This is a genomic window from Candidatus Poriferisodalis sp. (genome assembly GCF_965208485.1).
Taxonomy (GTDB): domain Bacteria; phylum Actinomycetota; class Acidimicrobiia; order Acidimicrobiales; family Poriferisodalaceae; genus Poriferisodalis.
In genome coordinates this window covers 3,213,356-3,325,936 of record NZ_OZ242344.1, presented here as the reverse complement: position 1 = coordinate 3,325,936, position 112,581 = coordinate 3,213,356, and the positions used below count along the sequence as shown (strand labels likewise).

The window sequence follows — 112,581 nt, the reverse complement described above, 5'->3', positions numbered from 1 at the left end:
TGCGGTGACTGCAAGCGCCGCCGCACCGAGTCGATGAGCCTCCTTCGATGAACCCATCCGACGAAGCGAAACAGCCCCGTGGCACCGCACGGTCGGCGGGCGACACGCCGGCGCACACTCCCGCCGATGGCGGTCTCGAGCGCTGGTCAGACGTGCTGGACCCATCGACACGAGCCTGCTGGCCAATCGTTGCTGCGGCCTCGCCGCCGGCGGGCGTGCTCATGGGCGGCACTGCGCTGGCGATCCATCTGCGACATCGCCGCAGCCGAGATCTCGACATCTTCGTGCACGAACCCTTCGATGCAGACGAGCTCCTGTCCGAGATGCAGGCCGCCGCCGAGGTGGTGCTGGTGGGGCTCGATGAAGGCACGCTCAATTGCCTGGCCAACGGCGTGAAGGTGCAGTTCTTGGAAGCGAGAGGACAGCGCAGCATCGAACCCCCGATGCGGCTTGCCGGTCTGGCAGTCGGATCGGTGCGCGACATTGCTGCAACCAAATACAAGGTGATCGGTGACCGCGGCGAGCTCCGCGACTACTTCGACCTCATGAGGCTCGCCGATGCAGGCATCGATCCGAAGATGGGCATACGTCTGTATTGCAAGCGGTACGGGGTGGGCCTGGAGCACCCGAGCGTCGCACACATCGTGCGCGCGCTCGGTTCCTTCCATGACATCGCAGACGACCCGTGGCTCGCCGAGGCGGCACCCGACGCCAGCATCGCAGCCATCTCTGACTACTGGAAGCAACGGCAGCCCGAACTGGCAGCTTGGCTGGCGTTCACGCTGCAGTGACCTGAGAGCAGGTCGGCCGAGCGGGCATGATGCCCTCAGGCAGCCGCAAGCGGTGCGGTGCCGCATGTCCGGCGTCGAGTAGTCCCGGCGACGGATGCCCGAGGAGAGCGATGAGCTACAACGGCATGAGCGACCCCGAAGCCAAGGCGATCCTTGCCGAGGAGGCCCATCGCGTCGGCACGGTGTGGCGAGCCTTGGACCTCAACGGCGACGGCATCATCTCTGCTGAAGAGATCGACGCCGCGCCGCAGTCGCTAGCAGCGCTGGATGCGAATGGCGACGGGATGCTCACCGCCGATGAGCTGGGCGGCCCCTTTCGCTACCCGGGCGGGCAGCGCTCAAGCGCCATCGTCCGCATCCTGGACCTCGACGGCGACGGCATCATCACCGCCGACGACATCGCCGACGCACCGGCGAGACTGCGCCGGCTGGACCGGCTCGGCAGGGGCCACTTGCTGCCGGCGGACGACCGGCCGCCGCCGAACCCGACCGTCAGCCAATCGCTCGGAGGCCCCGCACACGTCGTCGCCCAGTTCGACATCCTGCGGAGCTACGTCGACGAGCCGAGCGGCCCCGTGCTGCCGGGCACCGATCCGCGCCAGAGCGACGGCTACTTCCTGATCTACGAGCACGGCAACGCCGGCGATGTACAGATCGCCCGCGACCTGTTCCTCATCGATCGCGACGGCAACCGCGTCCACGAATGGCCGCACTACCTGCACCCGGCCGAGGCCGTCTGCCCGCACCTGCGAGACGACGGACTGCTGATCCGCACAGGGTGTCCCGGCAACTGGCTCGACGCCATGAGCTTCCCCGTCGGGGCGCACGGCGTGATCAGCATCGTCGAGCTCGACGGCGCGGTGGTCTGGGAGTTCCGCCTCTTCGAGCCCGGCCGGCGGGTGCTGCACCACGACTTCGAGCCGATGCCCAACTGCAACATCCTGGTGCTGGTGTATGAGGGCAGGACCTTCGAGGAGGCCGCAGCGATCGGCTGGCAGGAACAGGGCCGCGAGCCCCTGATGCGCCCGCCCGACCTGCAGCGCTGGTGGACCGAGACGATCCTGGAATTGGAACCTGACCTGGACACCGGCGAGACGCGAATCGTGTGGGAATGGCACTCCAGCGACCATCTCGTCCAAGACATCGATCCGGGCAAGTCCAACTTCGGGCAGATCGGCCCCGGCTGCCGCAAGATCGACATCAACCACACGCAGTACCCCAAGTACCGCTTCAACATGGGTCAGGTCATGCACGCGAACGCCGTCAGCTACGACGCCCAGCGCGACCAGATCCTGCTGAGCTCAGCCATGCACGGTGAGATGTGGGTGATCGACCATGGGACGACCACCACACAGGCTCGGGGAGAGCGGGGCGACCTGCTGTATCGCTGGGGCAACCCGTCGTCACATCAGGCCGGTCCCGAGTCGCAGAAGATCCTCGACTGGCAGCACGACATCGGTTGGATTCCGGACGGCGTGCCGCACGAGGGGCACGTGCTGATCTTCAACAACGGCGCCCGGGCCGGGCGACGATCTGCCGAACCCGCACCCGAATCGCCTGTCGTTCACTCATGGCGGCTATTCGGAGCTGCTGGAGGTGAAGCTTCCCGTCGATGCCGAGGGTCGGTGGACGTGGGATACCGCCGATCCGCTCAACGGCGCAGAGATCGTGTGGGCCTACAACGACGATGCCGCCAAGGACTGGTTCTCGCCGTTCATGTCGGGCGCCCGCCGGCTGCCCAATGGCAACACGGTCTCGGCGCTCGGATACAACAAACGCATTCGAGAGATCACGCCAGAAGGCGAGACGGTGCTGGACTTCCTGCCGGGAGGCCCTGGGCGGACCTTCCGGGTGGTGCCCATCGCCGCCGATGACGCTGGGCTGGCACGGCTCGGCCTGAGGTGACGGACGGCGTAACACGCCTGCCACATCCTTGAGCACCTTCAGCCTCAGGCGGCGTCTCGGATGGTGGAACGCACCCAGACGCCGTTCGGATGACGTGCGGCGAGTTGCGTCAGGCGCATTCATTGCATAGTATTCTGCTAATGGCATATAGCGGCGCTAACGTCTCGACGGTATGGCCCCGACAGCCCTCGAAACGCCGCTTGCATGAGCGAGGAGCTGCCCGCCGGGCGGGCGTGCCGAGTGTCGGCAGACGCATTGGCAGCTGTGTCAGACGATCTCGCCAGCAGAACACGCCGCTCCTATGTGGCGCAGCTGCGGGCCGTCGAAGCCAAGCTGAACGGCGAGCCGCTGACCGATCAGTCGCTCAGCGCGATGCTCGCCGAGATGGCAGCCGCAGAGCGGTCGCCGTCGACACTTGCGCTGACGGTCTCGGCGGTGCGGTTCGCGGCGCGGCGTTTCGACGAACCCGACCCGGTCGGCCCACGCTGCGACATGGTGCTGCGGACGCATCGCCGGACGTCCAGCCCGCCACGCCAAGTCGCCGCGGTCGATTGGACTGCCGCAGACGCAGCCTCACATGCCGCCGCCCAACGCGGGGACATGATCGGGCTGCGCGGCGCTGCGATCATCGCCGTCATGAGCGACGCCCTGCTGCGCGTGAGCGAGGCTGCGGCGCTTGACTGCCAAGACATAGACCGCGCCGTCGACGGCTCCGGCTGCGTCACAGTCCGACATTCCAAGACTGATCAGCAAGGTGCAGGAGCAGCGCTGTTCCTTCGCCGTGCCACCATCACCCGCGTCGACAGATGGCTCGAAGCAGCGGCAATCGGCGACGGAGCGCTCTTTCGGCGTATCCGTAAAGGCGGCCAGGTGACCGGCGACCGGCTGAGCAGCCGCAGCATCCGATCGATTGTCGCCGCGAATGCAGCGACCATCGGCATCGACGGCGCCTCCGGCCACTCGCTGCGCATCGGCGCCGCCCAGTCGCTCGTCCGCTCCGGGGCACAGCTGCCCGAAGCGATGCTCGCCGGCCGGTGGGCCACCCCGACAATGCTCAGCCGCTACGCCAGCGCCGAGCTCGCAGCACAAGGCGCCGTCTCACGGCTGCGGCCCGACACGCTCGAGCAGTGACGAGCAGTCAATAGCCTCAGTCGACCGAGGGGGCGACATGGCGACGTCACGCGATTACGACGACATCCCGGGGACGTACGTCTTCGACGGCCGGCGATCACAGCAGGGCTACCACCTGAACAAGTTCTGCATGAGCCTCAACGACGAGTCCAACCGGGAACGCTTCCGGGCAGACGAGGCGGCCTACCTCGACGGCTTCACGCTCTCGCCGTCCCAGCGCCGCGCAGTCTTGGAGCGCGATTGGCTCGGCCTGCTGCAGCTCGGCGGGAACATCTACTACACGTTCAAGCTGGCGATCTTCGACGGTCTGTCGATGCAGGAGGTGGGCGGTGCCATGTCGGGCGTCAGCGGCCAGGAGTTCTCACAGATGATGATCGACGGGGGGCGCCCGGTCGAGGGAAACCGGCGCATCGGCGAGTCAGCAGACTCCCCCGCAGAGACCGCCGGTGCGAGAGGGCAGACGTCATGACCACCATTGTCGGCGGCATCGGCACCTCGCACGTCCCCGCAGTGGGGGCGGCCATCGACCACGGCAAGCAGGACGAGCCGTACTGGCGCCCGTACTTCGACAAGATCGAGCCCGCGCGGGAGTGGATGGCCGACCAGCGGCCCGATGTCTGCATCGTCGTGTACAACGATCACGCCTCGGCCTTCTCGCTGCAGCTCATCCCGACCTTCGCCTTGGGCGTCGCGGCCGAGTTCCAGCCCGCCGACGAGGGTTACGGTCCCCGGCAGGTCCCCCCGGTGCAAGGACATCCCGAACTGGCGTGGCACCTTGCGGAGTCGCTCATCGGCGATGAGTTCGACATCACCATCGCCAACGAGATGGACGTCGACCATGGCCTCACGGTGCCGCTGTCGGTCATGTTCGGCGAGCCCGATGCCTGGCCGTGCCGGGTCATCCCGATCTGCGTCAACGTCATCCAGTACCCGCCGCCGTCAGGCAAGCGATGCCTCAGCCTCGGGCGGGCCATCCGGCGTGCGCTCGACAGCTACGAGGGTTCTGATGCCGAGTCGCTGAAGGTCGCCGTGTTCGGCACCGGCGGCATGTCGCACCAGCTCCAGGGCGAGCGGGCCGGGCTGGTCAACGCAGAGTTCGATCTGGCATTCATGGACGAGCTGATCGCCGAGCCAGACACCGGCTGCCTGCGCCCCCACACCACCTACATCCGCGAGGCCGGCTCAGAGGGCATCGAGCTGGTGATGTGGTTCGTGATGCGAGGCGTGCTTGACGATCATGTCGACGAGGTGTTCCGCATGCATCATGTGCCCACGTCCAACACCAGCAACGGCCTGCTGATCCTGCAGAACGCCAACAGCTGAGCGCCCGCTGGGCCGCTATTCCTCCAGCGGCAGGCCCACGTACTGCTCGGCGAAGGCGATCTGGGCCGGCTGCGACGTGGACAGGTGATACAGCTCCTGCTCCTGCGCCCGCTGGTCGAAGTCGCTCATGTCGGGAAAGCGATGCAGCAGCATCGTGAGCGACCACGAGAACCGCATAGCGCCCCACACCCGGCGCAACGCCGTCTCTGAGTAGCTGTCGAGATAGCCGTCATCACCGCGGTGGTAGTGGTCGACGAAGGCCCGCGCCAGGTAGTGCACGTCGGAGATGGCCAGGTTCAGGCCCTTGGCGCCGGTCGGCGGCACGATGTGCGCTGCATCTCCTGCCAAGAAGAGATTGCCGTAGCGCATCGGTTCGGAGGCGAAGCTGCGCAAGGGCGCGATCGATTTCTCGATCGACGGCCCCGTTTGGATCCGCGCTGCCTTGTCGGCTGGGATGCGCGCGAGCAGCTCGGTCCAGAAGCGGTCGTCGGGCCAGTCGTCGACGGTGTCGGTCAGCGGGCACTGCACGTAGTACCGGCTGAGCATCGGGTTGCGCATGCTGCACAGCGCGAAGCCCCGCTCGTGGTTGGCGTACATCAGGTGCGGCAGCGGCGGCGTCTCCGACAGGATGCCGAGCCAGCCGAAGGGATAGATCTTCTCGAACTCGGTGCGTACCGAGGCCGGGATGGCCGTGCGGCTGACGCCGTGGAAGCCGTCGCAGCCGGCCACGAAGTCGCAGTCGATGCGTTCGCTCACGCCGTTGGCGCTGAAGGTCACATACGGCCGACCCGCCGCGTCGCCGATGGCCACATCCTGTGCCTCGAAGATGATCGTGTTGCCCGCCGCGTCCGCGGCCTCGTAGAGGTCTTCTTGGATGTTGGTCTGGCCGTAGGCCATCATCCGGCGCCCGAGCAGCTCATTGGAGTCGATCGACAGCATCTCCGAACCACGCCACGCGATGTTGATGGTGTCGTGGACCTGGCCCTCGCGATCCATGCGCTCAGCCAGCCCGGCTTCCCGCAGGATCTCCACCGAGCCCCATTCCAGGACGCCGGCGCGGATGCGTGCCAACACATAGGCGCGTGACTGCTGCTCCAGCACGGCATGTTCAACGCCTGCGCGCCCGAGCAGGTGCGACAGCAGCGTCCCTGCCGGACCGGCACCCACAATGACAACCTGCGTCTTCATCGCTGTGCCCGCTTTGCCGGATCCATCGCCGCATCCCCCACTGGCTGCTGCCAAGGAGGACGCTCAGCCTCGCATCGCCGCGAGCCGCTGCTGGATCCCGGCGATGAAGCCGTCGTAGTCCTGCGCCTTCATCTGGAACATGTCCAGCGGCTGGGGGGAAGGCAGGATCAGGAACCGCTCGTCCGCCAGACCGTCGACCACCGAATCGACCACCTCGTCGACGGTCAGCGGCTCCACCATGCCCGCGCCGAAGTGGTCGATCATCGGCGTGTCAACAATCGTCGGGCACAGGCAGCTGACCTTGATCTGCGGGCCGTGGTTGATGGCGAGCCACTCCGCCACGCCGATCGCAGCGTGCTTGGACACTGCGTAGTTGAACGTCACCGGTCCGGTGATGAGCCCGGCTGCCGAGCCGGTGATCATCAGCGAACCGCCGCCTCGCTGGGTCATGTGCGGAATGACCGCGCGCGCGGCGTGCACGGGGCCCATGACGTTCACCGCCAGGCTGAGATCCCAGTGCTCGAGCGAGGCGTCGAGTCCTCCGCCCACGCCGACGCCGGCGTTGGCGCAGAACAGGTCGATATGACCCATCGCCGAGATGGCCGACTCGACCAGCGCAGTGACCGATTCCTGATCGGCAACGTCGCAGGTCGCGGCTGTGCCGCCGATGGCTTCGGCGACCGTCTGCGCCCCGTCGCCGTCCAGATCCGACACCACGACGTTGGCGCCGATCTCAGCGAACCGCTCGCACATTCCCTTGCCGATGCCCGATGCTCCGCCGGTGACGACGATGCTGCTGCCCTCGATCTGCATGAGCCGTCCTTGCCTTGCACTGTCCGCGGGAGGCTAGTCCCGCACCCGTTTTAGCCGGTGACGGACAGCTCGCCGGCATCGAAGCCGGTGATGCGGTTGCCGCCCGAGTACAGGGTTCGCAGACCGGTGAGCCCTGCCAAGGGCGTGATGTCGGCGATCCGGTTGCCGGCGATGTTGAGCAGCCCAAGACGTGTGAGCCCTGCCAAGGGCGTGATGTCGGCGATCCGGTTGGCGATCAGCCCCAGCCGCTCCAAACCCGTGAACCCCGCCAGCGGCGAGATATCCGTCACGCGATTGTTGCGCAGCCGCAGCTCCTCCAGCGCCGCAGCGTGCTCGAGGCCGCTCAGGTCCTCGACGCGGCCCGCCGTGTCGCTGCCCACATGAGCCAGCCGAGCCAGACCGCCCAGCTCGGACTCGGTCACGGTCTGAGCGGCGGTGTGACCCAGCGCGGCGCGCACGACACCGGCGAGCACGCCGTCCGCGAACTCGACTACGCCGTCCTGCTGGGGACGCGCATGCACCGTGGCACGCAGCACCCCGTCCGCGACGGCCACAGCCTGGTCCGGCGGGATCGGTGCGCCCGCGCACACCACGGCGCCAGAAGAAGCGCCGACTGCGCCCCGCGACAACCGGCTGCTCGCACGCACCGACGCGGTCGCGCCCTCCGATGCGCCGCTCGCGCCGCCGGAGTCCTTTCCCGCCAGAACGCCGCAGCCCGCTGCCGACGCGCAGCCCGCCGAATCGTCACGGCGCTTCGCCTGCGCGCCTGCGCCCGATCCGCTGACCGCACGACCCATCGACACCGCGGCTCTCCCGAAGACCGGCCGAGACCGCAGCACCCGCACCGTGTACAGCGTCGGCACCACGTCGGGCGAGCGCCCAGCGACACTCAGCGTCACCACCACAGACGCGGCAGGCTCCAGTTCGGCGAACCGCTCGCCCCAGCACACCAACTCGCCGCCCTCACGCACCCCGCAGGTGCGCAGCTCCGAAGCAGCGATATCGACGAACACACCCTCAGGCGGACTCGCGCGGCCCGCACCCACGACAAGCTCACGCTCGTAGTGCCCGTCCCACTCCTGCGTCGCCGCACGATCCCCACCACCGGTACACGCCACCGCCGCAAGACCCAGCAACAGCAATGCCCACCCTTGGCGCCGATGGACGCCGAGTCCCACCCCTTCTGGCGCACCAGCCCGGTCAAAAGACCGCCCTCGCCGGTCAGCTCCACGCCCTCAGCGCGTGCCTGAGCAACCAGCCGCTCAGCCCATTCGGTCATCGCCGCCTCATCGGCAGCGTCGCTCGCCGGCGCAGCCGGCATGTCAAGATCAGTCACAGACATGATCCTCCCCGGCCCCCAGCACCCAGCCAGGGACCCTCAGACCACAGCCGGATACACAAACTTTCCGAGTGTCACTGTTGGGTTTGCCGGGGCTCTCTGCCAGGGGGTTACGGTCCGGTCCTGCGCTCGGCGATGACTCCACAAAATTTTGGCTTCGTGCCTGTTGTCCGACGTGTCGCGTCGAGTGTGGGGCCGGCAGGAGCGCTCCTGTCTTGAAGGGAGCCTGATCGTCTCGACTCGGATGTGACGAAGCGCCCCTGCCGTTCCCGGACCCACCGGAGCATTACTTCCAGCAGGAGCACAGCATGACATCGCCAGTCGGGGGAATCGACCCCCACCAGGACACCTTCACCGTGGGGGTCGTCGACCGCCACGGCGTGGAGATCACCCACGAGGCGTTCGCGAACACCGCCGCCGGCTACGGCGAAGCGATCGACCTGCTCGACGCGCACGGCGTCGAACGCGTCGGCGTGGAGGGCTCGGCGAAGTGGGGCGCGCATGTCGCGATCGCGCTCGCAGCAGCCGGGTTCGACGCCCGAGAGGTGCCCGCTTCGCGGTCGGCGGCGCAGCGCCGTTCGCGGCGGCTGGACAAGACCGACGCCGTCGACGCGGTCTCGTCCGCTCGGGCGCTGTTGGCCGAGCCGACGCTGGGCCCCGTTCAGGCCCTGGAGGCCTACGACCCGCTCGTCGCGAAGATCGAGGCAGTGCTCGAGCATCGCAGAACCCTTGTGGCTGCTCGCACTTTGATGCTGCACCACGTCGCGGACCAGATCGCCAAGCTCCCCGCAGAGATCCGTGACCAGCTCACCGCCGACGGCAAGATCGAGGGCCGGCTGCGCCGCCTCGAGCACATCGACCCCGACATCGACACCACCCCCGCCGGCGCGTACCGGCTCGGCTGGCTCCAAGCATTCATCGACCACGACCGCGCCGCGCGGCGCGAAGTCCGACGCCTCGAACGCCTCATCGACGAGCTGCTCGACCAGCACGGCACCACCCTGCGAGACGAACCGGGCGTCGGCCCGATCGCCGCAGCCACCCTGGTGTGCGAGGTCGGCGACCCGGCCCGGTTCGACCGCGAATCGAAGTTCGCCCGCTGGTGCGGCACCGGCGCCGTCGCCCTCTCATCAGGCGAAGGCAACAAAGACCCCGTCAAGCACCGGCTCGACTTCAGAGGCAACCGGCGCATCAACTCAGTGCTCCACATCGCGTCAGTCACCCAACAGCGCACCCAGCCCGACGCCGCCGCCTACCTCGCCCGCAAGACCGCCGAGGGCAAGACCCGACGCGAAGCCCGCCGAGCCCACAAACGACAACTCGCCAACCGAGTCATCCGCCGCATGTGGCGCGACGAAAAACACCGCCAACAACACCCCCCGCTCGCCGCCTGACAACAACACTTGACAAGGGAGCGTCTGACAGGCCCCCCGAGAGCGGCGGATATGTGACATGTTGGGTTTGGTACGCTTGGATCATGCGGTTTGGGCGTGGGTGGGTGTCGGTGGTCGCGGCGGCGGTGTTGGCGGTGGGTGCGGTGCCGTCGGTGGGTGCGCAGTCGGCGGCTGGCGGGAGTTCTGGTGGTGTGGTGCTGGTGGTGGTGAATGGCTCGTCGCCGGCTGATGTGGGCGTGGCGGCCGGGCTGGTGGCTGGTGGTGTGGGTGATGTGGTGGTGGCGGCGGAGTCTGCTGGGGGTTTGGGCGAGGCGGCTGCGGGTGTGGTGTCGGCTGCGGGTGCGGTGTCGGGTGTGGTGCTGGTGGGCGGCGCTGCGGTGCTGGGCGATGCTGTGGCTGCGGAGCTGGGTTTGTTGGCACCTGGTGTGGCGGCCGAGCATGTGAGCGGCCCCGATCGTGTGGCGACGGCGGCTGCGGCGGCGCGCCGGGTGCTGGCTGACCGTTCTGACGCGGCTGTGGGTGTGGTGTTGGCGGATGGGTGGTCGTTGGCTGATGTGGGCGTGGCGGCCGCGGTGGTGGCCGCGGCCGGCGAGGACGTGGTGCTGTACTCGGGCGCGGGTTCGTTGCCGGATCAGACGCAGCAGGTGCTGGCCGACGCGCAGGTCCGCGAGATCGTGGTGGTGGGCGGCACAGCGGCGGTGCCCGATGAGGTTGTCGATGCTGCGGCCGCGGCAGCCGACGGCGCTTGGACCGAGCGCGTGGGCGGCAAGGATCGAATCGCGACAGCGGCACGGGCAGCCCGCCGGTACACGCCCGACTGCGCGGGGGCCGCGGTGGTCGCGAACGGCTGGTCACACGCCGATGTCGGCACTGCTGCTGCGTTGGCGGCGGCGCTGGGCGACAGCGTGGTGCTCTATGGGGCGGACACGGACGGACTGGGCGGCGACACGCGTTCGGCGCTGGGGCGCATCCGCCCGCAGCTCGCGATCGTGGTGGGCGACACCGAAACGCTCAGCGACGACATCCCCAGCGAGCTCGCCGAACTCGGCTACCCCACCACACGCGTCACTGACTCCGCAGCCGCCGCCCGCTACGCACTCGGCAACGAACTCCGCAACTGCCGAGCAGCAACCGCCAGCACCAGCGGATCAGGACAAGGCGGCAGCAGCACCAGCGGATCAGGACAAGGCGGCAGCAGCACCAGCGGATCAGGACAAGGCGGCAGCACTACGCCGGACAACGACGAATCAGACGACAGCAGCAGCGACGACGGATCAGACAGCAGCACCAGCAGCGACGACGGATCAGGCGACAGCACCAGCAGCAGCAGCGACGAATCAAACAGCAGCGGATCAGGACAAGGCGACAGCACTACGCCGGACAACGACGACACCGACGACGAGGTCGAAGTGAGGCTGGAGAGAGCACGCCCGTACGCGTATGAGGGCGGCGACGCCGTGCAGATCCGTGTCCGCCTCGACAGCCCGCCCGACGAGCCCGTCACGATTCCGCTGACAGCGGCGCTGCGGGGCGGCGCTTCCCCTGAGGACGTCAGCTACTCAGTGGAGGACCTCAGCTTCGATTTCGGTGTGGGCGAGACCGTCAAGACCTTCACGGTGACCGCCGCAGACGACCTCGAGCACGACGACGGCGAGCACCTGGTCTTCTCCCCAGACGGCCTGCCCCCCGGCTTCGTCCGAGGGTCCTCGGTCACGATCCACCTCATCGACGACGACGGACCGTTCTCGCGCCGGCCCGGCAAGGACTTGAAGTCGCTGATTGCCGGGAAGCGCCCGGACGATCTGTGGTCCGACGGGACCACTTTGTGGGTGCTGGGAACCGATCACGGCATCTACGCGCTTGACATGGACACCCTGACGAGGCGGCAAGACGACGACATCACCACGCTCAAGCATCATCTGCCCCTAGGGGTCGCCATCAGCGGGCTGTGGTCTGACGGTGACACCATGTGGTCGGCGGCCGACAGCAGCCCCCACTACAACGTCGTCGCTGTCGACGTCGATACCGGCAACAGGCTGCCCGAGAGGGACTTCGCCCTCGCCCGGACTGTGGAGGACTGGCCGCCCGATCCCGAATCGGTGTGGTCTGACGGCGCCCTCATGTGGGTGCTCGACCAAGTTGCCCACATCGTGCACGCCTACGACTTCGACAGCGGCGACCATGTGAGCTCCCGCAGCATCAATCTCTACCCGCAATTCCGGCACGTCCTCGACGCCAAGGGCATCTGGTCCGACGGCGTCACCATGTGGGTATCGAACCGCGACCAAAAGAGGCTCTACGCGTACGACCTCGCGAACGGCGTCCGCCGCGGCCATCTGGACTTCGTCAATCTCGAGCGAACGGGCAACGCCTGGCCGTCGGGCATCTGGTCCGACGGGCGCACCATGTGGGTAGCCGACACCGTCTCCGACAGGTTCTACGCCTACAACATGCCGACCTCGGCGACGTTGAGATCGCTGTCGGTGTCGGGTGCGGACCTCGGGGTGTTCCAGACCGGCGTCTTCTCCTATGAGGGCACCGCAGCCGCGGGCACGACCTCGGCAACGGTGACCGCGACAGCGGCATTCGCGGACGACGCGACGGTGACGATCGCGTGGGAGGCAGCTGACGGCACGACCGGCACGGGGGCTTCGGCGACGCTGTCGGAAGGCGACAACACCATCACGGTCACCTCGTCCTATGACGCCGACGGCGACGCGGACACCGACAACGCCGACGTCCGCACCTACACCGTCACCGTCACCGTGCCCCCAGCAGCCGACGACAACAGCTGACCCGCAGCGCCGCCGAGGCGCTGCGTTGGGGCGCGCTCGCCGGCGTCGGTTGTCGATCAGCCGATGGACACGCGAGGACGAGCTGTACCGGCTCATCAAGCGGCTGTTCCCGGCACACACGATCCGCCGAGAAGCCTCACTGCCATGGCTCGGCCGCCAGCGTCTCGACGTCTGCCTGCCCGAACTCAACTTGGCCACCGAGCACCTAGCAGGATGCTAAAAAGTCGATTTTCAGGCCTAGCAGGATGCTGAAAAGTCGATTTTCAGGCGGTGTCCAGTTGCAAACCTGCAGGTCAGGGGCTTGCGCTTCCGGCCAGACCTGCACGTTTCAGTAGCCTGCTAGAGCGAGGTTCGCATCAGGTCGGCGCGGTGTCGGTCGCCACTGCGCCGTCGGCGGTCTTGTGCATCTGTCACAGGGCATGCCTGTCACAGCGGCTGCCTACGGTGGCCGTATGGGCGAATCCCTTATCGACATGCCGACGGATGGCGGTGCTTCGATCAGTGTCGAGTTGCCAGCATGTAGTTTGGGCGGCGTGAAGGAGTGCGGGCGCCGAGTGTCGCAGGCCTGTTCGCAGGCATTGAGCTTGACATGCATGAGGGCTGCGACAACGGCTGCGTCATCGACGAGGCCGAGGTCATCTACTGGGGCCATTGCCCTGCATGTCAAGCGTCACCACCAGTCCAACAGACCGCTCAGATCTGAGTGAAGGAGCAGAAATGACTGACACCAGCGCAAGCGAAGCGGCTCCGGTGGCAGGCGGATGCCCGGTGCTGCATGATCCCGCGTACATGGGTTCGTTGGCGAACCAGCAGTGGTGGCCTGAGCAGTTGAACCTGCGGCCGCTCAGCAAGAACTCGCCGAAGATCGACCCGACCGGTGAGGGTTATGACTACGCCGCCGAGTTCGAGACGCTTGATCTCGCTGCGGTGAAGGCGGATCTTGCCGGGGTGATGACTGATTCGCAGGACTGGTGGCCGGCCGATTTCGGTCACTATGGGCCGTTGATGATCCGGATGGCTTGGCACAGCGCCGGCACGTACCGGGTTTATGACGGGCGGGGGGGCGGCGGCTCGGGCACGCATCGGTTCGCGCCGCTGAACAGTTGGCCGGACAACGCCAACTTGGACAAGGCGCGGCGCCTGTTGTGGCCGGTCAAGCAGAGGTACGGCGCCAAGATCTCCTGGGCCGACTTGATGGTCCTGGCGGGCAATGTGGCGCTGGAGACCATGGGGTTCGAGACGTTCGGTTTCGGCGGCGGCCGTCCCGACGTGTGGGAGCCTGAGGAGGACATCTACTGGGGTCCTGAGACCGTCTGGCTGGACGACGGGCGTTACAGCGGCGACCGCGACCTCGCCAATCCGCTGGGTGCGGTGCAGATGGGGCTCATCTATGTGAATCCCGAGGGGCCCAACGGCACGCCCGATCCGCTTGCGGCTGCGCGGGACATCCGTGAGACGTTCGCCCGCATGGCGATGGACGACGAGGAGACGGTGGCGCTGATCGCGGGCGGTCACACCTTCGGCAAGACTCATGGCGCCGCTGACGGCGATGCCCATGTCGGTCCTGAGCCTGAAGGCGCGAGCCTCCAATCCCAGGGCTTGGGCTGGACGAGCACGTTCGGCAGCGGCAAGGCGGGCGACTCGATCACCAGCGGGCTGGAGGGCATCTGGACGCCCACGCCGGTGACGTGGGACAACACGTTCTTCGAGGTGCTGTTCGGTTACGAGTGGGTGCTGTCCCAGAGTCCCGCAGGCGCCTTCCAGTGGGTGCCGACCGATCCGGCTGCGTCCGGCACGGTGCCCGATCCTCATGACCCGTCGAAGCGGCATGCGCCGGTGATGCTCACCACCGACCTGTCGCTGCGGATGGATCCCATCTACGAGCCGATCTCGCGGCGCTTTCTCGAACACCCCGACGAGTTCGCCGACGCGTTCGCTCGGGCTTGGTACAAGCTCACCCACCGCGACATGGGCCCCGTCTCGCGTTATCTCGGGCCCGAAGTGCCCGACGAGGTGCTGATCTGGCAGGACCCGGTGCCTGCTGTGGATCACGACGTGATCGACGACGCTGACGTCGCAGCGCTCAAGACGGCGATTCTGGAATCGGGCCTGTCGGTCTCGGAGCTGGTGAAGGCGGCGTGGGCGTCGGCGTCCACGTTCCGCGACAGCGACCTGCGGGGCGGCGCGAACGGCGCCCGCGTCCGGCTCGCTCCGCAGCGCGGCTGGGAAGCCAACGACCCGGCCGAGCTGGCGGCCGTGCTCACTGCGCTCGAAGGCGTCCAGGCAGCGTTCAACAGCGCGCAGAACGGATCGAAGCGTGTGTCGCTCGCGGACCTGATCGTCCTGGGCGGATGCGTCGGCGTCGAGCAGGCAGCCCGCGCGGGCGGACACGATGTCGTCGTTCCGTTCTCGCCGGGCCGTGCTGATGCTCTGGCCGAACAGACCGACGTCGAGTCGTTCGCCGTGCTCGAGCCGACCGCGGACGGGTTCCGCAACTACTGGCGTGCCGACGACAAGCGCCGCCCCGAGGTGATGCTCGTGGACCGGGCGAGCCTGCTGTCGCTGACAGCGCCGGAGATGACAGCGCTGGTCGGCGGCCTGCGAGTGCTCGGCGCCAACACCGGCGGCTCGTCGCTTGGCGTGCTCACCGACCGATCCGGAGCGCTGACCAACGACTACTTCGTGAACCTGCTCGACATGGGCACCGAGTGGCAGGTGTCCGACACCGAGCACGTCTACGAAGGCCGTGACCGCGTCACCGGCGATCTCAAGTGGACCGCCGGCGCAGTCGACCTCGTCTTCGGCTCCAACTCCCAGTTGCGTGCCATCGCGGAGGTGTACGGCGCGGACGACGCCGGGGCCAAGTTCGTCGCCGACTTCGTGGCGGCGTGGCACAAGGTGATGGACCTCGACCGCTACGACCTCGCCTGAGACCGCTGCGCTCAGCAGCACCCGGCCGGCCCTCGACGAGTCCTGACCGGCCAGAGCTCAGATTCGGACGGCGACCTCGTCGAGCGCCTGCCAGTCGAGCGCGTGGCGCCCGTGGCGGTTCAGCATCAGCATGAACAGCGCATCACCCCGCTCGGTTCGATCGGCCAGCGTCGTGGCAGCTATCGCAGACATGCGTGCGGAGAACATGAAGTCGCACGCCACGCCGCTCTCGTTGTCGTCGAGGATCACGCGAGCCTGCCGCAACGGCTCGACAATCTCCAAGCGAAACGGCCCGACGCTCAGCTCGATGCGCTCAGCCGGGGCACGGCGCGAAGCGCAGAAGCAGTGCAGCAGCCCGCCGGCCCAAGTGACGCTGAAGTGGCAGTCGAGAATCCCCCGATGAGGGCAGACCGCCATGCCCAGCCCGAAGTACTGGCCGGCATCGTCAGCGTACCCGTTGAACCACATGCGGTCGTAGAAGCACGGCGGGCCGCCCTGCCACCGGTAGAACCACGACTCGGACAGCCCCAGCGCCCGGCAAGCGACCGCGTGGGGGATCCGGTGCTCGGTCCTCTGGGAGGCCACAAAGCGCGCCACGCTCACTTTGTCGCCTCGTTCACCCACAGGACCACGGATCGTTTGAGCACATCGCGCTCCATCTCCAGCTCAGCGCAGCGGCACCGCAGCCGCACCAGCTCGGCACGCTCGTCAGCGTCGAGCGCCCCCTCGCCGGCCGCTCGGCGCTCCGCTTTGACCCAGTTGCCCAAAGTCCCCGCATGAAACCCCAGATCCCGGGCCACATGCGCGATCGGCTTGCCGGTCTCGATCACGATCCTCACCGCGCCAGCGCGGAACTCCGGATCGAACCTTCTTCTTGTCTCAGGCATCGCTCCCCTACTCCTCTGAGAACATGCCTCCTAGATTCCGGGGGAAGCCCAACCCCGCGGGTCATCAAACGCAAAATGCCCAAACGGCACGCCAAACGCGCCCGACACCACCACAGGCCCCAACCCACCGGATCACCCCTCGCCGCAACACAGCCTGGTTCGCCCTGGGTTTCCAGTGTTCGCTGCCTGGCGATGCCCCGGGGCAGAAAATCCCGACCAGTGGTTTCGGATGCCGTCGCTACGGTGAGTTGCCGTGAGCGTCAAGGAGATCCTGATTGTCGCCGGACCCAACGGCGCCGGCAAGACGACGTTCGCGCGCGACCACCTCGACCTCGAGGCCCGAGGGCTGACCTACCTGAATGCCGACGTCATTGCTGAGCGGCTCTCCCCCGGCGAACCCGAGCTCGCCGACCTGCCGGCCGGCCGGTTGCTGCTGACCGAGATGGACCATCTCACCGGCGACGGCCGCGACTTCGCGTTCGAGACCACCCTGTCGGGACGTGGCTACCTGCGGCGGATCCGACGCTGGCGCGCCGACGGCTACCATGTGGCGCTGACGTTCCTGTTCCTGCCGTCGGCGGATCGCGCGATTGCTCGCGTACGCCACAGGGTCTCTCTCGGTGGACACCATGTGCCAGATGATGTGGTGCGTAGGCGCTACCATGCGGGCTTGGAGCACTTCTGGCACCTGTACAGGCATACGGTCGACGTGTGGGAGTTGTGGGACAGCCGAGGGGAGAAACCACAGATGATTGAACGGAGCGGTGGCCTTGCCTGAACGCATCGAAACGGCTGATGTCTGTGATCAACAGAATGGCGCGAGCGCCAACGGCCGTCTGCGATTCTCGGGTCCTGAATTCACAGCGAGCGTAGAGCGCTCCCTGATTCGAGCGGCGAAGCAAGCGCATCTCGAGTCCTACCTCGCCGGCGTAGGTGTCGCGTACGACCGCGACGGCGTGTTCGGCATCTACAAGCCCGACCCAGCCCTGTACGAAGATCTGCTCCCACCCGACTTTGACAGAAGCCAGATCCCGCCCCAGTTCGAGGACGAGGAAACGTTCCCCGACCTGCCGTCGTCGCTCCCCCAAGACTTCCTGGACGGGCTGAGGGCGTTGGCCAAGTCCTCCTGACGATCCCGAGAATCCGGGCCGCCGCAATCGCTCGGCCTAGGAGGATGGTCGGAAATGGGATCTTGCCGACACAGCAAGTCCCTGACCTGCGGGTCTGCATCTGACAAACGCCGAAACAGCGGCTTTCCGACCACCCTCCTAGGAGACCAGCCAGAGCTGCAGGCTCGTCAGCACCTCGTTGCCGGTCTCGGTGATCAGCACCTGCTCTTCCAGCTTCACGCCCTCGCCGCCGGATCTCGGCCCGATGAACGCCTCCACGCACATCACCATTCCGGGCTCCAGAACCCCGTCGTAACCCCCTGCGTCCCACTTGTGCCGGTGGTAGACGGCCGGGTATTCGTCGCACAGCCCCACGCCGTGGGAGATGACCGTGTAGCCACGGTAGTGCTCGGGGTCGGGGTACCACGCCTTGTCGGTGATCTCCCGCAGTGTCGCCCCGGGGCGGTGCAACTCGGTGTTGCGCTGGATCTGTTCGAGTGCGAGCGACCACGCGTCGTGCTGGGCACCACTGGGTCTGCCGCCGCCGCAGAGCCATGTCCGTGACAGGTCCACGCACATGCCGTACGCGCCGATCAGGTCCGTGTCGAAACCCATCAGTTCGCCTGCCTGCACCCGGCGGCTGCTGGCCTCGTGGTACCACGGGTTCGTCCGCGGTCCCGACGACAGCAGCCTGGTCTCGATCCACTCGCCGTAGCGCCGCAGGCTCCCGGCCCACAGCTCGGCCCACAGATCCAGCTCGCTCACACCGGGCTCGAAGACGGCGGCCATGTCGCCGACGGCCGCCTCGCAGGCATGCACGGCGCACCGCATCGCCCGGATGTCGTCGGGACCCTTGATCGCGCGGGCCTGCTCCATCATCTCGCCGGCACTGACCAGCTCGATGCCGCGGCGCTCCAAAGCCCGGACCCCGCGCAGTTCGAGCTGATCGACTGCGAGGCGTCGCCCTCCCCCGCTGTGCTCGTCCACCAGCGCCGCAATCTCGGTCGCCCAGCGGTCGGCGATCTCTCCCGAGCGCGGCCCGGCCTTGAAGTAGATGTACGACAGTCCCGGGCGGATCTCGTCCACCGTCTCGGAGTGGGCATCGAGGAACTCCCCGTCGGAGAACTCGAACACCACAACAGGCCCCTCGGCGGCCACGAACGCATAGCGGACAGCGTTGTGCATGGTCCACAGCGACATGTTCGTGGTGTCGGTGACATACCGGACATTGAGCGGGTCATACAGCAGTGCCGCGTCGCAGCCTGCGTCCCGCAACTGCTCGCGCACGCGCTCCAGCCGGAATCTGCGCATGGCGGAGCGGTTGGGCAGTTCAAGTCCCGCCGCCACCCACATGGCCTCCAGGTCGGGGCCGGGTCCGAGCGCGTGCATGTTGAGATCGGTGTGATCGAGGAGCCACTGGGGCGGTTCGGCTCTTTCCGCGCCGATCTTGGGACGGTGGCGAGCTTCGAATCCCTGACGTGACATGCCTGCTGGCCCCTCCCCACGTCAGCCAAGCCGCCGCGGCTCCAAGACAGCGGTGCGCGGCGAGCCTAGGGTCTGACCATGACCACGGAGAGCCACGACGGCGGATCGCTCACCGGTATCGCCATCCATCCCATCAAGGGCTGCCGCCGCGTCGAGCTCGACTCGGTCGTGGTGTCAGCAACCGGGCTCGAGGGTGACCGTGCCTGGCAGGTAGTCACGGATCCCCAGGAAGACAGCGCACTCGGCGAGGCGGTCACTCAGCGTCGAAATGCCGCCCTCGCCACGGTCGCGCCGGAGCCGATCAACGGCGGCCTGACCGTCAGCGCACCCGAAGTCGGCACGATCGACGTGAAGCGTCCCGACACGAACGACATCACGGTGCATGGACTCATCGGCGATGAAGTCGCGTGTGCAGATGCCGGCGACGAGGCCGCCGAGTTCTTCAGCGAGGTGCTCGGCTTCCCGGCGAGGCTCGCGGCGTTGACCCCGGAGTCCTCCCGGCCGATGCGACTGTTTCGGGGACGTCTCGCCGGCTTTGCCGACGCCGCGCCCGTGCTGGTCGTCAACACCGCCTCCCTCGACGATCTCGTCGCACGGGCGACGGAACCCTTCGGCATCGAGCGCTTCCGTGCGAACCTGATCGTCACCAATGACCAGCCGTGGTCCGAGGACACCTGGGCGGAGTTCTCGATCGGCCCAGCCCAGCTGGCCGCCCGGGTGGCGTGGCCCCGCTGCGCCGTCCCCCAGATCGACCAGGACACGGGCGAACGCCACCGTGAGCCCGCCTTGGTGTTGCGCGAGCACCGCTGGTGCTACAGCGCCGAAGGATTCTCGCCGGGCATGCGAGGGATGCTGGAGGGCAACGCCATGTTCGGCATCGCGTGCACCATCGATCCCGAAGGCACCGTGCTCTCAGTGGGCGACCCCGTCTCGGTCACCGCTGCCGGCCCGCCGCTGCTCGACCCGCCCGCCTGAGGGCGCCGAATCAGCCGCTGGCCCAACTCGCCGAGGACTTCGTCGGTGTGCTCGCCCAGCATCGGCGCGCGATCCCAGGCCCACCAGTCGCCGTCGGTGTTGAACGGGGAACCGGGCACGGTGTAGCTGCCCAGTTCGGGGTGTTCCTCGGTCCGCCACCATCCGACCGCCTCCAGATGAGGGTCAGTGCGCAGGTCGCCGACCGTGTTCACCGGGGTGATCGGGATCCGCCGACGCTGGCCTTCGACGAACAATTCCTGCTTGGTGAACTGGGTCGTCAGCTCCTCGATCCAGGCGTCGACCGCTTCGAGCGCCTCGCGCCGCACCACGATGTCGACGAAGATCTCGTCGAGAATGCCCTCATTGCCGGTGAACTCGTGCACCCACTGGGCAACGGCGTTCCAGTGGGTGGGCTGGATGGCGATCATCGCCACGTAGCCGTCGGACGCCGGGTACATGCCCATGGGGCTGGTGATCGGCCGCCGGTTGCCGGCCCGAGGCCTCGGCACCTGATCGTCCAAGTACAGCGGCACGCCAGTCTCGGGAGACAGCCAGAGCCCGAAGTCCTGCAGCGACAGATCGACCGTCTGTCCGAGCGCCCGCCCGCCATTCGCCGAGGCCTGATCGCGGGCTCGCAGCGCGAGCATCGATCCGATCACGCCGTACAGCGACGCCCCGTGCATCAGCACGCCGATCTCGCCACCTGGCGTCAATGGCGGGCCGTGGGGGAAACCGACCGTGGACGCCAGCCCGCACGAGGCCCAGCCGACCAGGTTCGAAGATTGCCAGGCACGCCGCGGGCCGGTCATGCCGAACGGCGTGATCGACGTCCAGATCAAGTGGGGGAATCGCTCGACGATTCCAGCCACTCCGAGGCTGCCTTCGTCGCTGTCTGCCAGCCACGGGTAGGTCTCCTGGATGGCCGGAGGTGCGTCGTCGAGCACGACATCTGCGGAATCGATGAGCTTCATGAGCGCGGCGACATCGTCAGCGTCGGCGAGATCCAGCACCACGCTGCGTTTGGAAGCTGCGTAGTACGCCCACCACAGGCTGGCTTCGGAGCCGCTGTGCCCGGGGGCCAGCGGGGGCATCGTCCGCACAGGGTTGCCCTGGGGTGGCTCCACGCAGATGACATCGGCACCGAGCGCTGCCCACACCCGCGTGCCGTAGGCGCCCGACAGGCCCGTCAGGTCGAGAACCCGGGTGCCCGTCCAGGGGCCCCGCCGTTGTCCGGCGGCTTGTTCGGCGCTCATTGCCCACCGCCCGTGACGTTGCCCTCGGCGTCGTAGAACTCGGCGATGCCCACCGACTCGTACCAGCGGTCGAATGGCCGCTCCAGCACGAGCTCAGGCCGCGAATCAGTGAACACGTCGCCCGCTTCGATCATCTGGGACACCTCGTCATCGGCATAGCCCAGCTCGGCCATGACCTCCGTAGTGTCGCCGCCCATGTTCGGACCCGCTCGTGTCACGAACGGCGGCGTCTCGCTCATCCGCAGCGGGTCTCGCACGAACAGGTCCCTGCCGAGGCGGGGGCACGGGACGATCGAGTACGGCCGGCGGTCATGCACCTGCGGATCGACGAGAACCCCGGTGTGATCCAGCACCTCGTAGGCCGCGATGCCCAGTGCCTGCAACTCGGCAGCCGCCTGCTGCGGGCTGCGACGCGCCGTCCATGCCGACAGCTCCGCATCGATGGCGTCGTGGTTGGCGATGCGATCAGCCAGCGTCTCGTGCGGATAGGTCGACAACGCAGCCATATGGCTGGCGCCGTGCGCCCCGATGCTCCGCCATTCGGGCAGCGCTGCGAGCGACTGCCACTCCTCGTCGCTCTGCACCTCCACGGCCACCCACCGGTCGCCGCCTGCGCAGGGATAGATGCCTGCGGGCGCCGACCACGGCACACGGTTGCCGTTGCGGAACGGCTCTGGCACGCCCAAGTCTTGACCCACCAAGTACGGGCCGAGGAATGACACCGTCGTCTCGAGCTGGCTGATGTCGATGAAGCGTCCCTCGCCGGTCTGCTCACGCTCGTGCAGTGCGCTGAGAATCGCCATCGTGGCATGGAGGCCGCCCATGTAGTCGGGCGGAGCGATGGAGGGAATGCCCGCAGGCTCTTCGTGCGGGAACCCGGTGAGGGCGTCCCAGCCCACCAGCGGCGCCTGGTTGGGTCCGAAAGCCCGGAAGGGGTAGTACGGCTTGTCGGGATCGACGCCGAAGCCCGTCATGCCGGCATAGATGATGTCGGGCCGGAGCTCGGCGACAGACTCGTAGTCGAGACCCAGTTCGGCGATGCCCGGCGCAGCGAAATTGGTGAGGAACACGTCGCAGGTCGCCAGCAAGCGCTTGGCGGCCTCCAGCCCGCCGGGCTGCTTCAGCTCGAAGCCCACCGATCGCTTGCCGCAGGACATCTCGGGCACATACGGGCTCGTGTCACAGAACACATCGGCCAGCTCGGGATCTCGCGCCCATGCAGAGCCGAAGGCCCGAGCCACGTCGGGATAGCTGCGGGCCTCCACCTTGGACACCTCGGCACCATGGTGGGCCAGGATCTTGCCGCAGCACGGCGCCGCTACCGCGATGCTGATCTCGAAGACTCGGACGCCGTCCAGCGGCCTGCGGTCAGCGCTGTCCGTCATGGTCGACACCTCGTCTGCTGCGGTCCCATAGCCCGCTGACCTTACTCCCCTCACTCTCAGCCGCTCCCGCCGCTAGCGCCGTCGCTTCGCCTGCGAACAGGCCCTCCAGCGATCCCCGCCACAGCGAAGGTTGCTTGACACGGCACTAGTGGTGTGTCGCGGTTTTCTTGCGGGCAGGTCGCGGCCCGCTGACCTGCGGAAACAGGCTTCGGCAGGCCCTGTGCAAATTGCCGACACACCACTAGGAGCACTTCCCCAGCACTCTCACCGGCTTGGGAACGTCGGAGGCATCGGTCGCAAGCGCAAACGGATGCCAGCAGCGGCGAAGCAGATCACCCGCCGGCGCTCCGCGTTCGACCTCGATGAGGTCCGGCGCCGAGAGGAGTTCGGGCAACTCGTACCCAGTGCCGACATCGATGTTCACCGGCCGTTCGCTGAGTTGGCCCATCGGTAACCTCGCCCCGTTTGTACCATCCGTGCGCCTGCTGACATGTGAGCACGCTGCCGGCTGAGGGGACGGGTCCGAGATGAGCGAGAGCGAGAACGCTGCGGGGCCGCTGGCCGGGGTGCGCGTTGTCGACCTGTCGTCGGTGCTCATGGGCCCAGCTGCAACACGGACCCTCGGCGACCTCGGCGCTGATGTCATCCTCGTCGAATCGGCAACAGGCGACCGCAACCGCAGCATGGGCGCCGGCCCGACGCCGGAGTTCTCCGGTGTCGCACTCAACCTGCTGCGCAACAAGCGCAGCATTGCGATGGATCTCAAACATCCGCATGGCCGGCAGGCGTTTATGGACATCGCCGCAACCTGCGACGTGATGATCACCAACCTGCGTCCCGGACCGCTGGGAAGGCTCGGCCTGAACTACGAGGCGGTGCGGGAGGTTCGCGACGACATCGTGTTCTGCCGGGCCCATGGCTACCCGTCCTCGAGCGACCAGGCCGACGCACCGGCGTACGACGACATCATCCAGTCCGCCAGCGGCATCGGCGACCTCTTCCGCCGCATGGGCGCCGAGCCGATGCTGCTGCCCAGCCTCGTCGCCGACAAGTTCTGCGGACTGACGATTGCCAACTCGGTGACCGCTGCGCTGTACCACCGGGCTCTGACCGGCCAGGGGCAGTGCATCGAGATCCCGATGATCGATGTGATGCGCGCCTTTGTGCTCGCCGAGCACGGTGCGGGCGCCATCTCCGAGCCCCCAGTGGCGAGCGCTGGATACGCCCGCATCCTCACGCCCGAGCGCAAGCCCCAGCAGACCGCCGACGGCTGGATCAACATCCTTCCCTACGACCACGAGCACTACGTCGCACTGTTCGAAGCCGGAGGACGGCACGATCTCGCCGCCGACGAGCGTTTCGCCACGCCCATCGAGCGCGTTATACACAGCGACAGCCTGTATCGCGACGTCGCGTCGGTGCTGGACCAGCGCACGACTGCGGAATGGCTCGAGCTGTGTTCCGAACACGGCATTCCCGCCACCGAGGCAGCGACGCTCGATGAGCTCGTATCCCAGCTACCGGTCGACGAGCATCCGGTCGCGGGCCCGTACCGGTCCATCCCGCCACCCGAGCAATTCTCCGAGACGCCGCCGAGCGTCCGGCGTCCGGCGCCGAGGATCGGCGAGCACGGCCGGGAGATCCTCGCTGAGGTCGGCTACGACGTCGAGACGATCGACGGCCTCATCGACACGGGCATCCTCAGCGAGTCCTGACATATATCGAAATTCAGGCCGGCCCAAGGCAGGCAATCACTACGGTCGCGAGAGGGCCAGCCCCCGGTTGCTACCCAAGTGGGTTGCTCTGCCAACTCCGGGGCGGCTGGCCTCTGCGATACAGCGTAACAGGCGGATGATGACGCCTGGCCTACGATCCGCTCACCACAGAACGGAGCAACGATGAGAGAGGCGGGTTTCCTCACCGGCGTCTGCCTCGATGTCGGCGGGGGCCGCAGCATCAGCTAGCAGCGCCAGCGAGCACCGGGTCGCCCATGTCGGCGGCAGCACCCGGAGGAGCCGCGTGAGCAGGTGAGCCCTTTCGCTGCGGCACCTGTTGCTGCCCGCTCTGGTTCGCTGCGCTCACGGACCGCTCGGGCCACGGCTTCGCCTACCGGCTCAGCCTCTTGGATAGGGTCCCGACGGTGAAGTTTGCTGCATTTCTGGCACCGCACCATCTGCCGGGCGAGAGTCCTGCGCTGCAGCTCCAGCGCGACTTGGACTTGGTCACGTACCTCGACCGCCTCGGGTACGACGAGTTCTGGTGCGGCGAGCATCACTCGACCGGCTGGGAGACCATCGGCTCGCCCGAGATGTTCCTGGCCGCCGCAGCGGTGCGCACCGGCCGCATCAAGCTCGGCACCGGCGTCACCTCCATCCCCTATCACCACCCCTTCAACGTCGCCCAGCGCATCACCCAACTCGACCAGATGAGCATGGGACGGGCGATGCTGGGAACCGGCCCGGGCGCCCTGCCCTCGGATGCCCACACGCTGGGCATCGATCCGATGCTGCTGCGTGACCGCCAGGACGAGGCCATCCCGGTCATCCAGCGGCTGCTGGCCGGCGGCGAGCGGTTCACCTATGAGTGCGACTGGTTCTCGCTGTACGACGCCAAGCTGCAGATCCTGCCGTACCAGCACAAGGTCCCGATGGTGACGGCGTCGATGATCAGCCCGTCCGGCATGACGCTCGCCGGCAAGCACGGCATCGGTGTGCTGTCGATCGGCTCGATGTCCACCGAAGGACTGGCCTCGCTGCCGCTGCAGTGGAGCTTCGCGGAGGAATCCGCCGCCAAGCATGTCCAGGTCGTGAGCCGGGACGACTGGCGGGTGATGTTCAACTTCCACGTGGCGCTCACCCGCGACCAGGCCCGGCGAGATGTCTCCCACGGCCTGCTGCGCTGGCACAACGAGTACAACGTCGACACCCTGCAGCGGCCCGGCCTCGAACGCCTCGCCTCGACAGCCGACGCGATCGACTTCTACGCAAACCCCGACTCGGCCGCCGGGGTCATCGGCACCCCTGACGACCTCATCGAGAACATCCTGCGGATGCAGGAGATCACCGGCGGGTTCGGCGTGATGATGGGCTTCGTCAACGACTGGGCCGAGCCGGAGGCCATGTTCCGCAGCTGGGACCTAGTGGCGCGCCACGTCATCCCCGCCGTCAACGGCCAGCTTGCCTCCATGGCTGAATCGAACGAGTTCGTGATCCGCAACCGGGAGTACTTCGACCGGGCAGGCAAGGCAATCCTGGCAAAGATCTTCGAGAACGAGCGTGCCGTTGCTGCACTCAAGGGCGGCGGCACCGGCAAGACCGGCTTCACGCCCCGCGTCGGCGAAACTGCCGAAGCGGACTAGGTCCTTGCCGGCTGACACAGTTGGTGCCAGATTCTCCTTGGCTTTGACACGCCAGAGACGCCTCAGACCGGAGCACATCATCCTCGTTGAGCGAGCCTCAGTACCCTGACAAACATGGCCGCGACGCTGGAGCAAATCAGCCTTCTGGCGTTCAACAGGCTGCTGAAAAAGCCCGTTCTAGGCGGACCTGTAGCTCTCTGACCTGTGGGTTTGTCTCGACGATTCTGCGATTCGGCCCCTTTTTCAACACCCTGTTAAGCGTCTCGAGGCTGCATCGGCCTCGGGGGCGAAGACTCTGGCAACCACGCACAGTCCCGCGATCCTCGATGCCTTGGGCGGCCACGATCACGAGGGTGTGCTCGTTTGCCATCGAGACGAAGACGGATGGAGCACCGTCACCAAGCTGACGGACTTTCCCGACTATCTAGAAGTGGTAGGAGGCAGTTCGCTGGGCGCCTCTGCTGTCCGAGACCGCCTTCGGCCCCAAAGCCAAGCCGCTGCGGAACAGCCTTCGCTGGTCGACGTGCTTGGGCTCTGATACGTGGCGATCTCCCGACAGGTGCTCTTCGTCGACACGTCAGTGCTGCTGCGCCTGATCGGTACAGACGGTGATGACGCGGCGCGGGAGATCGCGAGCGAGTTCGAACAGCGGAGTGAACGCGGTCAGCAGTTCGTGATTCCGGTTACTGCCGTTATTGAGGCCGGCAATCGCATCGCTCAACGCGCGTCAGATCGACGGCGACTCGCCGAGCGTCTGGCAAGGGTGCTCAAGGCAGCGAGTTCGGCACAACCGCCTTGGGTCGTGCGGGCCACGACATGGAATCGCCAGTTCGTCGACGAACTGCTCGATGGCAACTCCACCGGCACCGATCTGATCACACTCGTCGGCGATGGTCGACTTGGCAGCGGAGACGTCGCGATTCTCGTTGAACGAGACCAGTTCCAGCGCAGCACGGCGCATGTCGACGTGCGCATCTGGAGTCTCGACGACACACTCGCGGCCTATGGCTGACAAACGCCGAACCAGTCTGACGCCAGGCGATCCCGAGCGGCTCGGATCCGTCCTCGGCATCGACGCGCCGATCCTGCAGTCGGGCATGGGCGGTGTGGCCGGACCTGAACTCGTAGCGGCGGTGTGCAATGCCGGCGGCCTGGGGATCCTGGCAGCACTGAACCTCCGGCCCGACGCCGTCCGCTGCCGGATTCGATCTGCTCACCGATCTGCCGAACGCAGGCGATGTGGTGGCCCGAGTGATGACCGAGGCCCGAGAGCTGCTGGACAGGACCTGACGGCTCCTAGGTCTGCAGTGCTCGCCAGACCTTCTCGGGCGTCAACGGAAGATCGAGGTGCTCGACACCGAAGGGCGCCAGGGCATCCAGCACCGCGCCGTGGATCGCAGGGGTTGCCACCACCGTTCCGGACTCTCCGATGCCCTTCACGCCCAGCGGATTGAGCGGCGACGGCGTCTCGGTCTCGTGGGACTCGAAGAAGGGCATCTCTGCGGCCGAGGGCAGCAGATAGTCCGCCAGCCCGACGGTCATCGGAATGGCGTCTGAGTCGTATTGCATCTCCTCGTACAGCGCTGCGCCGACAGCCAGCGCCAAGCCGCCGTGGACCTGGCCATGCGCCAGCACCGGCTGCAGGATGACGCCGGCATCGTCGACGCTGACCAGTCGACGCAATTGGATCTCCCCTGTTGCCGTGTCCACCTCCACGGCCGCGACACACGCGCCGAACGAGAAGGCTCCGGCACCGCCTTCGGGCCTGAAGTGATGGTGGGCGCTGAGCTCCCCCAGGTCGCCCCACCCGAGAGAGCGGGCCGGTGTTCCGACCACGTGGAACGTCCCCCGGTCGGTGTCGAGCGTCACGTCGTCAGGATCGGCTTCCAGCAGCTCAGCGGCGCGCTCACGTGCCGCCGCCGCGAGGTCGACGGCCGCGCCGTAGGCCGCAGCGCTGCCGAGCTGTGCCGAACGCGACCCAATGGTTCCGCCGCCGATCGGCGAACGGTCCGTGTCGTCGTGCGAGATGGTGACCCGATCGACATCGAGGCCGAGCTGGGAGGCCACGACCGGTGCGAACGTCGTCTCGTGGCCCTGACCGTGCGGTGATGTCCCGACCACGACATCGACCGTGCCGTCTTCTGCGAGGAAGGCCGTCGCCCGCTCGCCTTCGCCGCCGCCGGTGATCTCGGTGGTGCAGCTCACCCCGATGCCGAGAAGCACGTCGCTGTCACCGCTCGCCCGCCGCGCTGCCTGCTCTGCTCGCAGTCCCTCGTAGTCGGCTGACTCTGCTGCCAGCCGCAGTGCTTGGGGGTAGCTGCCGCTGTCGTAGGTGGATCCGACCGCCGTCCGGTACGGGAACCGGTCTGGCGGCACCAGGTTGGCGAAGCGAGTCTCCAGCGGATCGCGGCCGATCGCTTGTGCGAATCGGTCGACTGCCCGCTCGATCGAGCAGGCTGCCTCGGGCCGGCCGGCTCCACGGAACGCCACAGTCGGCGTGGTGTTGGTCACCACCGAGGTGCCCCGCAGCGTGGCGTGCGCAATGTCGTAGACACCGGTGCCGCTGTTGCGCAGGTTGCCGGTGACGTTGGTGCCCATGGCCGGGTAGGCGCCGCTGTCCTGCAGCGCGTCCACCGAGTAGGCGACGATCGTGCCGTCACCCATGCCGCCGATGCGGACCCGGTGGCGCGAAGCTCGCCCGTGCCCCATGGCCAGAGAGGCCTCTGAGCGGGTCTGCGCCCAGCGGATCGGCCGATCGAGTTCGCGCGCCGCCCAGGCCACGACCACGTCTTCGGGATAGCAGCCCCAACCGCCCTTGGAACCGAAGCCGCCGCCGACATCGGGCGAGATCGCCCGCACGGTTCCCGGCTCGAGACCCAGCAGCGTCTCGATGACGTGCTTCGCGCCAGCCGGACGCTGCGAGCACACCCACGCCGTGCAGCGCCCGTCGGGACCCCAGCTCGATGCGCCCGCAAGCGGTTCGATCGGATGCGGCCCCAGCCGCGGATGGCGTATGTCGAACGCCACGGTGACATCGCAGCCGTCCCACACATCATCGGGGACGGCATCCAGCTCCCAGGCCAGCGCCACGTTCGTCCCGGCGTGGGTGTGGAGCAGCGTTTCGCCGTTGAGGCTGGCATCGAGGTCAACCACCGGGGACAGCGGCTCGTAGTCGACGATCACGAGCTCAGCGGCGTCAACTGCCGCGGCGCGGGTCTCGGCGATCACCAAGGCGATGGGCTCACCGACGAAGCGGACCGTGTCGTAGGCCATGAGCGGTCGCCACAGGTCGCGGTTCATCGACGGCAGCCGAGGCGGGAACGGCCAGCCGTCCACCTCGGGACCGAGGTACACGGCGATCACGCCGTCGGCCTGACGGGCCTCGGTCACGTCGACGCCGGCGAGCCGGGCATGAGCTTCCGCGGAGCGGACGAACACGGCTTGTGCCGCGCCGGCCAGCTCGGGAATGTCGAGCCCGTCGATGTAGGTGCTCTCGCCTCGCAACAGCGGCTCGTCTTCGCGCCGCCCACGGAATTCTTCGCTCACCACGGCAGCAACGTAGCCCTCAACGTGCGACATTTGTGCAGAAGCGCTCGGCGTGCAGAGACGGCGACGAGCCTCCAGGGAGGATCCCGATGCCTGATGAGAATCCGTTCAGCCGGGGCTGCGCTTGGGTTGACGGCGAGTACGTGCCCATCCGTGACGCCAAGATCTCGCTGCTCGATGTCGGTTTCAGCCGCTCGGACGTGACCTACGACGTCGTCGCTGTGTGGAACGGCAAGTTCTTCCGGCTCGACGCCCACCTGGACCGGTTCGAGCGCAGCATGAAGAGCCTCCAGATGAGCCTGGAGCTCGACCGTGAGCAGATTGCCGAGATCCTTACCGAGTGCGTACGCAAGTCAGGGCTGCGCGAGTCCTATGTCGACATGATCACGACACGGGGTCGTCCGAGCCGCGGCAGCCGCAGCCCGTGGTCATTCCAGAACCGGTTCTATGCCTATGCGATCCCGTACATCTGGATCGTCGAACCGGACAAGCAGGAGGAGGGCTCGCACCTGATCATCGCTCAGGACACCGTGCGCATCCCGACGGCATCGGTGGACCCGACGGTCAAGAACTTCCACTGGGGCGACCTGACTCGCGGCGCCTTCGAGGCCCACGAGCGTGGCGGCAGCGTGGTCGTGCTGCCCGACCTCGACGGCAACCTCACCGAAGGACCCGGGTTCAACGTTTTCCTCGTCGCCGATGGCGGGCTCTACACGCCCGATGCCGGGGTGCTGGAGGGCATCACCCGCCAGACCGTCCTCGACTTGGCCGCCGAACAGGGTCTGACCACCCATGTGGCCCCCATCCCGGTCGCCGAAGCCGGCCGGGCCGACGAAGCGTTCATGACCAGTACGGCCGGCGGCGTCATGCCAGTCACCATGATCGACGGCCGGCTGCTCGGTGATGGCACGCCCGGTCCGATCACGATGCAGCTCCGTCAGGCCTACTGGGACGCCCACGACGACCCTCGCTGGACGATCCCGATCGACTACTGATGCGCTTGAGTCGAACGTGTTCGGACGGATGGACTGCCTCAAGACGAAGATGGACGGCGTTGAGTCGAAGATCGACGGGATCATCGCTGAGATGCACGACTGGCTCGCTGACGTACGCGATCAGATCGCTCGGCTCTCTGACTGAGCGCCTTAGCCACGTCAGCGGGTCGAGTCCACCCTGTCTGTACGGGGCGGGGCAGCTACCCACCAGTGAGGATGAGAGTCGGATTCACGCACGTCTTCCACGATCCGCTGTCGCTCCAAGTGGAACAGCAACTGCTCGGCGAGATGATGGTGCCAGTCGGCGCTGTGCGGTACTCCGACCACAGCGCCGGCAGCAGCGGCATCAGCTCGCCATCGCGCAGCGCACGAGCCGACGGCGGGCGGCGCTTGGCCGACCAATACGTCGACGGGGCCGCCCCCAGCATCCGCACAGCGTGCTGTGTCTGCTCAGCCGAATACCGCCTCGAAGTCGGCGCCGGCCGAAGTTCTGCATCCACCGATCCCGTGCTTGCTCCAATCCTCGGAGCCTGCGCAAAACCCAGGACGAATCAAACCAGCAACAGCGCCGTGATGAAGAGGCCCAATGCGCTCATACCATGTAAGCATGGCCGAAGCAAGGACCGAAGCAAGGACCGAAGGGGGCGAGGCAATGTCTGAACCACCTGAGTCGCAAGCGCGATCAAACTACGAGGCGTACATGGCTCGTCACCGAGAAGAACTTGAACGTGAACATTCCGGACGGGTAGCTCTGATGCACAACGGCGAAGTGGAAGCGATCTACAACGACGAGCAGGACGCCTACCAGATCGGAGTCGAGAAGCACGGTCTCGGCAACTTCTCCCTGCAAGTCATCGGTGAGGAACCGGTATCGCTCGGGTTCATCGGTGCCTTGCTCTGATGCCTTCGTTCGATGGGAAAGTTCGCAGCAACCGAATCCTGTTGATCGTCCGTGTCGCACTGCCAGACTCATCTGATCCGATTCACGCCTGCCACGCACTGGTAGACACTGGGGCCTCATCAACGGTGATCTCCCCGGCCGTGACCACCGCCCTCAACGCTGTCAGCATCGGGGTAAGAACAGTCGGCACAGCCAGTCAGCCGAGCGTGGCCGCAGATCAGTACGTGCTCGACATCCATATTCCCGTCGAGACCAGTCACTCCGGACCGGACGGGGAACCTGTCAAGGGCAGCTATGTCCACAAGCAACGGGTGACAGCGGTGCAGTTACCCATCGGTGACGGCACCTACGATGTGCTGCTCGGCATGGACGTATTCTCTCAGCACCACATTTCCATGCACAGCGGTCAGTTTCACATGAGTGTGTAGCTTGTACGTATGACTAACCGCAGAGCGGAGCAACCCCGATATGAGCAGCTGTCCATATCGCAGGCTGCCTACGCGCAGCTTGCTAAGGATCGCCTTGAACAGCCGCAGCCAGAGTCGAAGCCTCAGCCGGATACGAGTGACAAGCGGCAGTGAGCCGCACTGCTGGCTTGCGTCCCCGAGGCACTAGGAGACTGCTGATTTGTTGGCGGTGATTTCCGCGTGGGGGGTGGGTGGCGCGTGGGACACTGGTGGGGTGCAGGGGTCAGCGGGTCGGGATCGGGTGTTGTTGGACGCGGCGGTGGTGTGCGGGCATCTGTTGGCGCGGGGGTCGGTGTGTGCGTTGTTGGCGGAGCATCGTTGTCGGTTGTTTGCTGACGGGTTGTTCGAGGATCTGTTCGCGAGTGGGCGTGGTCGCCCGTCGGCGCCCGGGGGAGGTGGTGGCCGCGGTGATGGTGCTGCAGGCGTTGGAGGGCCTGTCGGATCGGGCGGCGTGCGCGCGGTTGCAGACTGATGTGGGGTGGAAGGCTGCGGCGGGGCTGGCGCTCACTGATGAGGCGTTCCATCACACGGTGCTGACGTTGTGGCGGAACAGGCTGCGGGCCGGCGGGCGTCCGGATCGGATCTTCGAGGCGGTGCGGGGGCTGATCGCAGCGTCGGGCGCGGTCGCGGGGCGTGAGCGGCGTGTGCTGGATTCCACGGTGCTCGACGACGCGGTCGCCCGTCAGGGCACCGTCACGATGCTGGCGGTCCAGATTCGGCGGGTGCGGCGGCTGGTGGGCGAGTTGGGCGAGGTTCCGGTGCGCGAACGCAATCTGGACCCGGCGGGGCCGGTGGTGGACTGGGCGGACCCTGCGGACATCGAGCGGCTGGTCAGCGAGCTGACAGATGACGCGTTGGATCTGATCGGCGCAGCGGGGGGCCTCGAATTGGACGATGCCCAGGCGGACGCGGTGGGGCTGTTGGGGCTGGTCGCGGGCCAGGACACCGAGCCCGTCGACGGGGAGCCGGGGCGGTGGCGGATCGCCCGGCGGACCGCGAAGGGGCGGGTGATCAGCGTGGTCGATCCCGAGTCGCGGCACACCCACAAGACCGCTCACAGCTACCGGGACGGCTTCAAGGCCCACATCGCAGCCGAGCCCGACACGGGCCTGATCACCGCCGCCGATCTCACTGCCGGCGATGTGGGCGACGCTGATGCGGCGATGGGACTGCTCGACGGCGAGCCGGCGGGCACCGTGGTGCTCGCCGACAGCGCCTATGGCACCGGGGCTCTGCGAGCCGACCTCGCCGGACGCCAGATGGAAGCGGTGATCAAGCCCCCGCCGCTGCGGGTCGCCGTCGAAGGCGGCTACAGCATCGACGACTTCGACATCGACTACGACTGCGACCCCGACAGCGGGCAGTTCTCCGGCACCGTCACCTGCCCCGAGGGCATCACCGTCACGATCAGCGCCGCCGGCACAGCAACCTTCGGGCGGCACTGCCGCCGATGCCCGCAGCGGACGCGCTGCACCACCGCCAACAGCGGACGCCGCGTCAGCATCAACCCCCACCACGGGCTGCTCGCCGCCGCACGGGCACAAGCCCGCACCCCCCAGTTCGAACGCGACTACCGCACCCACCGTCCCATGGCCGAGCGCAGCATCGCCTGGCTCACCCGCCGAGCCCGAAGATGCCCCTACATCGGCGCCGCCAAGAACCGGCACTGGCTGCAGCTGCGCGCAGCAGCAGCGAACCTCCAACGCCTCGCCAGCCTCGGACTCCACCACAACAGCACCCACTGGGCCACCACCAGACCCGCCACCAGACCCGAACCCCGCCCACCACACCACCGAACCCGCCCGGGATCACTCCTCCGACAACTCAGCCGCCCCGACAAGCCGATTGCTCAGCGGACTCCTAGGCGATTCTTCGGCTCGCACCGTCACAGCCGGTGCCGACGGCACCGAGTGCATCGCCGCTTTCAGATCAACAGAGCGGCGACAGCATCCGGTTGCGGCTGAGATGTCAGCTGGCGGCGAGCACGATGACTTCGAACAGAGATTCGTAGCCCGCCAATCCGGGCGGATCGGTGCGCTGGGCAACCCGGAACAGGATGATCTCCGAGGTCAGGCCGCTGTAGTCGGCGATGCGGTCGGCGCACTGAGTCGGCGTTCCCGTGATGGTCATGGTGTCGACCACCTCGTCGGGTACCAAGCCGATCGCCTCGCGAATCTGACCCTCTGGCATGAGCCTCGCAGCAGCATCGGCGAAGTCGGCGAAGCCGAGCTGGCGCAGCTGCGAGTCGTAGTACGGGTGCGGTACAGGGTGGAATAGCCCGCAGATGGTGGTCTTGGTGGCATTGCGCGCCAACTCCTCGTCGTTGTTGACGCTGAGGAAGGAACCCATCAGGAAGCCCACGCTGTCGGAGTCGCGGCCGGCCTCGGTCGCCGCCGTCTGTGCTGCTGGCCGGACGATGTCGCGCATGAATTCGGCCGACGACATCACGCCAACGCCGACACCGTCGGCCACCTCGCCTGCCAGGCGGACCATCTTGGGCCCCGAGGCGGACAGGTAGACGGGGATCGACGGACGGGTCGGCTCCCACGTCGCCCGCCAGCGGATGCGGTGGTGATCGCCTTCGCAGCGCACCGGCTCCCCCGCCCGGCCGGCCACGGCGCTGCGCACGATCTCGATGTAGTCGCGCAGCTTGCCGAGCGGCCGGAAATCGTCGACACCCATGTACCACTCGTTGAAGTGGCGGTTGCCCGTGCCGAGGCCGAGCGTGAACCGGCCGCCGCTCAGCTCGTCGAGATCCCGGGCAGCGATCGCCGTCAGCCACGGCTCCCGGGCATACGCATTGGCGATGTAGGTGCCGACGGTGACCCGCTCGGTAGCAGCTATGACGGCTGCCGCGGAGACGAAGGCGCTGCGTCCGGCCTCCACGGTGTACATCGACTCCATCCCAGCGCCTTCGCCCTCACGGGCCAGCTCCACGAAATCCGCCATCGTGTCCTCGAAGCCCAGCAGCAGGCCCAACCCAGGTCTCGACATTTCCGATTCCTCTCGCAGCGACGTTCAGAAGGTCTTGCCGACGAGGTCGGCGTCGCGGACTGCGCCCATGAGATCGCTCCAGCCGTCGTTGACGCGATGCAGCGCGATCTTGGACTGAAAGCCCGCGAGGCTGAAATACGGCTCCAAGTCATCGGAATGCCACGCATCAGGATCATTGACGATGGCGCTCAGCTCACGCCTGATCGTCTGGGAGGTCAGAGTCTGTATGCCGCTGGAGCGCGCTGCAAGACGATGCTCGGCGCCGACTGGGCAGAACTGGACAGCCCCGGCGCAGTCCAAGCCGATCGCTGTCGAGAGCAACCCGAAGGGTGTGCGCTGCTGTACGTCCTCCCGGTCGTACCAGCGGCTGAGAACGCTGGGGTTGTCAGGCAGAAGCGATTGTGTCCATCGCTGGACTGCCCGGTGTCCGTGAGGCCGCTCCGTGAACGGCATCGCCAGCGACAGCGGGATGGCATCGGGCGCATCCATGTAGGTGCTGTCGTACCTGAGAACCAGATGTCCCCGGGAGTCGCTGCTCAGGTGCGCCGCCACGCTGCCGTTCATGAGGACCGTGAGGTCCGGCAGGTGATTCATGGTGCCGGAGACTCCGCGAACCTCAGAGAGAGTCCCAGCGCCCTGGCAAGGCGCATGATGTTGGCGAGCTCGGCACCGGTGTGCCCGCGCTCGAGCCGTCCGAGCCAACGTCGCGATACGCCGGCCTGTGCGGCCAGTGCGGCTTGGGTCAACTCTGCTGCCTCGCGCAGCCGACGGACTTCGATACCGAACTGGCCGACTGTCTGGATGTTCCTGAACGATCGCGACGACATGGCGAGATCATAACGGATGGAACAGAAATGTTCCATCCGTTGTTAGGCACTGTTCTGTGCTATCAATGTCATGAGACCGTGCTGTCTCAACCGACAATGCTGCCACGAGGGCAGCCGTTCATCAGGCGATGTGGTCCACCCCGAACAGAGCGTCGCCCTGCAATGGCCACCGGGCCCGCGCCATCCCGGCATCCAAGGTAACCAGCGTTGCACCGAGCACGGCGGCCAGCGCAACGAAGGCGGCATCGTACGCAGTGAGGTTGTGGCGCAGCCGCCAGATCAGCGGCAGCAGCATCTCGTGGCTGTAGCGGACGGCGTCTAGATCGGCGAGTGCTTCGAGAGCCTCCGTGCCCCGGCGATCGGAGATCTCGCCCTCTGCGGCATATCGGCGCACGACATGGGCGACCTCGACGTCAACAAGTGCGGGAGCGTGAATGGACTCGGCCTGCGACAGTCGCTGCGCGACGGCATCGGCGAGCGGCAGGCCCAAGAGCCACTCGACTGCTGCCGACGAGTCGAGGACAATCACCTGCTGTCGCGCTCGGCTCGAACCGCTTCCCAAGCAGGCATCGACACATCCGAGCGTTCCAAGCGCGCCACCCGCTCGATGAGTTCGCGACGGGTGGGGCGCTCGGCTGCGCGGCGCAACTCCTCCAGTGCGTACTCCGACAGCGACTGGCCTTCGAGGGCCGCTCGCGCCTTGAGCCGCCGGTGCAGTTGATCGGGCACATTGCGTATCTGCAACGAAGTCATGCAAAGAGCATAGATACATGCAATATGGGTGTATGACAACCCGACATCAACAACCTCGGTCGCAACGCTGCCCGGCGGCTGCGCCGCCCAACGTTGCGCTTCGTCGAGGCGAAGATCTGATCGAGCATCTAGCTGCCCGCGGTGAGGCTGTCCCCTCATCAATCTTCTCATCGACCGCCCAGAATCGCCTCGAGATCCTGGGCATAGGCGAGGAGGCGGACTACGTCGACGTGATCGCGGCGCTCGAAGTAGAACCAGCCGCACGGATACCCTGCCAGCCGACGGGATCGCAGGCCATCGACACCGCACAACTCGCCGATTCGCAACGAGCCGGCGCCTGGCATGCGCTCGATCTCTCCCAAAGTTGCGATCGATGTATCGAAGAAGCGTCGGCCGAGATCGTCGCCGCCCTCAGATCGGTAGTACTCGCTGCGTTCGACCAAGTCGACCTCAGCGAGCGGGCGTAGCCGTACCTCGCTCACACCGTTCGTTCGAACGCGCTTGCGCGGAGTTCATCGACTACTTCCGAGGTCAGCACCCGACCCTCACCCGACTCGATCCCCTCTGCGATCAGCTGGCGGAACCGGCGCGCTGCCTCAGCTTGCTGATCGCGCCGGATGAGATCGCGCAGGTACTCGCTGGTGTTGCCGTACTCGCCGCCTCGGACCCGCTCGTCGATGTAGCTCCGCATCGAGGGGGGAAGAGCAAAGCTCATGGTGTTGCGGCTCACATCACCAGTCTGCATAGGTTGACAACGGTTGTCAACCTGCGCTCGCCACTGCTGGGCGGTGCGCCGTGTGCCACTGGGTGGTCTCCCGCGCGAGCGGGGTCAGCTTCGCCGTAACGCCGCGGGATTGGCGGGAAGATCGTCAAAGGCGCCGGCGGGGCGTGTGCGGCGGTACTCCTCGCCGATGGGACGCAAGTCGGCAGGGCTGGCCCCGTGCAGGATGACGCCGTCGCACCCCAGAACGAAGGATGCCGTGCTCAACCGCTTCGACGACTACCCGATCCACCAGACGCCTCAGCCCATCGACGTGGAGTACTGCCTGTTCCGCGGTCTTGACCTCAGATGCGAGGAATGGTGAGGTCAGCAACTTCGACTGCATGACCCGCGAAGGGGAGATCTCCCGATTCCCGGTGCCGCAGTCCTACAGCGACGAGCGGGACACCGCCGAAGGGTTTGCCTGCCTGGACGGAGAAGCCATGCGGCCATACGAAGTCGCGTTGCTGCCGACAGTGAGCGGCGTGAGAGATCCCGCGTTCGATGTCGAACCTTGATGTCTTTGTGCACGGCCGCTTCGCCGGTTCGATCGCCGGAGGGTCAGGGCGGCAAGCGACATTCGAGTACGACGATGCCTACCTTCGTGGGCTCAGGACACCGCTGTCGCTGAGCATCCCCCCGTTGCGTCGCCCCCATGAGGTGGGCATGTGGGTCGACGGGCTGCTGCCCGACAACGCCCAGGTTCGAGATGTCTGGGCAACTAGGAACCATGCCTCGAGCACGAGACCGATTGACTTGCTGGCGACCGACATCGGCGCTGACTGCGCCGGCGCTGTTCAATTCTTCCCAGCTGGCGCAGGAACCCCTCAGCGCAGCAGCGGAGTCCAGGCGCTGACAGACCGAGACATCGCTGACTGGATTCGCCGAGCCCGGCGAGACTGGTCGACATGGGGTGGCGAAGGGAACCTCGGTCAGTTCAGCTTGGGCGGCGCGCAGGCCAAGTGCGCACTGCACTTCGACGGGCGCCAATGGGGGCTTCCCTGCGGTGACACCCCGACGACGCACATCCTCAAGCCTGGGCTGGACGACTACGAGGATGCCGAGATCGTCGAGCACATCTGCATGGCCGCGGCCCGACATCTCGGCCTCGCAGCAGCCGAGAAGGACTACACACTGCGCAAGTCAAGCCGGCCCTCCGCGTGGGAGCGAACAGCGCGATCACTGGGAATCGACCCTGACGAGACTGCCGACCGAGCCATGAGCCTGCTCCAGAGCACCCCCGCAGCGATCAGCGACATGATCGACGCGCTTGACCCGAGGGACCGCACATCCTCGGTGCTGCCGCAACTTCATCGTCAATCGCAGATTCGGTCTGCGGATGTGCGTCGAGAATTCCAACTCAACCGGAAGCCCGCCACCAAGTCACAGCAGGCCACGGCGGCCCAGGCCACTGTCCGAGTCGTGTTATGCGGCGCTTCAACAGCCACAGGCAGCTGCCAAAGACGACTCGTTCACCAGCCCTGCCCGCTGCATTCTGGAAGCCCCGGAAGCAGGGCGATCCTCGAACGCCAGCCACCAAGTGCCGCCCGAGAAGCGTGGCGCGAGGCAGCGAGCCAAGAGCAGGACCGCTGAGCGCCACACATAGTCCTCACGCACGGGGAGCACGTCTCGTCGCGGAGGTCGCGTGAGGACTCGTCGAGCGCTTCGAGCGCGAGTTCGCGGTCGCCGACGCGGCAGATGCCGCGCAGGGTCTCCTTGGCGTGCCATGCGTCGCGGACCTCGCCTCGTGGGTCGCCGGCGGCGAGCAGGCCGCGCGGTTTCGCCGTGCCGCGCTCGGTGATGCGCTCGGCGGCTTTGACCAGCAGCCGCCGCATCCGATACAGCGGGTCGTGGGTGGTGCCTCGCCCGACGTAGGCGCTCGCATTAGGCAGCAGGCGATAGCGTCGGCGGCTTATGGCATCAGCACCCCCTATGAACATCAACACCGATGCGATCTGGCGTGTCACGCTCGATACGTCCAAGGGCCGCATCGTCATGGACCTCGATCCGGGACTCGCCCCGGTGACGGTGAACAACTTCGTGAACCTGGCCCAGGACGGCTACTACACGGGACTCACCTTCCATCGGGTAGTGCCCGGTTTCGTCATCCAGGGAGGCTGCCCGGAAGGCTCGGGGCGCGGGGGACCGGGGTACCGCTTTGCTGACGAGCCGGTGAAGGGGGAGTACACGCTGGGGGCGGTCGCGATGGCCAATGCCGGATCGGACACCAACGGCAGCCAGTTCTTCATCTGCATCGACGACTGCCGCCAGAAGCTGCAGCCCGCCTACAACCTGTTCGGTTACGTGATCGAGGGGATGGATGTGGCGCTCGCCATCTCGGTCGGCGACACAATGGACACAGTGACCGTCGAAGAGGTTCCTCAGAACTAGCGCGAGTACTGTGGCGAATCGGAATGAACGAATCGGAATGAACGAGGAGGAACCGGATGAATGACGCCGAATCAGATGCGACGGTGCTGTACGAGGCTGACGACGGTGTAGCGGTCATCACGCTGAACCGTCCTGAGCGCCTGAACGCTTGGACTGGCGAACTGGGAACCGGCTATTTCGACGCCTTGGATCGAGCTGCTGCCGATCCTGACGTCCGCGCCATTGTGGTGACCGGAGCGGGCCGCGGATTCTGCGCCGGCGCCGACATGGACAGACTGCAGGGGATCAGCAGCGGGCAGGGCGAAGGCGCCGACAGCGTTCCGCCCCGGCTGCGCAACGAGCGCCATGACTACGCCCTGTCCATTCCCAAGCCGGTCGTGGCTGCGATCAACGGGGCATGCGCGGGGCTGGGTTTCGTGCACGCCATGATGTGCGATGTCCGGTTCGCCGCTCAGGGCGCCAAATTCACGAGTGCATTCGTGCGTCGGGGCCTCATCGCAGAGCATGGCGTCTCGTGGATGCTGCCCCGTGTCGTCGGACCGTCGAATGCCCTTGACATCCTCATGTCAGGCCGTGTCTTCCTGGCCGAAGAGGCCAAGGAGATGGGCGTGGTCAGCAAGGTCTTCCCGCTTGATGAGTTGGTCGACGAGGCGATCAGCTATGCACGCGACCTTGGGCGCTTCAGTGCTCCGTGGTCTATGGCTCAGATCAAGAGTCAAGTGTGGAGCCAACTGGACATGGAGCGCACCGATGCCTTGGAGGAGTCCAACGCGCTCATGCGGGAGTCGCTGCGGCGGCCTGACTTCAAGGAAGGCGTCCAGAGCTTCGTGGAGCAGCGCGATCCCAATTTCGAGTCCGTCTCGACTGGGTCTGATTCGACCGGCTCTGACTGAACTGGGGGCTGACCGACGCCCTGACTCAAGAGTTCTGGCGTCGGCCGGGGCGGTGAGACGGAAGTGAACGACACACTCGTCGCGTTCGCCGTGCTGGCATGGCTGGCGTACTTGGCCAGTCGCCTGCTGGCACGACATCACCTGCCTGAACTGGTCGCCTTCCTCATCGTCGGCGCGCTGCTGGGGCCCTCGGGGCCGCCGTTCATGCAGCTCATTGACGAGCCGTCGCTCATAGCGCTGCGACCTGTCACCGAGGTCGCGCTGGCCGTGCTCATGTTCGTCATCGGCGAACGGGTGTCGGTGCGCGCGCTGAGGGCTGCGCGGTGGACGCTGACGACCGGGATTGCCCAGTACGTGCTGAGCGCGGTCGCGGTGTTCTGGGTCACCAGCAGGCTCGGGGCAGACCGCCCGGTGGCGCTGGTCCTCGGCGCGCTCGCGGGAGCAGGCGCCCCGATGACGATCGCTCACATCGTCACGTCGGTGCGTGCCCGCGGCAGCTATCCCACGGGCATCGTTGGCACGCATGCAGTGTCGGACGCGCTCGCGACCACAACGTTCGCGGCGGTGCTCCCGATCGCGCTGCTGCTCTCCGACGAAGCCGCCGATATCGGCGGGGCGCTGGTGAACTTCGTCCAACTCGGCATCGGCGGCACCGTACTGGGGCTGATGCTCGGCTGGTTCGTCTCGCGGCTGGGGTTCCAGATAGAGACTTCAGGCGAACTCCTGCTGTTCGTGCTCGTGCACATCGTCATCGCTTGGACTATTGCCGGATTCGTCGAGATCTCGCTGCCGCTGGCGGCCTTGGTCGCGGGCGCCACGGCAGCGACCGTGTCGCCACAGTCGTTCTCGGTGCGTTTGTTCCGTACGATCAAGACAATCGAGCAGCCGCTCTACCTGCTGTTCTTCGCGTTGGCGGGCGCCTCCATCCACCTCTCCGATGTGCCCAAGGTCGGACTGGTCGGCGTCGCTTACATCGTCGTACGAGTGGCAGCAAAGATCATGGGTGGCCTCGCCGGAGGTCTCACCGGAGGACTCGGCTGGCGGCGGTCGTTCTGGCTGGGCGTCAACCTGACCCCGCAGGCGGGCGTGGCCGTCGGCCTCGCCGTGCTCGCATCGGAGCGTCTCAGTGACGTAGGTTCCGACGCCGGCGTCGAGGCGGCCACTGTGGTGCTCGGCGCCGTGGTGCTCTTCGAGCTCATCGGTCCGCTCCTTGTGGCTCGGGACTTGCGCAGTTGGTCCTCAGAAGAGGGTTCCGACGCCGCAGCGCATGAGGAGTTCGAGCTTCCGGCTCGGGTGCTGGTCGCTGCCCCGGTCCCTGTGGACCTGCCCGAGTGGCTGATCGACCAGACCGCTCGCTGGCGCTCGTCGTTGGTCGTGCTGATGCCGGGAGAGCGAGACGAACCCCATGCCGCCAAGATCGGTGAGCGTTGCGGCAGCCGCGATGTGGACTTCGAGTTTCGGTCGCTGCGCAGCGAGAGCTTCACCGCTGCGGTGGTGCGTTCGCGCGGCCAGCACCAAGCGGACCTGGTCGTGCTGTTCGCGCCGCGCCCGCCCGGCGGCGCCTCCCGGCTGGTGCTCCTGCCGTCGGAACGGATCGCGCGCCAGCTCCCAGTCCCGGTGCTCACCTTCCCGCTGAGTCCGACAGAGTCCGACCAGCTGCCACGGCCTCGCCGGTTGCCGTGGCAGAGCCCAGGCCGAGGCGAGTGAGCCAGCGAGCCGATATCCCGGCGGGTGCAGATGCCCCCGACGCCGGCGAATCGCTGGTCGCCGCAGCACGAGAGATAGCTACCGATGCCGGAGCGCTCACGCTGCGCTGGTTCGGCCGACGGGATCTGGGAGTCACTTGGAAGCGGGACGGGACGGAGGTCACCGAGGCGGACCGGGCGGCTGAACGGCTCGCCCGTGAGCGCATAGCCAAGGAGTTTCCCGGAGATGCAGTCTTCGGCGAGGAAGAAGGCGGCGCCATCCGCCCCGGCGGTCGCACGTGGATCGTCGACCCGATCGACGGGACTCGCGGTTTCGTCCGGGGCGTGCCGCTCTTCGCAACGCTGGTTGCGTTGGTCGACGCTCACGGACCGCTGGTCGGCGTGATCGACCTGCCCGTGCTCGGGCTGACGCTCGCCGCCGGGCGGGGTACCGGTTGCTGGCTCGGAGAGCATCGCTGCTCGGTCAGCGACCATCCCGAGCTCAACGGCGCGCTGATCAACACCTCCAGTTACGAGACGTTTGCGCCCGATCAATTCGCAGGGCTTCGGGCTGAGGGCGCGATGATGCGCACATGGGGAGATGCGTACGGGTATTTCCTGGTCGCCACCGGTCAGGCTGAGGCCATGATCGACCCGGTTTGCGAGACGTGGGATCTGGCGCCGATGCCGGTGATCATGTCGGAAGCCGGCGGAGTCTTCACCGATTTTGCCGGTCGGCTCGACTACCGCAGCCGCAACGGGATTGCCTCCAATGGAGTCATCCATGACGCAGTCGCCGAGGTGATGGGCGCCGGCCCGAGGATCCGCGGTGACGGGTGAGGCCCGCCGTCGGGCTGAGTTCGAGTTGCCTGAACGCGACCGGATGCCGCGTTGGGTGCCACGAGCGATTGGGCTGGCCTTGCTCGGCGTCGTGGGGCTGGTCACGGCGGCGTGGCTGCTCGACCGGCTGCGCAGTCTCCTTGTGGTGCTGCTGGTGTCCCTGTTCTTGTCGTTCGCGATGGAACCAGCCGTCAACTGGCTGGCACGCCGAGGCTGGAAGCGCGGTCTTGGCACGGCAGCCGTCTTCTGTGCTTTCGGAGCAGTGGCTGTGGGATTTGCGGCTGCCATGGCATCCGTCTTGGCAGACCAGATCTCCAAGCTGATCGACGCTGCGCCCGGCTATCTGGCCGACATCGAGCAGTGGGCAGACGAGCAGTTCGGCATCCAGATCAGCACTGATGACCTGAGAGCCCAATTCACCGAAGGCGGCAGAGCGGCGTCACTGCTCGGCGATGTAGCCGGCAACCTGGTGTCTGTCGGCTCGACGGTGGTGAGTGTGGCCATTCAGATGCTTACCGCCGCGTTGTTCACGTTCTACTTGGTGGCCGATGGCCCACGCCTGAGGCGCTTGCTGTGCTCGGCGTTGGCGCCGGCCCGCCAAGCTGCGGTCCTTCGGGGCTGGGAGTTGGCCATCGACAAGACCGGCGGCTACATCTATTCGCGCGCTCTGCTCGCGATCGCGGCGTTCCTGGTTCATTGGGCTGCGTTTGCGATCATCGGTATGCCGTTCCCGTTGCCGCTCGCCATGTGGGTCGGCGTGCTCTCGCAGTTCGTGCCGGTTGTCGGTACCTACTTGGCGGGCTTGCTGCCTCTGCTCATTGCATTGCTCGACGAGCCGATCAGCGCCCTGTGGGTTGCTGTCGTTGTGCTCGCATACCAGCAGGTCGAGAACTACCTGCTCGCTCCCCGGGTCACCGCCCACACGATGAACATCCATCCCGCCGTCGCCTTCGGCTCGGTCCTCGTGGGCGCTGCCCTGCTGGGCTCGGCTGGCGCATTGCTGGCTGTGCCGGCGACCGCGACTATCCAAGCTTTTGTGTCTACTTACATCAAGCGCCACGAACTCATCGAATCAGAGATGTTCGAGACTCACAGGGACGAGCCGGACGGCGTCGATGGAAGCGATGGGGCGACGACAGTTGAAGCAGGCGAGTCTGCAGGCGCAGAAGCGGACCCGGCCGCAGGTCTCGGGTCGTCGTCTGTCGAGTGATGACGATCCTCGTCGATGACGCTCGATGGCCGTGGCGAGAACGACGCTGGGCGCACCTCGTCTCCGACGAGAGCTATGAGGAGCTGCACCGGTTCGCTGCGTCGATCGGCAAGCGACGGACGGCATTCCAAGGCGACCACTACGACGTCGACGAAGCCGAACGGGAGCTCGCTCTCGCAGCAGGCGCCGTCGCAGTCGACAGCCGCGAGCTTGTGGCCCGTCTGCGCGCAGCCGGCTTGCGCCAGCAGAGCGCCCGACAGGCAGATGATCGTTTGTCTGATGCCGGGACCTGATGGGGTTCAGAACACCTCGAGGTGTTCCATCACAGCGTCGATGAAGCCGAAGTTCTTCGGCGTCGCGAAGTGATCGCAGCCACGCAGTTCGGTGTAGGCGCCCTCGGCCAGTGCGTCGAGCAGCGGGTCGGCCGGGCCGGCGAAGTCCTCGGTTCCGAGCACCACCCGCACGGGGTGGGTGATGCGTGCGAACTGGGCAGATCCCAGCGGCGCGTGCTCGCGCCGCATGAACGCGGCCAGCGCGAGTCCGTCTTGGTCGGGCTCGGCTGCGTAGCGGGCGAAGGTCTGCGCGTGGACGTCATCGTCAGGGGCCTCGCCTGACACTCCCCGGGCTATGCGCTCTGCCTGGGAGTCATCGCGCTCGAACAGGTTGCGGCCGACGCCCGAGACCACCAGACGGCCGAATCGTTCCGGCGCCATCGACGCCATGACCAGCAGCGTGCGAGACCCCATCGAGAAGCCCACGCCGTCGACGGTCTGATCACCCACCTCCGAGACCAGCCGCTCGACCAGCTTTGCCTCCATGCCCGCGTAGTCGTCTGGGTCGTGAGACTTGGGTGCGGAGCCGTGGCCCGGCAAATCCCAGGCGATGACCTCGCGCCCGCCATCTGCCAGCAGATCCATGATGCCGGTGGGCTGCCAGGTGCTCGCCACCGAGCCGGTGAAGCCGTGAAGCAGAAGCACAGGGTTTGCCATGGCGCGAAGTCTGCCAGAACTGGGAATGACTGATAGGGGTACTGTTTCGGCGCTCGGGCGCTGTGCCGACGGAATGTCCCAGCGGCGAGTACGAGCGCCCCCAATGCACGGGACCACAGACGTGAGACGCGAGCCATGAACACGACGACTGCACCCCCCATACGCATCGCCAACTGCAGCGGTTTCTTCGGGGATCGGCTCTCTGCCGCCCGCGAGATGGTCACCGGCGGTCCGATCGATGCCCTCACGGGCGACTGGCTCGCCGAGCTGACGATGCTGATCCTGTCGCGCATCGCAGCGAAGCGGCCCGGCGCCGGTTACGCCCGCACGTTCGTCGCGCAGATGGAAGAGGTGATGGGCACCTGCTTGGACCGAGGCATCAAAGTCGTCTCCAATGCCGGGGGTCTCCACCCGGAGGGCTGCGCCGATGCCGTGTCCGATGTCGCGGATCGGCTGGGCCTGAGTCCGTCGATCGCGTATGTGGACGGCGACGATCTGACCGACCGGCTGGCCGAGTTGATCGAATCGGGCAACGACTTCGAGCATCTCGACACCGGTGAGCCCCTCGGGGAGCTGGCCGACCGCATCGTGACGGCGAACGCGTACATCGGCTGCTGGGGGATCGTCGAGGCTCTCAACCAGGGCGCCGACATTGTCATCACCGGCCGGGCGACCGATGCGGCCGTCGTGGCCGGTCCCGCAGCGTGGCACCACGGCTGGGCTCGCGACGACTGGGATGCGCTGGCCGGCGCGATCGTCGCAGGCCACGTCATCGAATGCGGCGGGCAGGCCACCGGGGGCAACTACAGCTTCTTCACCGAGATTGCCGACATGACCTATCCGGGATTCCCCTGGGCCGAAGTCGCAGCCGACGGCTCGAGTGTGATCGGCAAGCACGCCGGCACCGGCGGGGAGGTGTCGGTTGGCACCGTCACCTCGCAGTTGCTGTATGAGATCCAGAGTGAGCGGTACCTCAACCCCGATGTGGTGAGCCGCTTCGACACCATCGAGCTCTCTCAGCTCGGACCCGACCGCGTGCTCATCAGCGGCGTCCGGGGCGAGCCGGCCCCGCCCACCCTCAAGGTGGCAATGAACTACCAAGGCGGGTACCGCAATCAGATCTCGATCGGGCTGACCGGGCTCGACATCGAGGCCAAGGCCGAACTGATCGAGCGGCAGTTCTGGCAGGCGTGCCCGTACGGTCCGGACGACTACGAGACCGTGGTGCGCAAGTTCCTGCCCACGCACAAGAAGGATCCCGCCACCAACGAGGAAGCGGTTGCCGTCTACAAGATCATCGTGAAGGACCCTGACGAACGCAAAGTCGGCCGGGCGTTCTCCAACGCCGGCACAGAAATCGGACTGTGCTCTATCCCGGGAATGTTCGGCACGGGTGGCGGACCGGGTCCGGGCCAGCCGTTCGGCGTGTATTGGCCGGCACTTGTCGACGCCGAGCTGATCCCGATGAATGTCGTGGTGGACGGCCGGCGCACGGTGGTGGACAGCACGCCGCCCGAGGTTTCGGTCGCCCAAGCTGGGCCCGATCGGGTTGGGGCGGCAGCGCCTGAACGGCTGGAGCCGCCGGGCGGTCCGGTGAGCGCCGTACCGCTCGGCACGCTGTTCGGCACCCGCTCGGGCGACAAGGGACCCAACGCCAATCTCGGCATTTTCGCCCGATCGGCCGAGGCCTTCTGGTGGCTGTCTGATTTTCTGACCGTCGAGCGCCTTGCGTCCTTGATGGGAGAGGCGTCCGCCCACAAGGTGGACCGCTACGACCTGCCCAACATCTGGAGCCTCAACTTCATCTTCCACGGTCTGCTGGAGGAGGGCGTGGCGGCGTCCACCCGTCAGGACCCCCAGGCCAAGGCACTGGGGGAGTACCTGCGAGCCAAGGTCGTCGAGATCCCGGTCGCCCTGCTGGACTGAGCCAGCCTGCGCAGCCCGCAGCGCTCGACGCTGCTTGACGCTGGGGCGGGCGTGCTGCTCGCTGTCGCTAGCGGCCCCGCAGGTCTTGGAGGGCCATCCGCGGCCCGTGGCGGGGCGGCGCCCCGGCCGACTTGGCCAGTGCCTGCACCCGGGCACGCTGACCTCGATACGGCTCGAGCAGTTCCAGCATGCGGTCGTCGTCGCCTCGCCGTTCGCCGGCCAGGTGCCATGTGACGTAGCTGGGGATCTGGTAATCGTCGACGATGACCGAGTCGGGGTCGCCGTGGCAGAGCAGCACGATGATCGACGCGGTCCACGGGCCGATGCCCCGGACGGTCTGCAGACGCTCGCGAGCCGCCTGGGGTGAATGCCGGGCCACGCTCTCCAGCGTCACTGCGCGCCGAGCGAACGCGATGATCGCCTCGGCACGGTGGCGCTCGATATCGAAACGATGAAACTCGTGGTATGCCAGCGAGGCCATCAGATCGGCCGTCGGCGGCAGCCGCAGCACCTCGGGTGCGGGACCTGGCGGCTTGCGACCCCAGCGCCGCAGGATTCCCTGCCACGAGTTTCGGGCGTTCAGCCCCGGCACCTTCTGGCCGCAGACGGTCGGGACGACGTGCTCCCAAACCGTGCCGGTGGCGGTCAGCCTGCGTGTGGGCCAGCGGCGCACCCATCGGGCCACGACGGCGTCGCGGGGGACGAGTGCCGCAGGGTCGTCGAGGCTGCCGAGCAGTGCCGGCACGCTGGCCGCCGCCTCCGCTGCGCCGGGTCCCCATCCCGTCACCTCGGCGCTGTGCCCGCTGCGGTTGATGCGCAGCGTGGCCTCGCCGGCAGGTGTGTCCTGAGTGCGCCAGATGTCCGGGCCGGCATACAGCACGGGACCCAGCGCGCCCTTGCCGCCGACTCGCCCCAGCGCCTTGCCGGCGTCCAGCGAGTGGTCGAACTCGATGCGCTGCCGGAAATCGGGCGATCGAGCCACGGTTTCGCCCTGCGCTTCTCGCTCTAGCTCGCTTCGCTCGCGGGCCGCTCTGGCCCGGGGCTCAGCCTGGTGGCCGTGACAGTGCCGGATCGCATCGGCGCTAGGCGATCGGCTCCGCGATCACCGGGTTCGCGAGCGTGCCGATGCCCTCGATCGTGATCGCCACCTCGTCGCCGTCGCGCAGCAAGCTGGGAGGATCGGTGAACGCTCCCACGCCCGCCGGCGTCCCTGTGGCGATGATCGTGCCCGGGTCCAGCGTGAACGCCGTGGACAGGTGCTCCACGATCTCGTAGCAGTCGAAGATGAGGTCGTCGGTGTTGGCGTCCTGGCGCACATCGCCGCTCACCTCGGTGACCAGGCGGCACGAGTGCGGGTCGATCGAGTCGCTGGTGACCATCCATGGGCCGCACGGGCCGTGTGTGTCCCATGACTTGCCCATGGTCATGGTGGGGCTGCGTCGCTGCCAGTCGCGCACGCTGACGTCGTTCATGATCGTGTAGCCGGCGATGTAGTCCGCAGCCTCTGAGGCAGGCACGGCACGAGCAGTGCGGCCGATGATGACGGCCAGCTCGCCCTCGTAATCCACCATGTCAGGCGCCGCTGCGGGCAGGTGAATGGGATCGCCCGGCCCCACGATGCAGTTGTGGTGCTTGTTGAAGATGATGGGCACTTTCGGGGGCTCGCGGCCGCCCTCGGCCGCATGGGCGCGGTAGTTGAGACCGACGGCGAGGATCGCAGGCGGACGCCCCACCGGGGACAGCAGGTCTGCTTCGTCGAACGCCGTCACCCCGCTGCTCGCCATGGCTTCGACTGCGCCTGCCACGTCGCCGTCACACGCTGCGAGCAGCGACGGCAGATCGGTGTGGTCGCATTCGAGTGTCGCAATTCCCTCGTCGGTCACGACGGCCAGAGCGGGCTGGCCGTCCACAAGATGTCTTCCAATGCGCATGCGCCGACGCTACAGCGGAGGCGCTCATCGGTCGTGGCGGCCGCAGCGCCGACGCTGCAGCGGGGCGCACATTGACAGCGGTGACAGCGGTGACAGCGGCGCCAAGGCAGCGATCTTGCGGTCCCGGCATTGTGCGAAGCGCGTAACAGTGACACTCTGGCGCGTCATGGCTCGCCATGACGCCGGGAGCGAAACCCCCGGCGTGCTCGACTCAGTGCTCGACCCGGTCACGGGTCTGCCCGATGTGCGCGTGTTCGCGATCCTGCTCGACCGCAAGCTGGCGTTGGCACGGCGGGCCCTGCAGCCGCTCTCGATCGTCTTCTTCGAGGTGGACGGGTGGACCCAGCTCAGCGGCACCCAAGCACGCGTCGCCCAGCGGCTTGCAGCACGGCTGGTTCGGGGCACGCTGCGCGAGTCCGACAGCGTCTGCTACTGCACTGAGGGGATCCTGGCCGCCATCCTCGACGACACGCCGCACAGCGGCGCCGTGTGGGCTGCTGACCGGGTGCGGCGCGAGGTGGCCGCCCGCTCGTACCACACCGGCGTGACGCTCTCGATGGGCGTGGCCAGCTATCCCACGCACGCGCTGGAAGCCGCAGACCTGCGCGACCGTGCGCATGCGGCGTTGTTCGTAGCCCGGTCGCTGGGTCCGTCCCGTCTCGAAGTCGCCGATTCCCGGGTCTGACGCCTCGCCGCTGTGCCCTGCTGCTCGCGGCAATGTCGATCACAGGGCTCATGTCGGCGCTCGACAGCTCTCGGCCAACGAGACGTTGGCCTCCTCCGTGGTGCCCCGAAGAGCCTGCGCTACAGCGGCGCGTACCTTGGCGGTCGGCGCGCTTCCACGGGGAAACTCAGGGGGAATGAAGTTGACGGTGACGATTCTTGACGTGTCGACCGTGCGGCTGAGCGCGAGCATCTCGTCGAGACGGTCGAGCGGAATGTCGGTGTGTACGTGCTTGGAGACGGTGTCGGAGAGCGCCGGATACTTCAGGAGCATCTCCAACGGAGAGTTCTGATCGATCAAGGCTTCGACCACGCATCGCTGCCTGGTCATGCGGTGATAGTCCGAGCTGCCCCTGCGAGACCTCACATAGCCGAGGGCGGTCAGGCCGTCGAAGTGGTGCTCACCGGGCTCGACGACGATATCGATAGGCGACCCTCCCTCAGTTATCGGCCTGATGCGATCGTTGATCGCCTCGGTGACGTAGACGTCAATGCCGCCGAACAGGTCGATGGCCTTGACGAGTCCTTGCATGTCGATGAGCACGTAGTACTGGATCGGCAAGCCGGTCAACTCGGCAAGAGCGGACTTGATCGCGTGGCCAGCCGGATCCTCGACATCGGGAAACAGCTCAGGAGACCTCTGCCCGAGGCCGTGGATCTCATTCGCGATCTCCGGATATCCGTCGGGCCAGCGCAGGGCCGCAGGTGTTCCGTCGGGGAAGGTGAGGTGCCGCCAGTTGCGAGGGACGTTGAATGCAGCCGCTGCGCCGGTGTCCGCGTCGATGGAGACGACGATGATGGTGTCGGTTCGCACGCCGGTACGGTCAAATCCTCCGTCGCCGCCGAGCAGGGCGACGGTGAGGCGCTCGGCGCCATCCCATGTCTGCGGCAGTGCTTCAGTCGTCGGAACTGAGTCTGGACTCGGCGCTGGCGTCGGCGCCGACGGTGCTGCGGGAGTGGGTACCGCAGCCTCCGAGACGGTGACCCTCACCACGGGACTTGGTGTGACTGCCCGCGTCTCGGCTGCAGCAAAGACCCGCGTCAGCAAACGGAGCTGTGCCGAGGCGTACTGAATGACCAAGGCGTGAGGCACGAGGACGATCGCGGACAGCGCGGCAATCCTGACCACCGACCAGAGCCGGAGGACGCCTTGGTCTTTCAGCAATCGCATCTTCGACACAGTCATGTAGACGTCGACCGCAACGGCGACGCGGAGCAGGAGCAGCACCACGGCACCGATGATGACGAGCCGGAGCCGCGTCGGACTCACGCTCCAGATCAGCAGCGTCGTCGCACTGCGCGTGGACACGTACGCCACCGCTGCCGTCATCGCAGCGACCGACGTGATGATGAGCGCATAGGCGCGACGGTTGTTGTACCCGAAGTGACCGAAGCCTGGCAGGACGGCCGAAAGCGCCGCTGCGGTCAGCGGGTGTCGTCCCCGGACCTCTCGCCGCGGGTTAACCATCGGGCCTTACCGTCTCAGCCTCAGTGTCTCAGCGGCCATTGGTAGACCAGTGCCACGGTTCGAGGACGAAGTTGTACATGCCATAGCGGTGGGCGTTGGCCGACAGCCATGTGAAGCAGGAGACTCCTGGACGCAGAGCGATGCCGTTGACGCCGCAGGTGAAGTCGACGGCGCGTCCGCTCTCATGCATCGACGATCTCGGTCTGGCGACAGGCGGCGAGCACTTGTTTGACTCCATGAGCGACAACTGCAGCCAGTACCGCTCCGAGCTGGCCGGGGGCAGCGGGCAGTACTGGCGACGCAACCGGATCTGAGTGAGCGTGGATCGCCAGCCCCAGCCCTTGAGCACGATGCCGTCAGCAGACGCTGCGTCGAGCAGTGCTCGCAGCGAGTCAGCAAGGCAAGGCGCCACTCTGAATCCTCTGACGATGACGGTCTCCGAGAACGGGAGCACCCGTGGCAGATGATCGCAGGCCCGGTACGGCGTCAGCGCAGGCGCGCCCTCAGGCAGCGGCGATCTCGGTACCGATCTGAGCGAGCCTGCGGTCATCCGGTCAAGCGTGTCGGCGATGCCCGTTGCTGCCGTGGCGGACAGGGCCTCCACGAGGTGCCGCTCCCAGAAGGGCCACGCGGGCGCCTCGACGCCGAGTCGGACGTACCGCTCCGACAGCGCTGCAGCAGCGCGGCAACCTCTCACGGACGCGTTTCGGGTGACCGACCGCAGTTCGACGACGCTGTCGGATCGGTGCCATTCGCCATAGCTGATGCGGGTGATCTCCGGAATGTCAGCGGTGACCGCCGCCACGACCCACAGCGCGGTCACGCCGCACGGGTGCTGGTGCGACGCAGTGCGCAGCCGCATGACAGCGGCGCTGTTGCGTGCCGCCTCGGCAAGCATGGGGTGGACCCCGGCCGGCCTCCACGCATCGATCTCGAACGCGACATTGAGAAAGTCGAACGCATTCACGGCAGTGCCGCGGGTTCGGCTGTCCGCTTGCAGTTCGGTGGCGCCGTCGGACGCGGGATCGAAGCGCGGAACCAGCTGAGGCTGCATTCTTGGGCACCTTTGCGGCTCAGGGCCGACAGGACAGCCCGCGTCGTGTGCCAGCAAGTGCATCACATGCTGCTGCCACGCGTCTGCTGCGCTGAGTCGACGGCGGCTGGCAAGACTGACCAAGCGAGACAGCGCCGAATCGCCGGATTCCTCGTTGCGGCGCGGCGGCGGTGCATAGTGCACTGACAGACCGTTGAGATTCGGCTCATGCCTGAGTTCTGTGGCCCAGTACGCCACGCCGATGTCGAGGGTCGCGCGCCGGATTGCTTCACGGGTTGCGTCGTGGCTGAACGACGCCCCGACGCGGGGCGTCACAGCACGTGAGTCGTTGAGCGGCAGGTCGCCGGGATAGGACAGGGTCCGAACGCTCGAACCTCGATCCGGGCCGGTGGCAGCGCCTGCCGGCAGCGACGCAAGCGCGGTGAGAACGGCGAGCGCCGCAGCTGCCACTCGCCCAGTTGTTCGTCGAGTGGATCTGCGGCCCACAGATGCAAGCTAGTGCCGCGTCAGCAAACGTTTGCGCGGTTGCTGGCGCCGTCGCTTCGCCTGCGAGCAGGCCCTCCAGCGATCCCCGCCACAGCGAAGGTTGCTTGACACGGCACTAGTTGGCTGGTTTCAAGGGTTAGCGGTCGTAGGCGACGAGTGAGCGCGCGGGGCCGGGCTGGTGGGTTGTCTGGTTGTGCCAGATGGCGGTAGTGAGGGCGAGGATTCGGGTGGGGATGCGCTCGGCGGCGCCGGGCGGGGTGCGTCCGCGGTGGCGTTCGAGGCTGAGGTGGGTTTTGAGGGTGTTGTCGACTGATTCGATGGTCTGGCGATTCGATGGTCTGGCGCAGCGGGGCGGAGGAGTCGACGAGAACACCCGCGAATTCGACTTCGACGAAGGCGCCGGCTTCGCCCCCGACTGACCGAACGTGCCCCCGGACATGAGAGGCCGTGGCGTTCCCTGCCATTTCGACGAGGCCTGCGGCGAACCGGCTGGTCGCGCGGTGCTCGAAGCAGCGGCTGGTCGCTTGGGCAGAAGCGGACGCGGTGATGCCCGAGGGGCTGGTCGTCGTCGCCGGAGTTCGGAATGCGGCGGGGTTCAGGATGCGGGCACGGTTGCGGTGGTCTCGGCGATCCGGTCGTGGCCGTCGTCGTCGGCGAATGCTGTGTCGGCGAACACAGTCGAGCCGTCGACGGTGTCGGGGTCGTCGACGCGGACTGCGGCGACGCGCACCGTGTAGTCGACGCGGGCGTCGAGTCCGGTGATCGTGTAGGTCAGGGGTGAACTCGAGAGCTTTCTGCAGGTCCTCCCTGCCGATGACATGGGAGGCGGACTCCACGACGGCTTCCCCGAGATCCGAGAATGGCGCAGCGCACGGACCCCAGCGGACGCGGTAGCCGGTGACCGGGGCGATGCTGAACGACGGCGGCAGCCCGCCCGCGCAGCCAGCCGCCCGCAGGAACCCGCTGCGTGGCAACCAACTGAGTCGAGACTGCACAGCCTGGCTAGCCGCTGGGACCAGTGAAGCAACGCGATAGCCCGCGGAACTGAACCCGCGAATGACTGATTCGGCATCGGCGTCGGACCCGGTTTGCGTGTCCTTGTCGGAGATGTCTGCGATGTAGGCGACGAGGCCGTGCGACCGCCGTTCGAGCGGCGATCAGTGCTCTGTGAGATCACGCAGCCGACGTCACGCAAGGGACGGTCTCGTTGAGGGCGCTGCAGCCGGTACTACGATCCTGCGGAGTGCGACGCACCATCGGCAGTGAACTCCGCGCAGCGTCTGCCGCGTCGGATCCGTCTATCCGCAACGACATCGAGCTGAGACGCCCGCCTGACGCCCCGAGACGCCGACACCGGTCGTGGGTGACACTCGGATCGGTGCTCGCGCTCGGCGTGGGGATCGGCTGGTTCGGTGCAGCACAGTGGGGACCGCTGCCGGCGCCCGCTGAGCAGTCCCAGCTCGCCACCGTCGCCGATGTCGAGCTGGCGCCAGCCGCTCAGCCGGAGGTGTTGCCGAGCGCGCGCCCGCAACGCCACGACATCGCCATGGAGCCCGAGCAGCTGCCAGCCGCTCAGCCGGAGGTGTTGTCGAGCGCGCGCCTGCCGGAGCGGATGCAGCGCGACGGCATGTACCTGGTGGGCACCGACGTGACACCTGGCCGCTATGTCGCAACCGGGACCGGTTCCGCCTGCTACTACGCGACGGTCAGCGATCTCAGCGGTGCGCTCGATGCTGTGATCACGACCCACTTCGGAGACGCGTGGGGCAGGCGAGTCGAACTCGACGAGGGCGAGTACTTCGAGACCGATGCCTGCGGTTCCTGGCTGTTGGAATCCCCTCGTTGAACGCAGCGTCGCCAGAGCATGTACTCCCTTGTTCGTACTTCCCCTGCCGGAATCACCTACACCCTTGCGACGACCACGCAGGTGGAGCGCGCAACGACACCGGGCGTCGGCGTCTGACATCGGCACTGCGGCGTCCTTGGTGGCGGCCGGGCAAGCACATGCGGTCCTGTACTCCGGCGCAGGCAGGCTGGGCGATGCCACCGCTGCGGAGGTCGCGCAACGCCAGCCTGAGCGGGTGCTGCTGGTCGGCGGCGCCCGCACGTTGCATCCGGCGATCGAAGACGAGATCGTTCGGATCGCGCCCGCTTCGTTCGTGACGCGTGTGGCGGGGGACGATGCCATCAGCACCCAAGCCGACGCAGCGCGACGCGTGCCCTCCTGGCTGGTCTCTGCGCTGGTGATCGCTCACGGATGGATGCCGGGCGAGATCGGCATCGCCGCTTCATTGGTCGACATCGCGCCGTTGCAGCGGCGGCGGACTCCCCCTGAGAACCTCTGAGGCTGAAGGCGGCGAGTGCAGTGCGACCCGTACGCTTTCGCATCGTGCGCTGGCCGTCGCGGGCTTCGAAGTGGTCGATCGTCAGCGCGGCGGCGGCGATTTTGGTTGCAGTGATCGCTGCAGCAGTCGCTGTCGTGTCCGGGGATCCGCGTGATGCTCCTGTCTCGACGCCACCGGTGACAACTGACGGGCCGGCCGCCACCCAGGGACCGGCAGTCGTACCGACCACTGAGGCCGCCACGCCGACTGGGGTAAGTTCTGGCGAACTGCGGCTTCGCATCGCCAGGCTTGCCGCAGAGTTGGCGGGCACTCCCGTCGTGGTGCGTACTGAGGTCGGGGAAGCGCGCCTGACGATGGCCGACCTCGGCATCGCGCTTGACATCGGCGCCACCTTCGACGCCGTCAAGCGGCGGCGGTCTGCGGACGCTGACGCCGAGAGCGCGTCGATGCCGGGATGGTCCGCGCTGCCGACGGATCCGCAGTTTTCCGAACGCTGGTACCGTGTCGAGCGGTCGGCGGCTCACGCTGTGCTCGGCAGCGCCTTTGAGCTGGAGCTGACCGCGACGCCGCCGTCGGTCATCGTCGTCGACAGCACCCTTGCTGTCTCGCTGGGTGAGCCCGGCGGGGCTGTCGACGCAGACGCTGTCGTGGATGAGGTTCTCGAGGGCATTGCCGCCTCGCTCAGCCGGATGGAGATCGAGGCAGACATCGAAAGAGCCGAACTCCCTGCCAGCGCAACCGAACTCGGGCAGGCGACAGACGAGGCCCAGGAGCGATACGGGCGCAGTCTCGTCGTGTCTTACCAAGACGAGTCCCGCGAACTGACGCTCGAGACGATTGCGGACTGGCTGATCCTGGATTACGAGGCATCGCCCCCGGTCGTCACCCTGGATGAGTCGGCAGTCGTTCGCTACCTCGAAGAGATCTTCGCGGCGCAGTCTGCCCCGTTCGCTGCGGCGGAGATGGAAGTGGTGGATGGCGTGCCGAGAGCGATGGCGAATGACGGCGGCGCGGCGTGCTGCGCGGACACGGCGGGAGCGATGGTCGTCGAGGCGTTGGCGTCTCGTGTCGAGAGTCCGGTCGCATTGCCGTCACGTCCGGCAGTGAGCCGCGAGGCTCAGGCGTACTTGGAGTCGCTCGGGATGGTCGAGCTCGTGGCGACGTTCACGACCGGGCATGCGTGCTGCGAGTCCCGCGTGACCAACATCCAGCGCTTCGCTGACCTGATGCGCGGCGTTGTGGTCGGGCCGGGCCGGAGTCTGTCGCTGAACGGACATGTCGGCCGCCGCACCGAGGCGAAGGGATTCGTGGAAGGCGGCTTCATCGAGCACGGCGTCGTCATCGACGACATCGGTGGCGGGGTGTCGCAGTTCGCCACGACGATCTTCAATGCCCTCATTCGGGCAGGCATGACCATCGACGAGTACCAGATGCATTCGCTGTATCTCAGCCGCTACCCCTATGGACTCGATCCGACGATCTCCTATCCCAAGCCCGATCTGCGCTTCACCAACCCCACGCCCCATGGCGTGTTGATCTGGCCGTCCTACACCGACACCTCGATCACCGTGGACCTGTACTCGACCAGCAACGTCGAGGTGACGATCTCAGAGTCCGAGGAGGAAATGCGGGACTTCTGCCGACGCGTCCGGACAGAGGTGACGCGTGCATTCGCAGGCGGTCAGGTCGAACTGGACACGTTCTGGGCGCGGTACCGGCCCGAGCAAGGACGCAATTGCGATGGCGCCCGCTCAGTGCCCAGACAGTGCATCGATCCGTTGCTCGCGTCGTCACCGCCCGGGCAAGACGGTCGGCTGCCGGTCGGTATGCCGAAGCCGACCGACGATGCCGAGGCGGAGGTGGAGGTGGAGGTGGTCGACGATGGCAGCGAGCGCGCCGACGGCACCATCGTGGAGTGCCCGCCGCTCGAATGCACCGAAAAGCCCGGAGAACGCGACACCGGCGAGCCTCGCTATCCCGACGACCCCTGCCTTGGGGTCGACCTCGAAGCTCTCGCTCGACAAGACGAGTCACCCGACGGCGAGGCTGGTTCCGGCAGTGAGGCACCGGACAGCGACGAATCCGAGATCTCCGGAGACTCACAGGACGAGTTGCCTGACGACGATGATGCCAACGCAGACGGCTCAGCGAGCTGATCAGTAGCCGGCGGCTGAACCGGTCAAGGCTCGTGGATCGGCGGCGCCGGCGAGCACGCCGTCGTGGACTTCGATGAGGTGGGCGTGCCCGAAGGAGTTGTCGTGCGCTCCGTCGGCGCCCGCGCGGTGGCCTCGCTGTCCCAGATCGGCAAGCGCGTCCGCCGTGGCCCAAGCGGCGTGTCCCTCGATGCGCAGCTCCAGGTTCGCGGGGTCAGCCCATGTGTCGAAGCCGGTTCCGGCGGCCGCCCCCCAGCGCCAGCGTCCCGCGCCGATGGCCTGCGCGGGCTCTTCGCCGAGGGCGAGCGAGCGGGCGAGCACCTGCAGCAGGACTTGGGGCTGGGCGTCGCCGCCCATCGTGCCCACCACCGCACCCAGGGTGCCGTCGGTTCGCTGGACGAGTGCCGGCGCCAGCGTGTGCGGCGGTCGGCGGCCAGGTCCGTACTCGGCCGGATGACTCTCGTCGAGGCTGAACCCGATGCCGCGGTTGTGCAGGCTGATCCGGTGCGTCGGGGTCCACAGCCCCACGCCCCAGCCCGACGCGTTCGATTGGATGAGCGAGACGCCCATGCGTCCGGCGTCGACTGCCGCCAGATACATCGTGTCGCCGGTGCTGATTCCCGCGCCGAGCGGCGAAGCGGCATCCGGCGAGATCGCCGACCGGCGCGCCGCCAGCCGGCCGGGCGAGATCAGCGCGTCGCCGTCTGCGCTGTCGTGCAGGACTTCGGGTCGGTCCCACCCTGCCTGCTTGGCGGCCTCGGCCAGCAGGTGAGCGAACAGCGGCTCGTCGGGATCGGCAGGCAGGTCCAGGCCGTCGGCAATCCATGCACCGGCCAGGGTCAGGTAACCCTGCGAGTTGGGAGGAACCGTCCAGATCGTGTGGCCCCACGCCGAGGCGCACAGCGGCGTCACCCAGTCCGCCTGCGAGCGAGCCAAGTCGCCGGCGCTGTACTCGCCGCAGCCCAGCTCGATGAGGTCGCGCCCGAAGTCGCCTTCGTAGTAGGCCTCCCGCCCGCCGTCGATGATCTCCCGCAAGGCGGTTGCTGCTCCGGGGCGCCGGATGAGGTCGCCTGGCCGGCTCGGGGCCGGATAGTCCCCGGAGTTGGCGGCGCCTTCGAGCAACGACGTGGCTGCGGCCCCGTGCGGCGACAGGGGAAAGCCGCCGTCTGCGAGGTCGATGGCGGCGGCCAGCACTTCCGACAGCGGTGCGCGCCCGAACCGTTCGTGCAGGGCCAGCCACCCGTCGACGCATCCCGGCACAGGGACGCTGCGGATGTCGGAACGGAAGCGCATCCGGGTGCGGCCCTCGGCGCGCAGCCTGGAGGCATCGGCACCGCTGCCGGCTCGGCCGCTGGCGTTGAGCGCCGCGGGCGGCTGCCCCGGTGCGTGGTGGACCAGCGCCCACAGGTCGCCTCCCATACCGCACATGTGCTGGGTGGTGACTGCGAGCACGGCGGATGCGGCCACTGCTGCGTCTGCTGCGGCGCCGCCGGCCCGCAGCAGCGTCACCCCGGCGTCGCTCGCAAGATGATCGACACTGCACACCATGCCGCTGCGGGCGTAGCGGGTCGCGAACGGTACCTGCGGGCGGGAGCGGCTCATGGATCGAACGGTAGACCCGAGTCGCCCCGATGCGTCAACCCGGCTGCGGCAGCAGCACGTTCGGGTTGAGCATCCGGTCCGGGTCGAGGGCCTGCTTGATGGCGCTGAACGCTGCCAGCTCCGCTGGGGTGCGGTTGAGATGCAGCTGGGACAGCTTGGCCGTGCCGATGCCGTGCTCGGCCGAGATGCTCCCGCCGAGGGAGGCCACGTAGTGCAGCACGGCATCGTCCACGCTCTCGGCTGGCTCCGCCCCGGCAGGGCCGAGCACGTTGACATGCACGTTGCCGTCGCCGAGATGGCCGAACAGCAGCGGCTGGGCCCCTGGATCGGCTGCCCGGACGACGCCGGGCACGCCTTCGGTGAATTCGGCAAGCTGAGCGGCCGGCAGTGTCACGTCCAGCTTGTGCGGGATGCCCGCCGCGGAGATCGCTTCGGTGACGTTCTCGCGGAATGCCCACAGGCGCTGCCGTGCGGCAGGTTCGAGCGCCACCGCTGCGTCGGTGACGAGAGCCTCCAGGTCCGCCACGGCCTCGCCGAGCTCGTCGCTGGGATCGGAACGAGCGGCGGCTTCGGCAACGAGCCACGCCGCTCCGGTGGCGCCGTCGCCCACGCTGCCCACCGGCGGTGCCACGCCGAGATGCGCCGACACGAGCGCCATCGCAGAGTCGAAGACTGCTTCGAGCGCGTGCAACGAGCTGACGCTGCGCCGCAGCGCGGCGGCAGCGGCCACCGCGTCCTGGGCGGAGTCGAACGCCAACAGCGCCGTGGCGCACTCGGTCTGGGTGGGGTGCAGCCGAAGCCGGACCCGGGTGATGACTCCCAAGGTGCCTTCGCTGCCGGCCAGCAGGCTGCCGAGGTCGTAGCCGGTGTTGTCCTTCTCCAAGCCGGACAGATGGCTGACGATCGCGCCGCTCGCCAGCACTGCCTCGATGCCGACCACTTGGGCGCGCATGGCGCCGTACCGCAGCACGTTGATGCCGCCGGCGTTGGTGGCGACCATCCCGCCGATCGTCGCCGAATCCCGCGCTGCGAGATCCACGCCGACGCTCAAGCCGCTCGGGGCGACGTGGGCCTGGACATCGGCGAGCGTGGCGCCGGCCCCGACGGTGACTTGGGCGGCAAGCTCGTCGGTCGGCTCGCACTCGGAGAGTCGCCGCATGGACAGCACCGTCTCGCCTCGAAGCGGCACGCTGCCGCCCACCAAGCCGGTGTTGCCGCCTTGGGGGACCACCGCAATGCCTGCGGCCGCCAGCACCTCTATCACCGCAGCGGTCTGGGCGGTGTCGGCCGGGCGCACCACGAGCGGGGTCGATCCGACGAAGCGCCGAGTCCAATCGGTCGAATAGCCCGCTGTGACATCGGGATCGCGCAGCACGTGGGCGTCGCCGACGATGCCGATCAGCCGGTCGATAACGGCCCCGATGATCGCGCCGCCGGTCATGTCAGAGCCCCTTCTGCCGGTGGTCCGTCTGCAGCCGGGGGCCACAGGCCGCGTGCGGCCATGACCTCTGTCAGTACCTTCGGCTCATCGGTCATGATGCCGTCGATGCCGAGGTCCAGCAGCCGCTGCATTTCGGCAGGATCGTCGATGATCCAGGCGTACACGGCAATCCCCGAGCGATGCGCGAATTCGACAAGGCGGCGCGTGGCGAGCGGGATCACGCCCTGCCGTAGCGGGATGGAGGCGATGCGTCCGCGGAAGGGCCGGTCCCGCCTGCGGAGCGTGCGGGCCTTCCGCAAGGGAGAGGCGCTCAGCACCCGCAGCCGGGCGATCTCGCGAGGGCTGAAGCTGAGACAGACCGCGTCGCCGAGTGCCTCGTCCATGCGGGCCAAGCGGTTGTCGGAGAACGAGCCGACACAGACGCGATCGAGCACGCCGGGACGCCGCAGCGCCGCGATGAGCGGTTCCACCGACGTGTCAGTCTTGGGATCGATGCTGATCCGCACGTCGTCGAACGCATCCAGCAATTCCTCGAGCCGGGGGATCGGCTCCCCGCCGACGCGAGCATGGCTCACTTCGGCCCAGGTCATCTCCGAGATCTGTCCCCGGCCGCTTGAGACCGGCGTCAAGTCGTGGTCATGAAACACCGCCAGCACGCCGTCCGACGTGGCCTGCACATCGGTCTCCAGGAAGCGGTAGCCGAGTCGGACCGCTCCCTCGAACGCAGCCATCGTGTTCTGCGGCCACATGGCGCTGCCGCCCCGGTGCGCGATCGGCGCTGGCCCACGATGGTCCAGGAAGGGGTGCACCGAGGTCACAGCGCAAGTATCGCCGCCAACCCGATCAACCAGCGAGGCATCGCCGGTACCGTCGTGGCGATGCCGCCTTCCTCGGACTTTGACGGCGACGCAGGGCCAGACGATCACCCCAGCACAGACCCTGCGGCCGCCCACGGTGACGCCGATGCTGCTGCCACCGCTGCCGCGCCGTTGGATGCCTTCTCGGAATTGGTGGCGTGCGATCCGGTTCCGCTGGACCAAGCGGCCTTGGCCATTGCAGCGCACTGCCGTGGTGGCGATGTCGGCCCTGCCGCAACTCTGGCTGAACTGGACCGTCTTGGCGCTGCCGTGCGCGAACCGATCCCCGAGGCGGTCCTAGATCTGCTCTTTGCCAAAGAGGGCTTCGGCCCGAACCGGGGACGTTTCGCCGATCCGGCCAACAGCTATTTGGACTTGGTGGTCTCACGGCGGCTGGGCATCCCGATCACGCTCGCCGTCGTGACCATCGAGGTGGCTCGCCGTGCGGGACTCGAGCTGCATGGCGTCGGAATGCCCGGGCACTTCCTGGTCGGCACGCCGCATCCCGGCATGTTCATCGACGCCTTTGACGGCCGCCTCGTTGACCGCGTTGGCGCGCAGCAGATCTTCAAGAGATTCGAGTCGCGTCACTCCTTCGATGACTCGTTGCTCGCACCGACCCCGGCGCCGCAGATCCTGCTGCGGATGCTGAACAACTTGCGCACCCTGCACATGCGCCAGCCCGGCGCGCCCTCGATACTGGCCGTCCTGGAGCTGCTCACGCGACTGCCGGACTGCCCGCCGCCCGAGTTCATCCGGCTCGGACAGGCGCTGTCAGCCTTGGGGCGTCCCGACGAGGGCGCACGCACGCTGGAGGCCGCCGCAGAGCGGTTCGGCGGGTCTGCGGCAGATCAGCTCAACAACGCGGCGCTGCGCCTATGGGCTCAGCTCAACTGACCGAACTCGTCGAATCTCCTTCAGTCACACCTCCCTGCGAACATGGGTGACCATTGACAGACGGGAACGCCACCGGCGAAGAGGCCCAATAGGGTGACGCGCAGTGGTGTCATGGAGAGCGTGATGCGTCATCAGATCGACATCTCGTGGGCTGGGATGTGTCGTCAGTGGCCGCGGTGGTTGAGCTGCGGATCGACGAGGCAACCCAGCCCGTTCTGGTTGGCGTGAGCGGGGATGCCTGCAGCCTGCAAGGCGGCCTCGGTTTCGGCGGGGGTGCGTGCGGCGGCCCAGGCGCCGACGACGGCGTCGATGTCGTCGCTGCGCGCAACACGTCCTGGTGCGTCCAGGCCGGCGAGCTCGGCGGGAACTGCATGACCGTCGGCTTCGAGGACCTCGCACAGTGATTCCCAGTGGTGCTCGGTCTCGCAGACGATCGCCACCCATGGGTCCGGCGGTTCGAGCGGGTTGGCAGGGTCTGCGTCACCGGGATCGCATGGGTACACCGCCCCGTGCGAACCGGCGTGCAGCCAGCTCTGCGGCGCCGTGATGCGCAGCGGCGCCCGATCCGCATCGCCGGTGATGGCGGCGCTGCATGCCGACGCCGCGATGGTGAGGTCCGACGCTGCCCAGTCGGTCTTCGGGCCGGTGCTGCCGAACGCGGTGATCGTGGTGTGCACGAGGCCGGGATTGATCGTGCGCAGTTCGTCGTGGTCGAGACCCAGGCCGGGGTCGGGCGATTCGATCACCGCATCGGCACCCGCGACGAGTTCCAACAGCTCGTTGCGATCATGGATGACGCAGCTCCGCGCACCCCGGCGCAGCGCCCACCATTCGAGCGACCTGCCGTCAGGTTCATGACTGCGGCGGCGGCGCCCCCGGCCATCAGGTCCTTCGACGAGGATCACCTCGGCGCCGAGCGAACCCAGGATGGCGGAGCACATCGCGCCCCGGTGGTCGGTGAGATCGAGTATCCGATACGGCGTCAGCTTCGCCGCGAAGCTAACGCCCGCTGTGCCTGCATGCCGACAGCGGGCCACGAGCCCCGGCGACGAGACCAAGCATCGACGCGGGGACCGAGCTCAGTCCGACGACGCACTGCCGGCGCCCGGCAGCGCCCTGCCATTCAACACCGACGGCGGGGACTCGCCAATAATCGCCCGGTCAACCGCTGCGGCATAACGAAGGCGGCGGAAGCCGTGCGGCAGCACCTCGGTGACGTGGTTCGAGTTCGATTCCACGCCTGACGGCACGGAAGCGACCGGGACTCCCGTGCGCACGTTCTCAGGAATCGAGAACAGTTCCGGTCTGCGGGTCGATCCAGCGGATCTGGTCGGAGGGAAACCGGATCCACAGCTCTTGCCCGACGGATGCCGTGAACGTCGGATGCGTCGAGATCTTCAGCGGTTGCCCGGTCGTGCCATCTGATCCCAAGGTGACTGTCAGCAGGTTCTGAGACCCGAGCGGCTCCACGACAGCTACGCGGACCCTCAGCGCATCGGACGCGGGCGCGTGCAAGGCCTCCATGTTCTCGGCGCGCATCCCGAGCCGAATCGCCTGGCCGTCGAACCGATCGAGTGCCGCCGAAGCAGATCCGACCGGCATCGGCTGGCCTGCGAGAGCCACGGAGACACGGCCATCGACGCAACCCACGACGCCGTCGAGGAAGTTCATCGGGGGATTGCCGATGAAGCCCCCGACAAACTCGTTCGCCGGGTTCTCGTATACCACCGAGGGACGTTCGACCTGTTGCAGCACCCCGTCCTTCATGACCGCGATGCGGTCACCCATGCTCAACGCCTCGATCTGGTCGTGGGTCACATACATCGTCGTCGCATTCACCTCGCTCAGCAAGCGCTTGAGCTCGGCGCGCATCTCGAGCCGCAGCAAGGCGTCGAGATTGCTCAGCGGCTCATCCATCAAGAGCACCTCGGCCTTCATGGCCAAGGCGCGGGCGACCGCGACCCGCTGTCGCTGGCCGCCGCTCATCGCGCTCGGCTTTCGGTCGAGAAGTTCTTCAATGTGCAGCAGTTCGGCCGCCTCGCCGACCCGCTCGTCAATCAACTCCTTCGGTGCCTTGGTCATCCGCAAACCGAAGCCGATGTTGTTGCGAACCGACATGTGAGGGAAGATCGCGTAGCTCTGAAACACCATCGAGATCTTGCGATCTCCCGGCGGCAAGTAGGTCACATCGCGTCCGTCGATGGAGATGCGCCCGGAGTCCACCAGACCGAGTCCGGCGATCGCGCGCAGCAGCGTGGTCTTGCCGCACCCGCTCGGCCCAAGCAAGACCAAGAACTCGCCGTCGCTGACGGTCAGGCTCACGTCGTCGATCGCTCGCTTGCCCCCGAACGACTTGGTCGCGTGCTCGACGATGATCTCAGCCACAGCTTCGGTTCCCAGTGTCAGCGGGGTTTGGCCGGACAATCACCTCAGTCACTTCGTCACTTGGCTCCACATGTTGAACAAGTAGTTCCGGATGAAGAACATGAACACCAGCGACGGCGCCATCAAGAAGAATCCTCCGGCGAACTGGTATGCGTCGCTCGATTGCTGGAGCTGGACCAGCAGCAGTGCAGGAAGCGTCCTGTTCTCCAGCGTGAGCACGCTCGCCGCGAACACTTCATTCCAGCTCAGCACGAAAGCGAACACCGAACTCGCTGCGATTCCCGGAAGCGCGAGCGGCAGGACAATGTGCCAGAACGACTGCAAGGCAGAGGCGCCGAACACCTGCCCAGCCTCTTCAAGCTCGTGAGGAACGCTTGCGAACACGCTGGCGATGATGAGGACCGACGTCGGCAGTGTCAACGCCGTGTGCATGAGCGCCAAGCTGAAGACGCTGTCGAAGATGCTGACACGCAAAAAGAGCACAGCCAGCGGGATCGACAGCACGACGATCGGAAAGGCCCGGACGGCCAGGATTCCGAGCCGGACCAGATCACGCCCGCGAAAGAGGTACCGGGCGATGGCGTATCCGGCGGGCGCGGCCAGGATCGTCGACAGCAGAAGCGTGATCACGGCTACGACAAGACTGTTCCAGAGTCCCGCGAGCACGCCGGGCTGGTCGAGAAAGAAGCGGATGGTGTCGGTCGAGAACGGTATGAACGGCAGGACATTCTTGGGATACGACCTGACCGCTTCTCGCGTGGTCATCGCCATCGAGGTCAGGAAGAACAACGGGATGAGAATCCACAGGCCGATCCCCACTGCGCAGAGGTAGGTCCAGACCCGACCCCGGTTCGCCCGCCGCATCATGCGCCGATGCAGCGCGCGGACTTCAGGGGAGTCCAGCGGCGGCAGAGGCTTGACGCAGCCGCCGGTCATCGTTGGATCTCAGCATCGGTGCGCATGGAGCGAAGATAGAAGTAGGCACTCGCCAGCGAAAGCGTGAGCACGAACAGCGCGTACGCAGCAGCGACATGGTTGTTGCGGAAGTCGGCGTACTGCCGGAACGCCTCGTTTGTCAGCACTGTCACCGTGTCTCCTCCTCCGAGCGCAATGACCACCGCGAACACCTGAAGGGCGAGAATCGTCCGCAGGATGAGCGCCACCTGAATGCTCGGCTTCAGCAACGGCAGCATCACGTGTCGCACACGCTGCCAGTAGGAGGCGCCGAACAATTCGGCGGCCTCCAAGGTCTCGTCGGGAATCGCCTGAAGCCCGGACACGAGGATCACCATCACGATGGACGTGGAGCGCCAGATCTCTGCGACGACGATGGCGAAGATGATCCAGTTCTGCGTCTGCGGACTGAGAAACACATGGGGAGAGTCGATGACTCCGAGACCGTTGAGCACTGAATTCAGCAAGCCGTTCCCGGTGAAGATCGAGAAGAACAGGGTGCCCACGGCGAGATCGCTCATGCCCATCGGAATGGTGAACACGTAGAGGAACCACGAGTTGAACTTGAGCCTGGCGTGGATGACCAGCGCCATTCCCAGCGCGAGGACGAACTGGGCGGGAATGATCAGGGCAAGCAGCACCAGCGTGGTGCTCCAAGCAGGACCGAAGAAGCGATCGTCGAACATCTTGCGGATGAAGTCGGCGGTGAATTCCCCAGCCGTTCCGCGGTCTATACGACCGGTTTCGCCGTCGCCGAAGACCTGGACGAAGCGCGACGGCACCCAGCCCCGGTCGTCCTCGGCGGGAGCGGTGCCGCGAACGTCGAACCAAACCTCGAGAATTGCGGTCTCGGTGATGGCAGCGGACGCCCGCGGTTCAGCGAATGCGGTCCCGGCAGCCACATTGCCTGGCTTCTCGCGCAGAACGGTTCGCGGCTCGCCGGGCTGGTCGAGCTTCGGCCTGATCGTCGCCGTCCGCGGCGTCCCGTCGGGATGTTCGTCGCGGACCCGGATGCGAGACGCCGGTGCCCACCCTTCGACTGCCGAGCCATCAGATTGCTCGACGACGACGCGGTACCACGTCTCGGTCAGCAGATCGGTCGCGTCGGCGTCGGCGAGAAGGTTGCCCTGCCTACCGAGGATCTCGACGGTGGCGCCCTGCGACAGTCGGCCGGACTCAGCCGCCCCGAGGTCCGCCCCAACCCGCAGCGGCAGCACCGCGTCATCGTCCCAGACGGCCAGCCGCACGCCTTCAAACATCGGGTAGGCGAAGAAGAGACCAAGGAAGATCACGACCGGCGCAACGAGAAGATACGGCGCGGCCGCGCGCCGGAGCGCCCGGCGTCTGCCTCCTCCCGCGTCCGGTGCTCGGTCGTCAGCAGCAGAGGCTGCCGTGGTCGGTGACTCGTCCGCGCTGATCGATGTCAACGTCGGCAACTATCGCATAACGAACTGACGGGCGTTCCCGGTGCATCGGATCGACGCACCGGGAACGCCGGCGGGAGGAATGCCGCCGTCAGTCGGCTTGCGTCCGTCTCAGCCGGCTGGCTCGACGACGCACGGGCCGTCGCCGGCCGGGTCCGGATCCCAGCACGGGGCACCGGTCTCGTTCATCAACGCTTGGAGAGCGTCGCCTTCCTCGTCGAGCACGGTGGCGATGTCCTCGCCGCCGTCGACGATGCGGTCGAAAGCGTTGCGGAAGATCTGGTTGATCTCACCGCCGCGTTCGCCGAGGCCGACAGGCAGAAGTGCCGGAATGCCGTCGGGTGCATTGAGCAGCTTCTCGACGGCCTCGGCCTCGATGGCGACGCCCTCGGGCAGGCTGGACGTGTCGACGCCCTCCACGACGGGGAAGAAGGCAAGCTGCGCCAGCACTTGGCTCTGCACGTCAGGGCGGGTCAGATATTCGATGGCGGCTGCCGCGGCCTCGGGGTTCGGGGCATCGGCCGGAATGCCGAGGCCGACGATCACCGGCATGAAGCCGCGCCCGACTGGGCCGGACGGCGTCGGAAAGGCTGCGAATGTCTCGGGTTCGGTTTCGAATGCCTCGATGAGACGGGCCACATGGTCGAAGGCGACCCACGCTTCGCCGCTGAGCAGCGGCTCCTGCATGAAGTCCCAATTGATGCCCTCTGGGTTGAGGGTCGGCGAGAGATCGTCGCGCAAGAACGCCATCATCGCTTCGGCGCCGTCGCTGCGGAACTGGCTGACCATGCCGCCGGTGTAGGAGGGCCACATGTAGCCCTCGAGGAAGCGGTGGAAAAGTCCGGCGCGGGGCAGGCCGCACAGTGGCCGCCCCTCGCCGTCGAGCAGAGCTTGGCACCAGTCAGCCAGATCATCCCAAGTCATGTTGTCGATATCGACCCCGGCGGGCACGTAGTCCAGCGCCTGCCTGTTGGCCGCCATGATGTAGGTGGCTTGAGCCCACGGCACGAACGCGAGGTTGTCCGCTGTGCCGAGGAGACCCGCACTCACCATGGACGGGGCGAATGAGCGATCTGCACTGAGATCGTCGAGCAGGTCGGCCAGATTGGTGAGCGCGTTCTCACGCGCCAGCGGCGGGAAGGACCCGTGCAGCGCGCCGAGCACATCGATCTGGCCGGCGCCGGCGAGGATCTGGTCCAAGAACGGCCCCTCCTCGCCGAAGGTGATGTCCAGGCCCGAGCTTCCGGCAGCCGACGTGATGTCCAGCAGAATCGGCTGTTCTTCGACCGCTGCCATCTGCGTGGTGGCCATCGAGGCATCGGACGCGTCAGGCGCAGCAGGTTCTGGTTCCGGTTCCGGCTGTTCGGTCACCGCGGCGGTGTCCGCTGCGGGCCTGCTTGCGTCGGTGTCGTCGTCGCTGCAAGCGGCAGCCACAAGCGCAAGCGCCATCACGATTGCCAGCAGTCTGGCGGGCAGTGCTCCGCGGTGCTTCATGGATCCTCCTCCCAACCCCACGCCATCGGGTGGGCCGGTGCACATCCGAGACGTTGAGGAGCACAAATCCTCAACGTTTCGGAAACTTCAGAGAATCTATGCACTGAATTCGGCGATGTCAATGGGCATGCAGGCTCAGCGCAACCGTGCCCGGGATCTGTGGCGCCGAATCCCGGCGAGCTCAGGCTTGCTGCGGCGGATGCGGCCCTGACGTCGCTCCGGCCTGATGGGAGATGAGCTCGGCGACATAGTCGTAGATCCTGCGGCGTATTCTGAGCTCGTTCAGCGATCTGCCCAATTCAGCGATGTTCTGGACTTCGGTGTCTGGCAGGCTCACCTCGGCCTCGGGATGATCGAGCCGTCGCCTATTGAACGCCGCTGACAATGCGAGTTCGTGGCTCTCGCGTTCGCAGACCAATGCCTGGTGGACGGCAAGGTGATACTGATTTCCGCCGAGTCCGGCCAACGAGGCGCGCACCTCGGCGGCTTCAGCCGACAGCTGCGCGGCCCTCTCGTCCAGGGCGGTCACGATCTGCTCGTCGGGCATCGAGCGCGACCGGCCTCCGCGATCAGCGCCGAGGCCGTGCAGCTTCACTGTCGGGGATGCAGATCTGTATGGCTCCGGCCTCGGCGACTGCACCCTCAGACGTTGCTCGACGATCCGACCGGGTCCGACCAGACCGGGTCCGACGACGGTCCCTTCCAAGGAGGCTTCAGCAGTCGTCGGGTTGTAGAAGCGCGCCATCGACTCGCCGTCGTCCAGCCAGAGCGCGGACATCGGCAGCGCGGATTGCACAGGCTCCCATCGAGTGCTCGTCCCATGGCTTCCCGCGATCTCCACCACGATGGGCGGGTTGCGGAACGAATCGCAGGCAGCGACGAATTCGGCAGAGTCGGGTGCTGCGTCGATCACAGAGACCCCGAGCTCGAGCCGTGTGAGCCGTTCGCATCTGGCGCCCGGGACGTACATCGACGGACCGGCGTCACCGGCCCTCCCCCGCAGCCCCGTTTTCGCCAGCCACTCGACGCTTCGACGGAGCGTGAGTGCGAAGGCGCCGTCGCGCGTCATGCGGTAGGCGCGCAGGCCTCGGGCATGCACGACGACAGAGCGTTCGCCGTCGAATGCGGCAACGAAGTCTTGGAACGGGAATGTGGTGACCTCATCTACTTCCCGCTGGCCCATGAGAACTCGTGCGAGTCCGGCTTCGATCTCGTGGCCGAGCAGATCGCGGTCAGCCGGTTGGCGCTCGACGGTGTCGAAGGGCATGCCGGCCAAAACGGCACCGGTGGAGCAGGGGTCGAAGACCAGTTCGGCGATGAAGTCCGATCCGCTGCTGTCGAGGTCGATATCGAGTTCTACGGTTCGGCTCCGGCTCAGCCGAACTCGCATCGTCGCAGCCAGTTCGCCGTCGCTCCAGTCGGACGCCAGATGCAAGAGCAGCACCATATCGAGATCGCTGGCGGAGTCGATCTCCGCGTACGTGATGCGGGCGACGCCCAGCAGTTCCCCAGGCTCACTCGAATAGGCATCACCGCTGTCGCGTCGCACTTCGAGCGGCCCCACGACAACGCCGCCGAGATCGACGGTGCAGCCGCGAGCGATCTCGACTGGGCCGAATGGGCCGACAACCGCCTCGTCCTTCAAGAGCGGCGTGTCAGCGTGAGCAGAGTGCGGCGTGAGGGGCGCAAGCCCGAGACCGTTCGAGTCGAACTCGAAGACCGTCCCGTCCGTCCTCACGCTGCCAGCGCGCGGCATCGGCGTCGTGGACAGTACGTATCGCCCGTCTCGCATCCGCCGCGCCACCCAGCGGGCCGAGTGCTCGGCGTCGCGCGCCATCTCATGCAGCAGTCGCCGATACGAGCGCTCCATGCGTTCGTGTACGGGGTCGACACTCACGCCGCAGATGCAGTCGTGGATCGCGTTGCGAAGAAGTTCGCGATCCCAGGCGTCGTAGAGCTCCGATCGATACGGCGCGTCGCAGACGGCGGCCAGCGTCGCCAATGGCTCGCAGACGCGGTGCAGCAGATGCTCGACGTCGGCATGCATGAGCTTCAGATACGTCCGCGCCGACAGGGTTCCGGGAAATGTCGAGCCGTATTTGCCCGACAGCAGCTCCCCGACGATCTCCGGCGCGGTCCCGACATGCCGATCCACAGCCCGCGCGTACTGCTCAGGCGAGGATTCGATCACGTGAATCGCGCCAAGGCCATCGTCGAGTTCGCGATAGATCGCGACAGGGTCCTCTGGTGCGGTTTCGAGGTCGTACCCGTCGAACAGCGGAATGGGCAATCCTGAGTAGTACTCGGCAAGCTTGTCGTACTCGCCTCGAAGACGCCGGGTTGCGAGCGATTCGGTCCTCGAGATGCCATAGAGGTTGCGGTACCCGCCGAAGAGGTTGATCGCGGCCACTGACGTGCCGTCTGGTGACGTCCATCGCAGCAGCGGCTCGAGCTGGGGCACGCCGCGCCAGACATACGCCGTCGTGATGCCGGCCATCACGAGCAGCTGCGGTGCCTGCGAGATGTGACCGAAGGTGTCCACCAGCCAAGCCGTGGCGGCCCGCCCGCCGTGTCGATTGGCATCTGCCAAGCCGAGGCGGAGATTCCGCACGAGCAGTTCGCCGCCGGTGATGCGCCAGTCTGGCTGGCTGTAGAACGGCCCGATGCTGAGGACGCCGCCGCTGACCAGTCGGCCCACAGCGTCCTCGTACTGCGGTCGGGTTCTCAGCAAGTCCTCAATGGCCAGCGTCTGACCGTCGAGCAGGTATCGAAAACCGGGATTGGCTGCGTGGAGCTCGTCGATGGCGTCGATCAGTTCAGGGAGCCACGGGGTGGTGTACTCCTCGGTCAAGAACCATTCGCGATCCCAATGGGTGTGGTTGATGATGTGGACCGCATCCGAAGAAGCAGGGGTGGTCGGGACCATCAGCGCACGCGCTTTCGGCACCGCTCTCGATCAGGCGCGGAGATTTCCATAAGGTTTCGGAAATCTAGGGACACTCACACAGGCCTGTCAACGCGACCAGCGGCGCTCACCGGATCGGACCAGTGGAGCCCCGCGTGACAAGCTCGGCATCAAGGAAGACCTGACGTTCGGCCTCGCTGGTTTCATTCACCACATCGAGGAGTTGCAGACACAGTGTCTCGCCGACGACCCGCGGTGACCGGCGAACTGTCGTGAGCCCGGGCGTCGCGTAGCGGCCCGCTGCAATGTCGTCGAAGCCGGTAATGCTGAGTTCGCCGGGCACGCCGATGCCGGCATCTCGCGCGGCGGCAAGCGCCCCGAGGGCGAGAAGATCGTTTTGCGCGACGATCGCGGTCGGCCGGTCCGCTTTGCGGAACAGGTTGCGAGCCGCGGCGTAGCCGGAGTCTTCGTGGAAGTCGGCTTCGACGACCAAGTCTGGATCAACGGCGATCCCGCATCCGGCGGCTGCGTGCTCGAACGACCGGAACCGGTAGCGCGACATGCTGAAGTGCGCCGGTTCGATGATGCAGCCGATCCGCCGATGACCGAGGTCGGCGAGATGGGCGACGATGGGATTCATGACGTGGTCGACGTCGTCGACGAAGGGAAAGGACGGAGTGTCGCAACCTCGACCGAAGGCAACGAACGGGAAGCCGGCCTCCGTCAAGAATCCGATGCGCGGATCGTCGACCTCAGTTCGCACTAGGACGAAGCCGTCGGCCTGCCGCCGCTGGAATGCCTGCTGGTAGTTCTTGAAATCGTGCGCTGATCCGACGCTGACCACCAATCTCACTTCGACCTGCCGCGCCGTTGCGGCTGCGACGAGGCCCGCGAGGAGTTCCGCGAAGAAGGCATTGCTGAAGTGCAGCTCGCTCTGGGGGAGCACGAGGCCGATGGCGTCTGCTTGCACCGATCCGGTTCTCAGCCGGCGGGCTTCGAGATTGGGGATATAGCCCAGCTCAGCAGCCACGGCGCGGGCGCGTGTCTTTGTCTTCTCGGCGACATCCCACTTGTCATTCAGCGCCCGCGACGTCTGGGTGACGGACATGCCCAGTTCCCGCGCAACATCGTGGAGAGTAACCCTGCCGTTCGCCGGCGCCATCGTCATGACGCTACCCGCGGCCTTGCAACCTTCGCCGGGACGAGATTGGTCGGGTCAGACTTCGACCATCAAGGTGACGGGGCCGTCGTTGGTGAGCTCCACCTCCATGTGAGCACCGAATGACCCGGTGGCCACCGTCGCGCCGAGGCGGCGAAGCTCCGCTGCCAGCTCGTCGATGAGCTTGGCGGCCTCATCCGGTGCTGCTGCGGCCACGAACGAGGGGCGCCGGCCCTTGCGGGTGTCGCCGTACAGCGTGAACTGGCTGACCACCAGCACCTCGCCGCTGGTGTCGGCGACCGACCTGTTCATCTGGCCGTTGTCGTCGGCGAAGATGCGCAGGTTCCAGAGCTTGCCGGCCAGCTTGCGGGCCGACTCGGCGCTGTCGCTGTGCGTGGCACCGACCAGGCAGCACAGTCCGGGGCCGATCTCGCCGACCATCCTGCCGCCGACGCGTACCCGGGCCTCGGCGACCCGCTGCAGCAGAGCTCGCATGCTCAGGCGATGATCGCGTCGGCTTCGATTTCGATGACGAGGTCGGGATGGACCAGCGCTGACACCTCGACGAGCGTGGAGGCCGGCCGGATCTCGCCGAACACCTCGCCATGCGCACGGCTGAAATCGCCCGACATGGAGATGTCGGTCACGAAGGATCGCGTCCGGATGACGTCGCCCATCTGGGCGCCGGCCTCGCTGAGTGCTCGCTTGATGATCTCGAAGGCGGCCATGGATTGCGCGTAGCAATCGCCAGGGTGCGCCACACCGTCGGGACCCAGCGTGGTGCTGCCGGCGACAGCGACATGGTTGCCGATCCGGACTGCTCGTGAATAACCGGCGACAGCCTCCATCGGCCCGCTGCTCGAGATGTTCTGTCGTTCACTCATGCCCACATTGTGGATCGCGTGTGCAGCCAACGCGCTCGAGAGGGGCTCAGCCTTGGCGGCACTGCCTCATGCAAGGACCTCATGCAAGGACTCAGACGAGAGCGTCGACACTGATCCGGTGGGCGATGACAGCAGCATTATCTTGCTGTCATGGCTAGGCATCACGCTCAAGAGCATCGTGCACCGCGCGCCGATCTGACCCGACGACATGCAGCGTCGGCATCGCGGCCGGCAGTTCGGAGGCGGTTCACCGGGGCTGTAGCCGTGGCGGTGCTCATCGTCGCGGCCTGCAGCAGCGACATCTCCGCCGACGAGCCCGCAGCCGCGACATCCACGGAAGCCGCCGCTGCACCCGACGACACAGACGCTCCCGGCGACGGAGCGCAGCCCAGCGGCGGCACGCTCGTGCTGGCGGTCGAGCAGTGGCCCGAGTGCATCAACCCGGTGACGTCATGCGCCAACGCGTCGTGGACGCTGTGGTCGGTGCTCGTGCACGTCTTGCCACGGCTGATGGAGCTCGACGTGGGCAACGACTTCGTGGCGTCGTCGCTGCTGGTCGAGGCGCCCAGCGTGGACAACGGCGGCTTGGTCACCGCCGAGGACGGAACGTTCACGCTCACCTACCGTCTGAACCCCGAGGCCGTCTGGAGCGACGGCACGCCGATCACCAGCACCGACGTGTGGTTCACATGGCGGGCCGGTCTCGACACCACCGGCACCCTCAGCACCATCGGCTTGGAACTGATCACCGACATCGATCATTCCGACCCGCACACTGCAGTCGTCACCTTCAGCGAGTCCTACGCGCCGTGGCAGACGCTGTTCGGCGGGCTGCTGCCCGCCCACGAACTCGGACCCGACACCGACATCGCAGACAAATGGAACGACGAGATCACCATTTCGGGCGGGCCGTGGATTTCCGAGGAATGGGGTGCTCAGCAGCACATCATGGTGCCCAATCGCAACTACTGGGATGCCGATCGGATCCCGCAGCTCGACCGGGTGGTGATGGTGCCCCGCGAGGACACCGACTCTGAAATGCTGGCCCTGCAGACCGGCGAGGTCATGGCTGCGTTCCCTCAGCCCTTCCCCGGGGCAAATGACCGCATCGCCGGTGACTTGGTTTCCGCCGTCGGGGAGGGCACCTTCATCGAGGGGCTCTGGATCAATCAGGACGCCCCCGACCGCCGCTTCGATCTCACCACGAACGTCCGCCAAGCGATTGCCTACGCGCTCGACCGCGAGCGTATCGCCGATGTTGCGCTCGGTTCGATCATTCCCGACCCGCAGGTGTTGCAGTGCGCCGGTTGGAATCCGGGCTTCGGCGACTGGTGCCGGCCCGATTTCGAGCAGTACGGCCCCGATGCTGCCAAGGTCGCTGAGCTGCTGGAAGCCGAAGGCTGGACGCGGCCCGATCCCGACGGTCTGTGGATCAATGCCGACGGTGAAGAACTGGTGCTGGCGTGGAACACCGTCGCCGGCAACAAGCGCCGCGAGGACGTGCAGGCGCTGGTCGTGGAGATGACCGCGCCGTACGGCATCGGCTGGGAGATCATCAACTACGACGCCGGGGAGCTGTTCCAGAATCGCCTGCCGGTGATGAATTTCGGCCCGGTGGCACTGTTCGCCAACAGCACCAATCCTGACCCGTCGGTGACCAGCTTCTATGACATCGACGGGGTGCCGACCGAAGAGAACGGCTACACCGGACAGAACTTCACGGCATACCGCAGCCAGCAGGCCAGCGACTTGGCGTTTGAGATCGACGCAGAGGTGGATCCGGCAGCGCGTCTCGAGCTGGTGCATCAGCTGAGCAAGATCCTGGCCGACGACATGCCGTGGATCCCGCTGTACGTGCTGCCGAACCTGCTGGTGTGGGACACGTCGGTGGTCGATGGCCCAGGCGCCTACGCCTCGAGCCCATACGGCGGGTTCTTCGACATGTACGACTGGACTGTGACGGAGTGATGCAGGCAAGGTGACGCCATCAGCGTGACGCGCGGCGCGGGTTCGGGAGCGAGACAGTTGCTGCGCTACGTGCTCCGGCGATTGGCGGCAGCGGTGCCGATACTGCTGGCCATCTCGTTCGGCGTCTTCTGGGCGGCAAACCAGATCGCCAAGCCAGGAATCGATCTGGCGCTCAACCCGCGGATCACACCTGCAGCCCGGACGGCCTATCTCGACTCCCTCGGTCTCAATGACCCGCTGGTCGTTCGCTACCTGCGGTGGCTGGCCGACTTCGTGTCCGGCGACCTGGGCGTCTCACTGGTCCGCAACGGCGCAGAGGTGTGGCCCATCGTGCGGACAGCGCTGGCCAACACGCTGCTGCTGGTCGTCATCGCCATCGCGGCATCGTTGGCCTTGGGGATCACCGTCGGGACGCTGTCCGCGGTCCGCAGCGGCTCGCTGATCGACGACACCGTCACCACGCTGTCGTTCGTGGGCATCTCGATCCCGGTCTTCTGGCTGGGGCTGATGCTGCAGTTGTTCTTCGGGCTCTGGCTGGCGAACTGGCTGGGTGTGACGCCGCCGCTGCTGCCGACCGCGGGCTTGTACTCGCCCGGTCAGCAGGGCTTCGATCTCGTTGACCGCCTGCGGCACCTTGCACTGCCGGCGATGGCCTTGTCGCTGCAGCTGGTGGCCGTCTACAGCCGCTACATGCGGGCGAGCCTGCTCGATGTCCTGAGCTCGGATCATGTCCGGGTGGCCCGAGGCAAAGGCATGCGGGAGCGCACCGTCATCATCCGTCACGGTGTCCGCAACGCGCTCATCCCGGTAACGACGCAGGCCGCCATCGACATGGGCCAACTCGTCGGCGGGCTCATCGTGACCGAGCAGGTGTTCGAGTACCCCGGTATGGGGCGGCTGTTCCTGAAGTCCCTGTTCGACGGCGACTACACGATGCTGCTGGCCACCACCATGCTGGTGGCCGCCGCAGTGTTCCTCATGAATCTCGCAGCCGATCTGTTCTACGGCGTGCTCGACCCGCGGATCCGTCGTGGCACACGCTGAGCTCGCACAGCCCGAGCGGCCCGGGGTCACTGCGTGGCGGCGATTCACCCGCCGCCGCCTCTCGCTGGTGTCGTTGGCGGTGCTTGTCGGCATCGTGCTTGCCGCAGTGGGCGCCGACATGCTCGCTCCGTACCCCCAAGGCGAGCAGCACCTCGACGACCTCGTAGCTCCGCCCAGCGTCGATTATCTGCTGGGCACCGACACGCTGGGCCGGGACACGCTCAGTCAGATGCTCTACGCGGGGCGCATTTCGTTGGCTGTGGGACTGGCGGTCGCGCTGCTGGCCACGGTCGCCGGGACGCTCATCGGGATGGCGGCCGGTTACCTCGGCGGGGTCACCGATGCGCTGTTGATGCGGTTCACCGACTCGTTGCTCGCACTGCCGGGCCTGATGGTGATAGCCATGCTCGCGAGGCTGCTCGGAGACAGCATGTGGGACGTCGTGCTGGCCCTCGCGCCGCTGGGCTGGATGGCCCTCGCCCGGATCATCCGCGGCAGAGTACTCGTGCTGCGAGAGCAGGAGTTCATCGCAGCAGCAAAGGCGATGGGCGCCCCGATTCGGCGGATCATGTTCAGGCACCTGCTGCCGAATCTGGTCGGCGAGATTTCCGTGGCGGTCTCGCTCGCTGCTGCTGGCGCCATCCTTGCCGAATCGGTGCTCAGCTTCTTGGGCCTCGGCGTGAGTCCCGCCCATACGCCGACATGGGGGAACATGCTGGGCGGCAACGAAGGCTTCACCACCGTTGCGCCGTGGCTGGTCGTCGCGCCGGGCACGGCCATCGCCGTGACGGTGCTCGCCGTCAATTTCGTCGGCGACGGGCTGCGCGACGCCTTCGATGTGCGCAGCGACGGTCGCGAGCGTTTGCCGAATCGAAGTTGTTCCCAAGGTGGGAGTCACCGTTCGCGCCGATAGACAACGGGCCGCAATTCCACCACCGGGGGTCGCATCTGTGCTGATGTGTAATCCCCGATTCACTTCAGGAGAGGAACTCGATCGTGGCGAACAAGGCAGAGACCATCAAGGCGGTAGCAGCTAGGGCCGGCGTGACTGCGGGCGATGCGGACCGCACGCTGACAGCATTCTTCGATCTCGTCGTGGAGGAAGTCAAGTCCGGCGGCAAGGTCAGCTGGCCGGGATTCGGCTCGTTCTCCATGTCCGAGCGCGGTGCTCGCATGGGCCGCAACCCCCAGACCGGCGAGTCCATTGAGATCGGCCCGAGCCGCTCGCTGAAGCTGGCAACTGCATCCGCCATGAAAAAGCACCTGATGAGCTGAGCTGGCACTCAGTCTCCCGCAGCTCATACAGCCAGCGAGGCTCACACAGCCGAGGCTCACACAGCGAGATCTACGCGACCGGCGTGTACGGCAGCAGCGCCTCACGCCGGTCGCGTTGCATCGTTGCCATGCAGGCGCATGATGCCAGCGCAATCGCAGCGATGGCCCAGTAGGTCGCGTTGAAGCTCCCGGTCCGATCGGCGAGCCAGCCGCTCGCTGTCGGCCCTATGACCGACGCGGGGCCGTAGAACATCGTCATCGTGCCGAGAACCGCGGCAAACGTGCGATCAGAGACGTGATCGCTCACGAACGTCGCGATGAGCGACGGGTACGAAAACGACGCTCCGCCGAAGAGCACCACTGCGGCAACGATCAAGGCGCCGGGAGCGCGTGTCGCCAAGGCGGCGCTGGCGCCGGCGCTCAGAGCCATGACTGTGGCCATGGTCGCGGGCCGTGCCATCCGGTCGCTGAGACGGCCGAAGGCCAGCGCGCCCGCGATCGAGCCCGCGCCCATCCACGAGAACACCAGCGTCGCGGCGGTGCGACTGAAGTCATGGTCGCCCTCCAGCGCTCGCCCCAGGAAATTCGCGAACGAGGAAGTCATGTACGCGAACCCCATGTAGGCCGCGACAGCGCGCTTCCATCCGTGAATCCGGCGCAGTGCCCCGAAGCCGCCTGCGGCGCCGACTCGCTCGGTGCGTCGAGCACGGACCAAGACCGACAGCGCTGCCAGCAGCAGAACCGAGAGCGCAGCCTGGGCCAGCCAGATGGGCCGCCAGATCGCATCGTCGGCTGCAATGCTGCGCAGAGCCGTGGTCGCGAGGGGCACGCCGATGAGTGCGGCGCCCATGGTGGCGGTGAGCGTGCCCAGTGCGGCGCCGCGGCGGCTTGCCGGCACGCCATCGCTGGCGATCACGGGTGCGGTGAGCCAGATGCCGCCTCCGCCGAGTCCGGCCAGCGCGGTCCCGATCACTACTGCTGCCGGGCCTGACGCGGTGCCGATCACCGCGAGGCCCACGGTAGAGGTGACAATGCCGGCTCGCAGCAGCGTGAACGGTTCGATGCGCCCAGCAGTGAACGTGACGATGACCACTCCGGCGAAGTAGGCGCCCATATTGGCCGAGCCGAGTGCGCCGATCAGCGTGTCGCCGAACTCGAGATCTTCTGCCATCGCGGGTACCAGTACACCCACTGTGGCCCGCCCGAAGACATGCGACACCACACCCGACAGGGCGACGAGGAGCACCCGGCCCCAACGCACGCGCTCGAGCGAAGACCCCGTTGGGGTGCTGGCAGCACCGGCGGGGGAAGGGGGAGGCGCAGCCGCATCGCCAGACCCGTCTTGTCGACGGGTGATTGGGTCCCGCGAGACCCCGAAGACATCGGGCAGGCGACCCATCAGCAGATCTCGGCGAGGGTCAATGTCCCGGCGTGAACCTGATCGGAAGCGATGTCGGGCCCCAGATCCCGTCCGAGAGCGGCTTCCACTTCACCTCGCCGTCGAACCGCAAGTCCGGCATTCGCGTCGCTATCGCCTTGAATGACTCCTGCAGTTCGGCTCGGGCCAGGAACGCTCCCAAGCAGTAGTGGATACCGCTGCCGAAGGTCATGTGGGGTGTGCCCGAGCGTCGGGTGATGTCGAAGTCGGTGGGCTCAGCGAACTTCTCGTCGTCGTAGTTGGCTCCCACCAGGCTCGGGAAGATGAACGTGTCGGGCGGGAACTCGATGTCGCGATAGATGATCGGCTCGCTCGCAAACCGAGCGGTGCCCCGGATCGCGCCGAGATAGCGCATGACCTCTTCGACGGCGCCGGGCGCCAGTGACGGGTCATCGGCGATGCGACGGAGCTGGTCGGGGTGCTGGCAGAACAGCGCCACCGCGCACGCGAGCTGGTTGCGCGTCGTGTCCGTGCCGGCGAGCAGCAGCGAGTTTGCCAGCGACAGCATTTCCTCGGTCGTCAGCCGGTCTCCTTCTTCCTCGGCGGCTATCAGGTCCGTCAGCAGGTCGTCGCGCGGAGACGTCCGCCGCTCTGCAATGAGCGCTGTCATGTAGGTCTCCATCTCGTCCTGCGCTGCGACGATCACAGGGCCGTCCCGATGCAGGTTGCCGTTGAAGATCCGGAAGATGTCAGTCGCCAGCCGACCGAACAGCTTCCAGTCCTCGCGCGGAGCGCCAAGCATCTCGCAGATGATCGGAATCGGGTAGGGCTCGCACACTTCGCTGACGAACTCGGCGCTGCCCCGTGCGCAGACCGGGTCGAGCAGTTCGTTGATGACCTCCGCCATGAACGGGCGCAGCCGCTCGGCCGATTTCGGCGTGAACGCGGGTCCCACGAGGCGCCGGATTCGGTGATGCTCTTCGCCCTCCATGGCCAAGATGTTGCGACCGCTGCGTCGCCTGAAATCCGGATGGTCATAGCCCTGCATGTCCGCAATCAGCCCGATAGCGGAGTACCAGCGGTCGTCGCGCAGCATGGCAGTGGCGTCGTCGTAACGGGTGATGACATAGCCCAGCGGGGTCCGCGCGATCCAGTCTCCGCTGTTGATGAGCTTGAGCAACGCCTGCCGCTGCTCTTTCCATGTCGTCGGATCCAGCTCCATCTCGGGCATGTCCACATCGGCAACCTGCACCGCCATGTGCGCACCCTAACCAGTGCTGCGCTGGTGCCGGTTCCGGCACGCTTGGGGTCGCAGCCGTAGCATTCCGGCGATGAGCACCCCCCCGCCTGCAGGCAGCGATTCAGCGAACGGCACCGTCTCGACCAGCCGGCACGGCAAGGTGCTGCTGGTCGAGGTGGACGACGGCAAGGCCAACGCCTTCTCGGTGTCGATGCTGGCAGCGCTCGACGCCCAGATCGACGCTGCCGAAGCCGACGACGGCATCGGGGCGGTCGTGATAGCGGGCAACGATCGGGCCTTCTTCGCGGGATTCGATCTCAACGTGATCCGCGGCGACGACCGGGCGGCCATGACCGAACTGGTCACCGCCGGCGGAGCGATGGTGCGGCGGGCCTACGGCTCGTCGGTGCCGGTAGTGGCGGCATGCACCGGTCACGCGGTCGCCGCAGGGGCGCTGCTGCTGCTCGGCTGCGACCACCGTGTCGGGTCCGACGCGCCGGTCAAGATCGGTCTGAACGAGGTAGCCATCGCGTTGACGCTGCCCGACTGGGCTATGACGATCGCCAAGGAGCGGCTGTCGCGCCGCCACCTGCAGCGCTGCGTTGCCAACGCCCGCCTGCTCGATGGATCCGGCGCGGTCGAGGCCGGCTACCTCGACGAAGCCGTCAACCCTGATGCCGTCGTGGACAGAGCAGTCGAGGTGGCCGCCGAGCTGGCGGAGACGCTCGACGCACGCGCCTACGCCGGCACGGTGAGAGCGCTGCGCGGCGACGTGCTCGCTTCGATGGACGCATCGATCGATCGGGATCGGGCTGCTGCGGCGTGACTGCTGCGGCATGAGACGACGCCCTGCACAACGCGTCGGCACATCGAAGGGGACCAGCGAAATGGAGGCTCAGCGATGAAGGCCATCGTCTTCGACGAGCACGGTGACATCGACGTCCTGTCCTGCCGCGACATCGACACTCCCGACCTGCGACCGGGCGAGGTGCGCATCGCGGTGCGGGCCTGCTCGCTCAACTACCACGACGTGTTCACCCGCCGGGGCATGCCGGGCATCAAGGTGCCGCTGCCGGGCATTCCCGGCTGTGACGCGGCGGGTCAGGTCGCCGAACTGGGTCCCGGCGTGGAGGGCTGGTCGGTCGGGGACCGAGCGCTGGCAGACCCGGTCCACTGGGACCGCGACACCGGCAAGATCTTCATGATCGGCGACACCCTGTGGGGCGCGTATGCCGAGTACGTCACGGTGCGCGACAGCCAGCTGATCTCGCTGCCCGATGACGTCTCCTACGCCGACGCCGCGTGCCTGCCGGTGGCGTATGGGACCGCACACCGGATGATGATCACCCGGGGCGAGGTCGGCCCCGACGATGCTGTGTTGATCCTGGGCGCCAGCGGGGGAGTGGGCACCAGCGCCCTGCTGATCTCCAAGATGCGGGGTGCGAAGGTGATTGCTGCTGCGGGTACCGACGAGAAGTGCGAGCGCCTCGCTGAGCTCGGCGCTGACGAGACCATCAACTACTCCGAGGTGGACATCGCCCGCTACTGCCGGGAGCAGACCGGCGGCCTGTTCGCCGGGGGCGGTTATGACGTCGTGGTGAACTTCACCGGCGGCGACACATGGGCCCGCTCGCTGCGATGCGTGCGCCAGCGCGGCCGGGTGCTCACCTGCGGGGCGACAGCGGGCTACGACCCGCCGACCGACCTGCGCTTCATCTGGACGGCGGAGATGGACATCCGGGGCTCCAACGGCTGGCAGCGCAGCGACCTCGACGAGCTCTTGCGGCTGGTGCAGTCACGCGAGTTGGTGCCGGTCATCGATTCGCTGGTGCCGTTGCCCGACGGCGTCGAGGCGCACCGGGCCATGGAGGAGCGCCGTTTCTTCGGCAAGATCGTCATCACCGCCGACGCGCCGGTCTGAGCTTCGTAGCCGTGGCCGCGATGGGAGGCCTCCGGCCTGCGGCGGCGACAGCGACGACATAGTCGTCATCGACTTCCGTTTCCGCCAGATCGTCACCGAGCACCCGGACCGTTCGTGGGCTTCGGCTCGGTCGAGCCCAGCGACGTCGCCGCGGCGGTCGCGGCGGTCGGCGAGCTGGCCGCCCACGGCATGCGTGGCGTCACGGTCGACCCGTCCACCGCGCAGATCAGCCGCAGGTTCAACGACCGGGCGCTCTGCCCGATCTATGAGGAGGCACAGCGTCTCGGCCTCATCGTGTCCACCACCATGAGCTGCCTGCTGGGTCCGTATCAAGACGACTGCTGCCCTGAGTACGTCGCCCATGTCGCCACTGACTTCCCCGGCCTCACCGTGTTCATCCAGCACGGCGGCTGGCCGTATGTGCGCGAGGCGCTGGGTGTGGCCTACAAGCAGCCCAACGTCGTGATCGTGCCGGCGCCGGCGGCACGCAACCGCGTCGGCGTTGCTGACGAGCGAGTCGGAGAGCCTTTCTGCGGCCCCAGACAACCCCAGCCCACCGCCTCGCGAAGAATCACGGCTAGAGACCCAGCGCGGACTTGAGATCTTCGACGCGGTCGAGACGCTCCCAAGGGAACGCGTCACTGTTGGGCTCACGGCCGAAGTGGCCGTACGCTGCTGTGGTCTTGTAGATCGGCCGGCGCAGATTCAAGGCCGCCAGCAGGGCGGCGGGGCGCAGATCGAACACCTCGGCCACTGCCGATGAGATTGCCTCGGGATCGACCTTGGCCGTGCCGAATGTCTCCACCAGCAGCGAGACGGGTTCCGCACGGCCGATGGCGTACGCCACCTGCATCTCGCAGCGGTCTGCCGCACCGCAGGCCACGATGTTCTTCGCCACCCAGCGAGCACCGTATGCAGCCGAACGGTCGACTTTGGAGGGATCCTTGCCGCTGAACGCACCGCCGCCGTGACGAGCGTAGCCACCGTAGGTATCGACGATGATCTTGCGGCCGGTGAGTCCCGCGTCGGCGACCGGCCCGCCGCTGACGAAGCTGCCGGACGGGTTCACCAGCAACTCGAAGTCGTCGTCGGCGAATCGCTCCGGCAGGGTCGGGCAGATCACGTGCTCTGCCAGATCGGGGCGCATCATCGCATCGATCTCGACACCTTCGATGTGCTGGGCGGACACGACGATCGTGCGCAAGGCCACCGGCTCGCCGTCGCGGTACTCGAAGCTCACCTGCGTCTTGCCGTCCGGTCGCAGGTACGGGATGCAGCCTGACCGGCGGGCCTCGGTGAGCTGTTCGGCCATGCGGTGCGCGATGTGGATCGGCAGCGGCATCAACGCATCGGTCTCACGGCAGGCATAGCCGAACATCATCCCTTGGTCTCCGGCGCCCTGGTCAGGGATGCTGTCCTCATGGGCGGCTGCGTCGCTGCTGCCGAACACGCCCTTGGTGATCTCCGGGGACTGCTCGTCGAGCGCGATCATCACGCCGCATGTGTTGCCGTCGAAGCCCAGCTCGCCATGGTCGTAGCCGATGCCGATGATGGTGTCGCGCACCACCCGGGGAATGTCGATGTAGGCCTCGGTGGACACCTCGCCCGCCACCACGACGAGGCCGGTGGTGACCAGCGTCTCCACAGCCACCCTGGCGTGTCGGTCCTCAGCGATCAGCGAGTCCAGGATGGCGTCGGAGATCTGGTCGGCCATCTTGTCGGGATGGCCTTCGGTCACCGATTCTGAGGTGAAGGTCCACTGGCTCAACGTGGTCCCCGTTCAGTCGTGTCGGCCCGTTGCTATCGCCGTTTGCGGCAGCGCGGCAAGGTTAGACGCCGTGAACCGAAACGCTGCAGCCTCTGAGGACTCGAGCCAGCAGGCACTGATACGACAGCTGTTCGCCTCGAACTCTGCTCTGGTTACCGACCGGCTCTCGCCTACCTGCGCGATCCCTAGCGGCGAAGCTCGGCGACGGCGTCGAGAACCGCGTCCGCGACCTCCCGCTTTGAGCAGATCGGCAGCGGCCGCACGGTGCCGTCGGCCAGCAGGATCGTCACGATGTTGGTGTCGTGCGCGAATCCCGCGCCTGCCGCCGAGACGTCGTTCGCCACCATGACGTCGAGGTTCTTGCGGGCCAGCTTCTGCGCTGCGTTGTCGAGCACGTCGGCCGTCTCGGCAGCGAAGCCGACCAGCACCTGCCCGGGCGGCTTTGCGGTGCCGAGGCCGGCGAGGATGTCCTTGGTGTGCTCGAGCACGATGACTGGGGCCTCCGCGCTGGAGCCGGGATCGCCCTTCTTGATCTTCTGTGCAGCGACTTTCGCAGGCCGGAAGTCGGCCACCGCGGCAGCCATGACGATCACGTCAGCGTCGGCGTACGCCGCAACCGCGGCGTCCATCTCGGCTGCGGAGGTGACGCGTACCTCGCGCACACCCTCGGGCTGCGGCAGCGGGGCGCTGGTGACCAGCGTGACTTCTGCGCCGCGATCTCGGGCAGCGGTCGCGATGGCGTAGCCCTGCTTGCCAGATGACCGGTTGCCGATGAAGCGAACCGGGTCGATCGCCTCGCGGGTGCCGCCGGCGCTGACGGTCACGCTGACGCCCGCGAAGTCGCGGCATGCCGTCAGCGGCTGGCGGGCGGGATCGGACTCCGGCAGACCAGCGAGCACAGCCTCGACGGCCGCAAAGATCGTGGCCGGTTCGGCGAGGCGGCCTGTCCCGACATCCCCGCCGGCGAGCCGGCCCGCTTCGGGCACCACGAGGTGCACGCCCCGGCCGGCCAGCACCTCGATGTTGTGCTGGGTCGCATCGTGCTCCCACATCTCGGTGTGCATGGCCGGGCAGACCACGACCGGCGCCCGGGTGGCGAGCAGCGTGGCGGTGAGCAAACCGTCGGAGATGCCCGCGGCGTAGCTCCCGATGACCCGCGCCGTGGCGGGCGCCACGACGATGACGTCGGCTGTCTGGCCCAGAGTCGTATGGGGAATGGGATCATCCTCGCCGAAGATTGATGTCTGCACCCGCTCGCTGGCAAGTGCGTCAAACGTGGCGCGTCCGACAAAACGCTGCGCTGCCGCGGTCATCACCGGGATGACATGCGCACCGGCGTCCATCATCAGCCGACACAGGATCACGGCCTTGTACGCAGCGATGCCGCCGCTGACGCCGAGCACGACACGGCACCCGGAAAACGGCGAATCCGGTGTGGCTTCAGGATGACCGGCAGAATCCGTCACTGCCGCGACAGGATACGCCTCTCGGTCACATCACGACAGGGCCGATGATGCTGGGCCTGTTGCCATCCGCTGTTGTGAGATGCGCCCACGGACCGCTGGACCCTAGGCCTCAAGGTCGGGAACCACCTCGAGCACGGCTGCGTCGGCTTCCGCCGCGGCAAGCATCTCAGCCTCGAGCCGGGCGCGCTCGGCGGGGTCGAAGCGCTCGAAGGTGATCTTGTCGGCCTCTATTTCCTCGAAAGCAATCGACAGCGGCTTGCGGGCCACTGAGGCCACCTGCGGAGGCACGACCGAGCCGATGCCGCCGTCCAGCTGGTTGTAGTACGAGTTGATCTGCCTGGACCGCATGGCCGCAAGGCTCACCAGAGTGAACTTGGAATCGACCTTGCCCAACAGGTCCTCGAGTCCCGGGGTGATCATGGTGTCGGTTGACTCTGTCATCACAGTTTGCAGGATACCGAGAGAACAGTCCGGCGAGATGGCGCTGGGATGCTGAGTTCGACTGGGCTAGTTGGCCTGGCGGTGGCGCTGGGCGCGTGTTCGGTCCACGAACGCGGCGATCTCGGCGACGGTGCTCGAGATGTCCCGGTTCACCACGATGAGGTCGGCCATGCGGTACCCCACCGGCAGTTCCTCGTCGGCCTTGGCAAGCCGGCGGGCGACTTCCGCGTCGGGATCGCCCCGGCGGCGCATGCGGCGCTCTTGCTCGTCTCGACTCGGGGGCAGCACCAGGATCACCAGGGCGGACGGGTCGCGATTGCGAACCGATACTGCTCCCTGGACATCGATCTCCAGTACGAGGTCTCGATCCAGATCGGGCGGCGGCATCGGCGTGCCGTAGCGATACTCGAAGAAGTCCGCCCACTCCAGGAAGTCCCCTGATGCGATCCGGGCATCGAACTCCTCGGACGTGACGAACGTGTAGGCATCTGCCGACTCGCCGACCCGGCGGGGCCGCGTCGTCCACGATCTGCTCAGCAGCAGGCCCTGGTCGCGGGCCACTAGCTCGGCCACGATCGTGCCCTTGCCCGCCCCTCCTGGCCCGCACACGACGTACAGCGTGACGCCCCAAGGCGCGCTGTCACCCAGTGCGCGCCCATGCGCGCTGCCACCCGCAGCGCCGCCGGGCGCTGGGCTGGTCATGCGACGGCAGTCACGCGCCGGAGGCGGAATCCTGTGCGAAGTGCTCGCTCAGACGGCGTCGTTGCATCTCGCCGAGACCACGCAGCCGCCGGTTCTCGGCGATGCCAATCTCGGACATGAGTCTGCGGGCCTTCACCTTGCCGAGACCTGGCATCGACTCCAAGGCGACAAGCGCCTTCAGCTTCCCGACGCTCGGGACGCTGTCGGCTTCAGCCAGCAGTTCGTCGAAGCTGAGCAAACTCATCTTCAACCGATGCTTGACGTTTGCGCGGACCTCACGGGCTTCCTTCGCCTTGGCCAGCGCCTCGGCACGCTGCTCGTCACTGAGTTCAGGCAACGGACTCATTGCCGTGAAGTGTAGCCAGGCCTCCGCTGCGGTCTAGGGACACTGCGCTCAAGAGGCACCAGCGACGCCGCCAGACCGCCTCAGTCTCGGGCCAGCTCGGCGGCAACCTCATCGAGAATCGCGCTGACCGCTGCAGCAGGGTCCGCAGCGGCGGTCACCGCTCGGCCGATGACCAATACGTCGGCACCTGCAGCCAACGCCGACGCCGGCGTCGCAACACGGCGCTGATCTCCCTGCTGCGCACCGGCAGGCCGTATGCCCGGGACGACGCAGAGCATCCCGGGGACGGTGTTCGTCACCACACCCAGGTCGGCTGCGGCACACACGACGCCACCGCAGCCTGCGCCCTCGGCCAGCCGCGCACGGCCCATCAGCACCTCGGGCGGCGCCTCAGCGTCGGAGGTGAGCACGGTGACGCCGAGCGCCAGCGGCTCGACCGACACCACGGCGGCGCCAGGTGCGGCAGACGCAGCGGCCGCTCGCTCTGCAGCGCCGTCGCGCAGTCCCCGAACCCCGGCGGCCAGCATGTCGTGGCCGCCTTGGGTATGCAAGGTGAGCAGCCACGCGCCCAGCTCGCCTACATGCCTCGCAGCCAGCTCCACCGTGTTGGGTATGTCGTGCAGCTTGATGTCCAGGAACACCCGGCTGCCGGTCTCGACGATGTCACGCACGAGGTCGGGTCCTTCGGCCGTGAACAGCGCAGGACCCACCTTCATGACACCGAAATGGGACCCGAAGCGCTCCACGAGGGACATGGCGGCAGCGCGGTCCGGCACGTCCAGCGCGAGGGCGAGACGGTCCCGCGCCGGGACGCTCCCGAGCACCGGTGCTGTTGCGGCTCGAGTTGCTGTTGCGGTTGCTGTCGGCGAGTTCAACTGAACTCCGTTTCTTCTGTGGGTCTTCTGTGTTCTTCTGTGGTTCTTCTGTGGTTCTTCTGTGGGTATTCGTCAGCGATCTTCAGCCCCGGAGCGGGACGTGGCGCCCGGTTGATGGGCGCGCCCCGTCAACTCAGATGCAGCACCGATGCCGTGACGCTCGCACCAGCGTTCCAACTCGTCGAGCACCTTGCAGGATGCCCTGGGGTCGTAGAACGACGCAGTGCCGATCTGGATTGCGCACGCGCCGGCGGCCATGAGCTCGACGACATGAGAGCCCTTGGCGACACCGCCGACGCCCACGATCGGCACCTCGCCGAGCGCCGCCCGGACATCGAAGACGGCTCTCACGGCCACCGGGCGGATGGCCGGACCCGACAGGCCGCCCCCGCCGATGCCGAGCGCGGGCCGGGCCGTGACAGGATCGATGGTCATCCCGAAGATCGTGTTGATGAGTGTCAGCGCTTCCGCGCCGGCCCCCAGCGCTGCGTCGGCGACCTCAACGAGGTCGGTCACGTTGGGGGTGAGCTTCGCCCACACGGGCACACCCGCTGCCGCGGCAGCGCTGACCGCCTCGGCGGTGGCGGACGGGCTGCACGCGAACATCTGGCCTCGCCCCTCGAGGTTGGGACAGCTCACATTCACCTCGAGCGCGGTCAGCCCGGCACCCGCGAGCGACTCGGCGGCAGCGGCGTAGTCGGCCACGGTGCGGCCCCAGATGCTGGCCACCACCCGCGCGCCCGTGCGAGCCAGCCGGGGCAGCTCCCGCTCGCGCCACGCCCCGGCACCGGGATTCTGCAGTCCGACAGCGTTGAGCATCCCCGCCGGCGCACTCGCCATCCGCGGCGCAGGGTTGCCCTCCCAGGCGAACGGCGAGAGCGACTTGGTGACCACTGCTCCCAACGAGGTCAGATCGACATAGGCATCCAGCTCGGCGCCGTAGCCGGCGGTTCCGGAGGCCGTCATCACGGGGTTGGGCAGTTCCACGCTGCCGATCCGCACCGCCATGTCGACGCTCCCGACGCGGGCATGCCCCCACGGCAGGCGAGCCGATGCGCGCGATGACGCACTTCCCCGCTTCCGCACCCGTGGTGCACGGCGCTTGGCGGCTGCGCTCATGAGCTGCGGGCGCCGCAGCTTCGCCATGCGGCTCAGGCCCCTAGTCGCGTTCGCGTCGCGTCGACAGCATCGAGTTCAGCGTGAAATTCCTGCAGCGGCCGCACGGCGAGGTCACTGGCGAGCCACTCGCGCAGGCCAGTGGCGGCCGCCCTGGCCGCGGCCACCGTCGTCAGGCAGGGGATGTGATGGGTGCGCGCCGCCGCCCGGATGTGACGACCGTCGATCTGGGCGCCCCGGCCGCGAGGCGTATTGACCACCAGGTGGATGCGCCCCGCCGCAATGAGGCGGACAGCGTCCTCGCCGGGCGAGTTCTCGCGGCCGTCGGCCGACAGCTTCGCCACCTCGATCGCGACTTCGACACCGCGCACACGCAGGTAGCCCGCCGTGCCAGCTGTCGCAGCGATGTCGAAGCCGAGCTCGGCGAGCACGCGGGCGGCCTCCAGTCCCGCCGGCTTGTCGCGGTCAGCCAACGTCAGCAGCACAGTCCCACCGGAGGGCAGGGCGTCGCCTGCGGCGATCTGGCTCTTCGCGAAAGCCAACCCGAAGGATGCATCGATGCCCATGACCTCGCCGGTGGAGCGCATCTCGGGGCCGAGCACGGTGTCGACTGAAGGGAAACGGCCGAAGGGCAGCACGGCTTCCTTCACAGCGACATGGCGCTGCGCATGGTCGCTGCCGCCGACACCGTTTGCCGAGCCGGCAGCGGACAGCTGACCGTTGCGTGACCACCGGGGCAGCATTCCGGCGGCGACCAACTCGTCGAGCGTCTCGCCGGTCATCACCCGGGACGCCGCTTTGGCGAGCGACACGCCAGTGGCCTTCGCGACGAACGGCACGGTGCGCGAGGCACGCGGATTGGCCTCGATCACGAACACCTCGCCCGCCTTGACGGCGAACTGCACGTTCAGCAGCCCGACCACGCCGAGTGCGTCGGCCAGGCGCCGGGTGTAGTCCGCAATCGTCTGCTGGGTCTCGCTGCTGAGACTCGGCGGCGGGATGGCACAGGCACTGTCGCCCGAGTGCACCCCGGCCTGCTCGACGTGCTCCATGATCCCGCCGAGCATCCACGCACCGGTGCGGTCACGCAGCGAGTCCACGTCCACTTCGATGGCATCTTCGAGGAAGCGGTCCACGAGCACGGGCCGTTCAGCCGACAGACCGCCCTCGCGCCCCAAAGTCGAGAACTGGGCCAACTCGGCCATGGTCTCGGTCAGCTCGTCGTGGCCATAGACCACCGTCATGGCCCGGCCGCCGAGCACGTAACTGGGGCGCACGAGCGCGGGGAAGCCGATCTCGTCGCAGATAGCGGCCGCCTCAGTCGGCCCGGCGGCGGTGCCGCCCGGCGGCTGCGGGATGGCCAGCTGCGTACACAGCGCGTTCCAGCGCTCGCGGTCCTCGGCAAGGTCGATGGAATCCGCCGGAGTGCCGCACACCAACCCAGAGGGCAGCTCAGCCGCCAGCTTCAGCGGCGTCTGCCCGCCCAGGCTCACGATGACGCCTACGGGATCTTCCGCATCGATGATGTCGAGAACGTCTTCGGCGGTCAGCGGCTCGAAGTACAGCCGGTCGGAAGTGTCGTAGTCGGTGGAGACCGTCTCGGGATTGCAGTTGACCATCACGGTCTCGTAGCCGGCGTCACGCAGGGCGAAGCTGGCGTGCACGCAGCAGTAGTCGAACTCGATGCCTTGGCCGATGCGGTTGGGACCCGAGCCCAGGATCATCATGCGTGGGCGGGTGCCGGGGCGGATCTCGTCCTCATCCTCGTAGGTGGAGTAGTGATACGGCGTGCGGGCATCGAACTCGGCGGCACACGTGTCAACGGTCTTGAACGTCGGCCGCACGCCGGCGCCGAGGCGGGCAGCGCGCACCTCTGCCTCGCTGGTCCCCCACAGCCACGCCAGCTGGGCGTCGGCGAAGCCCAGCTGCTTGGCGCGCTTCCACGCACGGCGGTCCAAGCCGGCCGGGCCGTCGAAGGCCTCGAGCGCCGCTCGCTCGTCGATGACGGCCAGCATCTGGTCGACGAACCAGGGATCGATGCCGGTGTCGGCGCTGATCTCGTCGGGGTTGGCGCCTCGCCGCAGCAGTTCGCCGATCTCGAAGATGCGCTCGGGCGTCGGCGTGCGGATCGCCTCTGCCAACTCGGCGGTGGCGCGCTCGGCGTACTGTGTCTCGCCTGGGTCGGCGCTCAGCCCGAACCGGCCCTGCTCGAGACTGCGCAGCGCCTTCTGCAGGCTCTCGGGGAACGTCCTGCCGATGGCCATCACCTCGCCGACGGACTGCATCTGCGGGCCGAGCACTGGCGCCGCTCCGGGGAGCTTCTCGAACGCCCAGCGAGGGATCTTGGTGACCACGTAGTCGATGGTCGGCTCGAAGCTCGCAGGTGTCTCGCCGGTGATGTCGTTGGTGATCTCGTCGAGCGTGTAGCCCACCGCGAGGCGTGCCGCGATCTTGGCGATCGGGAAGCCCGTGGCTTTCGACGCGAGCGCCGAGCTGCGGCTGACGCGGGGATTCATCTCGATGATGATCTGGGTGCCGTCTTCGGGATTGACGGCGAACTGCACGTTCGAGCCCCCGGTCTCGACGCCGATGCGCCGCATGCAGGCGAACGCAGCGTCGCGCATCTGCTGGTACTCCACATCGGACAGCGTCTGGGTGGGTGCAACGGTGATCGAGTCGCCGGTGTGCACCCCCATGGCGTCGAAGTTCTCGATCGCGCAGATCACCACGCAGTTGTCGGCATGGTCGCGCATCACCTCGAGCTCGAACTCCTTCCAGCCCTGCACCGACTGCTCGATGAGGATCTCGCTGATCGGGCTGGCGTCGAGTCCCTTGACGGCGGCGGCTTCGAATTCGTCAGCAGTGTCGGCGAAGCCGGTCCCCTCGCCGCCCAGGATGTAGGCCGGTCGGATGATGACCGGCAGGCCGATCTCACAGATGGCCTCGCGGGCCTCCTCGATGGTATGGGCAATGGCCGAGCGGGCGCATCTGAGGCCGATCTCGGTCATTGCCTGGCGGAACCGGTCGCGGTCCTCCGCGGTCGCGATGGCCTCCTCTGCAGCGCCGATCATCTCCACCCCGTAGCGGTCGAGCGCGCCGTTGTGGCTCAACTCGGTGGCCAGGTTGAGCGCGGTCTGCCCGCCGAGCGTGGGCAGCAGGGCGTCGGGGCGCTCGCGGGCGATGATCGCCTCGAGCACCGCCGCGTCGAGCGGCTCGACGTAGGTGGCGTCGGCGAATTCCGGATCGGTCATGATCGTGGCTGGGTTCGAGTTGGCCAGGATCACCCGGTAGCCCTCGTCGCGCAGTACCCGGCAGGCTTGGGTGCCCGAGTAGTCGAACTCGCATGCTTGGCCGATGACGATGGGCCCTGAGCCGATGATCAGGATCGATTCGATATCGGTGCGACGTGGCATCAGCGAGTCCCCCCCTCGCCATTGCGATGGCTGCCAGTGCCTCTGCCGCCTGCGCCGTTGCGAGGACCTCCCCAGAACTGCGACATGAGGTCGGCGAAGCGGTCGAAGAGGTAACGGGAGTCGTGCGGTCCCGGGCTGGCCTCGGGGTGGTACTGCACGGCAAACGCGGGCAGGTCGCGGCAGGCGAAACCTTCCAGCGAGCCGTCATTGAGGCAGACGTGGGTCTCGTCCACGCCGGGCACCGAGCCGGACTCGATGGCGAAGTTGTGGTTCTGGCTGGTGATCTCGATGCGGCCGGTGGCCTCGTCACGCACCGGCACGTTGCCGCCGTGGTGCCCGAAGGGCAGCTTGTACGAGCGGCCGCCGAGCGCGAGGCCGAGCACCTGCTGTCCGAGGCAGATGCCGAAGATCGGCACCTCGCCCAGCAGGTCGCCGAGCGCTGCGGTGACGCCGCCGGCCATCTCGGGGTCGCCGGGACCATTCGAGAGGAACACTCCGTCGGGCTCGCGGGCCAGCACATCGGACGCAGAGGTGTGCGCCGGGACGACCTCGACGGTGGCGATTTGCCCGAGATTCTCGACGATGGCGCGCTTGATGCCCAGGTCGTAGGCCACGACACGCCAGGGACCGTCGCCGACCGCGTACGGCTCGGCGGTGGTGACCTCGCTGACGAGGTCGACGCCCGCGGTGCCGGGCTCGGCCTGGGCTGCGGCACTGAGGCGACCGAGGGAGTCATCATCGGGCGTTGGACCGAATGCGCCACCCATGGCGCCGCAGTCGCGGACGTGGCGCGTCAGCCGGCGTGTGTCGACGCCGGCGATGCCGGCGATGCCGTGGCGGGCGAGGAAGGCGTCGAGGTCGCTCTCGGAGCGCCAGTTGGAGCGGCGGCGGGCGAGGTCGCGGATGACGACGCCGCGGCAGAACGGCCGGCGTGCTTCGGCGTCGATCGGCGTGGTGCCGTAGTTGCCGATGTGAGGATAGGTGAACGCGATGATCTGGCCCGCATAGGACGGGTCGGTGATGACTTCTTGGTAGCCGGTCATCACAGTGTTGAACACCACCTCGCCCGACGCGATGCCGCCCCGTGGGTCCGGGGACGCGCCGATCATCTCGCCTTCGAAGGCGGTGCAGTCGGCGAGCACGAGCGCGCCCCCGACGGGCGCGACGGGGCTGTGTGCGGCTGGGGTCACTGGGCGGCTCCTCGGCGTGGCGCCTGCACCAAGCGCTTCCATCGGCGGTGGACGCGATTGGCATCCCGGTCGCGAGCGAGGTCGTCGGGATGGGACGGGTAGCCGGAACGAACGGCCCTGGTCCCGCCGACGATGGTCTCGGTCACCCGGGCATTCAAGCGGCGGCCGCGGTGAGGTGACACACGCGCGAAGGTCTTGTCCCGGGTGCGGGGCGTCCATGGCCGGGCGAGGTCGACGACGACAAGGTTGGCCGGCTGTCCGGGCTGGATCGGACCGCCGCCTAGGTGTGTGACGCCCGCCAGCTCGGCGGGCCGCCACGACAGTGCGTCCAAGGCCGCTTCCAGCTCGATGTCGGGATGGCTCAGCACGATCGCTGCGGAGGTCTCCAGCGATGCGAAGCCGGGCGGCGCTTCGTCGAAGGGCACGTCCTTGCAGTGAGGGGGCATCGGCGTGTGTGCGCTGACGACTGCATCGATAGTGCGGTCGTTGATGCCCGCAATCAGCGCAGCCCGGTCGGCTGCAGTGCGGTGGGGCGGATCGGCACGCATCAGAGTGTCGAAGCCCGCGGCGTCAGCGTCGATGAACAGCAGATGCTCAGCGGTGACCGACGCCGAGACGTCGAGACCCTCCGCCTTGGCGGCTCGCACCAGTTCAACGGTGGCTGCAGCGCTGATGCGGTCGAGATGCAGGCTGCCGCCGGTGCAGCGAGCAGCGCTGACGGCCACTGCGGCTGCCGCGTGCTCGGCCTCGGCCGGCTCGCCGGCGACACCCATGCGGGCCGACACGGCGCCTTCGTGCATCGACGCGGCGATGCCGAGCGCTGAACCCGACGGACGCACCGCCACCGTCGCTTCGAGCGGGGCGGTGTACTGCAGCGCCCGGCACAGCAATGCCCAGTTCGGCTGCGGACCCGTGTCGGTGAACCACGCGACGCCGGCGGAGGCCAGTTCGGCCAGAGGCGCCAGCCGGGCGCCGGCGCGTTCAGCGGTGATCGCCGCTGTGGGAACGATATGGCAGTGCGGTGCTGACGCAACGATGCGGCGCAGTTCGGCGAGCTGGCCCAGCCGGTCCAGCGGCGGATCGGTGTCGGGCTGGGCGAGCAGTGCCGTGACGCCGCCCAGCGCCGCCGACGCCGCAGTGGCCTGCATGACACCGACGTCGACAGCCAGCGGCTCGGCGACACGAGCGCATAGGTCGACGAAACCCGACGCGACCACACATCCGGTGGCGTCGATTTCGTCGACGTGGGTGAGCACAGCATCGTCGGCGGCAGTGAGCGCCGCGAATGCCGCCGACTCGTCCTCGCTGAGCCCGCCAGGAGGGCCACGCAAGGCGCTGCCCGGTGGCGCCACGCCCACGATGTGTCCGTCGATGATCGAGACATCGGCACGCCGGCGCCGACCGCGTTCGATGATCTCGCCGCCGGTGACGACCAGCATCGGCCGCTGCGCCGACTCATCCGGCGACGCCGCGAGATCAGGCACAGTGACCTCAGTCACGTTCGTCGGCTCCGAGCGCGGTTCCCGATCCGACGAGTCGGAACAGCGCCGCCATGCGAACGGCCACTCCGTGGGTGACCTGGCGGGTGACGAGCAGGCGGCCGTCGGCAGCAAGGTCCTCGGCGGTGTCGCCTGCGATCTCGATGCCGCGGTTCATGGGTCCGGGGTGAGTGACCACCGCACGCCGTCGGAGACGATGCGCCCGCTCGAAAGTGAGGCCGTAGCGGGCGACGTACTCGGGTATCGAGCCGATCAGGCCGTCGATCATGCGCTCCCGCTGGCAGCGCAGCAGACCCACCACATCGAGCTCGTCGAGCACGTCGTCGAAGTGGTGAGTGATCTCGACTCGCTTGGCGTCGTCGGGCGGCAGCCAGCCGTCGATCCATTCCCGGGGCTGCACCGGCAGCAGCGTGGGCGGGGCGACCAGCACGATGCTGGCGCCCAGCGCGGTGTACGCCTCTATGTCACTGCGGGCAACGCGGCTGTGGACGATGTCGCCGACGATGGCGACACGACGGCCTGCCAGCGTCGGCACATCGGGCGCGACCGTGCCCGGCAGCCCGTCGGGCATCGGGCAGAAGTGGCGCCAGAGGGTGTAGGCGTCCTGCAAGCCTTGGGTGGGATGGGCGTGCCAGCCGTCACCCCCGTTCAGCACGCTGACCCCGTCGCCCACCCAGCGTGCAACCTGGGCGGGAACGCCCGAGCTGCGATGACGCACCACCATCGCGTCGACGCCCATCGCGTCGATGGTTTCGACTGTGTCGCGCAGCGACTCGCCCTTGGCGAGCGACGAGGACGACGCCGAGAACGTCAGCACATCGGCCGACAGCCGTTTCGCCGCGGTCTCGAAGGCGAGCCGGGTGCGGGTGGATTCCTCGAAGAACAGCGTGGCCACGGTGCGCCCGCGCAGGGCGGGCACCTTGGGGATCGGCCGCTGGCCGACCTCCACGAAGCGGTCGGTGAGCGAAAGCAGCTCAGTGATTCCCTCGGTGCCCAGTTCGCCCAGCGTCAGCAGGTGTCCGCTCATTTGCGCATCTCCCCCAACAAGACGCCCTCGAGCGTGACGTCGACCATCTCCTCGCGGCTAGTGGGCAGGTTCTTGCCGACGAAGTCGGGGCGGATAGGCAGCTCGCGGTGGCCGCGGTCGATCACCACGGCGAGCTGCACGGCACGCGGGCGGCCGAAGTCGTTGAGAGCGTCGAGTGCGGCGCGGATGGTGCGGCCGGTGTACAGCACGTCGTCCACCAGCACGACGGTCATGCCGTCGAGGTCGAAGGGGATGTCGGTGACGGCTTCGGCCATGACCGGGCGCAGACCGATGTCGTCGCGGTGCATGACCACGTCCAGCGTGCCGAAGGGCACATCGGTGCCGTCGATCTCGAACAGCAGCCGCACGATGCGCAGCGCGATCTGCACGCCGCCGGTCTGCAGGCCCACCACGACGACCTCGTCGAGACCCTGGTTGCGCTCGATGATCTCGTGGCCGATGCGGGTGAGCGCCCGGTGGACCCCGCTGGAATCGAGAATGGCGGTCCGGGCAACGAAAACGCCCCCGTACGGGGGCGTCATGCGTCGCTCGCGGTCTGCCACGCGCAGGTCCTTCCTGTCCGTACGAGCCTCACTGGACCCGCTTCACGGTCAGAACCGCACCCTAGCGCGGAACCCTCACCGGGCGGCGCGCATTCTCGCGGTCGGCGAGATGCTCAGAGCGTCAGCGGATAGGTGGCAGGTGGGGTTGCCATCGGTCGCGGTGGTCGATGAGTTTGATGGTGATGATCAGTGTGATGGCGAGGGCGAACTGGGCGAGGCGGTGTTCGGGTTTGCGGTCGGTGTTGCGGCGTAGCTGGCCGTAGTTGGACAGCCACGAGTTGGTGCGCTCCACGGTCCAGCGCAGCCCCAGCGGCGCGGGGGCAGGCTCGGCGGGGCCGCTGCTGGGTTTGCGTTTGTGGGGCCGCACGATGTCGGTGACGCCGGCTTTGCGGGCGGCCCGGTCGACGCGGGCGCCGATGTAGCCGCGGTCGAGATGGACGGTGTCGATGTCGTGATGCAGTCCTCGGCGTTCGATCTCGGCGATGGTCGGCTCGAACAGCATGATGTCGTTGCGGTTCGCGCCTGCTGCGGCCCACTCGTCGCGGCGCGACCGCAGCGTCGTGTCGGACACCTCGCCGTCCAGCAAACACTCGACGGACTCCCATGAGCAGCCCGTCACCAGCCTGATGATGATCCCCCGCAGGCACAGCCGATCGCACACACGAGGCCGATGACAGCCCAACGGGCGACCCTCAGAGCCTCGCGGCAACAACGGCCCCACCGCCGCCCAGATGACATCCACCACCGTCTTGCTCAAAGCGCGCATGATGAACAAGCACCTCCACCATGTCGTCGGTTGGTACAGCACCCCGCATCACAACGAAACCGACACGACGACTGGTGGACGGTCGACTATCCGCGCGGCCTCTCAGGAAATGCCGTGCTTCAGCGCGTTCGGCGCGATGGTCGTTGTCATGGCCTCACGGCGCGAAATACGTTGAGCTGCAGGCAGGGAGGGTGGTCCCGGCCAGGGCGGCGACGTCGAGCGCGTCGAGGCTGAGCGCGTGGCGCCCACGTGCCGGGGCAAGCCCTCGCAGCAAGACCGGCGACCACTGCAGCGACACATCGGCCACGACGGCATCGCCCCGACGGCACACCGCGCACGCAGGCGCAGCGCAACCAGGCGGCAGCGTGCATCGCTGCGGGCCGCTGCCGGCGGATGCACACGAGTCGAGCGTGCTGGCGGCAACCCGCCGGGCCTCGTTCGCGGCGTGGTTGCGCAGCCCGATGGCCTGGGCGCTGTCGGCTGCCGCTGCGCTGAACAGCGCGCACATCGCCACCAGCGCCAGCGCAATCATCGGAGTGCTCATGGCCCGCTGCCCGGAGGTTTGGCTACCGGCACGGCTGTCCGGAAGCGGACGGTGTCGGCGAAGACGGGAGAGACAGCCAGCGGGCAGGTCACCCCGACGCTGACAGCGCTTGGCTTGGGGCCGCTTGGCAGCCGATGAATCACTGCGGAGACGTCGTAGCGAGGATCGGCGGTGTCACAGTCGGAGATGGCAGCGGCACCGATGATGCGCGAGGCGATGCCTGCGGCATGGCCGTCCAAGGCGGCGTCCGTGGTGCCCGAAGGCGGCGATGCGAGTGCGCTCGCGGCGTACTGGGCCGCTTCAACGCTCGCTGACCGGACGCTGACCGAGGCTCGGGCAGCGTCGCCCGAATAGTCGATGAGCCAAATGCCGAGCACCAGCACCGCTGCCACGCTCAGCATCCCGACGCTCTCATCCACAACCGGATGCTCCCTGCGACAGCACATCCCGAGCGCACGGGCGGCAGTCAAGCCCGCCATGCGCCGGCGGTGCGGCCCGATGGAGCCCAGGCGATCCGGCAAACCCGCAGCCGCCGGGACAGCTCAGCATGGCGGCGCCACCGGCGCTCGCAAGGCAGCCCCCTCGGCTGACGGCGGGCGGCGGCAGGCCACGCCGAGCGCGCCGCCCGAACCGAGCCAGCCGTGGGAGGAAACGCGCACCGAGACGATGACCGAGCAGGTGCCGTCCGCGCGTACCTCGACGGCTGTCGGCTGGACGGACGCGATCTGCGCTGCGCGGTCCACGGCCACCCTCGCCGCTGTGGCCGTTGCATCCGCTGGCAGGCTCGCTTCGGCGCAGTCCCAGTTCGGCGGCACCAGGTCGGTGACTGCGATGGCCGCGGCGTCGGCCGCTCCCTGCGCAGCGGCAGCGCCCACCTGGCGGGCGAACAGCGAGATCACCAGCGCCATGAACACCGCCAGCACGCTGAACAGCCGCAAGATCGAGATCGAGCTGTCCATGAGCACTCACCTGCCAATTCGACGCAAGAGACATCAACGCGAGCAATCTTGGAATTCCTACGGCTGGCACTCGCTCTTGGCCGAGTCCCACTTGGAGGTGCCGGAAGACTCTGTGCCGTGAATCGCGTCACAGAGGTTCTTGGAGGTGATCTTGCTGAAGTCGACCGTGCTGTCATGTGCTTGCGGGGCGTTATTGCCGAGGGTCGTCCACATCACCGTCACCACGAGAATCGAGGCGGCGACGGCGGCGGCGATGAAAATCAGCTTGGTGACAGGTGAATCCATTGCTCTGCTCCTTGCCCGTTCCTGCGGGCGATCGGGTTCCTTGCGTTGGCGGTCTCACATGCAGCGCTCATCGGTCGCCTCACACCGACGGAAGGGTCATGACGATGGTCACCATGACCACACCGGAGGCCACGACGGCGAGCAGCGAGGCGGACGCCCCCACCGAGCGGCCGAGGCGGTCGATGGACTCCCGGCGTCGGTCGTCCATGGCGCGCACGACACGGTCCAAGACCCGGTCCAGCAGCCGCGACGCCGCCGCGCCCGAGCGCTCGGCTGCGTCCACGGTGCGCAGCAGGGATGCCGTCGGCGAGTCGGCCAACTGGGCCGCAACGGCGGCCAAGGGGTCTCGCCCGCCGAGCACGGCTGCGTTGACGGCGCCCGCCGCGGGCGCGAACGCGGGATCGCTCACGCGCTCCGCCGCATCGAGCACCGCCACGCTGATGGGGTGCCCTGCCGCCACGAAGAGACGAATGCGGCGCAGCCACAGCAGTACCGCATCGTCGAGCCGACGGCGATTGCCCGACAATGCAGAGGTTGCCACCAAGCCAGGCACTGCCCACGCCGCCGCGACTGCCACCAGCAGCGACCATGCGAGCGCCAGCGCGGGCGACGCGGCGGCGTCGGCAGAGAATCGAGTGCTGGCAGCAAAGGCAATGCCGACCGTGCTCACGGCGACCACTGCTGCGAGGACGGCGAGCCGTGGCGTGGTCCAGCCCAACGCGGCCAGACGCCGACGGTTCCGGCGACGCCGCTCGCTGCCTCCGACCAGCCCTGCTGCCGCGGCAGAGCAGAGCCCCACGAGGGTCCAGAAGACGAGCACGCCCGGCGACGGCAGAGCCAGGCTCATCGGGTCTGCTCCCAGGCTGAGACCAGCGGGCGGGCGCAGATCAACGCGGCGATGGTGATTGCAGCGAGGCCCACGCGCTGGCCTTGGACGCCGGTCAGCCACTCCCAAGCTTCCGGGCTCACCAAGGCACTCCCGAGAGCGATTGCGGCGCCGAGTGCGGCCGAGAGTGCGAGCTGAGGCAGATTCGCCGCGACGTGACGGTGAAAGTGGCGTGCCGTTGCAGCGTCCTCGGCTGCCTCGGATTCAAGCACGCCCAGGATGGGCACCCACTCACCGCCGCTCGCTGCCGCAACCGCTACGGCATCAGCCAGCCACGCAGCAACGGCGCCCTCGGCTCCCGTCGCGAACCGCTGCGCTGCGGCCTCCACGCCCACGCTGCGGCACTCTGAGACGAACCGGGCTGCCGTGCGGGCAATCGGGCCGGTGGCCAGCGGCGCTGCGGTCTCGAGCGCATCGACCACCGTGCGCGAGACCTGCGCCTGATTGGCCAGGATCGACGCGAACTGCGCCACCGACTCCGCCGCGGACACACGCTGACGGCTGCGCACGGCGACCGCCGCGCACCAGGCACAGATGCCGACAACGGCCCCGGCGAGGCCGGCGGCGGCAGGCCCGAAGGCGAATCCGGCGACGAATGCCGCAAGGCCCGTCACCGCCCACGGCCAGCGTGTCGGGCCGCCGACGCGGCGGTGCCCACGACCGGCATCGGCAAGCAGCAGCCACAGCGCCGCAGCACAGCCGACCGCCCCAAGCGCAGCGAGCCTCAGCACGGTGCTTCCCCGGCCACGAGTGCCTCGTACGGCGGCGGATCGTCCATCGGGACCAGCGGACCCGGATCCCACAGCACCTCGCCGCGCTGGGACCCGTTGCAGGGTGCCGCGTCGAACAGCAGTGAGTCCGATCCTGCTGCGAACGAGACCGCAGCAGCCGACGGCACATCCACGTCAAGCAGCGGCACAGCCATGTCAGCCAGCGGCACATCCACGTCAAGCAGCGGCACAGGTTCGAGATGCACAGGCACGGCTGGCGCCGGTGCAGTCACGGGCACTTCTGCGGTGAGCTGCGCGGCAGCCGCAGGCGTGAGCGCCGGCATGTCAAGACTCGGCGCTGCCGGGACATCCACGATCTGCGAGAACGTCGTCGGCAATTCGGCCTCCCCGCCCGATTCGGGGAGTCCGGCGGAGGCGTACACGTCCGCCATCCGGCCCGCGGGGCGGCCAGCCGGAGTCGCCCACCGGTCACCCGGTCGCAGCACCCACAGACAGGTCGTCGAGATCACGCCAGTGAGATCGTCGATGCCAGTGAGCTGAGTCACATCGGCTACCACCCGCTCCCCCGCGTCGTTGCGGCCCATCCACACGCACAGGTCCACCGCAGCAGCAATCTGGCGGCGCGCGTAGTCGGGCTCTGCTCCCTCCGAGCAGGCGTACGCGACCAGCTTCTCCAAGACGCCCTTGCCAGGCTGGGAATGCAGCGTCACCAAGCAGCCGTCGAGACCTGAGGACATGGCGTCGAGCAGCGCCTCGCATCCCTCGCCTCGGATCTCGCCCACCACCAGCTTGGCGGCATTCGCCCGCTTGGCATCGCGGATGTGGTCGGCCATCGAGTGACGGCCGTGACCGTCTTGGTTGGGGTCTCGCGTGAGGCGCTCATAGGTGTTCGGGTGAATGCCGTACTCCGCCAGCCGAAGTTCGGGCGTGTCCTCGATGGTGTCGATGCGCTCGTGGTCAGGCACCGCCGCGAGCAGTGCCTGGCAGAGCGTGGTCTTGCCGCCGCCCATCGCAGCTGCGACCACCACGTTGGCCCGCGATCTGCCTGCGATGGCCTCGATGAGCACACTGCCGAGCTCATCGGAGACGACACCGAGATCGTCGAGGCGCATGCGGCCCGCCATGTTCGAGCGGAGCACGACGTTGGGCGGGCTCGTCACGAACGCCTCAGCATGCAGGCGCCAGCGTTCGCCGACCCGCACGTCGAGCCGGGGGTCGAGCTCGTCAAAGCGCTGAGGCCGATCGCCCGAGTAACTGGCCAGGAAACGCACAGCCTCGATGAGGTCTTCGTCCGCGGCGAACGGCGACGGCCGTCGCTCCACCCGGCCGTCTGCGTGCTGCACGAGCATCGACTCCCCGCCGCGTATCTGGAATTCCTCGACATCTGGCTCGTCCAGCAATTCCGAGAGCGCGTCGGTGGCGGCGCGGGCGGCAGTGCGACGCCGCACCTCCCCATCAGAACGGTCAAGCCGCTGCGGGGCACATGCTGATGCCGTCAGCGAGCGCCCGAGCCGATGAAGCTGCCGATAGGCGCTGCGGGCACCCACCCGCTTGATGCGCACAATCCGGTTCGCTCCCAGTGCAGCGGACAGTTCGCCGGTGGGGTCGCCACGCCCGCCGCCCGTGGCCGGCAGCCACACAGCAACACGCCGCGCTCCGCCCGAGACCGCAGCGCGCCATGCCTGTGCTGCGCGAGAAGCGCCGACAGCGGTGGCTGTGGCACGCGCAGCAGGCGAACCGAGCAGCAGTACGACCTCGCTGGCAGCGGCCGCTGCCGCTGCGATGGCATCGGGCTCGGCACTGCTGTTCAACCACGCCACGCACGGCTCGCCGGTGCTGTCCGGGCACGGCATCGACATCACACCGGCGCCGAACCACACCCGACCCGCGGCAGCGGACAGTCCAGACCGCAGTGCGCCGCGCACCCAGTCGAGCGCCGCTGGACTCAGGGCCTCATCGCAGAGCACCAGCAGCATGCCTCAGCCCCCCGCCGGTTCGGAGAACGGCATCGACGGCGGCTGTCCGTCGCCGAGACCCGGTGGCATCTCGTTGCCGATTCCGGTCGACGCGTCGCTGCCGATCCTTGGCGTGTTCGCTGTGCCGGTTGCTGCGGATCGGCACTCAGGCCAGCCGTCGGGCGGGGCCGGCCAGACCACGAGGCCATCGAGTTCGGCAGCGAGGGCATAGCGCGCAGCGCCCGCGGCATCGACGCGTACCACGATGCCGTCCTCGGAACCGCCGGCCAGAGTGGTCACGCCGATCGCGCAGCCGCCCAGCACGCCCGCCACCACAGCCCGGCTGCCCGCCCCCGGACCGGGATCGGGCCAAGCGGAAGTGTCTGCGCTGAATCGCATGACGGTGTGTGTGCCCGAGGCGGCCCCGGGCGGACCCAGCAGCGCCGACGTGACGAATGTCCCCGCCGGGACATCGAAGGCCACCAGGCTGCCCGCTATCGACTCGGGGTCGGCGAACTGCCCGGAGAGCTCCTCGGGCACCGCCACTGCCTCGAATGCCCCCGGCACTTGGCCTGCAAGCCAGGCTTCCGCAGTGACCGCCACCAGCGCGCGTGGCGGATCCTGGTGCGGGCGCCCCCACAGCCAGACAGCCGCAACGACGACGGCGACGATCACCGCCGAGACAGCGATGCGCCACGGCTCAATGCCGGTGCGCGGCACACTCGGACGGACGGACGCCGGCTCATCGACTCCGAAACCGGGCTGTGCGGGCGAGGTCACGGCCGTGCCCCGCTCTGCGTGACGGTCACCCGAGCGTTCGCGTAATCGCTCACCGTCCGGATCCAGTCCATCCCCGAGGCGAGCAGCACCCAGCACGGATCGTCCGCAGCGGGCGTGCTGCTGCGTCGCTGCACGGAGCCCGGTGTGCCTGGTGCATCTTCGGCCTCGAAGCACACGCTGGTCTGCCAAGCATATGCCGCTGGGTACATGAGCATCCATCCGCAAGATGCCGGTGCGCGTGCCCCTGAGGCATCCCCGACGGTGCAGACGACCTCGGCTGGAGCGGCGCCCGGCCGATGCCAGTGACGCACGGTCTGCTGCTGATCTGCGCTCAGCGCATCCCAGCGCATCACGAGGTGCCGCGTGTCAGGATCCGCCTCCATCGCGCGACGCTCAGCAGCCACCCACGGCCGCTGAGCCGTCCATGAGACGCGTAACCATGCAGCAGACCACTGGCACTTGTGGTCGGAGACATCGACCGGACCGCGGATCTCGATCCAGCTGCGCCCGGGCGCCACTTGCAGGTAGCGCCCGTCGCCGGGCATGCGCTGTTGCGGTGACGGGCTGGCGCCGGCGAAGCGGACATGCGACGTCCACCTCAGTCCGTCGAGGGCATCCGCGGCCACATCAGCCGGAGGCACCGATGCGCACTTGTCGTCGGGAGGCACGGTGGTGCCGATCGGCGGAATGCCGTTGCGATCGTCGTCGTCATCGTCATCACCGGACGGTGCCGTGGTCGCCGTGGTCGGCGCCGTGGTCGCCGTGGTCGGCGCCGTGGTCGCCGTGGATGTCGTGGTCGCCGTCGGCGCCGTGGATGTCGTGGACGTCGTGGATGTCGTGGTCGTCGCCGTGGTCGCCGTGGTCGTCGTGGACGGCACCTCGTCAGGCGCTGGCAGACATGCGTAGTCGTAGGAGCCGTTGATGCGTGACTGCACGTACGGCGGCAGGGCCGCAAAGTTCGAGCAGTCGAAGATGCACACGCGGTAGGTCTCCGCACCGCGATCAGGGTGAGCGTGCTCTTGGATCTGGGTGTCCGTCAGTTGCCCGATTGCGGGGCAGTAGGTGCGGATAGTGGTCTCTTCGCAGTCGCCGGGCGTCGTGCACTTGTTGAGCAGGTCGCTCCCGGTGACGCAGCTCCCGCCGTGGTCCGGCCGGTAAGTGGTGCCGTCGATGTCATCGCAGATACGGGGATCGCTGTCCCAAGTGCGCCCGGGCAGCTTCTCGCAGGCCACATACGACAGCAAGCCGTTGGAGCACCGTTGAATGCCCAGTTCGGCGAGACGCTCGTCGCTCTCGCCAGCGAGGTGGTGCAACGGACGCGCTCCGCCATCGGGCGGTGTCTCAGATCCGCCGCTGTCGTCTTGGGAGGCACCGGTGTCGGTACTCGAGCCGGGTACGTTCGGCTGGCAGGCCAACACCGAGTTGCCTGTGCCACCCGGCGTGTCGCCGTATCGGGGCACGAAGCCTGCCGGGCATCTCTGCGCCGGCGCCGCAGACGGCTGACCCAGGACGGTGCGCTGGCATTGATGACCCACTGGTTTCCAGCCGACGGCACAGGCGCGGTAGCTCGGCGGCTGTGACTGCACGTCGACGACGGTCTCGTAGACCGGCTCAGTGGTGTAATGGACTGACTCGACCGTGCGCCAATAGCCGGTCTCGCGCTCGGCGTAGACCGGCTCGGTTTCCCAGCGGCCGGGTTCCGTGGAGGTGTAGGTCGTCTGCCACTCGTACTGAGGAATCTCACGAGTGATGGTCTGGACGATGTCCGGACCGGGTCTGCAGCACACCAAGCGCGTGCGCGTCTCGGTAGTGGTCTCGGTGACAGTCTCATACCAGCACATCTCGCCTGCGAACGGATCGAACGCACAGCGCTGCACCCGTCGGCTTAGCGTCACCTCTGCTTCGTAGCTGACCCGGAAGCGGACGGGTGGCCCGGGTATCGTGACCCGAGTCGTCACCGTCTCGGTGCCCACTTGGACGCGCACCGGCGGGACGAGCGGGTACACAAGAGTGCGCGGCGGGACCCAGACTCGCCGCGTGCCGGTCTGCACCAGTTGGGTGCCCGTCCGTATCCACACCTGCGAAGTTGTCGTGTGGCTGTACACCCGCCGGGTGCGCCCCGTGTCCACACGGCGCTCGGTGCGACGCTGACACAGCAGGCTGCCGCCGGGTCCGGCGATGGCGTTCCAACCGGTGGAGCAACCCCTCGAACGCGCCACCGTCTCGGTACGCACCGTGAGGCACGTTCCGCTGGCACTGTCGAGCATCATGCCGCTTCCGCAGCTCAGCACGGGCGCCACCGATGTCTGGGCAGCGGCCGCGTCGCTGCGCGCAGCCGTCACGGCGAGCGGAAGAACAACCAGCACGACGGCGAACGTCCACCCCGCAATGCGCTGCAAGCCGATTGGACGTCCGCCCTCAAACGAGGTCCCACGGCGCCAAGAGAGCTTCATGACGACGCCTCGACATGCGACTGCTCGGCCAGAGATGCAGCGTCAGGCCACCAGTAGCGATCGGTCTGCGGCGGCCAGCCGGCCTGCGGGCACGGCGGCATCGGCCGCGGATAGGCATGATCGTCGGGAGTAAGCGGCAGCGAGCCCGGCGGCCAAGGCTTCTTCGCCCGCCGCTCGATCGGACGCGCGAGCGCTTCGGCAATCGCCTCCTCCTCAGGCGGGCATCCGAACACCTGTTCAAGCGACTTGAACGGTGAGAGATACATGCGCTCGTGCCAGCTCGCGCCCGGTTCCCATCTCGTGGCCGAGAGCTCCCAGGTGATCTCGGGAGCGGCCGCAGCAGCATCCTGCAGTGCCGACCACTGCTCTGCAGTGCAATGGGGCGCCAATTCGGGCCGTTGCAACTCGCCGTCGACCAACACGCCGACCGGGATGCCGCTCTCACACCAGAACTCCAGGTGCCAGCGGTGGGCGCGATGGGCGCGCCAAGCCTCGGTCTGTGGCACCTCCACCCAGCTGCGGACCGCAACCCACTGGTTGCGCACACCCGACGCCCACGCACGAGGCGCACTCCAGTCGATGGTCGCGGCATGAGCGTCTTGCTCACCCTCGAGCCACTGCACTGCGCTGTCGAACGCACCGCTGTCACAACCACCGTCGAACAGCGCATTGCGCAGCACGCGGTAGCTGAGCCTGGACCAGGCAAGCCACATGGCCTCGACCTGCGCCGGATGATCGCTGCCCGAGTCCAGCCGTTCACCGGTCGCCGCATCAATCAGGTACGACCTCCCCGGTTCATGGCACACGACAGCGAGCGCGTGCCCCGCCGCGCTGAGGTCGGCCACCCAGGCCCGCTCGACGGGAGGCGTCGTGAACTCAAGGCGCAGTCCGCGCGCCCACAGCGACTCGAGCTGGCGGGTGCGGTGCGATGCGGTGTAGACGCCGGGCGTGATCGTTGCCAGGTCGCTGCACGCCTCCCACAGCGTGTCGGGGCCACCGCTGACTGCTGCGTGGCCGACCAGTGAATCGGTGACCGCGCCTTGCGCTGCACGCCGTGTCAGCCATTGCTTGGCCTGCATCGACCAGTCGCCCGGGAAAAAGCCGAGATCGGTCAGGCTGTGGCCGCCGAGCGCAAGCTCCATCGGCTCGCCCGGGCTGTACACCAGCAGCTTCGCTGCATCGTTCGTCGTCGTTCCCCACGAGTGCATGGGCCGCCCGCCGGGCGACCGCATTCCCACGATGAAAGCTTCGACGACGGCTGCAACCCGGTCACGCGACTGATCGCTGACTGAGATGTCGATCCCGAGCGCCTGCGGAGTCGGATGCGGGGGGCACAGCGCGGCGTGGTCGTAGGCGGCGCTGCGATCGTCCGCCAAGTGGGTCTCGTAAGCCAGTTCGGCTGAGTCGATCACCAGTTCCCAAGCCGATTCCGTGCCGCCGCGCCGCCGCGCTACTCGAACGCCTCGTTCGAAGGCGTTGCGCGCGTCCGGCAGGTAGGGAGGCATTGCTTCCCACTGCTGGCGCTGATCGACGACATACCGCAGACCGGCGGCGGCGTCTTCCAGCAAGGCCGACTGGGATCCCGTCCGGACGGGCCGACCGTCCGCCGACGTGAGCGGATAGGGAGGCCAGGGCACCCAGATGCGTCCGCCGCCAATGCTGACCCCTGACGGCGGCACCGGCGACTGCGGCTGGGGCGAACTCACCGGGAAACTGCCGTCGCCGGCAGCAATCGACCGCGGCTCGGTGACCGGCCGCGGCAGGAGCGGATCGTCGGGCACTTCGGCCGTGGCAACGCTCGGCGCGGCAGAGATGGGGGTGTCGAGATCGACGGGCGCTGCCGAACCCCCGCTGCACGCCGCAGCGAGCACAGCCACTGCCGCAGCGATGCACATTCTGCGGCGCGCCTGTATGTCTTGGCACCAAGGGATGACCATCGCGCACCGCTCCTCGAGACTCGCTTCCCGCAGCCGCCTCGTGCTGTCGAGGCCGTCGCTGGAGTGCTGTGGAGTTCTAGACGCGATGTATCGGCCTATTCCAATTATTTTCGATCTATTTGAAACTACGCCTGTACACGTACGGTGCGCCGACGGTCACGGCGCGAGAGCGTTGGCCTCAGCACTCGGCGGCGACCGGGGGCTGCCGTTGACGGCGGGCCCACAGCGCGAAACCGAGCCCGATGGCGCCGTACCCGGCGTAGGCCGCCACCAGCGGCGTCACCGAACCGGCGATGGAGCGGTCGACGAGCATCGCCAGCAGCGCGCCGCCGCCCGTGGAGATCGTGCCGATCACCGCGGATGCGGTGCCCGCCAGCTCGCCCATGGGACCCATGGCTTGGGCCTGCATCAGCGGGTTGACGAACGTGCGCACGGCGTTGATCACCACGATCGCTGCGAACCAGCCGAAGAACCAGGGCTGACCGCCGGCCTGCCACGACCACAGCGCAAGGCCCGCCGACATCGCCACCGTGACCGGCAGCAGCATCAAGATCATCCGGTCTGCACCGATCGTGGTCACCAGCCGGCTGCCGGTGAACACCACCAGCCCCATGCACACGCTCATCCCGGCGAAGTAGTACGCGAACACGTCACCCCGGCCGTACACGTCGTCGAACAGCAGCTGGCTGCTGCCCAGGAACGCGAAGAACGAGCCCATGTCGAACATGACCGCGAGCGCCGAGCCGATGGTGAGCTTGTTGGTGAACACCGCGACGATGGCCTCACGCGTGCGCACCAAGGTGAGGGGGCGGCGGCGCTCGTGCGGCAGCGACTCCGGCAGCCGGATGATCCACAGCGCCAGCACCACCGTCAGCACCATCGGGGCGCCCATCACCCAGCGCCACGAACCGAGGGCCAGCACTGCCTGGCCTCCCAAGGGCGCAATGGCGGGCACCACCATGAACACCGCTGCCACCGCCGACAGCACGCGGCCCAGCCGGTCACCCTCATACAGGTCGCGGCCGATCGCGAGCGACAGCGCACGCGGCCCCGCAGCGCCGATGCCCCAGATCAGGCGGCTGGCGATCAGCACGCCGAACGTTGGCGCCAACGCTGAGCCCAGCGCCCCCAAGGTGTAGAGCGCCAAGCCCGCATACAGCACCGGCTTGCGTCCGAAGCTGTCGGTGAAAGGGCCGTACAGCATCTGCGCTCCGGCCAGCCCGAAAAAGTACAGGGTGACCGTGAGCGCAACCCGTGGAGAATCGGCTGCCAGACCGAGGCCGAGCCGGATCTCACCGAAGGCGGGCAGCGCCATGTCGATGCCCAGCGCCGTGGTGGCACTGATGGCGCCCAGCAGGAAGATCAGCTCCCGCTCGGCGATTCGGCGCGGGCGCGGGTCGCCGTGCGGCGTCACGCTGCGACCGTCATTGTCTGCCGATCACGATCCGGCAGACACTGGCCGTTACCGGCCGTCAAGGGCCGCGGCCAGCACGCCATTGGTGAGGGCGCCGCTGCGGTCGGTGGCGCCCAGGCGGTGCGCGAGCTCGATGGCCTCATTGAGCACCACCGCGGCCGGCGCGTCGCCGCGTTCGAGCTCGAAGAGGCCCTGCAGCATGATCAGCCGATCGCAGATGCCGAGGCGCTGCGGGGTCCAGCCCTCGGCCAGCAGCCCGGCCAGGCGTGCAGTCAGCTCGTCGCGCCGTGCAGCGACGCCGTTGGCCAGCTCGAGCGCGAACGGGTCCAGCTCGGCGACCTGCTCGGCAAGGACGTCGGCGAGCTCGCACGACTTCATCTCGGCCTCATACAGCAGCTCTACCGAGCGCTGGCGCGCCTCCCGGCGCCGGGTCGGCTCGTCGGGTGCTGCGAAGGGGTCGCTGCGGGGACTCATGACGGTGGCTCCGACCCGGCTGGCAGCCCCGAGGCTCAGCCCCGTGCCCGCTCGATGTACTCGCCGCTGCGCGTGTCGACCTTCAGCCGCTCGCCCGGTTCGATGAACAGCGGCACCTGCACCACCAGCCCGGTGGACATCGTGGCGGCCTTGCGCGCCCCCGACACCCGATCCCCCTGCACACCGGGGTCAGTGTCGGCCACCTCCAGCACCACCGAGGCAGCCAACTCGACGCCCAGCACCTCGTCGCCGTAGCGAGTCACGGTGGCCATCTCCCCTTCCACCAGATAGTTCGTGGCATCGCCGGCTGCTGCCCGGCTGACCGGGAGCTGCTCGTAGCTGTCGGTGTCCATGAACACCAGCGAGTCGCCGTCGGCGTACAGGTACTGCATGTCGCGGTTGTCGATGACCGCGCGCTCCATGCGCTCGCCGGCGCGGAAGGTGCGCTCGAGGGTGGCGCCGGTGCGCACGTTGCGGAGGGTGGTGCGCACGAACGCTCCGCCCTTGCCCGGCTTGACGTGCTGGAACTCGGCGAGCTGGAACAGCCCGTCGTCGAGGTCCAGCGTCATCCCGTTGCGGAAATCGGCGGTGGAGATGGCCATGTCAACCTCTTCGCATCAGCAGCCTGTGTTCGCCGCGGCGGCAGTGTCGGCTTGGAGCGCAGAGCGCCATCCATAGCGGCAATCTTGCGCAGATATCACAGCAACGGCAAAACCTGCGCAAGAGAGCCGCCTCTGGGGACGACCTTGCAAGGGCAGCGATTGGCGGGACGGTACAGGCGGCGATTGCTGTCACGACGGGCGTTGGAGGTCGCCGCTCAGCCCCGATGGGTCAGTGGCCGCGGCGGCCTCGATAGCGAGTGCGACCGCCCTCCGGTAGCCGGCGCCGCCCTCGCCCGCGACGCGCGCAACCGCCAACGGCTCCACCACCGAGAAGTGCCGCCACGGCTCGCGCTCGCGGGGCTCGGACAGGTGCAGCTCCACGATCGGACCGTCGAACGCCGCCAGCGCATCGTGCAGCGACCAGCCGTAGTGGGTCAGCGCACCTGGGTTCACCACGATGGCCTCGACACGGCCGATGCCTGAGTGCACGGCATCGACGAGATCCCCCTCGTGGTTGCTCTGGCGATGCTCGAGATCCCAGCCGCACTCGGTGGCCGCACCACGGGCAGCCTGGACGTGGTCGAGCAGCGTCTCGGTGCCGTAGATCTCGGGTTCGCGCGTTCCCAGCAGGTTCAGGTTGGGTCCCGACAGCAGCAGCACGACGTGGCGGGGCATCTGTTCCGGCTCCTGGCTACATCTGGTCGAGCGCGCGGCGCAGCACACCGGGATCGACACCGGGCACGACTTCGAGTCCGTCCGGCCCGTCGAGCACGAACGTGATGCCGTCGGTGGCCTTCTTGTCGCGGCCGAACAGATCGATGATCTCGTCGACGTCGACGCCTGCGGGCAGCTTGTCGTCCAGCCCGTAGGCCGCCAGCACCCGTTCGTGGTCGGCGACTCGCTCATCGTCGATGCGCCCCAGCAGGCGGGCCACCAAGGCCGCATAGCGGAGCCCGATCGCCACCGCCTCGCCGTGGCGAAGATCGAAACGGCCCTCGATCTCGAGTGCGTGAGCCAGCGTGTGCCCGTAGTTCAGCAGGGTCCGGCGGCCGCCATCCGTCTCGTCAGCGGCCACCACCTCGGCCTTGATCGCCACGCAGGCTGCGACCTTCTCAACGAGCGAGAGCTCATCGAACTCGCAGCCGTCAAGCAGCTTGCGTCGCAGACTCTCACCGAGGAACTGCCAATGCTCCGGCGCTCGGTGCTCGGGCAGACGTCGCAGAAAGTCGATGTCGTCGGGCAACACCGGTGTTGCCCGGGCAGTCCCGATGAGCTCCGCTGCATCCGGCCGGGCGCCGATGAAGTGATACTTGGCCAGTTCTCCGTATCCCGCCCGCAGTTCTCGCTCCGGCAGCGTCTCCAGCACGGCGGTGTCGCACAGCACGGCCGCGGGCTGCCAGAACGCTCCCGCCAGATTCTTGCCCTCCGGCAGATTCACACCGGTCTTCCCGCCGACGGCGGCGTCAATCTGGCCGAGCATCGTGGTGGCCACATGCATGACGGCCACGCCCCGGTGGTAGACGGCGGCCGCAAAGCCGGCGACATCGGTGACCACGCCTCCGCCGACACCAATGACGACATCGTTCCGGGTGAGGCCGAATCGGGAGAATCTGCTGCAGAGCTCTCCGATGGTGGACAGCTCCTTTGCGTGTTCGCCGTCAGGTATCTCGAAGGTCTCCGAAGGAATGCCTGGGTCGACGTCGACACCGATGCCGGCTTGGGTGACGATTGCCGCGCGACGTGCGCCGCGGGGTACGAGCAGCGCCGCGTCATGGCGCGCCTCGTCGCCCACCAGCACGGGATACGAGCGCTCCCCCAAGGGAACCGTCACAAGGACAAGTTCCGGCATCGCCGGCGAGGGTACCGACGCGCCTGCGCGCTCAGTCCTGCCGACGCTGACCGTCCGTCAGCCACCAGCGCGTCGGACGCCGGCGAAGGACCGAACACGAAACGCCGGCCGGTGCTGACAGTTCTGGCATTGCTAGCTTTTTGGCCGATGAACCCCCCCCCCCCCCGCGGGAATGCGCCTTCGCGGGCTGCTGAACGCACGCATCGAACCGCCGAGGGTCCCGCGGGAAGGCGCCTTCGGGTCCGTCGGGCGTGCGCAGCGTGTCCTCGGGCTGACAGCCGGCTGGCCGACCCGCACCGTCGTCGCCGTTTCG

The 112,581-nt window shown here is 67.5% G+C and carries 109 protein-coding genes and 4 pseudogenes (2 of these 113 only partly in view); 45 read left to right on the top strand and 68 right to left on the bottom strand.

The window, feature by feature from the left end; all coding sequences use genetic code 11:
* The 6 genes from ACOGXQ_RS15510 to ACOGXQ_RS15485 all read left to right on the top strand — a co-directional run.
* Positions 1-8: the 3' end of a hypothetical protein gene (locus tag ACOGXQ_RS15510; protein WP_419944520.1), read on the top strand. It extends 712 nt beyond the left edge of the window; the window shows 8 of its 720 coding nt (coding positions 713-720); its start codon lies beyond the left edge, outside the window; it ends in the stop codon at positions 6-8.
* A gap of 39 nt (positions 9-47) precedes the next feature.
* Positions 48-791, top strand: a complete 744-nt coding sequence (locus ACOGXQ_RS15505; protein WP_419944519.1) for a nucleotidyl transferase AbiEii/AbiGii toxin family protein — start codon at positions 48-50, stop codon at positions 789-791.
* 110 nt (positions 792-901) lie between these two features.
* The gene (locus ACOGXQ_RS15500) at positions 902-2,665 is read left to right on the top strand and encodes an aryl-sulfate sulfotransferase (protein WP_419944518.1); all 1,764 of its coding nucleotides are present in this window, start codon (positions 902-904) and stop codon (positions 2,663-2,665) included.
* A 235-nt stretch (positions 2,666-2,900) separates the two neighbouring features.
* Positions 2,901-3,827: a tyrosine-type recombinase/integrase gene (locus ACOGXQ_RS15495; protein ID WP_419944517.1), complete on the top strand. Its 927-nt coding sequence runs from the start codon at positions 2,901-2,903 to the stop codon at positions 3,825-3,827.
* 37 nt (positions 3,828-3,864) lie between these two features.
* The gene (ligA, locus tag ACOGXQ_RS15490) at positions 3,865-4,296 is read left to right on the top strand and encodes a protocatechuate 4,5-dioxygenase subunit alpha (protein WP_419944516.1); all 432 of its coding nucleotides are present in this window, start codon (positions 3,865-3,867) and stop codon (positions 4,294-4,296) included.
* The gene (locus ACOGXQ_RS15485) at positions 4,293-5,150 is read left to right on the top strand and encodes a class III extradiol dioxygenase subunit beta (protein WP_419944515.1); all 858 of its coding nucleotides are present in this window, start codon (positions 4,293-4,295) and stop codon (positions 5,148-5,150) included. The genes ligA and ACOGXQ_RS15485 overlap by 4 nt, the downstream gene beginning before the upstream one ends.
* 15 nt (positions 5,151-5,165) lie before the next feature.
* On the opposite strand, the gene pobA is transcribed toward ACOGXQ_RS15485, so the two are convergent.
* The 3 genes from pobA to ACOGXQ_RS15470 all read right to left on the bottom strand — a co-directional run bounded on the left by pobA (position 5,166) and on the right by ACOGXQ_RS15470 (position 8,293).
* Positions 5,166-6,338, bottom strand: coding sequence for a 4-hydroxybenzoate 3-monooxygenase (gene pobA / locus ACOGXQ_RS15480; protein ID WP_419944514.1), 1,173 nt, complete (start codon positions 6,336-6,338; stop codon positions 5,166-5,168).
* A gap of 63 nt (positions 6,339-6,401) precedes the next feature.
* The gene (locus ACOGXQ_RS15475) at positions 6,402-7,151 is read right to left on the bottom strand and encodes an SDR family oxidoreductase (protein ID WP_419944513.1); all 750 of its coding nucleotides are present in this window, start codon (positions 7,149-7,151) and stop codon (positions 6,402-6,404) included.
* 50 nt (positions 7,152-7,201) lie between these two features.
* Positions 7,202-8,293 (bottom strand): leucine-rich repeat domain-containing protein, encoded by a 1,092-nt coding sequence (locus ACOGXQ_RS15470; protein ID WP_419944512.1) that lies wholly within the window; start codon positions 8,291-8,293, stop codon positions 7,202-7,204.
* A 505-nt stretch (positions 8,294-8,798) separates the two neighbouring features.
* Here ACOGXQ_RS15470 and ACOGXQ_RS15465 point away from each other — a divergent pair.
* The 4 genes from ACOGXQ_RS15465 to katG all read left to right on the top strand — a co-directional run bounded on the left by ACOGXQ_RS15465 (position 8,799) and on the right by katG (position 15,610).
* Entirely contained in the window at positions 8,799-9,884 is a 1,086-nt protein-coding gene (locus ACOGXQ_RS15465; protein ID WP_419943808.1) for a transposase, read from the top strand.
* An 83-nt stretch (positions 9,885-9,967) separates the two neighbouring features.
* Positions 9,968-12,679 (top strand): cell wall-binding repeat-containing protein, encoded by a 2,712-nt coding sequence (locus ACOGXQ_RS15460; protein WP_419944511.1) that lies wholly within the window; start codon positions 9,968-9,970, stop codon positions 12,677-12,679.
* Between the two features lie 49 nt (positions 12,680-12,728).
* Positions 12,729-12,899 carry a hypothetical protein gene (locus ACOGXQ_RS15455; protein WP_419944510.1) on the top strand — a complete coding sequence of 57 codons (171 nt, stop codon included), beginning with the start codon at positions 12,729-12,731 and terminating at the stop codon, positions 12,897-12,899.
* Positions 12,900-13,396: 497 nt separating this feature from the next.
* Positions 13,397-15,610, top strand: coding sequence for a catalase/peroxidase HPI (katG, locus tag ACOGXQ_RS15450; protein ID WP_419944509.1), 2,214 nt, complete (start codon positions 13,397-13,399; stop codon positions 15,608-15,610).
* A 57-nt stretch (positions 15,611-15,667) separates the two neighbouring features.
* Here katG and ACOGXQ_RS15445 read toward each other — a convergent pair whose 3' ends face one another.
* Both ACOGXQ_RS15445 and ACOGXQ_RS15440 read right to left on the bottom strand, forming a co-directional pair.
* The gene (locus ACOGXQ_RS15445; RefSeq protein WP_419944508.1) at positions 15,668-16,213 is read right to left on the bottom strand and encodes a hypothetical protein; all 546 of its coding nucleotides are present in this window, start codon (positions 16,211-16,213) and stop codon (positions 15,668-15,670) included.
* Entirely contained in the window at positions 16,210-16,497 is a 288-nt protein-coding gene (locus ACOGXQ_RS15440) for a transposase (RefSeq protein ID WP_419944507.1), read from the bottom strand. The genes ACOGXQ_RS15445 and ACOGXQ_RS15440 overlap by 4 nt, the downstream gene beginning before the upstream one ends.
* A gap of 253 nt (positions 16,498-16,750) precedes the next feature.
* Between ACOGXQ_RS15440 and ACOGXQ_RS15435 the strand changes: the two genes are divergently transcribed.
* Both ACOGXQ_RS15435 and ACOGXQ_RS15430 read left to right on the top strand, forming a co-directional pair.
* Positions 16,751-17,275 carry an AAA family ATPase gene (locus ACOGXQ_RS15435; RefSeq protein WP_419944506.1) on the top strand — a complete coding sequence of 175 codons (525 nt, stop codon included), beginning with the start codon at positions 16,751-16,753 and terminating at the stop codon, positions 17,273-17,275.
* On the top strand, positions 17,262-17,627 hold the full coding sequence (locus ACOGXQ_RS15430; RefSeq protein ID WP_419944505.1) for a hypothetical protein: 366 nt from the start codon (positions 17,262-17,264) through the stop codon (positions 17,625-17,627). Before ACOGXQ_RS15435 ends, ACOGXQ_RS15430 begins: the two co-directional genes overlap by 14 nt.
* Positions 17,628-17,765: 138 nt before the next feature.
* Here the strand turns inward: ACOGXQ_RS15430 and ACOGXQ_RS15425 are convergent, their stop codons facing one another.
* Positions 17,766-19,091 carry a M24 family metallopeptidase gene (locus tag ACOGXQ_RS15425; RefSeq protein ID WP_419944504.1) on the bottom strand — a complete coding sequence of 442 codons (1,326 nt, stop codon included), beginning with the start codon at positions 19,089-19,091 and terminating at the stop codon, positions 17,766-17,768.
* Between the two features lie 78 nt (positions 19,092-19,169).
* On the opposite strand from ACOGXQ_RS15425, the gene ACOGXQ_RS15420 reads away from it, so the two are divergent.
* Positions 19,170-20,066 carry an MOSC domain-containing protein gene (locus ACOGXQ_RS15420; RefSeq protein WP_419944503.1) on the top strand — a complete coding sequence of 299 codons (897 nt, stop codon included), beginning with the start codon at positions 19,170-19,172 and terminating at the stop codon, positions 20,064-20,066.
* A gap of 56 nt (positions 20,067-20,122) precedes the next feature.
* Here the strand turns inward: ACOGXQ_RS15420 and ACOGXQ_RS15415 are convergent.
* From ACOGXQ_RS15415 to ACOGXQ_RS15405, 3 genes and pseudogenes are all read right to left on the bottom strand, one after another.
* A pseudogene (locus ACOGXQ_RS15415) lies at positions 20,123-21,319 on the bottom strand (CoA transferase); the annotation flags it as partial.
* On the bottom strand, positions 21,316-22,704 hold the full coding sequence (locus tag ACOGXQ_RS15410) for a CaiB/BaiF CoA transferase family protein (RefSeq protein WP_419944502.1): 1,389 nt from the start codon (positions 22,702-22,704) through the stop codon (positions 21,316-21,318). The gene ACOGXQ_RS15410 and the pseudogene ACOGXQ_RS15415, both read right to left, overlap by 4 nt.
* A 241-nt stretch (positions 22,705-22,945) precedes the next feature.
* Positions 22,946-23,152 carry a hypothetical protein gene (locus tag ACOGXQ_RS15405; protein ID WP_419944501.1) on the bottom strand — a complete coding sequence of 69 codons (207 nt, stop codon included), beginning with the start codon at positions 23,150-23,152 and terminating at the stop codon, positions 22,946-22,948.
* Positions 23,153-23,231: 79 nt separating this feature from the next.
* On the opposite strand from ACOGXQ_RS15405, the gene ACOGXQ_RS15400 reads away from it, so the two are divergent.
* From ACOGXQ_RS15400 to ACOGXQ_RS15385, 4 genes and pseudogenes are all read left to right on the top strand, one after another.
* Entirely contained in the window at positions 23,232-24,419 is a 1,188-nt protein-coding gene (locus tag ACOGXQ_RS15400) for a CaiB/BaiF CoA transferase family protein (RefSeq protein ID WP_419944500.1), read from the top strand.
* A gap of 425 nt (positions 24,420-24,844) precedes the next feature.
* Entirely contained in the window at positions 24,845-26,062 is a 1,218-nt protein-coding gene (locus ACOGXQ_RS15395; RefSeq protein WP_419944499.1) for an LLM class flavin-dependent oxidoreductase, read from the top strand.
* Positions 26,063-26,603: 541 nt separating this feature from the next.
* Complete coding sequence (locus ACOGXQ_RS15390; RefSeq protein ID WP_419944498.1) at positions 26,604-27,074, top strand: hypothetical protein; 471 nt, start codon at positions 26,604-26,606, stop codon at positions 27,072-27,074.
* A pseudogene (locus tag ACOGXQ_RS15385) lies at positions 27,022-27,222 on the top strand (nitronate monooxygenase); the annotation flags it as partial. The gene ACOGXQ_RS15390 and the pseudogene ACOGXQ_RS15385, both read left to right, overlap by 53 nt.
* 136 nt (positions 27,223-27,358) lie before the next feature.
* On the opposite strand, the gene ACOGXQ_RS15380 reads toward ACOGXQ_RS15385, so the two are convergent.
* Entirely contained in the window at positions 27,359-29,611 is a 2,253-nt protein-coding gene (locus tag ACOGXQ_RS15380; protein ID WP_419944497.1) for a xanthine dehydrogenase family protein molybdopterin-binding subunit, read from the bottom strand.
* A gap of 86 nt (positions 29,612-29,697) precedes the next feature.
* On the opposite strand from ACOGXQ_RS15380, the gene ACOGXQ_RS15375 reads away from it, so the two are divergent.
* Positions 29,698-30,603, top strand: coding sequence for an aminotransferase class IV (locus ACOGXQ_RS15375; RefSeq protein ID WP_419944496.1), 906 nt, complete (start codon positions 29,698-29,700; stop codon positions 30,601-30,603).
* A 16-nt stretch (positions 30,604-30,619) separates the two neighbouring features.
* On the top strand, positions 30,620-30,748 hold the full coding sequence (locus ACOGXQ_RS15370; RefSeq protein WP_419944495.1) for a hypothetical protein: 129 nt from the start codon (positions 30,620-30,622) through the stop codon (positions 30,746-30,748).
* Positions 30,749-30,803: 55 nt separating this feature from the next.
* Here ACOGXQ_RS15370 and ACOGXQ_RS15365 read toward each other — a convergent pair whose 3' ends face one another.
* Complete coding sequence (locus tag ACOGXQ_RS15365) at positions 30,804-31,031, bottom strand: hypothetical protein (protein WP_419944494.1); 228 nt, start codon at positions 31,029-31,031, stop codon at positions 30,804-30,806.
* A 179-nt stretch (positions 31,032-31,210) separates the two neighbouring features.
* Between ACOGXQ_RS15365 and ACOGXQ_RS15360 the strand changes: the two genes are divergently transcribed.
* The 3 genes and pseudogenes from ACOGXQ_RS15360 to ACOGXQ_RS15350 form a co-directional block, all read left to right on the top strand.
* A complete protein-coding gene (locus ACOGXQ_RS15360) occupies positions 31,211-31,504 on the top strand; it encodes a hypothetical protein (protein ID WP_419944493.1) in 294 nt (97 codons plus the stop codon).
* A complete protein-coding gene (locus ACOGXQ_RS15355; protein ID WP_419944492.1) occupies positions 31,504-31,932 on the top strand; it encodes an aspartyl protease family protein in 429 nt (142 codons plus the stop codon). The genes ACOGXQ_RS15360 and ACOGXQ_RS15355 overlap by 1 nt, the downstream gene beginning before the upstream one ends.
* Positions 31,933-32,185: 253 nt before the next feature.
* Positions 32,186-33,725: pseudogene (locus tag ACOGXQ_RS15350) on the top strand (IS1182 family transposase); the annotation flags it as partial.
* Between the two features lie 214 nt (positions 33,726-33,939).
* On the opposite strand, the gene ACOGXQ_RS15345 reads toward ACOGXQ_RS15350, so the two are convergent.
* From ACOGXQ_RS15345 to ACOGXQ_RS15315, 7 genes are all read right to left on the bottom strand, one after another.
* On the bottom strand, positions 33,940-34,965 hold the full coding sequence (locus tag ACOGXQ_RS15345; protein WP_419944491.1) for an LLM class flavin-dependent oxidoreductase: 1,026 nt from the start codon (positions 34,963-34,965) through the stop codon (positions 33,940-33,942).
* Between the two features lie 24 nt (positions 34,966-34,989).
* Complete coding sequence (locus tag ACOGXQ_RS15340) at positions 34,990-35,559, bottom strand: HipA N-terminal domain-containing protein (protein ID WP_419944490.1); 570 nt, start codon at positions 35,557-35,559, stop codon at positions 34,990-34,992.
* Positions 35,556-35,792, bottom strand: a complete 237-nt coding sequence (locus ACOGXQ_RS15335) for a helix-turn-helix domain-containing protein (RefSeq protein ID WP_419944489.1) — start codon at positions 35,790-35,792, stop codon at positions 35,556-35,558. Before ACOGXQ_RS15335 ends, ACOGXQ_RS15340 begins: the two co-directional genes overlap by 4 nt.
* Positions 35,793-35,913: 121 nt before the next feature.
* The gene (locus ACOGXQ_RS15330) at positions 35,914-36,321 is read right to left on the bottom strand and encodes a type II toxin-antitoxin system VapC family toxin (RefSeq protein ID WP_419944488.1); all 408 of its coding nucleotides are present in this window, start codon (positions 36,319-36,321) and stop codon (positions 35,914-35,916) included.
* Positions 36,318-36,545 carry a FitA-like ribbon-helix-helix domain-containing protein gene (locus tag ACOGXQ_RS15325; RefSeq protein WP_419944487.1) on the bottom strand — a complete coding sequence of 76 codons (228 nt, stop codon included), beginning with the start codon at positions 36,543-36,545 and terminating at the stop codon, positions 36,318-36,320. Before ACOGXQ_RS15325 ends, ACOGXQ_RS15330 begins: the two co-directional genes overlap by 4 nt.
* 167 nt (positions 36,546-36,712) lie before the next feature.
* Entirely contained in the window at positions 36,713-37,027 is a 315-nt protein-coding gene (locus ACOGXQ_RS15320) for a type II toxin-antitoxin system RelE/ParE family toxin (protein ID WP_419944486.1), read from the bottom strand.
* Positions 37,024-37,275 (bottom strand): type II toxin-antitoxin system ParD family antitoxin, encoded by a 252-nt coding sequence (locus ACOGXQ_RS15315; protein ID WP_419944485.1) that lies wholly within the window; start codon positions 37,273-37,275, stop codon positions 37,024-37,026. The genes ACOGXQ_RS15320 and ACOGXQ_RS15315 overlap by 4 nt, the downstream gene beginning before the upstream one ends.
* A gap of 181 nt (positions 37,276-37,456) precedes the next feature.
* On the opposite strand from ACOGXQ_RS15315, the gene ACOGXQ_RS15310 reads away from it, so the two are divergent.
* From ACOGXQ_RS15310 to ACOGXQ_RS15270, 9 genes are all read left to right on the top strand, one after another.
* Positions 37,457-37,630, top strand: coding sequence for a hypothetical protein (locus tag ACOGXQ_RS15310; protein WP_419944484.1), 174 nt, complete (start codon positions 37,457-37,459; stop codon positions 37,628-37,630).
* Between the two features lie 19 nt (positions 37,631-37,649).
* Positions 37,650-37,823 carry a hypothetical protein gene (locus ACOGXQ_RS15305; RefSeq protein WP_419944483.1) on the top strand — a complete coding sequence of 58 codons (174 nt, stop codon included), beginning with the start codon at positions 37,650-37,652 and terminating at the stop codon, positions 37,821-37,823.
* Positions 37,810-38,898 carry a HipA N-terminal domain-containing protein gene (locus tag ACOGXQ_RS15300; RefSeq protein ID WP_419944482.1) on the top strand — a complete coding sequence of 363 codons (1,089 nt, stop codon included), beginning with the start codon at positions 37,810-37,812 and terminating at the stop codon, positions 38,896-38,898. Before ACOGXQ_RS15305 ends, ACOGXQ_RS15300 begins: the two co-directional genes overlap by 14 nt.
* Before the next feature lie 321 nt (positions 38,899-39,219).
* Positions 39,220-39,696 (top strand): peptidylprolyl isomerase, encoded by a 477-nt coding sequence (locus ACOGXQ_RS15295; protein WP_419944481.1) that lies wholly within the window; start codon positions 39,220-39,222, stop codon positions 39,694-39,696.
* A 56-nt stretch (positions 39,697-39,752) separates the two neighbouring features.
* Positions 39,753-40,589: an enoyl-CoA hydratase gene (locus ACOGXQ_RS15290; RefSeq protein WP_419944480.1), complete on the top strand. Its 837-nt coding sequence runs from the start codon at positions 39,753-39,755 to the stop codon at positions 40,587-40,589.
* A gap of 63 nt (positions 40,590-40,652) precedes the next feature.
* Positions 40,653-42,296 carry a cation:proton antiporter gene (locus ACOGXQ_RS15285; protein ID WP_419944479.1) on the top strand — a complete coding sequence of 548 codons (1,644 nt, stop codon included), beginning with the start codon at positions 40,653-40,655 and terminating at the stop codon, positions 42,294-42,296.
* Entirely contained in the window at positions 42,293-43,114 is an 822-nt protein-coding gene (locus ACOGXQ_RS15280) for an inositol monophosphatase family protein (RefSeq protein WP_419944478.1), read from the top strand. The genes ACOGXQ_RS15285 and ACOGXQ_RS15280 overlap by 4 nt, the downstream gene beginning before the upstream one ends.
* The gene (locus tag ACOGXQ_RS15275; protein ID WP_419944477.1) at positions 43,104-44,324 is read left to right on the top strand and encodes an AI-2E family transporter; all 1,221 of its coding nucleotides are present in this window, start codon (positions 43,104-43,106) and stop codon (positions 44,322-44,324) included. Before ACOGXQ_RS15280 ends, ACOGXQ_RS15275 begins: the two co-directional genes overlap by 11 nt.
* Positions 44,324-44,617: a DUF4031 domain-containing protein gene (locus tag ACOGXQ_RS15270; RefSeq protein ID WP_419944476.1), complete on the top strand. Its 294-nt coding sequence runs from the start codon at positions 44,324-44,326 to the stop codon at positions 44,615-44,617. Before ACOGXQ_RS15275 ends, ACOGXQ_RS15270 begins: the two co-directional genes overlap by 1 nt.
* A 6-nt stretch (positions 44,618-44,623) precedes the next feature.
* Here the strand turns inward: ACOGXQ_RS15270 and ACOGXQ_RS15265 are convergent, their stop codons facing one another.
* A complete protein-coding gene (locus ACOGXQ_RS15265; RefSeq protein WP_419944475.1) occupies positions 44,624-45,313 on the bottom strand; it encodes an alpha/beta fold hydrolase in 690 nt (229 codons plus the stop codon).
* A 135-nt stretch (positions 45,314-45,448) separates the two neighbouring features.
* On the opposite strand from ACOGXQ_RS15265, the gene ACOGXQ_RS15260 reads away from it, so the two are divergent.
* Entirely contained in the window at positions 45,449-47,239 is a 1,791-nt protein-coding gene (locus tag ACOGXQ_RS15260) for an acyclic terpene utilization AtuA family protein (protein WP_419944474.1), read from the top strand.
* A 67-nt stretch (positions 47,240-47,306) separates the two neighbouring features.
* On the opposite strand, the gene ACOGXQ_RS15255 is transcribed toward ACOGXQ_RS15260, so the two are convergent.
* Positions 47,307-48,221, bottom strand: coding sequence for a DNA-3-methyladenine glycosylase family protein (locus ACOGXQ_RS15255; protein WP_419944473.1), 915 nt, complete (start codon positions 48,219-48,221; stop codon positions 47,307-47,309).
* A gap of 100 nt (positions 48,222-48,321) precedes the next feature.
* Positions 48,322-49,170, bottom strand: coding sequence for a fumarylacetoacetate hydrolase family protein (locus tag ACOGXQ_RS15250; protein WP_419944472.1), 849 nt, complete (start codon positions 49,168-49,170; stop codon positions 48,322-48,324).
* Positions 49,171-49,318: 148 nt separating this feature from the next.
* On the opposite strand from ACOGXQ_RS15250, the gene ACOGXQ_RS15245 reads away from it, so the two are divergent.
* Complete coding sequence (locus tag ACOGXQ_RS15245) at positions 49,319-49,855, top strand: diguanylate cyclase (RefSeq protein ID WP_419944471.1); 537 nt, start codon at positions 49,319-49,321, stop codon at positions 49,853-49,855.
* Positions 49,856-49,903: 48 nt separating this feature from the next.
* On the opposite strand, the gene ACOGXQ_RS15240 is transcribed toward ACOGXQ_RS15245, so the two are convergent.
* The 4 genes and pseudogenes from ACOGXQ_RS15240 to ACOGXQ_RS15225 all read right to left on the bottom strand — a co-directional run bounded on the left by ACOGXQ_RS15240 (position 49,904) and on the right by ACOGXQ_RS15225 (position 53,721).
* Positions 49,904-51,361: an LCP family protein gene (locus ACOGXQ_RS15240; protein WP_419944470.1), complete on the bottom strand. Its 1,458-nt coding sequence runs from the start codon at positions 51,359-51,361 to the stop codon at positions 49,904-49,906.
* Between the two features lie 28 nt (positions 51,362-51,389).
* Positions 51,390-52,865, bottom strand: coding sequence for a D-alanyl-D-alanine carboxypeptidase family protein (locus tag ACOGXQ_RS15235; protein ID WP_419944469.1), 1,476 nt, complete (start codon positions 52,863-52,865; stop codon positions 51,390-51,392).
* Positions 52,866-53,037: 172 nt separating this feature from the next.
* Positions 53,038-53,229, bottom strand: a pseudogene (locus ACOGXQ_RS15230) (IS982 family transposase); the annotation flags it as partial.
* 267 nt (positions 53,230-53,496) lie between these two features.
* Complete coding sequence (locus ACOGXQ_RS15225; RefSeq protein ID WP_419944468.1) at positions 53,497-53,721, bottom strand: hypothetical protein; 225 nt, start codon at positions 53,719-53,721, stop codon at positions 53,497-53,499.
* Positions 53,722-54,144: 423 nt separating this feature from the next.
* On the opposite strand from ACOGXQ_RS15225, the gene ACOGXQ_RS15220 reads away from it, so the two are divergent.
* The 3 genes from ACOGXQ_RS15220 (at position 54,145) to ACOGXQ_RS15210 (ending at position 57,402) form a co-directional block, all read left to right on the top strand.
* The gene (locus ACOGXQ_RS15220; protein ID WP_419944467.1) at positions 54,145-54,747 is read left to right on the top strand and encodes a hypothetical protein; all 603 of its coding nucleotides are present in this window, start codon (positions 54,145-54,147) and stop codon (positions 54,745-54,747) included.
* Positions 54,748-54,811: 64 nt separating this feature from the next.
* Positions 54,812-55,246 carry a hypothetical protein gene (locus ACOGXQ_RS15215; protein ID WP_419944466.1) on the top strand — a complete coding sequence of 145 codons (435 nt, stop codon included), beginning with the start codon at positions 54,812-54,814 and terminating at the stop codon, positions 55,244-55,246.
* A 20-nt stretch (positions 55,247-55,266) separates the two neighbouring features.
* On the top strand, positions 55,267-57,402 hold the full coding sequence (locus tag ACOGXQ_RS15210) for a VanW family protein (RefSeq protein ID WP_419944465.1): 2,136 nt from the start codon (positions 55,267-55,269) through the stop codon (positions 57,400-57,402).
* Here ACOGXQ_RS15210 and ACOGXQ_RS15205 read toward each other — a convergent pair whose 3' ends face one another.
* The 3 genes from ACOGXQ_RS15205 to ACOGXQ_RS15195 are packed head-to-tail and all read right to left on the bottom strand — an operon-like array spanning position 57,403 to position 61,173.
* On the bottom strand, positions 57,403-59,001 hold the full coding sequence (locus ACOGXQ_RS15205; protein ID WP_419944464.1) for a gamma-glutamyltransferase: 1,599 nt from the start codon (positions 58,999-59,001) through the stop codon (positions 57,403-57,405).
* A gap of 34 nt (positions 59,002-59,035) precedes the next feature.
* Positions 59,036-60,442, bottom strand: coding sequence for an FAD-binding oxidoreductase (locus tag ACOGXQ_RS15200; RefSeq protein ID WP_419944463.1), 1,407 nt, complete (start codon positions 60,440-60,442; stop codon positions 59,036-59,038).
* Positions 60,439-61,173 (bottom strand): glycerophosphodiester phosphodiesterase family protein, encoded by a 735-nt coding sequence (locus ACOGXQ_RS15195; RefSeq protein WP_419944462.1) that lies wholly within the window; start codon positions 61,171-61,173, stop codon positions 60,439-60,441. Before ACOGXQ_RS15195 ends, ACOGXQ_RS15200 begins: the two co-directional genes overlap by 4 nt.
* Before the next feature lie 57 nt (positions 61,174-61,230).
* On the opposite strand from ACOGXQ_RS15195, the gene ACOGXQ_RS15190 reads away from it, so the two are divergent.
* On the top strand, positions 61,231-62,196 hold the full coding sequence (locus tag ACOGXQ_RS15190; protein WP_419944461.1) for a SirB1 family protein: 966 nt from the start codon (positions 61,231-61,233) through the stop codon (positions 62,194-62,196).
* A 164-nt stretch (positions 62,197-62,360) separates the two neighbouring features.
* Here ACOGXQ_RS15190 and ACOGXQ_RS15185 read toward each other — a convergent pair whose 3' ends face one another.
* The 10 genes from ACOGXQ_RS15185 to ACOGXQ_RS15140 form a co-directional block, all read right to left on the bottom strand.
* The gene (locus ACOGXQ_RS15185; RefSeq protein ID WP_419944460.1) at positions 62,361-63,233 is read right to left on the bottom strand and encodes a CoA transferase; all 873 of its coding nucleotides are present in this window, start codon (positions 63,231-63,233) and stop codon (positions 62,361-62,363) included.
* A 42-nt stretch (positions 63,234-63,275) separates the two neighbouring features.
* Positions 63,276-63,434, bottom strand: a complete 159-nt coding sequence (locus ACOGXQ_RS15180; RefSeq protein ID WP_419944459.1) for a hypothetical protein — start codon at positions 63,432-63,434, stop codon at positions 63,276-63,278.
* A gap of 43 nt (positions 63,435-63,477) precedes the next feature.
* A complete protein-coding gene (locus ACOGXQ_RS15175) occupies positions 63,478-64,581 on the bottom strand; it encodes an ABC transporter ATP-binding protein (protein ID WP_419944458.1) in 1,104 nt (367 codons plus the stop codon).
* A 48-nt stretch (positions 64,582-64,629) separates the two neighbouring features.
* Positions 64,630-65,517, bottom strand: a complete 888-nt coding sequence (locus tag ACOGXQ_RS15170) for a carbohydrate ABC transporter permease (RefSeq protein WP_419944457.1) — start codon at positions 65,515-65,517, stop codon at positions 64,630-64,632.
* Positions 65,514-66,962 carry an ABC transporter permease subunit gene (locus ACOGXQ_RS15165; protein WP_419944456.1) on the bottom strand — a complete coding sequence of 483 codons (1,449 nt, stop codon included), beginning with the start codon at positions 66,960-66,962 and terminating at the stop codon, positions 65,514-65,516. The genes ACOGXQ_RS15170 and ACOGXQ_RS15165 overlap by 4 nt, the downstream gene beginning before the upstream one ends.
* 108 nt (positions 66,963-67,070) lie before the next feature.
* Positions 67,071-68,453 (bottom strand): extracellular solute-binding protein, encoded by a 1,383-nt coding sequence (locus tag ACOGXQ_RS15160; RefSeq protein WP_419944455.1) that lies wholly within the window; start codon positions 68,451-68,453, stop codon positions 67,071-67,073.
* A gap of 181 nt (positions 68,454-68,634) precedes the next feature.
* The gene (locus ACOGXQ_RS15155) at positions 68,635-71,379 is read right to left on the bottom strand and encodes a hypothetical protein (RefSeq protein WP_419944454.1); all 2,745 of its coding nucleotides are present in this window, start codon (positions 71,377-71,379) and stop codon (positions 68,635-68,637) included.
* Between the two features lie 106 nt (positions 71,380-71,485).
* Positions 71,486-72,520: a LacI family DNA-binding transcriptional regulator gene (locus ACOGXQ_RS15150; RefSeq protein WP_419944453.1), complete on the bottom strand. Its 1,035-nt coding sequence runs from the start codon at positions 72,518-72,520 to the stop codon at positions 71,486-71,488.
* A 54-nt stretch (positions 72,521-72,574) separates the two neighbouring features.
* Positions 72,575-73,012 (bottom strand): D-aminoacyl-tRNA deacylase, encoded by a 438-nt coding sequence (gene dtd, locus ACOGXQ_RS15145; RefSeq protein ID WP_419944452.1) that lies wholly within the window; start codon positions 73,010-73,012, stop codon positions 72,575-72,577.
* 2 nt (positions 73,013-73,014) lie between these two features.
* Positions 73,015-73,401 (bottom strand): RidA family protein, encoded by a 387-nt coding sequence (locus tag ACOGXQ_RS15140; protein ID WP_419944451.1) that lies wholly within the window; start codon positions 73,399-73,401, stop codon positions 73,015-73,017.
* A 264-nt stretch (positions 73,402-73,665) separates the two neighbouring features.
* Between ACOGXQ_RS15140 and ACOGXQ_RS15135 the strand changes: the two genes are divergently transcribed.
* The 4 genes from ACOGXQ_RS15135 to ACOGXQ_RS15120 all read left to right on the top strand — a co-directional run bounded on the left by ACOGXQ_RS15135 (position 73,666) and on the right by ACOGXQ_RS15120 (position 77,688).
* Positions 73,666-75,369: an ABC transporter substrate-binding protein gene (locus tag ACOGXQ_RS15135; protein ID WP_419944450.1), complete on the top strand. Its 1,704-nt coding sequence runs from the start codon at positions 73,666-73,668 to the stop codon at positions 75,367-75,369.
* A gap of 24 nt (positions 75,370-75,393) precedes the next feature.
* A complete protein-coding gene (locus ACOGXQ_RS15130) occupies positions 75,394-76,413 on the top strand; it encodes an ABC transporter permease (RefSeq protein WP_419944449.1) in 1,020 nt (339 codons plus the stop codon).
* Positions 76,400-77,326 (top strand): ABC transporter permease, encoded by a 927-nt coding sequence (locus tag ACOGXQ_RS15125; protein WP_419944448.1) that lies wholly within the window; start codon positions 76,400-76,402, stop codon positions 77,324-77,326. The genes ACOGXQ_RS15130 and ACOGXQ_RS15125 overlap by 14 nt, the downstream gene beginning before the upstream one ends.
* Before the next feature lie 83 nt (positions 77,327-77,409).
* Positions 77,410-77,688 carry an HU family DNA-binding protein gene (locus ACOGXQ_RS15120; protein ID WP_419944447.1) on the top strand — a complete coding sequence of 93 codons (279 nt, stop codon included), beginning with the start codon at positions 77,410-77,412 and terminating at the stop codon, positions 77,686-77,688.
* Positions 77,689-77,758: 70 nt separating this feature from the next.
* Here ACOGXQ_RS15120 and ACOGXQ_RS15115 read toward each other — a convergent pair whose 3' ends face one another.
* Together ACOGXQ_RS15115 and ACOGXQ_RS15110 are read right to left on the bottom strand one after the other, a co-directional pair.
* Entirely contained in the window at positions 77,759-78,949 is a 1,191-nt protein-coding gene (locus ACOGXQ_RS15115; protein WP_419944446.1) for an MFS transporter, read from the bottom strand.
* Positions 78,950-79,106: 157 nt separating this feature from the next.
* A complete protein-coding gene (locus tag ACOGXQ_RS15110; RefSeq protein ID WP_419944445.1) occupies positions 79,107-80,324 on the bottom strand; it encodes a cytochrome P450 in 1,218 nt (405 codons plus the stop codon).
* A 73-nt stretch (positions 80,325-80,397) separates the two neighbouring features.
* Here ACOGXQ_RS15110 and ACOGXQ_RS15105 point away from each other — a divergent pair, with 73 nt between their 5' ends.
* From ACOGXQ_RS15105 to ACOGXQ_RS15095, 3 genes are all read left to right on the top strand, one after another.
* Complete coding sequence (locus ACOGXQ_RS15105; protein WP_419944444.1) at positions 80,398-81,132, top strand: crotonase/enoyl-CoA hydratase family protein; 735 nt, start codon at positions 80,398-80,400, stop codon at positions 81,130-81,132.
* A 75-nt stretch (positions 81,133-81,207) separates the two neighbouring features.
* Complete coding sequence (locus ACOGXQ_RS15100) at positions 81,208-82,227, top strand: zinc-binding dehydrogenase (protein ID WP_419944443.1); 1,020 nt, start codon at positions 81,208-81,210, stop codon at positions 82,225-82,227.
* 114 nt (positions 82,228-82,341) lie between these two features.
* Positions 82,342-82,827, top strand: coding sequence for an amidohydrolase family protein (locus ACOGXQ_RS15095; protein ID WP_419944442.1), 486 nt, complete (start codon positions 82,342-82,344; stop codon positions 82,825-82,827).
* Here ACOGXQ_RS15095 and metK read toward each other — a convergent pair.
* The 28 genes from metK to ACOGXQ_RS14955 form a co-directional block, all read right to left on the bottom strand.
* The gene (gene metK, locus ACOGXQ_RS15090) at positions 82,805-83,995 is read right to left on the bottom strand and encodes a methionine adenosyltransferase (RefSeq protein ID WP_419944441.1); all 1,191 of its coding nucleotides are present in this window, start codon (positions 83,993-83,995) and stop codon (positions 82,805-82,807) included. The genes ACOGXQ_RS15095 and metK overlap by 23 nt on opposite strands.
* Positions 83,996-84,180: 185 nt before the next feature.
* Complete coding sequence (coaBC, locus tag ACOGXQ_RS15085) at positions 84,181-85,461, bottom strand: bifunctional phosphopantothenoylcysteine decarboxylase/phosphopantothenate--cysteine ligase CoaBC (RefSeq protein WP_419944440.1); 1,281 nt, start codon at positions 85,459-85,461, stop codon at positions 84,181-84,183.
* A 102-nt stretch (positions 85,462-85,563) separates the two neighbouring features.
* The gene (gene rpoZ / locus ACOGXQ_RS15080) at positions 85,564-85,902 is read right to left on the bottom strand and encodes a DNA-directed RNA polymerase subunit omega (protein WP_419947412.1); all 339 of its coding nucleotides are present in this window, start codon (positions 85,900-85,902) and stop codon (positions 85,564-85,566) included.
* A 66-nt stretch (positions 85,903-85,968) separates the two neighbouring features.
* Positions 85,969-86,604 (bottom strand): guanylate kinase, encoded by a 636-nt coding sequence (locus ACOGXQ_RS15075; RefSeq protein WP_419944439.1) that lies wholly within the window; start codon positions 86,602-86,604, stop codon positions 85,969-85,971.
* A gap of 10 nt (positions 86,605-86,614) precedes the next feature.
* On the bottom strand, positions 86,615-86,950 hold the full coding sequence (mihF, locus tag ACOGXQ_RS15070; protein ID WP_419944438.1) for an integration host factor, actinobacterial type: 336 nt from the start codon (positions 86,948-86,950) through the stop codon (positions 86,615-86,617).
* 80 nt (positions 86,951-87,030) lie between these two features.
* The gene (pyrF, locus tag ACOGXQ_RS15065; protein WP_419947411.1) at positions 87,031-87,705 is read right to left on the bottom strand and encodes an orotidine-5'-phosphate decarboxylase; all 675 of its coding nucleotides are present in this window, start codon (positions 87,703-87,705) and stop codon (positions 87,031-87,033) included.
* A 192-nt stretch (positions 87,706-87,897) separates the two neighbouring features.
* Complete coding sequence (locus ACOGXQ_RS15060; protein ID WP_419944437.1) at positions 87,898-88,971, bottom strand: dihydroorotate dehydrogenase; 1,074 nt, start codon at positions 88,969-88,971, stop codon at positions 87,898-87,900.
* 5 nt (positions 88,972-88,976) lie between these two features.
* Entirely contained in the window at positions 88,977-92,354 is a 3,378-nt protein-coding gene (gene carB, locus ACOGXQ_RS15055) for a carbamoyl-phosphate synthase large subunit (protein WP_419944436.1), read from the bottom strand.
* Complete coding sequence (carA, locus tag ACOGXQ_RS15050) at positions 92,354-93,544, bottom strand: glutamine-hydrolyzing carbamoyl-phosphate synthase small subunit (protein WP_419944435.1); 1,191 nt, start codon at positions 93,542-93,544, stop codon at positions 92,354-92,356. Before carA ends, carB begins: the two co-directional genes overlap by 1 nt.
* Positions 93,541-95,043, bottom strand: a complete 1,503-nt coding sequence (locus tag ACOGXQ_RS15045; RefSeq protein WP_419944434.1) for a dihydroorotase — start codon at positions 95,041-95,043, stop codon at positions 93,541-93,543. The genes carA and ACOGXQ_RS15045 overlap by 4 nt, the downstream gene beginning before the upstream one ends.
* Positions 95,036-96,070: an aspartate carbamoyltransferase catalytic subunit gene (locus ACOGXQ_RS15040; protein WP_419944433.1), complete on the bottom strand. Its 1,035-nt coding sequence runs from the start codon at positions 96,068-96,070 to the stop codon at positions 95,036-95,038. The genes ACOGXQ_RS15045 and ACOGXQ_RS15040 overlap by 8 nt, the downstream gene beginning before the upstream one ends.
* Positions 96,067-96,612 (bottom strand): bifunctional pyr operon transcriptional regulator/uracil phosphoribosyltransferase PyrR, encoded by a 546-nt coding sequence (gene pyrR, locus ACOGXQ_RS15035; RefSeq protein ID WP_419947410.1) that lies wholly within the window; start codon positions 96,610-96,612, stop codon positions 96,067-96,069. The genes ACOGXQ_RS15040 and pyrR overlap by 4 nt, the downstream gene beginning before the upstream one ends.
* A gap of 142 nt (positions 96,613-96,754) precedes the next feature.
* A complete protein-coding gene (locus ACOGXQ_RS15030; RefSeq protein ID WP_419944432.1) occupies positions 96,755-97,390 on the bottom strand; it encodes a transposase in 636 nt (211 codons plus the stop codon).
* A gap of 163 nt (positions 97,391-97,553) precedes the next feature.
* Positions 97,554-97,943 (bottom strand): hypothetical protein, encoded by a 390-nt coding sequence (locus tag ACOGXQ_RS15025; protein ID WP_419944431.1) that lies wholly within the window; start codon positions 97,941-97,943, stop codon positions 97,554-97,556.
* Positions 97,940-98,362, bottom strand: a complete 423-nt coding sequence (locus ACOGXQ_RS15020; protein ID WP_419944430.1) for a hypothetical protein — start codon at positions 98,360-98,362, stop codon at positions 97,940-97,942. The genes ACOGXQ_RS15025 and ACOGXQ_RS15020 overlap by 4 nt, the downstream gene beginning before the upstream one ends.
* A gap of 123 nt (positions 98,363-98,485) precedes the next feature.
* The gene (locus ACOGXQ_RS15015) at positions 98,486-98,902 is read right to left on the bottom strand and encodes a hypothetical protein (protein ID WP_419944429.1); all 417 of its coding nucleotides are present in this window, start codon (positions 98,900-98,902) and stop codon (positions 98,486-98,488) included.
* A 57-nt stretch (positions 98,903-98,959) separates the two neighbouring features.
* Entirely contained in the window at positions 98,960-99,187 is a 228-nt protein-coding gene (locus tag ACOGXQ_RS15010) for a hypothetical protein (protein WP_419944428.1), read from the bottom strand.
* A 79-nt stretch (positions 99,188-99,266) separates the two neighbouring features.
* Positions 99,267-100,034 (bottom strand): type II secretion system F family protein, encoded by a 768-nt coding sequence (locus ACOGXQ_RS15005; RefSeq protein ID WP_419944427.1) that lies wholly within the window; start codon positions 100,032-100,034, stop codon positions 99,267-99,269.
* Positions 100,031-100,804 carry a hypothetical protein gene (locus ACOGXQ_RS15000; protein WP_419944426.1) on the bottom strand — a complete coding sequence of 258 codons (774 nt, stop codon included), beginning with the start codon at positions 100,802-100,804 and terminating at the stop codon, positions 100,031-100,033. The genes ACOGXQ_RS15005 and ACOGXQ_RS15000 overlap by 4 nt, the downstream gene beginning before the upstream one ends.
* Complete coding sequence (locus ACOGXQ_RS14995) at positions 100,798-102,780, bottom strand: ATPase, T2SS/T4P/T4SS family (RefSeq protein ID WP_419944425.1); 1,983 nt, start codon at positions 102,778-102,780, stop codon at positions 100,798-100,800. The genes ACOGXQ_RS15000 and ACOGXQ_RS14995 overlap by 7 nt, the downstream gene beginning before the upstream one ends.
* A gap of 3 nt (positions 102,781-102,783) precedes the next feature.
* On the bottom strand, positions 102,784-103,539 hold the full coding sequence (locus ACOGXQ_RS14990; protein WP_419944424.1) for a hypothetical protein: 756 nt from the start codon (positions 103,537-103,539) through the stop codon (positions 102,784-102,786).
* Complete coding sequence (locus ACOGXQ_RS14985; protein WP_419944423.1) at positions 103,536-105,992, bottom strand: hypothetical protein; 2,457 nt, start codon at positions 105,990-105,992, stop codon at positions 103,536-103,538. The genes ACOGXQ_RS14990 and ACOGXQ_RS14985 overlap by 4 nt, the downstream gene beginning before the upstream one ends.
* The gene (locus ACOGXQ_RS14980; protein WP_419944422.1) at positions 105,989-107,929 is read right to left on the bottom strand and encodes a hypothetical protein; all 1,941 of its coding nucleotides are present in this window, start codon (positions 107,927-107,929) and stop codon (positions 105,989-105,991) included. The genes ACOGXQ_RS14985 and ACOGXQ_RS14980 overlap by 4 nt, the downstream gene beginning before the upstream one ends.
* Before the next feature lie 178 nt (positions 107,930-108,107).
* Positions 108,108-109,343, bottom strand: a complete 1,236-nt coding sequence (locus ACOGXQ_RS14975; protein ID WP_419944421.1) for a multidrug effflux MFS transporter — start codon at positions 109,341-109,343, stop codon at positions 108,108-108,110.
* A gap of 48 nt (positions 109,344-109,391) precedes the next feature.
* On the bottom strand, positions 109,392-109,817 hold the full coding sequence (locus tag ACOGXQ_RS14970; RefSeq protein WP_419944420.1) for a transcription antitermination factor NusB: 426 nt from the start codon (positions 109,815-109,817) through the stop codon (positions 109,392-109,394).
* 35 nt (positions 109,818-109,852) lie between these two features.
* Complete coding sequence (gene efp, locus ACOGXQ_RS14965; RefSeq protein ID WP_419944419.1) at positions 109,853-110,419, bottom strand: elongation factor P; 567 nt, start codon at positions 110,417-110,419, stop codon at positions 109,853-109,855.
* A 189-nt stretch (positions 110,420-110,608) separates the two neighbouring features.
* Positions 110,609-111,094, bottom strand: a complete 486-nt coding sequence (locus ACOGXQ_RS14960) for a type II 3-dehydroquinate dehydratase (RefSeq protein ID WP_419944418.1) — start codon at positions 111,092-111,094, stop codon at positions 110,609-110,611.
* Positions 111,095-111,110: 16 nt separating this feature from the next.
* Entirely contained in the window at positions 111,111-112,268 is a 1,158-nt protein-coding gene (locus ACOGXQ_RS14955; protein ID WP_419944417.1) for a 3-dehydroquinate synthase family protein, read from the bottom strand.
* A gap of 172 nt (positions 112,269-112,440) precedes the next feature.
* Here ACOGXQ_RS14955 and ACOGXQ_RS14950 point away from each other — a divergent pair, with 172 nt between their 5' ends.
* Positions 112,441-112,581, top strand: the start of a protein-coding gene (locus ACOGXQ_RS14950; RefSeq protein ID WP_419944416.1) for a cadherin domain-containing protein. Its footprint extends 7,059 nt past the window's final position; 141 of the gene's 7,200 nt are visible here — the first part of the coding sequence; it begins with the start codon at positions 112,441-112,443; the stop codon falls past the right edge of the window.

What these genes read in the sequence shown, in the direction of transcription:
- ACOGXQ_RS15295 (WP_419944481.1), top strand. Translation starts at nt 39,220, where the DNA reads ATGGCATCAGCACCCCCTATGAACATCAACACCGATGCGATCTGGCGT.
- ACOGXQ_RS15465 (WP_419943808.1), top strand. Translation starts at nt 8,799, where the DNA reads ATGACATCGCCAGTCGGGGGAATCGACCCCCACCAGGACACCTTCACC.
- ACOGXQ_RS15460 (WP_419944511.1), top strand. Translation starts at nt 9,968, where the DNA reads ATGCGGTTTGGGCGTGGGTGGGTGTCGGTGGTCGCGGCGGCGGTGTTG.
- ACOGXQ_RS15195 (WP_419944462.1), bottom strand. Translation starts at nt 61,173, where the DNA reads ATGGCTGCGTTCGAGGGAGCGGTCCGACTCGGCTACCGCTTCCTGGAG.
- ACOGXQ_RS15375 (WP_419944496.1), top strand. Translation starts at nt 29,698, where the DNA reads ATGCCTGATGAGAATCCGTTCAGCCGGGGCTGCGCTTGGGTTGACGGC.
- rpoZ (WP_419947412.1), bottom strand. Translation starts at nt 85,902, where the DNA reads ATGACAGAGTCAACCGACACCATGATCACCCCGGGACTCGAGGACCTG.
- ACOGXQ_RS15170 (WP_419944457.1), bottom strand. Translation starts at nt 65,517, where the DNA reads ATGACCGGCGGCTGCGTCAAGCCTCTGCCGCCGCTGGACTCCCCTGAA.
- ACOGXQ_RS15485 (WP_419944515.1), top strand. Translation starts at nt 4,293, where the DNA reads ATGACCACCATTGTCGGCGGCATCGGCACCTCGCACGTCCCCGCAGTG.
- ACOGXQ_RS15190 (WP_419944461.1), top strand. Translation starts at nt 61,231, where the DNA reads ATGGTCCAGGAAGGGGTGCACCGAGGTCACAGCGCAAGTATCGCCGCC.
- ACOGXQ_RS15475 (WP_419944513.1), bottom strand. Translation starts at nt 7,151, where the DNA reads ATGCAGATCGAGGGCAGCAGCATCGTCGTCACCGGCGGAGCATCGGGC.
- ACOGXQ_RS15425 (WP_419944504.1), bottom strand. Translation starts at nt 19,091, where the DNA reads ATGTCACGTCAGGGATTCGAAGCTCGCCACCGTCCCAAGATCGGCGCG.
- ACOGXQ_RS15360 (WP_419944493.1), top strand. Translation starts at nt 31,211, where the DNA reads ATGGCCGAAGCAAGGACCGAAGCAAGGACCGAAGGGGGCGAGGCAATG.
- ACOGXQ_RS15325 (WP_419944487.1), bottom strand. Translation starts at nt 36,545, where the DNA reads ATGACTTCGTTGCAGATACGCAATGTGCCCGATCAACTGCACCGGCGG.
- ACOGXQ_RS15340 (WP_419944490.1), bottom strand. Translation starts at nt 35,559, where the DNA reads ATGAATCACCTGCCGGACCTCACGGTCCTCATGAACGGCAGCGTGGCG.
- ACOGXQ_RS15420 (WP_419944503.1), top strand. Translation starts at nt 19,170, where the DNA reads ATGACCACGGAGAGCCACGACGGCGGATCGCTCACCGGTATCGCCATC.
- ACOGXQ_RS15305 (WP_419944483.1), top strand. Translation starts at nt 37,650, where the DNA reads ATGACCCGCGAAGGGGAGATCTCCCGATTCCCGGTGCCGCAGTCCTAC.
- dtd (WP_419944452.1), bottom strand. Translation starts at nt 73,012, where the DNA reads ATGCGAGCTCTGCTGCAGCGGGTCGCCGAGGCCCGGGTACGCGTCGGC.
- ACOGXQ_RS15150 (WP_419944453.1), bottom strand. Translation starts at nt 72,520, where the DNA reads ATGGCGCCGGCGAACGGCAGGGTTACTCTCCACGATGTTGCGCGGGAA.
- ACOGXQ_RS15025 (WP_419944431.1), bottom strand. Translation starts at nt 97,943, where the DNA reads ATGAGCACTCCGATGATTGCGCTGGCGCTGGTGGCGATGTGCGCGCTG.
- katG (WP_419944509.1), top strand. Translation starts at nt 13,397, where the DNA reads ATGACTGACACCAGCGCAAGCGAAGCGGCTCCGGTGGCAGGCGGATGC.
- ACOGXQ_RS15250 (WP_419944472.1), bottom strand. Translation starts at nt 49,170, where the DNA reads ATGCGCATTGGAAGACATCTTGTGGACGGCCAGCCCGCTCTGGCCGTC.
- ACOGXQ_RS15040 (WP_419944433.1), bottom strand. Translation starts at nt 96,070, where the DNA reads ATGAGCGGACACCTGCTGACGCTGGGCGAACTGGGCACCGAGGGAATC.
- ACOGXQ_RS15345 (WP_419944491.1), bottom strand. Translation starts at nt 34,965, where the DNA reads ATGTCGAGACCTGGGTTGGGCCTGCTGCTGGGCTTCGAGGACACGATG.
- pobA (WP_419944514.1), bottom strand. Translation starts at nt 6,338, where the DNA reads ATGAAGACGCAGGTTGTCATTGTGGGTGCCGGTCCGGCAGGGACGCTG.
- ACOGXQ_RS15335 (WP_419944489.1), bottom strand. Translation starts at nt 35,792, where the DNA reads ATGTCGTCGCGATCGTTCAGGAACATCCAGACAGTCGGCCAGTTCGGT.
- ACOGXQ_RS15440 (WP_419944507.1), bottom strand. Translation starts at nt 16,497, where the DNA reads ATGCCTGAGACAAGAAGAAGGTTCGATCCGGAGTTCCGCGCTGGCGCG.
- ACOGXQ_RS15100 (WP_419944443.1), top strand. Translation starts at nt 81,208, where the DNA reads ATGAAGGCCATCGTCTTCGACGAGCACGGTGACATCGACGTCCTGTCC.
- ACOGXQ_RS14980 (WP_419944422.1), bottom strand. Translation starts at nt 107,929, where the DNA reads ATGGTCATCCCTTGGTGCCAAGACATACAGGCGCGCCGCAGAATGTGC.
- ACOGXQ_RS15075 (WP_419944439.1), bottom strand. Translation starts at nt 86,604, where the DNA reads ATGACCAGCCCAGCGCCCGGCGGCGCTGCGGGTGGCAGCGCGCATGGG.
- ACOGXQ_RS15505 (WP_419944519.1), top strand. Translation starts at nt 48, where the DNA reads ATGAACCCATCCGACGAAGCGAAACAGCCCCGTGGCACCGCACGGTCG.
- ACOGXQ_RS15140 (WP_419944451.1), bottom strand. Translation starts at nt 73,401, where the DNA reads ATGAGTGAACGACAGAACATCTCGAGCAGCGGGCCGATGGAGGCTGTC.
- ACOGXQ_RS15200 (WP_419944463.1), bottom strand. Translation starts at nt 60,442, where the DNA reads ATGACCGGCGGCGCGATCATCGGGGCCGTTATCGACCGGCTGATCGGC.
- ACOGXQ_RS15160 (WP_419944455.1), bottom strand. Translation starts at nt 68,453, where the DNA reads ATGAAGCACCGCGGAGCACTGCCCGCCAGACTGCTGGCAATCGTGATG.
- ACOGXQ_RS15205 (WP_419944464.1), bottom strand. Translation starts at nt 59,001, where the DNA reads ATGAGCCGCTCCCGCCCGCAGGTACCGTTCGCGACCCGCTACGCCCGC.
- carB (WP_419944436.1), bottom strand. Translation starts at nt 92,354, where the DNA reads ATGCCACGTCGCACCGATATCGAATCGATCCTGATCATCGGCTCAGGG.
- ACOGXQ_RS15500 (WP_419944518.1), top strand. Translation starts at nt 902, where the DNA reads ATGAGCTACAACGGCATGAGCGACCCCGAAGCCAAGGCGATCCTTGCC.
- ACOGXQ_RS14955 (WP_419944417.1), bottom strand. Translation starts at nt 112,268, where the DNA reads ATGCCGGAACTTGTCCTTGTGACGGTTCCCTTGGGGGAGCGCTCGTAT.
- pyrF (WP_419947411.1), bottom strand. Translation starts at nt 87,705, where the DNA reads ATGTCCCTCGTGGAGCGCTTCGGGTCCCATTTCGGTGTCATGAAGGTG.
- ACOGXQ_RS15010 (WP_419944428.1), bottom strand. Translation starts at nt 99,187, where the DNA reads ATGGATTCACCTGTCACCAAGCTGATTTTCATCGCCGCCGCCGTCGCC.
- ACOGXQ_RS15240 (WP_419944470.1), bottom strand. Translation starts at nt 51,361, where the DNA reads ATGGTTAACCCGCGGCGAGAGGTCCGGGGACGACACCCGCTGACCGCA.
- ACOGXQ_RS15300 (WP_419944482.1), top strand. Translation starts at nt 37,810, where the DNA reads ATGTCGAACCTTGATGTCTTTGTGCACGGCCGCTTCGCCGGTTCGATC.
- ligA (WP_419944516.1), top strand. Translation starts at nt 3,865, where the DNA reads ATGGCGACGTCACGCGATTACGACGACATCCCGGGGACGTACGTCTTC.
- ACOGXQ_RS14985 (WP_419944423.1), bottom strand. Translation starts at nt 105,992, where the DNA reads ATGAAGCTCTCTTGGCGCCGTGGGACCTCGTTTGAGGGCGGACGTCCA.
- ACOGXQ_RS15410 (WP_419944502.1), bottom strand. Translation starts at nt 22,704, where the DNA reads ATGACGGACAGCGCTGACCGCAGGCCGCTGGACGGCGTCCGAGTCTTC.
- ACOGXQ_RS15290 (WP_419944480.1), top strand. Translation starts at nt 39,753, where the DNA reads ATGAATGACGCCGAATCAGATGCGACGGTGCTGTACGAGGCTGACGAC.
- ACOGXQ_RS15270 (WP_419944476.1), top strand. Translation starts at nt 44,324, where the DNA reads ATGACGATCCTCGTCGATGACGCTCGATGGCCGTGGCGAGAACGACGC.
- pyrR (WP_419947410.1), bottom strand. Translation starts at nt 96,612, where the DNA reads ATGACGCCCCCGTACGGGGGCGTTTTCGTTGCCCGGACCGCCATTCTC.
- ACOGXQ_RS15060 (WP_419944437.1), bottom strand. Translation starts at nt 88,971, where the DNA reads ATGGCGAAGCTGCGGCGCCCGCAGCTCATGAGCGCAGCCGCCAAGCGC.
- ACOGXQ_RS15260 (WP_419944474.1), top strand. Translation starts at nt 45,449, where the DNA reads ATGAACACGACGACTGCACCCCCCATACGCATCGCCAACTGCAGCGGT.
- ACOGXQ_RS14960 (WP_419944418.1), bottom strand. Translation starts at nt 111,094, where the DNA reads ATGCCCCGCCACGTCGTGCTGCTGCTGTCGGGACCCAACCTGAACCTG.
- efp (WP_419944419.1), bottom strand. Translation starts at nt 110,419, where the DNA reads ATGGCCATCTCCACCGCCGATTTCCGCAACGGGATGACGCTGGACCTC.
- ACOGXQ_RS15310 (WP_419944484.1), top strand. Translation starts at nt 37,457, where the DNA reads ATGGGACGCAAGTCGGCAGGGCTGGCCCCGTGCAGGATGACGCCGTCG.
- ACOGXQ_RS15405 (WP_419944501.1), bottom strand. Translation starts at nt 23,152, where the DNA reads ATGGGCCAACTCAGCGAACGGCCGGTGAACATCGATGTCGGCACTGGG.
- ACOGXQ_RS15265 (WP_419944475.1), bottom strand. Translation starts at nt 45,313, where the DNA reads ATGGCAAACCCTGTGCTTCTGCTTCACGGCTTCACCGGCTCGGTGGCG.
- ACOGXQ_RS14970 (WP_419944420.1), bottom strand. Translation starts at nt 109,817, where the DNA reads ATGAGTCCCCGCAGCGACCCCTTCGCAGCACCCGACGAGCCGACCCGG.
- ACOGXQ_RS15400 (WP_419944500.1), top strand. Translation starts at nt 23,232, where the DNA reads ATGAGCGAGAGCGAGAACGCTGCGGGGCCGCTGGCCGGGGTGCGCGTT.
- ACOGXQ_RS14995 (WP_419944425.1), bottom strand. Translation starts at nt 102,780, where the DNA reads ATGCTGCTGGTGCTCTGCGATGAGGCCCTGAGTCCAGCGGCGCTCGAC.
- ACOGXQ_RS15110 (WP_419944445.1), bottom strand. Translation starts at nt 80,324, where the DNA reads ATGGCGGTGCAGGTTGCCGATGTGGACATGCCCGAGATGGAGCTGGAT.
- ACOGXQ_RS15225 (WP_419944468.1), bottom strand. Translation starts at nt 53,721, where the DNA reads ATGTCATCGGCAGGGAGGACCTGCAGAAAGCTCTCGAGTTCACCCCTG.
- ACOGXQ_RS15015 (WP_419944429.1), bottom strand. Translation starts at nt 98,902, where the DNA reads ATGGACAGCTCGATCTCGATCTTGCGGCTGTTCAGCGTGCTGGCGGTG.
- ACOGXQ_RS15365 (WP_419944494.1), bottom strand. Translation starts at nt 31,031, where the DNA reads ATGCTGGGGGCGGCCCCGTCGACGTATTGGTCGGCCAAGCGCCGCCCG.
- ACOGXQ_RS15105 (WP_419944444.1), top strand. Translation starts at nt 80,398, where the DNA reads ATGAGCACCCCCCCGCCTGCAGGCAGCGATTCAGCGAACGGCACCGTC.
- mihF (WP_419944438.1), bottom strand. Translation starts at nt 86,950, where the DNA reads ATGAGTCCGTTGCCTGAACTCAGTGACGAGCAGCGTGCCGAGGCGCTG.
- ACOGXQ_RS15495 (WP_419944517.1), top strand. Translation starts at nt 2,901, where the DNA reads ATGAGCGAGGAGCTGCCCGCCGGGCGGGCGTGCCGAGTGTCGGCAGAC.
- ACOGXQ_RS15155 (WP_419944454.1), bottom strand. Translation starts at nt 71,379, where the DNA reads ATGGTCCCGACCACCCCTGCTTCTTCGGATGCGGTCCACATCATCAAC.
- ACOGXQ_RS15005 (WP_419944427.1), bottom strand. Translation starts at nt 100,034, where the DNA reads ATGAGCCTGGCTCTGCCGTCGCCGGGCGTGCTCGTCTTCTGGACCCTC.
- ACOGXQ_RS15355 (WP_419944492.1), top strand. Translation starts at nt 31,504, where the DNA reads ATGCCTTCGTTCGATGGGAAAGTTCGCAGCAACCGAATCCTGTTGATC.